The 113,504-nt window shown below is 55.6% G+C and carries 112 protein-coding genes and 1 pseudogene (2 of these 113 only partly in view); 42 read left to right on the forward strand and 71 right to left on the reverse strand.

Annotated elements, in window-relative coordinates:
* The 11 genes from fabF to ACW5XD_RS02780 form a co-directional block, all read right to left on the reverse strand.
* A protein-coding gene (fabF, locus tag ACW5XD_RS02730; protein ID WP_456493514.1) for a beta-ketoacyl-ACP synthase II crosses the window boundary here: on the reverse strand, positions 1-678 show its 5' portion. It extends 564 nt beyond the left edge of the window; the window shows 678 of its 1,242 coding nt (coding positions 1-678); its start codon is at positions 676-678; the stop codon falls past the left edge of the window.
* 81 nt (positions 679-759) lie between these two features.
* Positions 760-996: an acyl carrier protein gene (acpP, locus tag ACW5XD_RS02735; protein ID WP_456493515.1), complete on the reverse strand. Its 237-nt coding sequence runs from the start codon at positions 994-996 to the stop codon at positions 760-762.
* 157 nt (positions 997-1,153) lie between these two features.
* Positions 1,154-1,888, reverse strand: a complete 735-nt coding sequence (fabG, locus tag ACW5XD_RS02740) for a 3-oxoacyl-ACP reductase FabG (protein ID WP_456493516.1) — start codon at positions 1,886-1,888, stop codon at positions 1,154-1,156.
* Positions 1,889-1,901: 13 nt separating this feature from the next.
* Complete coding sequence (fabD, locus tag ACW5XD_RS02745; RefSeq protein ID WP_456493517.1) at positions 1,902-2,837, reverse strand: ACP S-malonyltransferase; 936 nt, start codon at positions 2,835-2,837, stop codon at positions 1,902-1,904.
* Between the two features lie 72 nt (positions 2,838-2,909).
* On the reverse strand, positions 2,910-3,869 hold the full coding sequence (locus tag ACW5XD_RS02750) for a beta-ketoacyl-ACP synthase III (RefSeq protein WP_065403598.1): 960 nt from the start codon (positions 3,867-3,869) through the stop codon (positions 2,910-2,912).
* Positions 3,870-3,876: 7 nt separating this feature from the next.
* Positions 3,877-4,896 (reverse strand): phosphate acyltransferase PlsX, encoded by a 1,020-nt coding sequence (gene plsX, locus ACW5XD_RS02755; RefSeq protein ID WP_456493518.1) that lies wholly within the window; start codon positions 4,894-4,896, stop codon positions 3,877-3,879.
* Positions 4,897-4,905: 9 nt separating this feature from the next.
* Positions 4,906-5,073, reverse strand: a complete 168-nt coding sequence (gene rpmF, locus ACW5XD_RS02760) for a 50S ribosomal protein L32 (protein ID WP_005311492.1) — start codon at positions 5,071-5,073, stop codon at positions 4,906-4,908.
* 19 nt (positions 5,074-5,092) lie between these two features.
* Entirely contained in the window at positions 5,093-5,614 is a 522-nt protein-coding gene (gene yceD, locus ACW5XD_RS02765) for a 23S rRNA accumulation protein YceD (RefSeq protein WP_456493519.1), read from the reverse strand.
* 307 nt (positions 5,615-5,921) lie between these two features.
* Positions 5,922-14,537: an LPD38 domain-containing protein gene (locus ACW5XD_RS02770; protein ID WP_456493520.1), complete on the reverse strand. Its 8,616-nt coding sequence runs from the start codon at positions 14,535-14,537 to the stop codon at positions 5,922-5,924.
* A gap of 260 nt (positions 14,538-14,797) precedes the next feature.
* Positions 14,798-15,562, reverse strand: coding sequence for a phage antirepressor KilAC domain-containing protein (locus tag ACW5XD_RS02775; RefSeq protein WP_456493521.1), 765 nt, complete (start codon positions 15,560-15,562; stop codon positions 14,798-14,800).
* Positions 15,563-15,666: 104 nt separating this feature from the next.
* On the reverse strand, positions 15,667-15,831 hold the full coding sequence (locus ACW5XD_RS02780) for an Arc family DNA-binding protein (RefSeq protein WP_456493522.1): 165 nt from the start codon (positions 15,829-15,831) through the stop codon (positions 15,667-15,669).
* 138 nt (positions 15,832-15,969) lie between these two features.
* Between ACW5XD_RS02780 and ACW5XD_RS02785 the strand changes: the two genes are divergently transcribed.
* On the forward strand, positions 15,970-16,392 hold the full coding sequence (locus tag ACW5XD_RS02785; protein WP_456493523.1) for an Arc family DNA-binding protein: 423 nt from the start codon (positions 15,970-15,972) through the stop codon (positions 16,390-16,392).
* A 44-nt stretch (positions 16,393-16,436) separates the two neighbouring features.
* Here the strand turns inward: ACW5XD_RS02785 and ACW5XD_RS02790 are convergent, their stop codons facing one another.
* The 26 genes from ACW5XD_RS02790 to ACW5XD_RS02915 form a co-directional block, all read right to left on the reverse strand.
* Positions 16,437-17,951: a hypothetical protein gene (locus ACW5XD_RS02790; RefSeq protein WP_456493524.1), complete on the reverse strand. Its 1,515-nt coding sequence runs from the start codon at positions 17,949-17,951 to the stop codon at positions 16,437-16,439.
* A 10-nt stretch (positions 17,952-17,961) separates the two neighbouring features.
* On the reverse strand, positions 17,962-18,198 hold the full coding sequence (locus ACW5XD_RS02795) for a bacteriocin (protein ID WP_456493525.1): 237 nt from the start codon (positions 18,196-18,198) through the stop codon (positions 17,962-17,964).
* A complete protein-coding gene (locus ACW5XD_RS02800) occupies positions 18,198-18,578 on the reverse strand; it encodes a hypothetical protein (RefSeq protein ID WP_456493526.1) in 381 nt (126 codons plus the stop codon). Before ACW5XD_RS02800 ends, ACW5XD_RS02795 begins: the two co-directional genes overlap by 1 nt.
* An 11-nt stretch (positions 18,579-18,589) precedes the next feature.
* Positions 18,590-19,204, reverse strand: a complete 615-nt coding sequence (locus tag ACW5XD_RS02805) for a hypothetical protein (RefSeq protein WP_456493527.1) — start codon at positions 19,202-19,204, stop codon at positions 18,590-18,592.
* A 366-nt stretch (positions 19,205-19,570) separates the two neighbouring features.
* Entirely contained in the window at positions 19,571-20,917 is a 1,347-nt protein-coding gene (locus ACW5XD_RS02810; protein WP_456493528.1) for a hypothetical protein, read from the reverse strand.
* Positions 20,914-22,524, reverse strand: coding sequence for a hypothetical protein (locus tag ACW5XD_RS02815; RefSeq protein ID WP_456493529.1), 1,611 nt, complete (start codon positions 22,522-22,524; stop codon positions 20,914-20,916). The genes ACW5XD_RS02810 and ACW5XD_RS02815 overlap by 4 nt, the downstream gene beginning before the upstream one ends.
* 76 nt (positions 22,525-22,600) lie before the next feature.
* On the reverse strand, positions 22,601-23,068 hold the full coding sequence (locus tag ACW5XD_RS02820) for a hypothetical protein (protein WP_456493530.1): 468 nt from the start codon (positions 23,066-23,068) through the stop codon (positions 22,601-22,603).
* Entirely contained in the window at positions 23,068-25,293 is a 2,226-nt protein-coding gene (locus ACW5XD_RS02825) for a tail fiber domain-containing protein (RefSeq protein WP_456493531.1), read from the reverse strand. Before ACW5XD_RS02825 ends, ACW5XD_RS02820 begins: the two co-directional genes overlap by 1 nt.
* A gap of 3 nt (positions 25,294-25,296) precedes the next feature.
* A complete protein-coding gene (locus tag ACW5XD_RS02830; RefSeq protein ID WP_456493532.1) occupies positions 25,297-25,956 on the reverse strand; it encodes a phage adaptor protein in 660 nt (219 codons plus the stop codon).
* A 9-nt stretch (positions 25,957-25,965) separates the two neighbouring features.
* Positions 25,966-26,595 (reverse strand): hypothetical protein, encoded by a 630-nt coding sequence (locus ACW5XD_RS02835; RefSeq protein WP_456493533.1) that lies wholly within the window; start codon positions 26,593-26,595, stop codon positions 25,966-25,968.
* Complete coding sequence (locus ACW5XD_RS02840) at positions 26,595-27,029, reverse strand: hypothetical protein (protein WP_456493534.1); 435 nt, start codon at positions 27,027-27,029, stop codon at positions 26,595-26,597. Before ACW5XD_RS02840 ends, ACW5XD_RS02835 begins: the two co-directional genes overlap by 1 nt.
* A 66-nt stretch (positions 27,030-27,095) precedes the next feature.
* Complete coding sequence (locus ACW5XD_RS02845; RefSeq protein WP_456493535.1) at positions 27,096-27,485, reverse strand: hypothetical protein; 390 nt, start codon at positions 27,483-27,485, stop codon at positions 27,096-27,098.
* 53 nt (positions 27,486-27,538) lie between these two features.
* Complete coding sequence (locus ACW5XD_RS02850) at positions 27,539-28,756, reverse strand: phage capsid family protein (RefSeq protein WP_456493536.1); 1,218 nt, start codon at positions 28,754-28,756, stop codon at positions 27,539-27,541.
* 62 nt (positions 28,757-28,818) lie between these two features.
* Positions 28,819-29,769, reverse strand: a complete 951-nt coding sequence (locus ACW5XD_RS02855) for a hypothetical protein (protein ID WP_456493537.1) — start codon at positions 29,767-29,769, stop codon at positions 28,819-28,821.
* A 299-nt stretch (positions 29,770-30,068) separates the two neighbouring features.
* Positions 30,069-32,195: a portal protein gene (locus ACW5XD_RS02860; RefSeq protein ID WP_456493538.1), complete on the reverse strand. Its 2,127-nt coding sequence runs from the start codon at positions 32,193-32,195 to the stop codon at positions 30,069-30,071.
* Entirely contained in the window at positions 32,195-33,892 is a 1,698-nt protein-coding gene (locus ACW5XD_RS02865) for a terminase (RefSeq protein ID WP_456493539.1), read from the reverse strand. The genes ACW5XD_RS02860 and ACW5XD_RS02865 overlap by 1 nt, the downstream gene beginning before the upstream one ends.
* A gap of 58 nt (positions 33,893-33,950) precedes the next feature.
* Positions 33,951-34,304 carry a hypothetical protein gene (locus ACW5XD_RS02870; protein WP_456493540.1) on the reverse strand — a complete coding sequence of 118 codons (354 nt, stop codon included), beginning with the start codon at positions 34,302-34,304 and terminating at the stop codon, positions 33,951-33,953.
* 31 nt (positions 34,305-34,335) lie between these two features.
* Positions 34,336-35,250 (reverse strand): terminase, encoded by a 915-nt coding sequence (locus tag ACW5XD_RS02875; protein ID WP_456493541.1) that lies wholly within the window; start codon positions 35,248-35,250, stop codon positions 34,336-34,338.
* Positions 35,251-35,280: 30 nt separating this feature from the next.
* Complete coding sequence (locus ACW5XD_RS02880; RefSeq protein ID WP_456493542.1) at positions 35,281-35,832, reverse strand: DUF2514 domain-containing protein; 552 nt, start codon at positions 35,830-35,832, stop codon at positions 35,281-35,283.
* Complete coding sequence (locus tag ACW5XD_RS02885; RefSeq protein ID WP_456493543.1) at positions 35,832-36,323, reverse strand: lysozyme; 492 nt, start codon at positions 36,321-36,323, stop codon at positions 35,832-35,834. The genes ACW5XD_RS02880 and ACW5XD_RS02885 overlap by 1 nt, the downstream gene beginning before the upstream one ends.
* A gap of 328 nt (positions 36,324-36,651) precedes the next feature.
* Entirely contained in the window at positions 36,652-37,050 is a 399-nt protein-coding gene (locus ACW5XD_RS02890; RefSeq protein WP_456493544.1) for a hypothetical protein, read from the reverse strand.
* 233 nt (positions 37,051-37,283) lie between these two features.
* A complete protein-coding gene (locus ACW5XD_RS02895) occupies positions 37,284-37,712 on the reverse strand; it encodes a DUF6201 family protein (RefSeq protein WP_456493545.1) in 429 nt (142 codons plus the stop codon).
* Complete coding sequence (locus tag ACW5XD_RS02900; protein ID WP_456493546.1) at positions 37,709-38,575, reverse strand: DUF6402 family protein; 867 nt, start codon at positions 38,573-38,575, stop codon at positions 37,709-37,711. The genes ACW5XD_RS02895 and ACW5XD_RS02900 overlap by 4 nt, the downstream gene beginning before the upstream one ends.
* Entirely contained in the window at positions 38,575-39,099 is a 525-nt protein-coding gene (locus tag ACW5XD_RS02905; RefSeq protein ID WP_456493547.1) for a type VI secretion system PAAR protein, read from the reverse strand. Before ACW5XD_RS02905 ends, ACW5XD_RS02900 begins: the two co-directional genes overlap by 1 nt.
* A 141-nt stretch (positions 39,100-39,240) precedes the next feature.
* On the reverse strand, positions 39,241-39,645 hold the full coding sequence (locus tag ACW5XD_RS02910) for an H-NS family histone-like protein (protein WP_456493548.1): 405 nt from the start codon (positions 39,643-39,645) through the stop codon (positions 39,241-39,243).
* Positions 39,646-39,728: 83 nt separating this feature from the next.
* The gene (locus ACW5XD_RS02915) at positions 39,729-40,781 is read right to left on the reverse strand and encodes a tetratricopeptide repeat protein (RefSeq protein WP_456493549.1); all 1,053 of its coding nucleotides are present in this window, start codon (positions 40,779-40,781) and stop codon (positions 39,729-39,731) included.
* 199 nt (positions 40,782-40,980) lie between these two features.
* Here ACW5XD_RS02915 and umuD point away from each other — a divergent pair, with 199 nt between their 5' ends.
* On the forward strand, positions 40,981-41,403 hold the full coding sequence (umuD, locus tag ACW5XD_RS02920; protein ID WP_456493550.1) for a translesion error-prone DNA polymerase V autoproteolytic subunit: 423 nt from the start codon (positions 40,981-40,983) through the stop codon (positions 41,401-41,403).
* Positions 41,400-42,686 carry a translesion error-prone DNA polymerase V subunit UmuC gene (umuC, locus tag ACW5XD_RS02925; protein ID WP_456493551.1) on the forward strand — a complete coding sequence of 429 codons (1,287 nt, stop codon included), beginning with the start codon at positions 41,400-41,402 and terminating at the stop codon, positions 42,684-42,686. The genes umuD and umuC overlap by 4 nt, the downstream gene beginning before the upstream one ends.
* On the opposite strand, the gene ACW5XD_RS02930 is transcribed toward umuC, so the two are convergent.
* Complete coding sequence (locus tag ACW5XD_RS02930) at positions 42,652-42,999, reverse strand: hypothetical protein (protein ID WP_456493552.1); 348 nt, start codon at positions 42,997-42,999, stop codon at positions 42,652-42,654. The two genes, umuC and ACW5XD_RS02930, sit on opposite strands and share 35 nt — an antisense overlap.
* A 202-nt stretch (positions 43,000-43,201) precedes the next feature.
* Here ACW5XD_RS02930 and ACW5XD_RS02935 point away from each other — a divergent pair, with 202 nt between their 5' ends.
* Positions 43,202-43,960: a cytolytic delta-endotoxin (insecticidal protein) gene (locus ACW5XD_RS02935; RefSeq protein WP_456493553.1), complete on the forward strand. Its 759-nt coding sequence runs from the start codon at positions 43,202-43,204 to the stop codon at positions 43,958-43,960.
* Between the two features lie 67 nt (positions 43,961-44,027).
* Here ACW5XD_RS02935 and ACW5XD_RS02940 read toward each other — a convergent pair whose 3' ends face one another.
* The 4 genes from ACW5XD_RS02940 to ACW5XD_RS02955 form a co-directional block, all read right to left on the reverse strand.
* Entirely contained in the window at positions 44,028-44,726 is a 699-nt protein-coding gene (locus ACW5XD_RS02940; protein WP_456493554.1) for a TIGR02642 family protein, read from the reverse strand.
* 214 nt (positions 44,727-44,940) lie between these two features.
* Positions 44,941-45,258, reverse strand: coding sequence for a Ref family recombination enhancement nuclease (locus ACW5XD_RS02945; RefSeq protein ID WP_456493555.1), 318 nt, complete (start codon positions 45,256-45,258; stop codon positions 44,941-44,943).
* Positions 45,255-45,695 (reverse strand): recombination protein NinB, encoded by a 441-nt coding sequence (locus ACW5XD_RS02950; RefSeq protein WP_456493556.1) that lies wholly within the window; start codon positions 45,693-45,695, stop codon positions 45,255-45,257. The genes ACW5XD_RS02945 and ACW5XD_RS02950 overlap by 4 nt, the downstream gene beginning before the upstream one ends.
* The gene (locus ACW5XD_RS02955) at positions 45,692-46,303 is read right to left on the reverse strand and encodes a Rha family transcriptional regulator (protein WP_456493557.1); all 612 of its coding nucleotides are present in this window, start codon (positions 46,301-46,303) and stop codon (positions 45,692-45,694) included. The genes ACW5XD_RS02950 and ACW5XD_RS02955 overlap by 4 nt, the downstream gene beginning before the upstream one ends.
* Positions 46,304-46,602: 299 nt before the next feature.
* Here ACW5XD_RS02955 and ACW5XD_RS02960 point away from each other — a divergent pair, with 299 nt between their 5' ends.
* Together ACW5XD_RS02960 and ACW5XD_RS02965 are read left to right on the forward strand one after the other, a co-directional pair.
* Positions 46,603-47,343, forward strand: coding sequence for an endonuclease NucS domain-containing protein (locus ACW5XD_RS02960; RefSeq protein ID WP_456493558.1), 741 nt, complete (start codon positions 46,603-46,605; stop codon positions 47,341-47,343).
* Between the two features lie 209 nt (positions 47,344-47,552).
* Positions 47,553-48,434 (forward strand): hypothetical protein, encoded by an 882-nt coding sequence (locus ACW5XD_RS02965; protein WP_456493559.1) that lies wholly within the window; start codon positions 47,553-47,555, stop codon positions 48,432-48,434.
* Between the two features lie 38 nt (positions 48,435-48,472).
* Here the strand turns inward: ACW5XD_RS02965 and ACW5XD_RS02970 are convergent, their stop codons facing one another.
* Positions 48,473-48,757 (reverse strand): hypothetical protein, encoded by a 285-nt coding sequence (locus ACW5XD_RS02970; protein WP_456493560.1) that lies wholly within the window; start codon positions 48,755-48,757, stop codon positions 48,473-48,475.
* A gap of 452 nt (positions 48,758-49,209) precedes the next feature.
* Here ACW5XD_RS02970 and ACW5XD_RS02975 point away from each other — a divergent pair, with 452 nt between their 5' ends.
* The 5 genes from ACW5XD_RS02975 (at position 49,210) to ACW5XD_RS02995 (ending at position 53,313) form a co-directional block, all read left to right on the forward strand.
* On the forward strand, positions 49,210-50,073 hold the full coding sequence (locus ACW5XD_RS02975) for a hypothetical protein (protein WP_456493561.1): 864 nt from the start codon (positions 49,210-49,212) through the stop codon (positions 50,071-50,073).
* Positions 50,074-50,082: 9 nt separating this feature from the next.
* Positions 50,083-50,478: a hypothetical protein gene (locus tag ACW5XD_RS02980; RefSeq protein WP_456493562.1), complete on the forward strand. Its 396-nt coding sequence runs from the start codon at positions 50,083-50,085 to the stop codon at positions 50,476-50,478.
* A gap of 14 nt (positions 50,479-50,492) precedes the next feature.
* Positions 50,493-51,173, forward strand: coding sequence for a TIR domain-containing protein (locus ACW5XD_RS02985; protein WP_456493563.1), 681 nt, complete (start codon positions 50,493-50,495; stop codon positions 51,171-51,173).
* Between the two features lie 395 nt (positions 51,174-51,568).
* Positions 51,569-52,714: a toll/interleukin-1 receptor domain-containing protein gene (locus tag ACW5XD_RS02990; RefSeq protein ID WP_456493564.1), complete on the forward strand. Its 1,146-nt coding sequence runs from the start codon at positions 51,569-51,571 to the stop codon at positions 52,712-52,714.
* A complete protein-coding gene (locus ACW5XD_RS02995) occupies positions 52,711-53,313 on the forward strand; it encodes an SLOG domain-containing protein (protein ID WP_456493565.1) in 603 nt (200 codons plus the stop codon). Before ACW5XD_RS02990 ends, ACW5XD_RS02995 begins: the two co-directional genes overlap by 4 nt.
* A gap of 270 nt (positions 53,314-53,583) precedes the next feature.
* Here ACW5XD_RS02995 and ACW5XD_RS03000 read toward each other — a convergent pair whose 3' ends face one another.
* From ACW5XD_RS03000 to ACW5XD_RS03035, 8 genes are all read right to left on the reverse strand, one after another.
* Positions 53,584-53,835, reverse strand: a complete 252-nt coding sequence (locus ACW5XD_RS03000; protein WP_456493566.1) for a hypothetical protein — start codon at positions 53,833-53,835, stop codon at positions 53,584-53,586.
* 194 nt (positions 53,836-54,029) lie between these two features.
* The gene (locus tag ACW5XD_RS03005) at positions 54,030-54,440 is read right to left on the reverse strand and encodes a type II toxin-antitoxin system VapC family toxin (RefSeq protein WP_456493567.1); all 411 of its coding nucleotides are present in this window, start codon (positions 54,438-54,440) and stop codon (positions 54,030-54,032) included.
* Positions 54,437-54,667, reverse strand: a complete 231-nt coding sequence (gene vapB, locus ACW5XD_RS03010) for a type II toxin-antitoxin system VapB family antitoxin (protein ID WP_456493568.1) — start codon at positions 54,665-54,667, stop codon at positions 54,437-54,439. Before vapB ends, ACW5XD_RS03005 begins: the two co-directional genes overlap by 4 nt.
* 71 nt (positions 54,668-54,738) lie before the next feature.
* On the reverse strand, positions 54,739-56,151 hold the full coding sequence (locus tag ACW5XD_RS03015) for a replicative DNA helicase (RefSeq protein WP_456493569.1): 1,413 nt from the start codon (positions 56,149-56,151) through the stop codon (positions 54,739-54,741).
* A complete protein-coding gene (locus tag ACW5XD_RS03020) occupies positions 56,144-56,974 on the reverse strand; it encodes a replication protein (RefSeq protein ID WP_456493570.1) in 831 nt (276 codons plus the stop codon). The genes ACW5XD_RS03015 and ACW5XD_RS03020 overlap by 8 nt, the downstream gene beginning before the upstream one ends.
* Before the next feature lie 329 nt (positions 56,975-57,303).
* Positions 57,304-57,522, reverse strand: coding sequence for a hypothetical protein (locus tag ACW5XD_RS03025; protein WP_456493571.1), 219 nt, complete (start codon positions 57,520-57,522; stop codon positions 57,304-57,306).
* Between the two features lie 4 nt (positions 57,523-57,526).
* Complete coding sequence (locus tag ACW5XD_RS03030) at positions 57,527-57,802, reverse strand: hypothetical protein (RefSeq protein WP_456493572.1); 276 nt, start codon at positions 57,800-57,802, stop codon at positions 57,527-57,529.
* A 150-nt stretch (positions 57,803-57,952) separates the two neighbouring features.
* Entirely contained in the window at positions 57,953-58,171 is a 219-nt protein-coding gene (locus ACW5XD_RS03035; RefSeq protein ID WP_456493573.1) for a Cro/CI family transcriptional regulator, read from the reverse strand.
* Positions 58,172-58,303: 132 nt separating this feature from the next.
* Here ACW5XD_RS03035 and ACW5XD_RS03040 point away from each other — a divergent pair, with 132 nt between their 5' ends.
* The 3 genes from ACW5XD_RS03040 (at position 58,304) to ACW5XD_RS03050 (ending at position 59,792) form a co-directional block, all read left to right on the forward strand.
* Positions 58,304-58,924, forward strand: coding sequence for a helix-turn-helix domain-containing protein (locus tag ACW5XD_RS03040; RefSeq protein ID WP_456493574.1), 621 nt, complete (start codon positions 58,304-58,306; stop codon positions 58,922-58,924).
* 194 nt (positions 58,925-59,118) lie between these two features.
* Positions 59,119-59,298, forward strand: coding sequence for a hypothetical protein (locus tag ACW5XD_RS03045; protein WP_456493575.1), 180 nt, complete (start codon positions 59,119-59,121; stop codon positions 59,296-59,298).
* 242 nt (positions 59,299-59,540) lie between these two features.
* Positions 59,541-59,792: a hypothetical protein gene (locus tag ACW5XD_RS03050; protein ID WP_456493576.1), complete on the forward strand. Its 252-nt coding sequence runs from the start codon at positions 59,541-59,543 to the stop codon at positions 59,790-59,792.
* A gap of 298 nt (positions 59,793-60,090) precedes the next feature.
* On the opposite strand, the gene ACW5XD_RS03055 is transcribed toward ACW5XD_RS03050, so the two are convergent.
* Positions 60,091-60,642 (reverse strand): hypothetical protein, encoded by a 552-nt coding sequence (locus ACW5XD_RS03055; protein WP_456493577.1) that lies wholly within the window; start codon positions 60,640-60,642, stop codon positions 60,091-60,093.
* Between the two features lie 144 nt (positions 60,643-60,786).
* Here ACW5XD_RS03055 and ACW5XD_RS03060 point away from each other — a divergent pair, with 144 nt between their 5' ends.
* From ACW5XD_RS03060 to ACW5XD_RS03120, 13 genes are all read left to right on the forward strand, one after another.
* Positions 60,787-61,071 carry a helix-turn-helix domain-containing protein gene (locus tag ACW5XD_RS03060; RefSeq protein WP_456493578.1) on the forward strand — a complete coding sequence of 95 codons (285 nt, stop codon included), beginning with the start codon at positions 60,787-60,789 and terminating at the stop codon, positions 61,069-61,071.
* The gene (locus ACW5XD_RS03065; protein ID WP_456493579.1) at positions 61,068-61,370 is read left to right on the forward strand and encodes a hypothetical protein; all 303 of its coding nucleotides are present in this window, start codon (positions 61,068-61,070) and stop codon (positions 61,368-61,370) included. The genes ACW5XD_RS03060 and ACW5XD_RS03065 overlap by 4 nt, the downstream gene beginning before the upstream one ends.
* Positions 61,371-61,661: 291 nt before the next feature.
* The gene (locus ACW5XD_RS03070) at positions 61,662-61,853 is read left to right on the forward strand and encodes a hypothetical protein (RefSeq protein ID WP_456493580.1); all 192 of its coding nucleotides are present in this window, start codon (positions 61,662-61,664) and stop codon (positions 61,851-61,853) included.
* A gap of 2 nt (positions 61,854-61,855) precedes the next feature.
* Positions 61,856-62,221 carry a hypothetical protein gene (locus ACW5XD_RS03075; protein ID WP_456493581.1) on the forward strand — a complete coding sequence of 122 codons (366 nt, stop codon included), beginning with the start codon at positions 61,856-61,858 and terminating at the stop codon, positions 62,219-62,221.
* The gene (locus ACW5XD_RS03080; RefSeq protein ID WP_456493582.1) at positions 62,218-63,060 is read left to right on the forward strand and encodes a PD-(D/E)XK nuclease-like domain-containing protein; all 843 of its coding nucleotides are present in this window, start codon (positions 62,218-62,220) and stop codon (positions 63,058-63,060) included. Before ACW5XD_RS03075 ends, ACW5XD_RS03080 begins: the two co-directional genes overlap by 4 nt.
* Positions 63,057-64,160, forward strand: coding sequence for a hypothetical protein (locus ACW5XD_RS03085; protein ID WP_456493583.1), 1,104 nt, complete (start codon positions 63,057-63,059; stop codon positions 64,158-64,160). Before ACW5XD_RS03080 ends, ACW5XD_RS03085 begins: the two co-directional genes overlap by 4 nt.
* A 62-nt stretch (positions 64,161-64,222) precedes the next feature.
* A complete protein-coding gene (locus tag ACW5XD_RS03090) occupies positions 64,223-64,498 on the forward strand; it encodes a hypothetical protein (protein ID WP_456493584.1) in 276 nt (91 codons plus the stop codon).
* Positions 64,499-64,538: 40 nt separating this feature from the next.
* Complete coding sequence (locus tag ACW5XD_RS03095) at positions 64,539-65,123, forward strand: hypothetical protein (protein ID WP_456493585.1); 585 nt, start codon at positions 64,539-64,541, stop codon at positions 65,121-65,123.
* Between the two features lie 24 nt (positions 65,124-65,147).
* Complete coding sequence (locus tag ACW5XD_RS03100; protein WP_456493586.1) at positions 65,148-65,366, forward strand: hypothetical protein; 219 nt, start codon at positions 65,148-65,150, stop codon at positions 65,364-65,366.
* Positions 65,366-65,566 carry a hypothetical protein gene (locus ACW5XD_RS03105; RefSeq protein WP_456493587.1) on the forward strand — a complete coding sequence of 67 codons (201 nt, stop codon included), beginning with the start codon at positions 65,366-65,368 and terminating at the stop codon, positions 65,564-65,566. The genes ACW5XD_RS03100 and ACW5XD_RS03105 overlap by 1 nt, the downstream gene beginning before the upstream one ends.
* 127 nt (positions 65,567-65,693) lie before the next feature.
* A complete protein-coding gene (locus ACW5XD_RS03110) occupies positions 65,694-66,290 on the forward strand; it encodes a thiol:disulfide interchange protein DsbA/DsbL (RefSeq protein ID WP_456493588.1) in 597 nt (198 codons plus the stop codon).
* Positions 66,291-66,470: 180 nt separating this feature from the next.
* Complete coding sequence (locus ACW5XD_RS03115; protein WP_456493589.1) at positions 66,471-66,677, forward strand: hypothetical protein; 207 nt, start codon at positions 66,471-66,473, stop codon at positions 66,675-66,677.
* Complete coding sequence (locus tag ACW5XD_RS03120) at positions 66,650-67,927, forward strand: Arm DNA-binding domain-containing protein (RefSeq protein ID WP_456493590.1); 1,278 nt, start codon at positions 66,650-66,652, stop codon at positions 67,925-67,927. Before ACW5XD_RS03115 ends, ACW5XD_RS03120 begins: the two co-directional genes overlap by 28 nt.
* 228 nt (positions 67,928-68,155) lie before the next feature.
* Here ACW5XD_RS03120 and ACW5XD_RS03125 read toward each other — a convergent pair whose 3' ends face one another.
* From ACW5XD_RS03125 to ACW5XD_RS03135, 3 genes are all read right to left on the reverse strand, one after another.
* Positions 68,156-68,821, reverse strand: coding sequence for an START domain-containing protein (locus tag ACW5XD_RS03125; protein WP_456493591.1), 666 nt, complete (start codon positions 68,819-68,821; stop codon positions 68,156-68,158).
* A 107-nt stretch (positions 68,822-68,928) separates the two neighbouring features.
* On the reverse strand, positions 68,929-69,897 hold the full coding sequence (gene yidZ / locus ACW5XD_RS03130; protein ID WP_456493592.1) for an HTH-type transcriptional regulator YidZ: 969 nt from the start codon (positions 69,895-69,897) through the stop codon (positions 68,929-68,931).
* 2 nt (positions 69,898-69,899) lie between these two features.
* Positions 69,900-71,129 carry an MdtL family multidrug efflux MFS transporter gene (locus tag ACW5XD_RS03135; RefSeq protein WP_456493593.1) on the reverse strand — a complete coding sequence of 410 codons (1,230 nt, stop codon included), beginning with the start codon at positions 71,127-71,129 and terminating at the stop codon, positions 69,900-69,902.
* Positions 71,130-71,402: 273 nt separating this feature from the next.
* Here ACW5XD_RS03135 and ACW5XD_RS03140 point away from each other — a divergent pair, with 273 nt between their 5' ends.
* Positions 71,403-71,984: a Maf family protein gene (locus tag ACW5XD_RS03140; protein ID WP_456493594.1), complete on the forward strand. Its 582-nt coding sequence runs from the start codon at positions 71,403-71,405 to the stop codon at positions 71,982-71,984.
* Between the two features lie 76 nt (positions 71,985-72,060).
* Here ACW5XD_RS03140 and ACW5XD_RS03145 read toward each other — a convergent pair whose 3' ends face one another.
* Positions 72,061-72,708 carry an HAD family hydrolase gene (locus ACW5XD_RS03145; protein ID WP_456493595.1) on the reverse strand — a complete coding sequence of 216 codons (648 nt, stop codon included), beginning with the start codon at positions 72,706-72,708 and terminating at the stop codon, positions 72,061-72,063.
* Entirely contained in the window at positions 72,708-73,652 is a 945-nt protein-coding gene (gene rluC / locus ACW5XD_RS03150; protein ID WP_205619593.1) for a 23S rRNA pseudouridine(955/2504/2580) synthase RluC, read from the reverse strand. Before rluC ends, ACW5XD_RS03145 begins: the two co-directional genes overlap by 1 nt.
* Before the next feature lie 413 nt (positions 73,653-74,065).
* Between rluC and rne the strand changes: the two genes are divergently transcribed.
* The gene (rne, locus tag ACW5XD_RS03155; protein WP_456493596.1) at positions 74,066-77,212 is read left to right on the forward strand and encodes a ribonuclease E; all 3,147 of its coding nucleotides are present in this window, start codon (positions 74,066-74,068) and stop codon (positions 77,210-77,212) included.
* An 812-nt stretch (positions 77,213-78,024) separates the two neighbouring features.
* On the opposite strand, the gene ACW5XD_RS03160 is transcribed toward rne, so the two are convergent.
* From ACW5XD_RS03160 to apbC, 4 genes are all read right to left on the reverse strand, one after another.
* Positions 78,025-79,497: an inorganic phosphate transporter gene (locus tag ACW5XD_RS03160; RefSeq protein WP_456493597.1), complete on the reverse strand. Its 1,473-nt coding sequence runs from the start codon at positions 79,495-79,497 to the stop codon at positions 78,025-78,027.
* Between the two features lie 442 nt (positions 79,498-79,939).
* Positions 79,940-80,521, reverse strand: a complete 582-nt coding sequence (dcd, locus tag ACW5XD_RS03165; RefSeq protein WP_043134827.1) for a dCTP deaminase — start codon at positions 80,519-80,521, stop codon at positions 79,940-79,942.
* A 63-nt stretch (positions 80,522-80,584) separates the two neighbouring features.
* Positions 80,585-81,229, reverse strand: a complete 645-nt coding sequence (gene udk, locus ACW5XD_RS03170; protein WP_456493598.1) for a uridine kinase — start codon at positions 81,227-81,229, stop codon at positions 80,585-80,587.
* A 109-nt stretch (positions 81,230-81,338) separates the two neighbouring features.
* Positions 81,339-82,421 carry an iron-sulfur cluster carrier protein ApbC gene (apbC, locus tag ACW5XD_RS03175; RefSeq protein WP_456493599.1) on the reverse strand — a complete coding sequence of 361 codons (1,083 nt, stop codon included), beginning with the start codon at positions 82,419-82,421 and terminating at the stop codon, positions 81,339-81,341.
* 186 nt (positions 82,422-82,607) lie between these two features.
* Here apbC and metG point away from each other — a divergent pair, with 186 nt between their 5' ends.
* Positions 82,608-84,641 (forward strand): methionine--tRNA ligase, encoded by a 2,034-nt coding sequence (gene metG / locus ACW5XD_RS03180; protein WP_456493600.1) that lies wholly within the window; start codon positions 82,608-82,610, stop codon positions 84,639-84,641.
* 197 nt (positions 84,642-84,838) lie between these two features.
* Positions 84,839-85,474 (forward strand): glutathione S-transferase family protein, encoded by a 636-nt coding sequence (locus ACW5XD_RS03185; RefSeq protein ID WP_456493601.1) that lies wholly within the window; start codon positions 84,839-84,841, stop codon positions 85,472-85,474.
* 69 nt (positions 85,475-85,543) lie between these two features.
* On the opposite strand, the gene ACW5XD_RS03190 is transcribed toward ACW5XD_RS03185, so the two are convergent.
* The gene (locus tag ACW5XD_RS03190) at positions 85,544-85,816 is read right to left on the reverse strand and encodes an acylphosphatase (RefSeq protein ID WP_456493602.1); all 273 of its coding nucleotides are present in this window, start codon (positions 85,814-85,816) and stop codon (positions 85,544-85,546) included.
* Positions 85,817-85,901: 85 nt separating this feature from the next.
* Here ACW5XD_RS03190 and ACW5XD_RS03195 point away from each other — a divergent pair, with 85 nt between their 5' ends.
* Entirely contained in the window at positions 85,902-87,332 is a 1,431-nt protein-coding gene (locus tag ACW5XD_RS03195) for a methyl-accepting chemotaxis protein (RefSeq protein ID WP_456493603.1), read from the forward strand.
* Positions 87,333-87,499: 167 nt separating this feature from the next.
* On the opposite strand, the gene ACW5XD_RS03200 is transcribed toward ACW5XD_RS03195, so the two are convergent.
* Positions 87,500-89,014 (reverse strand): flagellin N-terminal helical domain-containing protein, encoded by a 1,515-nt coding sequence (locus ACW5XD_RS03200; RefSeq protein ID WP_456493604.1) that lies wholly within the window; start codon positions 89,012-89,014, stop codon positions 87,500-87,502.
* A gap of 367 nt (positions 89,015-89,381) precedes the next feature.
* Here ACW5XD_RS03200 and ACW5XD_RS03205 point away from each other — a divergent pair, with 367 nt between their 5' ends.
* Positions 89,382-90,572, forward strand: a complete 1,191-nt coding sequence (locus ACW5XD_RS03205; RefSeq protein WP_456493605.1) for a class I SAM-dependent methyltransferase — start codon at positions 89,382-89,384, stop codon at positions 90,570-90,572.
* A 467-nt stretch (positions 90,573-91,039) separates the two neighbouring features.
* On the opposite strand, the pseudogene ACW5XD_RS03210 reads toward ACW5XD_RS03205, so the two are convergent.
* Positions 91,040-91,683: pseudogene (locus ACW5XD_RS03210) on the reverse strand (glutathione S-transferase family protein).
* A 264-nt stretch (positions 91,684-91,947) separates the two neighbouring features.
* Between ACW5XD_RS03210 and ACW5XD_RS03215 the strand changes: the two are divergent.
* From ACW5XD_RS03215 to ACW5XD_RS03230, 4 genes are all read left to right on the forward strand, one after another.
* Positions 91,948-93,132: an acyltransferase family protein gene (locus ACW5XD_RS03215; protein WP_456493606.1), complete on the forward strand. Its 1,185-nt coding sequence runs from the start codon at positions 91,948-91,950 to the stop codon at positions 93,130-93,132.
* A gap of 387 nt (positions 93,133-93,519) precedes the next feature.
* Complete coding sequence (gene selD, locus ACW5XD_RS03220) at positions 93,520-94,557, forward strand: selenide, water dikinase SelD (RefSeq protein ID WP_456493607.1); 1,038 nt, start codon at positions 93,520-93,522, stop codon at positions 94,555-94,557.
* Positions 94,554-95,669: a tRNA 2-selenouridine(34) synthase MnmH gene (gene mnmH / locus ACW5XD_RS03225; RefSeq protein ID WP_456493608.1), complete on the forward strand. Its 1,116-nt coding sequence runs from the start codon at positions 94,554-94,556 to the stop codon at positions 95,667-95,669. The genes selD and mnmH overlap by 4 nt, the downstream gene beginning before the upstream one ends.
* Before the next feature lie 31 nt (positions 95,670-95,700).
* Positions 95,701-96,345: an MBL fold metallo-hydrolase gene (locus ACW5XD_RS03230; protein WP_456493609.1), complete on the forward strand. Its 645-nt coding sequence runs from the start codon at positions 95,701-95,703 to the stop codon at positions 96,343-96,345.
* A gap of 138 nt (positions 96,346-96,483) precedes the next feature.
* On the opposite strand, the gene rplY is transcribed toward ACW5XD_RS03230, so the two are convergent.
* The 5 genes from rplY to ACW5XD_RS03255 all read right to left on the reverse strand — a co-directional run bounded on the left by rplY (position 96,484) and on the right by ACW5XD_RS03255 (position 103,567).
* Complete coding sequence (gene rplY / locus ACW5XD_RS03235; RefSeq protein ID WP_042037696.1) at positions 96,484-96,771, reverse strand: 50S ribosomal protein L25; 288 nt, start codon at positions 96,769-96,771, stop codon at positions 96,484-96,486.
* A 106-nt stretch (positions 96,772-96,877) separates the two neighbouring features.
* Complete coding sequence (locus ACW5XD_RS03240) at positions 96,878-97,735, reverse strand: hypothetical protein (protein WP_456493610.1); 858 nt, start codon at positions 97,733-97,735, stop codon at positions 96,878-96,880.
* 95 nt (positions 97,736-97,830) lie between these two features.
* Positions 97,831-101,769 carry an ATP-dependent RNA helicase HrpA gene (gene hrpA / locus ACW5XD_RS03245; RefSeq protein ID WP_456493611.1) on the reverse strand — a complete coding sequence of 1,313 codons (3,939 nt, stop codon included), beginning with the start codon at positions 101,767-101,769 and terminating at the stop codon, positions 97,831-97,833.
* A 220-nt stretch (positions 101,770-101,989) separates the two neighbouring features.
* A complete protein-coding gene (locus ACW5XD_RS03250) occupies positions 101,990-102,412 on the reverse strand; it encodes a CBS domain-containing protein (RefSeq protein WP_456493612.1) in 423 nt (140 codons plus the stop codon).
* An 84-nt stretch (positions 102,413-102,496) separates the two neighbouring features.
* Positions 102,497-103,567 (reverse strand): helix-turn-helix transcriptional regulator, encoded by a 1,071-nt coding sequence (locus ACW5XD_RS03255; RefSeq protein WP_456493613.1) that lies wholly within the window; start codon positions 103,565-103,567, stop codon positions 102,497-102,499.
* Between the two features lie 609 nt (positions 103,568-104,176).
* On the opposite strand from ACW5XD_RS03255, the gene ACW5XD_RS03260 reads away from it, so the two are divergent.
* A complete protein-coding gene (locus tag ACW5XD_RS03260) occupies positions 104,177-105,499 on the forward strand; it encodes a YjiH family protein (RefSeq protein ID WP_456493614.1) in 1,323 nt (440 codons plus the stop codon).
* A 397-nt stretch (positions 105,500-105,896) separates the two neighbouring features.
* Here ACW5XD_RS03260 and ACW5XD_RS03265 read toward each other — a convergent pair whose 3' ends face one another.
* Complete coding sequence (locus ACW5XD_RS03265) at positions 105,897-106,430, reverse strand: phosphatase PAP2 family protein (protein WP_456493615.1); 534 nt, start codon at positions 106,428-106,430, stop codon at positions 105,897-105,899.
* A 612-nt stretch (positions 106,431-107,042) separates the two neighbouring features.
* Here ACW5XD_RS03265 and ACW5XD_RS03270 point away from each other — a divergent pair.
* From ACW5XD_RS03270 to ACW5XD_RS03285, 4 genes are all read left to right on the forward strand, one after another.
* Positions 107,043-108,653, forward strand: coding sequence for a methyl-accepting chemotaxis protein (locus ACW5XD_RS03270; protein ID WP_456493616.1), 1,611 nt, complete (start codon positions 107,043-107,045; stop codon positions 108,651-108,653).
* A 181-nt stretch (positions 108,654-108,834) separates the two neighbouring features.
* Positions 108,835-109,242: an MbcA/ParS/Xre antitoxin family protein gene (locus ACW5XD_RS03275; RefSeq protein WP_456493617.1), complete on the forward strand. Its 408-nt coding sequence runs from the start codon at positions 108,835-108,837 to the stop codon at positions 109,240-109,242.
* Positions 109,239-109,928, forward strand: a complete 690-nt coding sequence (locus ACW5XD_RS03280) for an RES family NAD+ phosphorylase (protein ID WP_456493618.1) — start codon at positions 109,239-109,241, stop codon at positions 109,926-109,928. The genes ACW5XD_RS03275 and ACW5XD_RS03280 overlap by 4 nt, the downstream gene beginning before the upstream one ends.
* 186 nt (positions 109,929-110,114) lie before the next feature.
* A complete protein-coding gene (locus tag ACW5XD_RS03285; protein ID WP_456493619.1) occupies positions 110,115-110,591 on the forward strand; it encodes a hypothetical protein in 477 nt (158 codons plus the stop codon).
* Positions 110,592-110,757: 166 nt separating this feature from the next.
* Here the strand turns inward: ACW5XD_RS03285 and ACW5XD_RS03290 are convergent, their stop codons facing one another.
* Positions 110,758-113,504 carry the 3' portion of an ExeM/NucH family extracellular endonuclease gene (locus tag ACW5XD_RS03290; protein WP_456493620.1) on the reverse strand. The gene runs 475 nt beyond the window's last position, so 2,747 of the gene's 3,222 nt are visible here — the last part of the coding sequence; its start codon lies beyond the right edge, outside the window; its stop codon occupies positions 110,758-110,760.

Genomic DNA, 113,504 nt, shown 5'->3' on the forward strand with positions numbered 1-113,504 from the left:
CTTGTCCCACGGACGGCTTGCCTTTTGCGGCTCGTCGTTGCGGGTAGAGAGCGCCTTGGCCGCCGCGAAACCGCCCATCCCCATCGGGGTGGAGGCTTTCTCGGTACCACCGGCCACCATCACGTCCGCATCACCGTAGGCGATCATGCGGCTGGCCGTGCCGATGGCATGGGTACCCGTGGTACAGGCGGTGGTCACGGCTATGTTGGGGCCTTGCAGTCCCTTCATGATGGAGAGATGACCGGACACCATATTGATGATGGTGGACGGTACGAAGAAGGGGCTCAGCTTGCGCGGGCCACCGTTGATCAGGCTGCTGTGGTTCTGTTCGATCAGACCCAGACCGCCGATGCCGGAACCGATGGCTACGCCAACCCGTTCTGCGTTCTCTTCGTTGATTACCAGACCCGAGTCATCCAGTGCCTGGATCCCCGCTGCCACGCCATACTGGATGAAGAGATCCATCTTGCGGGCTTCTTTGCGGTTGATACCGTACTGTTCGGGATCAAACTCTTTGACCTGGCCTGCGAAACGGGTCGCAAACTCGCTGGCATCAAAGTGTTCGATGGGAGAAATGCCGCTCTGCCCGTTGAGCAGGGCTTGCCAGCTGGATTCGGCAGTGTTGCCCACCGGGGAAAGCATCCCCAGGCCGGTCACTACGACTCTGCGTTTTGACACTGAGCTAGTCTCCGAGAGCTATTTTGAAAGGGGTAAACATAAAAGAAGCGGCCCTTGGGCCGCTTCTTTCAGAACAGGAACTTATTCCTGATTAGCGGTGATGTAATCGATAGCCGCTTGAACAGTGGTGATCTTCTCGGCTTCTTCATCAGGAATTTCGGTATCGAATTCTTCTTCCAGCGCCATTACCAGTTCAACGGTATCCAAAGAGTCAGCGCCCAGGTCGTCGACGAAGGAGGCAGAGTTTTTAACGTCTTCCTCTTTAACACCCAGTTGTTCGATGATGATTTTCTTTACGCGTTCTTCGATGTTGCTCATGACCTGAATTTTCCTTTAAAAATACGCTATTGCGTCTGGTTGGGGTAGTTTATTCAATTGACGTGAGTTTGCAAGTAGCTTGCCGCTGGTCAAACCACGAAATTCGCCAAACTTCGGCGTACTATCGCAAATTTGAACAGATCTCACGACAAATTGATTACACCATGTACATCCCGCCATTAACATGCAGGGTTTCGCCAGTGATATAGGCGGCGTCATCAGACGCCAAGAATACCACAGCTGCGGCAATTTCTTTTGGATCGCCCAAACGGGCAGCAGGCACCTGATTCATGATGCCAGCACGTTGATCGTCATTCAGGGCACGGGTCATGTCGGTCTCGATGAAACCGGGCGCAACCGCATTCACTGTGATACCACGGGATGCCACTTCCCGTGCCAACGATTTGGTAAAGCCAACCAGACCCGCCTTGGCGGCAGCATAGTTGACCTGGCCAGCATTGCCCATGGTACCGACCACTGAGCCGATGCTGATGATCCGGCCATGACGCTTCTTCATCATGGCGCGCAATACTGGCTTGCTCAGACGATACAGAGAGGTGAGATTGGTGTCGATGATTTCATTCCACTCATCATCTTTCATGCGCATCAACAGGTTGTCGCGGGTGATGCCGGCATTGTTGATCAGAATGTCGATCTCGCCAAAGCGCGCCTTGATGGCCGCAAAAACAGTTTCGATGGATTCCGGACTGGTCACGTTCAGTGCCATGCCGCATCCCTGCTCGCCCAGATAGGCGCTGATCGCCGCTGCGCCGCTCTCGCTGGTCGCAGTGCCGACGACTTTTGCGCCACGGGCCGCAAATGTTTCGGCAATCGCCCGGCCGATGCCACGACTGGCACCGGTCACCAACACAACCTTATCGGTAAAACTCATGATCTGCTCCTGTTTACTTGGACTGGGCCAGCGCCAGCTCGAAAGAGGCGGCATCGTTGGCGTGAATGCCTTCCACGCGCTTGTCGATGCGCTTGGCCAGCCCGGTCAATACCTTGCCCGGCCCCATCTCGATCTCGAGGGTGACACCTTCATTGGCCATCCGCTCCACCGTCTCGGACCAACGGACCGGACTGAACAGCTGACGCACCAAGGCCTGCTTGATGGCGGCCGGATCCTGTTCACAGGACACGTCGACATTATTGATGACTGCGATGGTTGGAACCTTGATCTCGATCCCGTCCAGCGCAGCCGCCAGTTTTTCTGCCGCCGGTTTCATCAGGGCACAGTGGGAGGGTACGGAGACTGGCAACGGCAGCGCACGCTTGGCGCCAGACTCTTTCATCAAGACGTTGGCGCGCTCAACCGCTTCCTTGTGACCGGCGATCACCACCTGACCCGGGGAGTTGAAGTTGACCGGGGACACGACCTGACCTTGCGCCGCTTTTTCACAGTTGGCGGCAATGGCCTCGTTGTCCAGACCTATGATGGCGGCCATGGCGCCAGTCCCTTCCGGTACAGCTTCCTGCATGGCCAGACCACGCAATTCAACCAGTTTGACGGCATCAGTAAAGGCCAAGGCACCGCTACACACCAGGGCGGAGTATTCCCCCAGACTGTGACCGGCCATGACGGCGGGAGTTGCCCCCCCCTGCTGTTGCCACAGACGCCAGAGAGCGACGGAGGCGGTCAGCAGCGCCGGCTGGGTACGCCAGGTCTTGTTCAGATCTTCAAGCGGACCATCCATCACCAGGGCAAACAGGTCATAACCCAGCACCTGGCTCGCCTCGGCGAAGGTTTCCTTGATCACGGCGTGCTGCTCGGCCAGCTCGGCCAGCATGCCGACGGTTTGGGAGCCTTGTCCCGGGAAGGCAATGGCAAATTGGGTCATCATTGATTCCTTTAAGGTAAGACGAAAACGAAATCGGTCGCGGAATGGTGCAGGACCCCATCCCGCTGGAGATCAGAGGCGAACCAGCGCCGAGCCCCAGGCAAAACCACCGCCGAAGGCCTCCAGCAGCACCAGTTGGCCCGGTTTGATCCGGCCGTCGCGCACCCCTTCATCGAAGGCGATGGGCACGGAGGCGGCAGAGGTGTTGCCGTGCTTGTCGAGAGTCAGCACCACCTTGTCGAGGCTCATGCCGAGCTTCTTGGCGGTCGCGCTGATGATGCGGAAGTTGGCCTGGTGCGGCACCAGCCAGTCGAGCTCGCTCGGCTCGACACCAGCCGCGGCCAGGGTTTCGGTCACCAGCTCGCTCAGGCGAGTTACCGCCACTTTGAACACATCGTTGCCTTTCATATACATGTAGGCTTCGAGCTCGGCACCCGGCATGCCACGACGAGGGTGTGGCAGCTTGAGCAGATCACCATAACGGCCATCGGCATGGAGGTGGGTCGACAGTATCCCTGGCGTTTCGCTGGCCCCGATCACCACGGCGCCGGCACCATCCCCGAAAATGATGATGGTGCCGCGATCTTGCGGATCGCACATGCGGGACAGCACATCGGCACCGACGACCAGCACATGGCGGGCGGCGCCGGATTTGACGAACTGATCGGCGATGGAGAGCGCATAGGTGAAACCGGCGCAGGCGGCGGCCACATCAAATGCGGGGATGCCGGGCACGCCGAGCAGACCCTGCAGCTCACAGGCGGCGGCCGGAAAGGCGTTCTCGGCGCTGGTGGTGGCCAGCACTATCATGTCGAGATCGGCTGCGGTCAGACCCGCAGCATCCAGGGCGCGCAAGGCGGCCTGGTGAGACAAGGTGGCGACGGTTTCGTCGGCACCGGCAATACGGCGTTCACGGATCCCGGTACGTTCCACGATCCACTCATCACTGGTTTCAACCATTTGCTCGAGATCGGCGTTGGTACGCACTGAACTCGGCAGATAACTGCCAGTACCCAGAATTTTGCTATGCATAGAGTTCTTATAGATCCCTGTCGGAAAAGACAGATTCAAGGCGATCTGCTATTTGCAATGGAAGTTGATGCTTGGCCTCTTGTGCGGCCAGCAGGATCGCATTACACAGAGCGCGCCGTTCGGCCCGCCCATGGCTTTTTACCACAATGCCGCGCAATCCTAACAGACTTGCGCCGTTATACTGGTCGGGGTTCAGGTAAGAAAAACGTCGTTTGAACATAAATCCGGCGATACGACCAAGAAAACTGCGTTTCTTGCGGGGATATCCGGCCAGCTGGGCCATCATCCGTACCACACCTTCCGCCGTCTTGAGGGCGACATTGCCGACAAAACCGTCGCAGACAATCACATCGCACTCGCCGCTGAAGATGCGATCCCCCTCGACGAAGCCGACGAAATTGAGCGCACGGCACTGACTCAGCAGCTCGGCGCTGTGACGCACCAGATCGTTGCCCTTGATCTCCTCCTCCCCCACGTTGAGCAAGGCGACCCGGGGAAAGGCGATGCCTTCCACCTTCTCGGCCACCACTGAGCCCATCACCGCAAACTGCAGCAGGGTGTCGGCATCGCAGCTCACGTTCGCCCCCAGATCCAGCATCACGGTACGCTTGCCGCTCAAGGTCGGCAGCGCCTTGATGAGCGCGGGTCTGTCGACGCCGGGCAGGGATTTGAGCACGCACTTGGCCATGGCCATCAGGGCACCGGTATTGCCGGCACTGACGCAGGCATCGGCCTCACCGGCTTTCACCAGATTGAGCACAACCCGCATGGAGGAGTCTTTCAGGGTACGCAGCGCCACGATCGGCTTGTCGCCCATGCCAACCACCTGGGATGCATGTACGAAACGAACGCGAGGATGAGTCAGCAAGCCATGTTGCTGCAACAAGGAGGTAGTCTGGTGTTGATCACCGACCAGGATCAGTTTTAGCTGGGGCAAAAGAGACAGTGCCTGCACGGCGGCAGGCACTGTTTCCGAGGGGCCAATATCTCCCCCCATTATGTCTAGCGCGACAGTTTGCGTAGACAAAGGCAATCCTTAAGCGATTACCTTTTTACCGCGGTAGAAACCATCGGCAGTCACGTGGTGACGACGATGAATTTCACCACTGGTCTGATCAACAGTCAGAGCTGCACTGGTCAGCGCATCGTGTGAACGACGCATGCCACGCTTGGCACGGGTTTTACGGTTCTGTTGTACGGCCATTGTAGGCTAACTCCTAGATTCACTTACGTTTAAGCTCTTCAAGAACTGCAAAGGGATTCGGCCGCTCATCAGCAGGTTCGATATCACCCCAAGTCATCTCCATGTTACCGCGCGGGCAAGCATCCATCGGATGCATCGCCACCTGAGGCAACGAGAGAATGAGTTCATCCTCCAGGATTTGATGAAGATCTATCTCGCCGTTTTCGTCCAACTCAATGGGCTCATAAGCTTCCGGCAGTTCTTCCTCGTTTGTTTTTTCAAACAGCGGAGTGTAGATAAAATCAGCTTCACAAAGGTATTCGAATGTATCTCCACAACGCTGGCAAACCAGGTCAACCTTGGCATGGGCAGTGCCTTTCATAACGGTCAACTTCTGGACATCTTTGCCAAAGTGCAGTGATACATCTACATCACTCTGCAAGCCTGCGGTTGATGCTTCCAGCCTGGGCATCTGCGACTTTTCCACTATCCCGACATAGTCGAGCAGCTTCAAGGCATTACGGACTGGATCAACCTTAACGGGCAACTTCACCTTTTGCATAGGGCGCGAATATTATAGGTCCAACAACTGATAGTCAAAGGAAAAAGTCCTTACCGCCGATGATTTTAACCATACAAGTCCCTGAGATGCCGGGACTTGTTCTCATCGGTAGCTGATTATGCCACAAACGGCAGGATCCAACACTGGATCCTGTATGAATTCAGTAGAGATAAGGCCTGCAGCCTCATTTTCACCCACAACGCGACCACGCCTCCCCCTCATTGACCCCCATTTCCTCTTCTGTTTTGCCCCAAAAATGCCCCAAATTTGCCCCAAGACATTCGCCTTAATTCGACCTTTTGACACATTATTCCCAGAAGCGCCTGTTTTTGTTTACAGCCTGATAAACAAAATCATTACGACGGGACAACATTGCATCAATGCGCTGGCGCTTCTCTTCCGCATCCATGGTGCGGTCGCGCTGGATCAGCTCTATCTTGTTCCGTATCACGCGGATCTGCTGCTGGGTGCCACTCAAGCTACGGCGAGACTTCAAGATCCCCCCCTGCTCTTCCAGCAACTCATTGACCTTATCACTCAGCCCTTCGCTGCGGTATTGGTCCACCGTGCGTTTGAGCTGGTTCACCTCGTTCAGCATCCGGTAAAACTCTTCCATATGCTGGGTGGACTTGGCCGGCCCGGTACCGCGATATACGGCTTTCACCAGAGGGATCTCATCGGCACGCCAGCTTGCTGACTCGCCTGGACGGGCAGCCCGGATCAAGCCGTCGGCCGCAGCCATCACATAACTGCCCATGGTGCCGGTGTAGCCAATCACCAGGTGCTCCAACTGCTTGGGAGAAAAGCCTGACAACTTGCCCAGTTCGCGCATCAACAAGCTGGTCTGCTCGTTGTAACGTGCGTCTGCCCGCACACTTAACTCTTGGACATTCTCGATAGGCCCTCCACGGAAGGAGTCGTAGTTGAAGTACGACTCCGCCACCGGTTTGAAGAGCTGGGGGATGGGGTTCAGGGCGAATGTCTCGCCAAGGGCTCGCGCAACAGCTTTCCCAAACTGAGCACCCGAGTCTTGACCACCCATGGCGCGCACCATCCGCTCCGGGATGGTACCGAATAGCACTCCGATCTCGAAGGGCTTGGGAATACGCCAGTGCTGTTCACCAAGGAAGAAGTGCCAGTTGGTATCTTTGTCCCAATCTGGCAACTCCTCATAGCGCTCCTCATCCCAGTTCCATGCCAGCAAGGCCAGACTGGCAGCGGTGATCATGCCCGCCCGCTTGGCGATTTCACGCGGGTTGTCGCGTAGTTCCCGGGTCAGCTTGCCCAGTCCCTGCACCCGTGCGTTGAAGAAAGGCAGAACCTGTACCAATGCCTGCATGGTGCGGGACGCCCCCAACATGGAAAAGTCCATCAAGTCCTTCGATTCGAACGCGGCTTGAGCGTGACTCTTGCCTGCCTTGATCGCGGCATCATAGACCGCCTCGCGGTTGGCATTCTCAAGCGCTTCACCAAGCCTGTTGTACTTCTCCCAGACGTTGGCAATGACCCCCTTTGCATGGGCGGTATTACGGATGATGGACTTCTCATAGCGCGCTATCTGCTCTGGCGTCATGCCCTTACGACGCAGTGACTTGCGTACTGTATCGGCCATCGCCCCCGGGTCGTTGCCATTGACATACCCTCCCAGAAAGCTGCCACCACTGAACATCACATCGATGGTACTGCCATCCATCGCCAGGGTCTCCTTTACCCCCTTGATGGAGTCAAGCAGCAGCTTGAAGCCGTCCTTGCTGATCACCCAGCTGGAAAGGGAATCGCGCAAGAAGTTGCGCAGCATAAACTCAGGCGAGGCGGTGACGCTTGCCGTCAGCAGACGCTTGGCCTTGGCGGCCAGGTTAACCATGGCGCCAAACGGCTGGCGATCGAAGAAGGTCATGGCGCGATAAAGGTCTGGATCCTCGACCCGGATCATATAGTCCTCCCCATCAATCTTGACGGTGATAAGGTCTTTCCCACCCTTGAGGGCACGCCAGTCCATCATGTTGGGCTTGGCCACTACCTCGATAAGGCTGGTATCAGCCAAGTTCCAGACCGTCTTTTGCGCCGCCATATTCTTCATCGACGCATCGATCAACTTGGCGGTCGAGGTGAAAATGTTCTCCAGCAGATCGTTGGTATTGGCTTCACCGCCCTTGAGCTTCTTGATACCGGCGCTCTGATTGGCAATCCCCTTCGACTTGAATGGTGCCAGCACATCGCCATCCTCCGACTCACGGAAAAAGGGGATGTACCACTCGCTTTCGAACTCGGCCCTCGCCTCTTTAGTGAAGAGGCCCGCCTCTTGTGCCAAATCCAGAGTGGCGGCATTGAGCCGGTTCCAGCGCGCCTTGGCGTCAATGAATGCCTTCTCTTTGCCCTTGCTCAGCCCCTTGAGGGCAGCAATGTCCTTCTCGCTCAGCAGGTTCTCACGTCCCTGCCCCATCAGGATTTCAGCCCGGTGCCCTGCCATCCAGCCCAGCCAGTTGTGCAGGTCTTTTCCAAGGTCAGAAAAAATGCCCAACAGGGCATCATTTTCACCAGTACCAGCCTTTCGCTGGATCACCCCGTCTTTCCACTCTGGCAGCCCGTAGAGCATCGTCGCTTGCATGGTGGAGGCTGCGCCAGTGGCCATGCGCGCGGCCACATATCCAGAGTCGGCAGCCTCGGTGATACCAGCGGCTTCTTCCGCATATTTGATGGGGGCCAGGGCGTCTAGCACCTCAGTGTTGGTCTTCTTGATGACGCGATCTATCCATGAACTGACCACGCCGCGGTCTACCTGGCGTAGCTTGTTCAGGTTGGTTTTGGTCTTACCTATGATGTCGGGCTTGGGGCCCAGATTGAGCTTTTCCATCGCCTTGTCGGCGACGGTACTGGTCTGGCTGAATTTCAGACCATCAGGCGGGAGAGATCCATCGTCTCGAGGGCTTTCATGTTCGCTTCGTGTCGACGCTTTTTGTCCTGCCGCAGTGACTCGATCTCGGACTTTGTCAGCATCCTGGGCACGAAGGAGGTAACGGGCTTCTGACTCGGTGAGAGAGTCGAAGCCATAGCCGAATCGGTTTTGCCACCACGCTTCAAGGCCTGTGCCGTCATACTGGTCTCGCAGTCGCTCAAGAGTTGAGCTATCTATGGCAATTTTGGCGGAATACTGCTTGCCGGTCAATGCCGTCGCCGCCAGCACCTCTCCGCCCCGGTGCTCGATATACCCCTTGAGGTTGGCCAGGGTGCCGCCCTGGGTCAGGGTGTCATCCATGATGAGATAGGGTTTGTCGGTCCTGACCGGACCATCAAAGTTCGGCTGATTGGCCAGCCGGCCAAAACCATCCTGCGCGGTACGTCCCACCTTTGCCGCCTGCACAACGTCCACATCTACATCGATACCTAGCACGCTACCCAGCACATCAGCCATTGCTTGAGGGATCGCGTTGCGACTCACTGCCTCCTCGGCATGCACTCCGAGGGCGATGGCCGAACGATCGCCGATTAACCCTTTGAGTTGCTTGATGGCATCGGGAGAAAGCACATCATGGACCAACCGCCGGGCAGCAGCATCATCGCCCCCCTTGGCGGCCTTGTAATCAGGATGGCTGGTCGCATCGGCAAGCCGGCCGTGCAATATGACTTCAGGGAAGCCCGCTTTCCAAGGCGTGCGTTCAGCATTGAACCATAACCGACCACCATCAGCCCCCATGCGATCTTGGCCAGGGTGCCTCAGCTTCTTACCCAGCCCCTCCACCAAGGTACGCGTTTCGGCTGCAGTGATACCATCCGCCACAACACCGACAGCACGCAGAGCACGGATGACCCAGGCCACCACCTGGTCCCAGCCACGGCGCCAGGCGGTGGGCTCCAGTTCAGCCAGATGGGCGACCACCTCTTCTGCCTGGGTACCGATGTCCTCATCCGCGTAATGTGTGTTCACCCAATCCCAGACTGCCTTCATGCTGGGGGATTGCCGTGATTGAACAAGGCGGCTTATCAACCGGGTGTATTCACCTATCCCCAATACGTTGGCCAAGCCATAGTGGGCAAGCACCTCATGGCGCAAGATCTCACGCATCCGTTTCGGTGTGGAAATGGTGTCGGCGGCGATGTGCAGGGTATCAGTGTCATCATCGAAGGCTGCTCGGCGGAGCAGTCCTTCCCGGGTATCCAGGCCCAGTGCCTTTTCAAGTTCAGTCTGGGTGGCATGGACTTGCACCTGGATCCGGGCCGCCCCCCGGTATTGCTTGAACCAGAGCTTGGTCACCAACTCGACTTCTTTCTTGGTCAGGTGCTTGGCAGGCCGCGCGCCTTGCGCCATTCCCTGTTTGGAGAAGAGGATCCTGCGATCGCCCTCTTCACGCTCTTCAATGGTGTCGAAGAACTGATCGAACCCAGAACGGATTGCCGGAATTTCCCCAGCCGTGGGATAGGGATAACTTCCATCCAGGCGAATTCCCAACGATGCCTCTGCATCCCAGGCGGCTTCACTGACAATGTTGGCCAGGTAGTCATTGCTGGCCCCCTGGTCTTGCAGTTTGGCAATCAGGTACGACTCGAACGCCCGCGCGCTCAACTCCCGATCGGTGGTCCAGTACGCTTTGCTACGTTTGTCATCCAGCTTGCGCGACCGTTCCTTGAGTGCGGTTTGCTTGATGGCTCGGTTGACGGCACCGAATGCCTCTATCATCTCTTTACGCACGGCGCCACGATGGATAAACGGGCTTGCGCGAGCCGCCAGTGAGACATCCTGAGCCTCGGTCATCATCCCGCTTGGGTCTTTTCGCATCCTGGCGAAGTAGCTATCCAGGGCATGCCACCACTCATGGCCCAATGACCCTGCACCATTCATTTTGGTAAGGTTGATCACCACCTTGCCGGGCTCGTAATGTGCTGCCGCCGGGTTAATCCCGCCGGCTCCCCTGGCGCCAAAGGCCAAGCCCAGTTCACCATTGAGTGACAGTGCCTTGGGAGATATCTCGAGCACCGCCGCCATATCCATCAGCGCATCATAAGCATCATTCAGGTCGCGTTGACGGCGCCCCTGCGCCACCCAGTTACCAAACTCCACGCCTCGAAAGCCAAAAGCCTGGCCAAACAGCTCAGGCGAGACATCGGCCCCGCCTCGCATGTCCTCGCCCACTCGGGGTTGGTTGATATCACGGCGTTCATGCGGGATCTTCTTGGCCATGTCCAGCTTGCTGACCAGCTCGTCATAGTGTTCATCCCGGTACTTCCTGGCATCGCTGGCACGCTCAAATTCGGCTGTCAGATCCAGATAGTTGCGGCCGACTTTCTTACCGACGATCCAACCTTGGCCATGACGGCGACTGTAGATGGAGAACGAGATTGCTTTGGGTTTACTGTTCGCTTGCGTCAGCTGGTCGTAACGACGTTTGAATTCAGCAATCACCTCGGCTTTGCTCGATCCGGATACGATATTGCGTGGCCAGCCGCCAAAGGCGCCCGACTTGCCCTCCCTGCTGATGGTCCAGATCCCCTTGGGTGGATTGTATTTCACCCCCTCGTACAGGCTGTAACTGCCCAAGCTGAGCTCGAGATCAGAGAGGCTTCGTTGGTGACCGACCGCCAGGTACAGCTCTGCTCTGCTATGAATGGCATGGGCACTACGCAGGTTGACGCTCGATATCACGCGGTTTGCCGCATCGGCATCAATGGCGCCATCCATCAAGCCAAGAGACATATCGCGCAACGACTTAACAGCCTGCGCCCAGTTGCCGACCTTGTAACTGACACGAGGCTTGGCTGGAATGGCATCACGAGCGGCCCTGGCAATGGCAACCGCATGGCGATCAACCCCAGACTCAATCAGCCTGTCGTAGTCCGGTGCGGGCCATGACTTGGATAAGGGCAATGTCTTGATCTGCTCTGCGTTCACCCCTTCGATGGTGTCGCGATACGCTGCCCAGGTATCCTTGCGTGCCCCGCCAATTTTCTCGCCAAAATCGGTTATCTTTTTCTGTGGCTCTGTTTTATCTGCCACCACCGGTTTGGTGGTATCCCCCTCCTTCATCCAGCGCTTAAACTCTGCTACTGGCATGGCCTTGATGGACCCCAGCCCCTGCCATCCCGTCTCGTAGTTAGCCAGGTAACCGACTCTGGCGGCCTGTTCATCAACAAAGCCCATCATCACCTTGTGTTCGTCAAACTTGCCTGTCTTTGGATCAACTTGGTCCACCACATAGACAGTGGCGCTATCAGGCTGATCACCAATGAACACATCAAGCTGATCACCATCAGCCCCCTCGGTGCGTTTGATGTAGCCATAGTCGTGCGCCATGGTCGATTGCCAGGCCCTGCCATCCCGATCCACACCTGAACGGACAGACCCCTTCGGGTTTTCCAACGTGATGTCGACACCTTGCAGTTTGAGGTGGCCCTTCTTGTAATTGCCAGCTTCCTTCTGCGCATCGGTGGGCGCTGGCGCCACCTCTTCGCGTGCGGCCTCAATCTGCTGCTTCGGCTCGCGGGCTGTTGCGGGGAACAACTCTCTTACCTTGGCGACCGATGACTTGGCCACGACCAGCCCCCCTTTGCCGGGGATCACCTTCACGCCAGCCTCCTTGGCCCAGCGCTTGATCAACGGCAGATCACCTTTCAGAGTGATGGTGCCATCAGGGTTGTCAATGGCCTCAGCCCATGGTGCGGGTGCAGATGTGGCAGTCCCAGAAACAACAACCCCGGCATCAGTGGCCGGGGCTGTCGTCAGTGTCGGATCATCACTCGGTGGTCCGTCTGGTGCAGGTAGAGCAGGAGTGAGGTCTGCTGTATCTCCGGATCCAGTTCGTCTGGCGTGTTCGGCAGTGGCTGGCTCAATACCCGCTGCAGTTGATGGGCTTGCTCCAGGCTGATCACCTTGTCGCTCACTGCTGATTGCAGGTACTTGGGTAACAGGCTCATTGCTCACCTCCGTTTGTGGCTGGCCGGTAACTGCATCGCCCAGTTGCGCGGCCTTTGCTTGCTCCACCTCGGCAATTTTGGCGACCCCGAAACCGCCACCATTGAGCGGTACAGGGATTTCTTTGCCTTTGTGGCTGGCAAGTTGGGCTTCTTTCTCGCTGGCAAACGGCTTGCCTTTGCGGGTAATGCGTAAGGATTTGAGCGGGCCAAACACCGACTCTGTCTCACTTCCAGCTTGCGAAATCGCTTGATCACGGACCTGCGCAGCAGCCTCTGCAGCATACTGCGACTCAGTGCCTGGCTCAAAAGTGGCGCTCTGCAACACATCGCGTTGAGCGAGTGCCTCTTGTTGCTTCAGCTCTGCGGCCTGCCGATACCCCTCTATCTCGCGTTCTTGTTCAGTCGGTGCCCTCAACGCTTTCGGTTTTGGTCCCTCTGCAGCAAGCTCCAGCGCACTTTTGTTGCCGGCAAAGGGGTCTGCCCCCAGCTCGTGAGACTGGGCTCGTTCATACAAGCTCTTTCCTTGTTCTCCACCCTGCATCTGAGCAGCAACAAGCTCTTGCACTGACGGGCCGAAATCACCAGCCAGCGCACGCTGTACCTCGCTATCTGCGGCCAACCCCTTGAAACGATCGGCGGTTTCATCGCGACGCAGGTAGGCCGGTACGTCGCGCAGTTCGTCGAATTGGCCGGTGCTTGGGCCAAGCGGGGATTGGTCTGTCGCTGTGGGGGCTTCTGGCTCGGGAGTGATCGGTGACTCAACTTGCTCATCAAGCTCGGGGTCTTGTACGGTCGATTCAGCATCTTGAGCCTGGTGATCTTCGGTCACTACTTCGCCACGTTCACCGCGCAGCCCACCGATACCGCCAGTGGCACCGCCAACCCCCATACCGATAAGGCCGCCCTCGATGGCTGAGGAGACAGCCCCTTTCATGGGATCTATGTCAGCACCCGTAACCTCATTTAGCGCTTCATTGACGCTGTACTGCTGGGTGCCCTCCTCCAGCGCCTCGCTGGCCCCTTCGCCAGCAGCCCCTTTGCCCATCCCCTTGAGCACGCCGCCACCGGCGCCTTTACCGGCCAGCATTTTGAACAGCATGGTGTCACCCATCAGAGTGCCCACGGCCGCCGCCCCCCAGGTCTTGGTATCCCCCATGGTGGCCTGGCTGGCCAGATTGGCGGTTTCTTCGCGTGCCATCTGCAGCTTCTCGCTATCGGAGAGATGTGCTGTCTGCTGATCGGCATCGATACGCAAGAAGGCATCCCGGAAAGTCGTGCTGTTTCGCAACTCATCGAAGCTCATGCCCAGCACAGAATCCCTGGCATTGACCCCCGCAGCGCCGACCGAACCGGTTACCCCTGTGGTCGTTGCTGCTCCAGTGGCCAACCGGGATACCGTCTTGGCCGCAACAGCTTCCGCCACCTCTTGCGTGGCACCTCGCTTGATCATGGAGGCGGTCACCATGCGGCTGATCGTCGCCTTGGCTGCCAGCCCGGTGATCCCGCCACTCGCCAGCGTGGGGATAAGCGACCCCACTCCTTGCGCCATTTTCATCGCCCAGACATCAATATCCCCAGCTCCGTCCCCCAAGATGATGGAGCCCGAGGGTGACTCGCTGACAAGGCTACGAGTCATCGCCTCCTGCGCATCGTCGCTCATCCCCTCCTTGAGGCTGTCCGCTCCCGATTGAGCCAGTTCCCCAGCACCCGCCACCACATCCAGCGCCGGCGCCAACTTCCTGGCCAGGTTCGCACGAGCATTTTCCAGGTAGTCCCCCTGCTCCTTGCCGCCATTCTGGCGTCCATAATTGCCCGCCTGGCGCGCCAGCTCACCGATGCCGCCCACAAGTTCAAGACCGCCAGCACCAACAGCACGAGCAACGTCACTGAGACCAACATCCAGATTGCGCGGCGCCGGTGCGGGTGTAGTTAAACCGGCATCCAGGCTGTTCCAGAACTCTTCCATGCGGGTATCACTTTGCTGCGCCGTCGGCAGCGTAGTTGCGGTCTTATCCATGGCGTCCTCGAGAATGGAAAAAGAAAAGCCCCGAACGGTGAACCGTTCAGGGCTTGAATTGGGAAATGCTGACCAATAAACAGACTGGTCGACTTTGGGCAGATGCTAACGCTGGAGAGAGCAAGATTCAACCGGCTGTCGAATTATCGGCATCATCCTCTTGATAGTTTTAGCCAAGCTTTCGCGCTCTTGTCGAGTGAGGTCAATCTCATCTAACTGTTCCAGCAGCACAGATAACTCAGCCTGTAGTTGTTCTGATCTCATTGCACACCACCCACACTGAGTTGCTGGGCCAGCTTGGTCAGTCCCTTTGGGGTGATACGCACCTGCTCACACAGACGCTCATTCCCATCAGGCATTATCACTGTGGTCACCTTGTGCTCGAGCAAGCCCTGCTGCACCTTGTCCTGATACCCAAGCCACTGCTTGCCGCCGGCACGCTTGTAAATCCAGTGCTGGCTGCTCAGGTGCTGATTGAACTTTTTGGGCGGCTGTTGCAAGGCTTTAGCCGCCTCTGTCAGGTTCAGTGAGCCATCGGCAGTGGCGATCAGATCCAGCGCCTCCACCTTAGGCTTCATACCTTCGACCTGCTCTTCCAGCACCAACACCTTCTCGGTATAGGTCAGCAGCAGCCCCCGCATGGATGCCGGATCATTCAACACCGCCATCGGATCTGGTTGTGCCAGCGTCTCCTCCAGCTCCTGCCAGCGATCCACGATACGGGCGGTGAACTCAGGGCACAACTGGGCGACCACGATCAGCGAATCGCGCTTGCCCTGCTTGCCGGTGAAGATGTAGGTGGAAACGAGCCGAGGTAAACCTAAGTTATTGATTATTTCGAAATCCTGCATTGCAGGAAGCTGGATAACGGCTTTTTGGGTGAGTCGCTCGATAGTCACTTTCACGTTGTCGTGGCGACTGCCAACCAGATCGGCGATCTCCTGGCTGGTCATGGTGGCATCACCACCATTCTTCAGCGGCCCTACCAAAACTTTGGCTTGCTGATACGGCTGTTGTATAGTCATAACGTAACTCCAATCATTATCTGCTTGGTTTACATTCCTCGGCCTCAGCTGCTCTAACAGGTGAGGCCGAACTCTTTCTGGCATCTACATCTAGCCAACATGTTTTAATGACGCCCTTCCTTTTTGTCTTGTTCCATTGACTTCATTAATCGAATTACCAGCTCAGCATTTACTGATCTGATGTTCGTCTCTGCTTGCTTCTTCAAATATTCCAATAACTCCATCGGGATACGGAATCTGGACTGTTTCATGTCTTTGGTTAGCTTCATCCCCCCTCCTCTATAGGCCTCACCGTGAGGATGTCAACAAAGTACTCACGGTGAGCATTTCTGTCAACCCTACGGTGAGGCATAATCAAAACTACAATTTTGATGTGCACTATCCCAAACGGAACGTCGAGAGCATTTATGAGTAGAGAGCATCCACAGCTAAGAGTCAGGATCCCGTCAGAATTGAAAGACGAGCTAGAGGCCCAGGCGACAGAAGCAGGACGCACACTCACCGCAGAAATAGTAAACAGACTTGAATTAAGCCTGATGAATCAAAGCCAATCACCATCTTTGATTGATGCCAAGAGAGCAAAAGAGCTTGCAGGCATCGCCCGTAGGAGACTGCCGAGAACGATTCTGGAACGTGCTATCGCTGATATTGGTAAAGCTGTTAGCTTGGGGCACGAATCAGCGTACGTTCACCTGAGTGATTTCGAGTTGGAATTACTAAGCGATGAGCGTTTTCAAGAAGTAACCGAAATGGTTATCTCTGAGTTAGAAAGGGCTGGCTACAAAGCATCATTCACGGATGCCGAATCATTGGATATCGAGTTCACATAAACTGCCATTCAATATCACCACGTTAGATCAGAGATCACTTGTTCTTACTTCTGCCCAAGGGCCAGACTCATCGCTTGATAGGCCGCAAGACCATCGGGAGACTTATTGAGGCCAGGGGGCGTTTTGAAGGGAGCAACGAGCGCATTGAGTGCAGCCTTCTCGGCAGCCCTGGGATCCTGCTCGGCGACCGGCGTTGGAGTGGGTCCCCCTCGCAGTGAATTGGCTGTCTGCCCATCCCGTCGCAGCTGAACCCAGCGGCTGTAAACCTGGTCCAGCATAGCCGGATCCGCATGCTCGGCAATTGGCTTCCCATTCGCTCCCGCCTCCTGCACAAACTCGCGGCGAAGAGCATCCTTGCCAACCCATTGCGCCAGTCCAGAGGGTGACGGCTCTGCCCCTGTACTGGTCGCCGGGGCCCGAGCCTCCAGACCGAACACATCGCGTAGTTCAAGCGCCTGCTGTTGGGCAGCATCTCGCTCTGCAGCGATAGCACTCTTCTTCTCCTCCTGGCTCAGCATGCTGTCACGACGGATCTGGCCAACTGCCTTCTCGGTGTCTGCCTGCAGCTTCACAACGGCCTGGCGGTAGCCCTTCACATCCGCCCCAGGCGTTAAGCCAAGGCTAGTGCGAATCGTATCCGCATTGGCCACCATTTCACGGGAAAGCGCTGCTCGCTTGTAACCGGTACCGATAAAGTCACTGATGGGGATCACCTTGGGCTGATCGTCTTCACGGGAGGTCCGATTTTCAGTGACCGGTCGCAGAGCTGTCGATCCATCGTCATAAGTCACCGCGATCCCCAGCACCACGCCTGCCCCATCCGGCGTCACCATGAGGGCACCCAGTGACTTGTCCTTGATACTCTTGCCTGTCTTGGGATCTATGTCACCAATGCCGGTCTTGATTTCATCTTGGTAGAGAGTACCGGCAGCCTTGAGGAAGTCGGGGTTATTGATCCGCTGGACCCCCTCCTCGCTGTTCCAGTCCAACTTGCCATTCTCGGCATCCCCCATCAAGCCGCCAGCATAGGTCACGAAGCGTTTACCAGCATCGGCATACTGGCTATCCATGTAACGCTCGGGGTTGTACTGGCCCGCTTTCGGATCCCTCACTACTTTCCAGAATGCATCGCCGGGGGCGTTTCCTTCGGCGATGCGTTGCCAACCCTGCTGGATTAATGGCAGATACTCTTGCTGGTAGGCCTCTTTCTCCTTTCGGTCTTTCAGCCACTGATATTCCTCCTCCGCTCGGGAGTCTGCTCGCGCTGCCCGGGCATTTGCCGCCCTGGTGCTGGCAATGGACGAGCGAACCTGCTCCGCATAGAGGCCATCACGTCGCGCCTCGCGCTCATCCTGCTGACTGTCTCGCTGCCGGGCGTAAGCAGTCTCATCGGCATAACGTTCATCAGCCTGGCGTTGACGGTCCAGATTGTTCTGCCACATCACATCCCGCAGATTCAGCGCTTTCTCTGCCCGCTCATCAGCCTTCTGACCACGCTGATAGATATTCATGGTATTGAAACCGGCCAGAAAGCCGTCAGCCAACCCCATCACTGCCATGCGTTCCTCCTTAAAAAAGACTGCCCAAGGCCCCGATGCCCGCACCGATCGCCGTACCGATACCGGGCATCACCATGGTTCCTACCGCCGCCCCGGTGCCAATGTTGGTCATCGTCAGTTGCTTCTGTTGCGACGTCAGACTCTTGTTCATCGCCTCGCGCTGTTCATCGAGCTGTGCCGCATCTTGCATCCCCTGCAATGCCTGGCGGCGAGTCTGGGCGCCAATGTCTATCAACCCGAATCCCATTACATGCCTCCCCCCGCCCGGATAGCTTCACGCAACCCGGCATCCGCCCCAGTCAGGATGCCCATCTGCCTGGCCTTCTCCTGCTCGCGCAGGCCGTTTTCTGTTCCCGCTGTCATTAAGGCCATGCGCAAATCCTGACTGTTATCACCGGGTGACTGCATGGCGGCCACGCCCATACGCGCATTACGATTGGCCGTTGCCTGCTGGGCTGAGCGCAATGCATTGGCATTGTTGCTATCTACCCGCGCCAGTTGCTCTTGCAGCAACTGGCCGTTGGTGGCCAACTCCATCAGCTCCTTCTGTTTTGGATAAAACCGGGTCAGCCAGTCTTGGTATTGTTCCCGGGTGATCCTGGCGAAGGTATCTGCGGCATCTCCCATTGCTTACCCCCTTAATAGCCCTTGCCTTGCAGCACGCTGGCGATGGGACTGATCTTCTTGTTGGCAGGTGTGTTCATCGTTTGGGCTGTGTAAGCCCCGCCCATGGCGCCGACCAAACCCAGAGTGGCCTGCTTCTCGTTGAACTTGTTCTGGGCATCATTCGCGGCTTTGTTCAGGCTGGTGTTGGCCAAGTTGTTGTACCCCTCCAGCGCCTCAGCCTTCTGTCCCTGCCCCATGGCGGCAACATCCTTGAGCCCGGCCACGTACCTGTCTTGCTGGCTGGACTGTGCCCGATTGACGGTGTCGGTCTGGCTCAGCGCCTGGTCAGTCTCGAGCTCATTCATCGTTGCCTGATACTTGCCACTGGTCGGATCCACCCCGCTCGCTGCCATTGAATCTGCCAGCCCTGCACGCACCTCTCCAAAGGACTGCGCAGTACCCAGCGCCGCCGTACCAGCCAGCTTGTCGTACTCACCCTGGCTGTTGAGGTCATCTACCTTGTCAATGAAGAGATCTTCGTATGGTTGCAGCTCCGTCTTGTAGAGGTCCCACTGCTTCATCGCCACCTCGGCCAACGCTTTCTGTGCTTCGGTCTCTGGCACTTCATTGGAGCCGCCCTTACCCATCTCATCGCCTCACAAGTCAATCTGGAAAACCAACAAGCCATCAGCATCGTCCGGCTGACGCACCCACCCCATTTTGGGTGCCACCTTTAGCCACCCTTGCGCGCAGAGTGAAACCGCAGCCAACGGGCCCCTATCATGCGTGCCAAGCGCTTCACCTCGGGTAAATGTCGCTCCGGTGCGCCTTCTTCCCCCCACCCAACCCACACCAAAATGCCCGTCAAACCGCGTTCGACGACCGGTTTTAATACAAAACCATCCGGGCCGCGTATAAACAAAAACGCCACCCTATTTCGGATGGCGTTTTCAATTCGTGTTCCCTCTGGGCCAAAAAACAGCCGTCGAGCATGCTCATTCGCGCCCTTCATCTTAAACTTGATCACCCTGGATAAAACACATCACCACTGCGCCAAGCATATCGAACCACCATGATGCTCCAAGCTCTGCTTGGCCCGTGATCTGTACTCGAATCGTAACGGGTGCGTTGGCGGGAGCATTGAGTACCATTCCCGCAGAACGGTAGTTCTCCGAGTACGGCCCTGATGCTGCCACACTGACTGATCGCACCTGCCCATTCACCGTTATCGTGCATTCTGCTGAGGCGTCAGAGTCAACCATTGCATCTCCACCAGAGTTGCGACTCCCCCCTTTAGCCGTAATCTCGATGCCATTCACGACAACCATTCTTCCTTGCTTCCAAGCCGGGATGGTGATGGTCTGGTCGGCAGCGTTGGCCATGGCAACGACTTTGACTACATCCCCAACGATACGGTCTGCTGACAACGTTCCGTATATCTTGCAATCTTCACCAATCACACAGTTATCTATGGCCATGTTTTTGACATAGCCGCCCTCGGCTTGCAGGCGATTGGTGTAGATGCTGCCATCGCTGTAGATGATGCTGTGCCAACCTTTATCCCAAGCGGCATAAGGCCCTCCCAGACCAAACCCGGCAGATCCACCCGCCATAAAGGCATTGCCCATATCGATCTGGCCACCGGTGATCAAGGGGGAACTGATACTGACCCCTGCCTTGACATAGTCGGCGGTGATCTTCTCGGAATGGATGATCTGGATGGTGGCAGCTTTGATCACCGCTTCACGAATGGCTACCGTGCCTTCATCGGTGACCCCGAAGATGATCTCTCGCTCGGTCGGCTTGGCCGGGTTGTAGATGGCAAAACGGGTGGCGGAGGCAATGATCTCATCCACATCAGGGTTTGTTCTGGCCCAGACACCAGCGGTGCTATGTAGAGGACCCACCTGCCCATTTTTATTGATGAATCGAACCCAGTAATAAGCCTCAAACCCTTTACCCACCGCGTCAGCGTAGACATTTGCCAGCGTCGTGCCGATCGCCGCCGCGTTTGCCGGGTTGTCCACCTCCGCGCGCAATATCTCGGCATAGGAGTGCCCCTTGTAGGCAGGGATATCCCACGTCAGGGTGATGGTATGAAAGGCGCCATCAGCGGTGACCGTCATCGGTGCAACAGGCGGTTGTACACCAGACCACTCAGGATCGGTTGGCTCGACAGGGGGCAACTCTGGCGCAACAACCCCACTGCCGTTGCGACGCAGGTTAATCATGCCAAGGGCAGCAGCGTCTCGCAGGGTCAGTGCCTTATCCAGCCGGTCTCCCCGCTGGCCGGTCAGGATCTGCATGTTCTCGGTCACCCCCTGCAGGGTACCGCTGTCGCGAAATGCACTTTTGTTCATTGTGCCGCGACCTCCGCAATACTGGCGCCCAGGGTGATGCGTTCTATCACTGCCGTGCCGGCTACCTCAACCTGCCAGCGCCTACCACGCAAAGGCGGCAACCGGAATACACCCGCAGGGACCTGGCCTTCGGTGAGTGAAAATTCGCGCACCCCGTCAATGATCAGCGTAAATCGACATTGGTTGATCACGTCACTGATCACCCTGGCGCAACCCAACCTGACGCCGGGCGGCAACACAAACACCTTTGAGCGCCATACCATCGGCAGGGTGGTGTTCCCGCCTCGCCATTGATAGAGCTCAATGCCCTTGGCTACCATCAATGCATCGAGTTGCATATCCGTCACAGCGGCATCCCAGCGCCCTGACAACCATCGCAGATCACCAGCAATCGGGTCGAAGATAAAGCCATGTGTATCGGTCAGGGCGACATACCAGCCTTCGTGATACCAGGCCCGTATAGTCTCCGGCTTGATCAACTGCCATTGCGTTCTGGTGATCATGCCTTCTGTTACCAGGCGTCCACCATCAGCCCCGACGCCCACCAACCCATCCGGTGCGGCGTAGAGAACCAAACCGTCCAGTGCAACCATCGACAACGAGCTGATACAGGCTTGTTGTACTGACGCCAGTTTCTGCCCGGTGATCGAGGCGGGTGATACCCCTTGAAACAGATAGGGATACCCCTTGGTCCCCACGACCAATGCCGTTTCAATGGCAGCAACTGCCACGATGTCATGCTCAGTGGTCAGTTTGTACTTATCTGGCCAGGCATAGGGCAGGAACGGCTCAGAGAACAGCACTGTGTTGCCGATGAAACCGGCACAGATGCCGTTGGCCATCTGGCAAATACCCCGCATGCCATCCGGCGGTATGGTGTAGCCATAGGTTTCCAGCACAGGCCCCAGCTCATCATCCTGCTTGCTGTCGCTGTAGGTGACCGTTGAAATAGGGAGCTCTGCAACCAGCAGATAATCCGCGATCCCGCCCCCTGCCACAGAGCGATAGAGGCGACGTCGGTCGATATTGCTGTTGTTGGTCGGGGCGGCGGAGAGGCCAACGACGACGGTTGAATTTGGAATGGTGATGGTGATCTTGACACTGGCCGGGCCTGGCGCGCCCTCCTCCCCCAAGCCCGAGACATAGGTCTCGACATAAAAACGGGTGTCATCATCGGTGGGATCATCATCTTCGCCTCCAGTTGGCGGCGAAATCGACTGCATATTGGGGGGCGTTGCAGGTGCAGGGATCCCCAGCCGATACCAGGTGGTCGGTTTGTTGGCACCACTGGTCGCGATAGCGTCGTAGGTTAGCTTGGGATACTCACCATCGGTGTAATAGACCCGATTGTACTGGTCTTGTGCGATGGGCGAACGCATCACCTCAACCGCCGTATTCCAAGTAAACCAGTGCTCCCCGTAATAGTGAAACAAGGTCTTGGGTACCAGCGGCAGAGTCATGCCGACCGGCTGGTCATCCATCAACGGCGACACAACGCCGCGATCAAAGTGACAGTCCTGCGCCAGGGTAGCCGCCTCGTCAGGCAATAGGTGATCTGCCACTCGCGGTACCATCCCACGCATGGTGACGATATCAAGCAGTGGCATAAGGTGCTCCATATAGCAGCAATGAAAAAGCCCGACTCGCAAGAGCAGGGCTATGATGGATAACGCTTAACTTCTTTTAGCCAGCAATACTGATTTGAACCGTTTGCCCGACACGGGCAGCCAGCCATTCACCAATGCCAGGCCAAGGCACCGCCATGGGGATTGTGCCGTTGTTGGCCGGTATGGTCACAGTGCCGGCCCCGACGATGGTGAGATTGAGATCGGGTGCGGCACCGACCAAGTACACATAGAGGTTGCTATCATAATCCGTGCCGTATAACCCCTGAAATACCAACCCCTGGTAACTGCTCGGACTGATACTGCCATTGGCGCCAGCCCAAAATCCAAACGCCGTGTCACCTTGTCCGGGTTCCCACTCGGCAACCACCATGTTGAACACAGTCGCAGCACTTCGACCCGCAAGTTCTCCTAACCAGCACGGCGCGGGTAACCCTGCGCGATTGGCTGTGTCACTCATCCAGCGATTGCCGCCAAACTCGCCATAGGCGGCAGACAACAAAAAAGGTTTATTTGGAACCGCCATCAGTACGACTCTAATTTTTCATCGAGGGCTTTTACCGCCTCAACGAGCAGGGCCAGCACACCGGCTTGCGCAATCGACAAGGTACCGTCGGCGTTCAAGAAGACGGATTCTGGTTGTACCTCAGCCAGTTCCTGCGCAATCAGTCCGGCTTCCCGTCGGCCCGCTTTGTCATACAGATCGCCAGAGAGGCGCCTGACCTTGGCCAATGCGTCGGTGATGGGGGTTATGTTGGATTTGAGCCGGCGGTCAGAACGAATATACACATCGTTAAAATTGCCATTGCCCGCAGCATACATACCGCCTTCCGTCCTCAGCGCGTCATCATCGGTATTGGTGACATAGAATTTCTTGCCACCGTAGGTGCGTACCCAGGTAACATCCTCCATGTAGATCCCGCCACCATGGGCCTGGCTATACCAGCCTGTGTTCCCGGTGGAACGAAACCACTGGCTCAGGTAAAGCGTGTCATATGACCCGCCATCCTCCATGTAGGGATGGGTATGTTCAGCGGCCGCCAGCGCGGGCTTATCCGTCACTTCGGTCCAACCAGGCCACCGTGACGCGGTCTCAGGGATATTGGATAACTGGGCCCAAACATGGTCATGGGGCGAAGGCGGCATGGTGGCGGGTTTGTCCGTGACCTCATCCCAACTGGGCAACCAACTGGCCGGCTTCGCACCGACATCCGCTGCCCCGAGTACCACCGCCCCCGTCATACCATTGACTGTTACCACCACATCCGAGCCATCAATCTTGAACCAGTTGGCGGTAGCCGGATCCCAATGCAGGTAATCCCCTGCCACATAACTGACCGTCGCAATCACGCCATCATGCGATATCCGGTAAAACGGGATCCCCTGATTCTCTGCCGGCGTCGGTGGCGTGCCGGCCGCCGCATTCCAGGCGCCCAGCCACACCAGCTGAGACGTGATGGCCTTCGCCCATTTTTGGGCCTGCAGGGCCCAATGCAGTGCCGAGTACTCCCCTGGCTGCCCGTTGATGTCGCTCCCTTCAGGAGTCTGGGCCCAAGCCTCCGCCATCGTCTCAGCCAGGCTGGCACGCTCCGCGCTTGCACTTGCTGCCACCTGGTCTTGCTCCGCCTGGCTGGCTTTTTCACTGGCTGTGTCTGCGGCCGCAAGCGCCAGATCCGTTTTCGCCACCACCACATCCCGCATCTCCTGCACAGCAACGCTTGCCTGTGCCACGGACGCCGCGTTGGCACTGACCTCGTCACGTTGCGCAGCCACTGTCGCGGCATGGTTAGCAACCTCAATTGATTGCGTCTGTACCATCGCACTATCAGCTGAGACCTGCTGCGCCAAGGTGGTTACTCGTTCGGCGTGCTCGACCGTGATGGCCTTGGCTTGTTCAGATACTTGCGCCGCCGCCTCTGCACTACTGGCAGAGGTTCCCGCATCAGTTGCAAACGCCGCCGCCTCAGTCCTGGCGCTACTGGCTGCATCGGCTTGAGCCGATGCTGTCGCCGCACTGGTCGCGGCCTCATTTGCATGGGTAGCCGCCAGCGCTGCGCTCTCGCTGGCATCCGTGGCCTTGGCCGCTGCCGTGGCGGCACTGGCCGCAGAGGCAGAAGCACTGGAGATAGCGGTATTCGCGGCGTCGTTGGCTTTGGCGGCATGGTGCAGGGCGGAATATTGGTCCTCTGTCACTGCCACATCCACCGATTGTTCTGCCCACGTCTGCGCGCGGGTGGCCGAGCCAGCGGCGGCGATGGCACTGCTTTTCGCCTCATCCGCTTGACTGCCCGCCGTCATGGCGGATGCAGAGGCGGCATCTGCGTGTTCAGCAGCCAACTGCGCTGCCTGTTGCGTGGCTATCACATCAGCCCCGGTTTGCAGCAGATCCTGCTCTGCTGCTTGCGCCGCCAACTCCGCTCTTTGCATGGCATCCAGTGCCCTATCCAGCAGCGGGGGAGTCAAATTGATGCCGTTATCGACCAGAATACTGTTCAACGTGCCATCAATGCTGTCCGCCGTCACACTCCCGGTGCCCATGTAATCCATGTCGCCACACAGATCATTTTGGGCATACACATCGTAGGTTCCGACCGCCAGCGGGAAACGATACCCCCCAACGGGATCACACTTGAACGTCAGCACCGACCCCATTAATACCTCGTGACTGGTGCCGAGCGCACGTAGCTCTATCAACGCCCCAGGTACCGGCACGCCGGCAGGATCGGTGATCACGCCAAAAAGCTGGATCATGGGTTAACCCTGATTAGTTTGGAACTTGTTACCACGCAGGGAGGCAAGTGTGCTGTCGGTCTGGATCTTGATGCCAAGGTACTGGGCAAAGGCCTGCAAATGCAGCTGACCACGACCAGAGTTGGCCGTGTCGTCCGCATCGCGCAGATACGCCCGATAGATGATCCAGTCCATGCACGGCGTAAGGTAGGTCTCATCCATCTGCAGCTCATTGCCGGCCTCTACCTGCGAGACGGTTACTGATACCGGCAAGACACTCAGCACCAGGTCCACCTGCACACCTGCAGCAACCCCGGGATAGAGCCAGAAGGTGTGTGGGTTGGCCAACTCATACAGGTAGGCCTCTGCCTCAGCGGCACCGGTTTCGGTTACCCACTCCGGCGCCAGATCGTCGAGCACACCTCGTTCAAAGTAACGGAGCTTGCGCCCCCCCGTATTACGCTCCACCTCAATGAGTTTGATGGCACCTGCCGGCAAGGCTTGTCGGGTTCCGGCGACACAGTCAAAGGCCTGCGTTTGGGCAAAGACATCCGGCCGATAGTTGGCGATCGCCGCAATGGCGCTGTTGTAGTAATGGACCAGGTCCTCCAGCGACCAATGGGTGCGCGATGTGTCGGTCAGCTCAAGGGAAACCCGCTCAAGCAGGTCCTTGATGGTGGTCATGGGTACCTCTCAGAAAAAGGTGTGCCGCCGCACCGGGTTAACCGTTCGGGCATTTGCTGTTTGTTCGATGCGAAACCGGTATGCCTCCCGTGCGGCCTCATTGAAGTAAGAGCGGTTGAGCTGAGCCAGCTCAGGGTTGGCCCACGGCTTACCGGGTTGGAGCTGCAGGATGGCAGCGGTGCCATCGGCCATGGCTTCGGCATAGTCCTCAACCAATGCCGCCGGGATCAGGCTGGCGGTGGGCAGTGGCTCGATCGCCCCGATGATGCATACATCCTGCAACGCTACCAGGAAGCGGATCGATTCCGCTGACTGGACGTGATACTGCACGCCTGCGGCCAGTAGCTGACCACAAGCGGTGATCCGGTGGATCACGGACCCTGTCACCTGGGGCTCTCGGGTCTCCTGGCGGGCCTGCCGGTTAATACAGCTGGCCTTGGCAAAGCTCACCGTCTGACCTTCCAGCACGTCATCAAAGCACCGCTCGAGGTGGACCAGCGCACTCTGCCGGCAAAAGTCGATCGCAGCCCGGATCAGGGCTTGGCGAATGAGGCTATCAAGGGGCCCGGACACCCGCTGACGCACCAGCGGGATAAGCACGTCAGGGCTAACCAGGCGACTGTCCAGCACCGGCACCATTACGCGCTTCCCTGCTGAGTACGCAGGGCATCGCGGACACGGGTGCGAAACATATCTACCCGCTCGCCAACGCCTTGCTTGACGCCCAATTCGTACTTCTCGGCCAGGGTAGCCAGCTGTGCACTGGTCATCTTGGTCAGATCCAGCGCCAGGCACTCGACCACCATGCTCTGCTCGGCGGCGAGCCGGGCAGCCTCCTCCTCTGCATGACGCGCCTCTTCTGCCGCAGCCATCTCGAGCTCGGTTTGGTGGGCTAGCACCGCCTCCAACTCGTCGGCCTTACGCCACACGCTTGGGAACGCAAGTAACTGCATAGCGATGGCGCTTTCCACATCCACAGGCGTGTGGCGGGGAAACACCAGATGGGAGCCGGTCACAGTGTCTTTTTTGATCGGCTTGTCGCCGATATACACCACGGCAATTTTGTCACTCACGGTGTTATCTCCAATCCAAAAACGAAAAAGCCCGGCACCCGGCCAGGCACACGCTGGCGCAGCCCCTTACAGGTTGCCCACCATCTCGTAGTACAGCTTGAGCTTGACGGCACCGGTGGCACTACCACCGCCGACCGTGAGACTGATCTCCTGCCCTTCCTGGGTCATGAGATCATTCACCGGGATATAACTGTTAACCGCTGCCGCCGTGTCCTGAGCGTTGATGATGGTGGTATTGCCCACCTTCACCGTGAGTGTGGTGTCGGCGCCGAGCTCCGCACAGGTCAGTGATACCCCCACTACCTTGATATTCGGCTCCACCGGATCACCGAATACCACCATATCGCCGGCCGGGATGGCTGCCAGCTCGGCGAGCAGGGTCGGAGAAATGGAGAGATTACCGAACGTGCCATTGAACCAACGGCGCCGGGTTTTAACCAGGATCAGCTTGGCCATGGAATGGTCCTCTTGTCAGTCTGAAAGACGGGCCCCCGGATCGGGGGCCTGGATTAGCGAGCGAGCGGGCTCACGGCGGTGTCCAGTACCATGCAACCGTGGTCCTGTACGTTGCCGTTCTTCTGCTTGAAGCGGATCTTCTGCAAACCCGAGATCCAGCTGATGGAGAGCTCGGTGCCGTTACCGTGATCCGCCTTCTCTTCGTGCATGTTGAAGGAACTGCCTTCCACACCGGAGCCGAAGGCATTGGCCAGTGCTTGGCCACCTAGCAAAATGGCGCGGTCAATGGTGGTACCTGCGGTTCTGTTTACCTCCACACCGCTCGTTGAGTTGGACACACACACCTTGACGGTACTGCCCTGGTTGAAGCGGATCGGCATCCCGGGATACTGCTTGACCAGGATGTTGCGCCACATGGCGCTGTCGCCCTGGAATAGCGGGTGATTCCAGCCCTTGCTGCGAGCGATAGCCCCTTGCAGCATCGCCTGCCAATCCTTGCCAGAACTGGAGGTGTAGAAGTCATGCCACTGGCGCGGGGTGACATAGAGCAGGAACAGGGGTTCACCGATATTCGGGTCAGAACGAAAACGGATAGGTTGGATTGGGTTGGCCATTTCGGCCAGGAACAGCGCGATGTTATCCACACAGCTCAGATTGAAACAATCAGCCGCATCGAGTGCCTCAAAGGAGGTTGCATCCCCACCGAAAAAGTGGCGCTCGTAAGTCGGTGCCGTCACCTCGTTGGTCATGATCTCGCCAAATTCGGGGTCATCCGTCAGCGGCACGATAATGTCGTCGGCCATGTAGTCACCGCGGGCGCCGGCCAGCTGGATTATGCCGCGCTGGTCAGTCAGGTTACCGTAGTAACCATCCGCCAGCAGGGTACGAGCGACCTGGCGCAGGTCGTGCCTGGTGCGCTTCTGGCTCATCTTGCCACCGGCGTCCACACCATGGCGGGTCTGGTTGATAATCAGCCCAAAGTCTGCCTGAGAGAGGTTCTCCAGGCGACCAGCGATCTTCTTGTCTCCCATGGTCGGGCGGCCAGAGAGTTTATGGAAGATCTGCATGTCCACTTCAGCACCCGCCTGCTTACGCAGATCGGTGATCCGGACAACGGGGGCACCATGGCTGGTTTGCTTGCCACCGTTGATTTTGACGCCCTTGGGGGCGGCCTCGGTCAGCATGTTGACCAGGGAGTGACTGCGGTTGGCCTCGGTAAAGAGGGCCACCTGCAGGATTTTGTTGGCTTGCGCCTGGGTCACTTGGGTCATGATCCTCTCCTACAAAACAAAAACCCCGGCGCGGGGCCGGGGTTGTAATAGGTCGTTGGTTGTTACAGGTCGTGCTCTGCAAGCAAGGCTTCTATCTGATCTGCACTCATGTTGGACATCTCCGCCATCAGTTGCTCCTGACTCATCGCACTGAACTTCTCAAGTGTGCTCGCGTGCTGCACGGACTGACCAAGATCTGACGGACTTTGCGGAATATGGTCTCGCTCCTCGACCGTGTTGCGTTCCGACTTGCTGGCAGGCGGTGCCTGCTGCTCGACCGGATCACCAAACGCGGCTTTGGTACGCTTGGCCACTTCCGCAAAGCGTTCCGTCAGGGATTTGTCTTTCCACACGGGGTCATTCTTGAGCCGTTCATCGACATTGACGGCAAAAATGGCACGATCCTGGTCCTGCGCCATCCACACGGCGAGTTCAGGTACCGCCTGCAGTGCAGTCTGAACTTCAACGGGGGGCGCGCTCTCCATTTGCGGCTGCGGTACGGGTGTTGCCCGCTGGCTGAGAGCCTCGACGCGCTTGGCAATACCGGTCAGCACCGTCCCAAGCTCGGGATAGTCCTGTGTCAGTTGCTCAATCTCTGCGACGTTGAGCGCATCGGGATCCGCCAACGGGTCAATCCCGTGCCGTTCCAGAACCTGTTGCAACCTCTCCCGCTCGGCGACCAGGGCCTTTAGCTGTGCATTCTCCTCGGCCAACGTCTGCCGTTGCACCCGCTCTGCCTCAAGCACGTCATACGGGATCTGATGCTTGCCATCTTTAGACAAGATGACCTTGGTGGCCTCCTGCTCACCTTCCTGCACATCGGCAGGTTGAGTACTGCTGTTTACCTCGGCCGTCGGCGGCACGGTCTCTACGCCCGTTCCCTCGGTAACGGTGGCCTGCGCATCATCGTCCTGGATCTCGGCGTCATCGCCATTCTCCAGGGCATTCAACGCCGCCTCGAGCTCCTCCAGTGATTCGGTGCCGGTCAGATTGTCTAAGTCGATGATGTCCATGGTTGTCCTCGTGGTGTTTACGGGTGGTATCGCTGCCCAAGCGGGGGAACACTCTCGGGAAAAGCGCTCCCCGGCGTGGGCCGGGCACAAAAAAACCAGCGCGAGGCTGGTCGATAAAAAACGCCCGCACAAAGCGGGCGTGAAAGCACGGGGGTCTCGAGTCTCGAGACCCGGATTACACTCTAATCCGACAGATACCACAGAGATACTGTCATTTCTGCAAATGAAAACGCCCAATCTGGACGGACTGGGCGATGATGGGAAAATGCTAACGCTGGCTGCTCAAAAATGCAACATCCTCACAGTGCAATCTCATCAATTTGCTGTTGGAGCGTCTGCTCAAGCTGGGCCTGCAGGGCGGCTCGCTCGACAGAAAGCTGTTCTCCCTCCTGCTGCATCAGCGCCATCTCTTGCAACACCTTGCCGGTATTGGCCTGTTTGAGGGCATCATCAAAGCGTATCGAGTCGATAAGCTTCTGCAGGCGCTGCGCCTCGCTCTGCCACTTGGCCGCCCTGGCCTCCATCTCCGCCACCTTGGCTGTCGCCTCACGCATTGCCAACGCCTGTTGCTCCTGCTGCATCTGCGCTTGTTGCTGGGCGGCTTGCTGCTCCTGTGGTGTCATCTGATCTGCCGGTTTGGCGATCCCCAACGCGTTGCGCACCCGCTCAGTGAATTCTTGCTTGTTGGGCACATCCAGCAACTCGATCAGCATGTCAAAACACGCCGCCTGCGCCTCGGGCGGGAGTCTGGCCATCACCTCCATCATCCGTTCAGCCAGTTGCTGCTTGTAAGCCGGCGTCTGCTGAATAGGGGCCAAGGCAATATGAGCACGCAGGCGAGTGACGTCATTCGTCAGCGCCTCCCCGTCCGGCACGTTGAGCATGACGACCTTGCGGCGCCCCTTATCCTCCCGGTTGATGGTCACCTTCACGTTACGCCGCTGTGAAAGCGCCTCAAGCAGATAGCCCAGGGCGAGCTGGCCGACCATCTGCCGGGCAAAGCGGTAATTGTCGTTGATCTCGGAAAGTGTCGTCGCCCCCTGCTCCACCAGATTGGCAATCGCCACACCTGACTGGCCAGTCGTCCCCTGCCCCAGATAGGCAGCGTAAACGCCCATCGTATCCTGAATGAGCTTCACGCTGTCTTGCATCACCTGAAATTGCTGGGCAGCGACCTGAAAATCCTGCTCCACCCGGAATACATCCGAGATGCTTTGCTTGTTCTTGCGGTTCGGGTTGAGCTCAATCAGCCCGTCGGCACGCTCCACCTCCTCCATCACTTGATCGCGGCTCATGTTGGTGGCGTCCTTGTCCATGATGACGCGCTTTGCCTGCAGCAACCAGGTGAGCTTGATACGACGCAGGTTCACCTCATCCTGGGCGGGGATCGCCCTGGCGATAAGGCCATATGGCTCACGGCTTCGGTCTTTGCGGTATCCCCAAAATGGCACCAGCGGGTACATGTTGTGGGGGGCGCTGCAAGGGCGATCCACCAGGGGGTGAGGGCCAACAAACCAGGCTTCACGAATGCTGGCAACCGGCTGACGCTCTACCACGCCTCGCCCCAGTGCCAGCGCAACGATGTGCAGCTGGTTGTCCTCGTCAAACTCAATGACCCGGCCAGATCCGAGCAACAAGACGCGGCGCGTAGTGTAAGAGCGGTAGTAGACCACCTGCAGTAACAGGCGCTGTCGGTCGGAGCTGCACCACTCCACTTGGCGGGCGTCAAACTGCTGCCACTCGTCGAACGCGCTCTGGGTATTGGCATCCATCCCCTCAATCGCAGCCAGACTCACCACACCGTTCCAGGTCTCACCGACGCTGCAGCGTAGTACCTCGGCCTTACCGGGGAAGAGGGTGCAAGCCTCGTCGAGATCCAGCCAGCGACGGCGCATCAGCCAGCGGCAGTCCGAGAGATCCTGCTCCCGGTGGTGCCAGTCCCAAAACACCTCGTCCCGGTGGACAAAACTGAAGCGAAAGCGCGGACTGAATGGGTCAGTCTGCCGGCGAACTTCTACCCAGCCTATACCCGCCTTGAGTTGACTGGCATAGGCTTCGCCACAGGCACGTTCACAGCCCCCCAGGCGCGCCATATCGGCAAACTCGGCGTTCACCGCCTCGGCCAGCAGCTCGTATTCCTCTTCGATGTCATCGGCGACGACCATCAAATCGTTCCGGGTTTTGGCCTCCATTCCCAGCACGGCGTCGATGGTTGGCGCAATAAGGTTGTGGATGGTATTGGGCTGACCGCGCTCCTTGAGCACTTTCTTCACACTCGCCAGGAGTTGGTCATTGTCGTAGTAAGCGCAGCAGAGGTTTGCAAAAGAACGCCAGTCCGGTTGACCCTGAATATCGCTCATCAGCGCCAGCAGGCGTGTGGTATCGAAACGCCCCTTTGCAGGCGCCTTGGTCGGTGTATCGTTCATCAGTGTGCCATCCAGTGCTTGGGTTGACGGGAGGATTGGAGTTTGACGATGCGCGCCGGCATACGGGCTCGCATCTCTTGCGCAATCATGTAGCTCATCAGCTGATCGTCGAAGCAGCCATCCTGGGCATTCATCCGGCCCCGTTTGTCGTAGACATAGCTGGATGCCTCGTGGACAGTGCCAATCCAGCGGATCCCTGCTTGGCCGGCACGCAACAGGGTCTTGAGACCATCCACAATGATGGGCTTGCTCTGGGCAGTGGTGAGCCAGCCGAGGCGCTCGGTCTCGTCATCGCTCTCGCGATCGATGTACTCCTGGGCGTAGATGCGACGAGTGGGGTAGATATCGCGCAGACGCAACAGAAAGGCATGCCCGTGGTTATTGCGCTCCGGCCCGACGAAAGCAGGACCATATTCGTCACTGCCATACCACTGCCCTACCTGTGCGACCAGTTGCGCCAGCAAGCCCGGGTCCAGGTAACCGAACCAATGTGCAACCTGTTCGCCGTTGCTGCGTTTCACCACATCGAAGCTGGACCGGTCGCCGTGCTCCAGTCCCTCGGCGATATCCACGCCGATGGCATAATCCTCATCAGGGTCGGGCAGCTCCCACACCAGCAGCAGATCCATCAGGCTGCGCTGCCCCCGTTCGTCCAGCGTCTCGGGGCCGGTGACGCGATCACGTTTGCCGGTAACCGGGTCCATGTCATAGACCAGCTCAGGTGGTCGGCAACCGCCTTCGGCGCGCATCGTCAGAACGGGAGAAAATACCCGGCGACCCGATGTGAGGAAAGCCTCCAGCGGCGTGCTGGGAAATTCCTGCTTCATCTCCTCCCCTTGGCTGCACTCCTTGAGAACGTACCACTGACGCTGCTCCGGGGTGATCACACACCCCATCGCGAGCTCCACGGCCTCAAAGTACTCAGCCTGGGCCTTGCTGATCATCACGCCGCCAGCAGGCACATCCGTGCGATATTTGGGATCGTGCCACCAGGCAAAGAAATGGAACTTCCAATCCTGCTCGGTCGGCTCACTGCCGGCACTGGCTAACTCCATCGCCCTCACACACATGCTGTGAAAGTCACCACCGACCCCTTCAGCTGTTGACTCAATGAACGCCACACAGCCAGGGTGGATGGCGTTGAGGGTACCGGTGCGCACCTCCTTGGCCTTCTCCGGATATTTGGCGCAGATCTTCCCGTGCTCTGAGACATGCAGGCGCTGGACAGTACCGGAGCGAAATGAGGTGGCCACCTGGATGCTGGAACCATGACGAAACAGGATGTAGCCACCGTTGGCGCCACCACGGCGGGAAGCGACCGGGAAGCAGGCCTTGAGCCAGCCAGGCAAGTTATCGAAGGGTATCTCTATCTTGGTCCGGTAGATCTCCCCTGCGGCGGTCAAATCCTGGGCGATGATCCCGCACTTTAGGTTGTTGTTGAACAACGCCTCATCGAGCAAGTAGATATCGATGGCGGTGGAAAAACCAATCTGGCGCGCCTTGAGGATGATGTTGAGCCACCACATGGTCCGGAATAGCCGCTCTTGTGCCGGACGCAGCCTGAATTGTACCAGCTCCCCCTGCTCGCTCTGCACCTTGTAGAGATTGTTCATCCGCCACCACTTATCGCCGAGCTTTGAGCGGATGTAGGCCATCTGCTCCGGCTCAGTCATGGCGGAGATATCGGGTTCGGTCATGGGGAAATCTCAGGCAATAAAAAACCCGCCGAAGCGGGTTAGTTTGGGTGATGACATCCTATTCATGCTCTTGAAGCTGGGCCCATGTTTCCACAATATCCTGAGCCTCTCTCTTGGCTGCTGCTCGCTGCCGGATATTGTTGATGAACGCTTCAACCTGAACCCGATCAGCAATCATCGCGCCCATCGCCACAAGCACACCGTTACGGTAAAGACGATACGGCTCAAGTAGGACACGTTCAATAGCAGCGACTGCGGATGGCCTTTCTGCCAGGACACCCACAGCCAGTATTGGCGGCAGCTCATAATAGAAGTTCGCCCCCGAATCCAATGCTTGGCAGGCCGCTTTACACAGTGAGTCATCGGCCATATGCACAAACTCACCTGCGTTATTTCTGCAGTAAATTCTCATCGTTCCTCCCAACAATGCCGCAGAAATTCTATCACGACATCAACCCCCCAGTACCCATGCGCTGCAGCTCAGCTGTCACCTCTGCGACAGGTGTCGCATCAGCACCGCCATCCTTCTCAAGGAGATCGGCCTCGGCGGTCAGCTTGCGGGTGGCCGCCTTAATCCGCTTGGTGTCAGCTTCAATCTTGGGTCCATTCACCTCATCGATGCGCAGGGCACTCAGGGTTCGCTCAATCGACTCAATACGCTGGATGTTGCGGTCGAGGGCCTGCTCGGCACGCAAGATCTTGTCATAGAGCGCAATCCGGTCGGTCAGCTCTTGTGCTTCGGCGAGATCCTGCTGCAGGGCCTTCAAGGTCTTGGTGACGGAGATGACGCGAGCCCGGGTAAAATCCAGCTCGTCCCGCAACTCCAGCTCACGCGCCAGGTCGAACAGCTCCGGTGAATCGATGAACTTGGCGTAGCCACCGTGGGTTTTGGCAAGCTGCATGCCCGGTTTGATATTCGCGCGCGGATTGGGGTTGCCCTCGTATTCACCGTGAACAAAGCGCCCAAACTCATCACGCCCTTTGTTTTTCGTATGTTGACCAGCATCGGACGAGGTCTGTGGGGATGAGGAAGACGGTGTCCCTCTTCTCTTGCCATCTTTGTTCCCGCCAACGTGTTTCCTGGTCTGCGTAGAGGGGGCTAACTGCGCACACTCCTCAACAGTGCGCACTTCAGACTGCGCACTTTGACCAGAACTGCGCACTTTGCCCCTCGAAAACTGCGCACTTTCTTGCGCACTTTGCGCATCCAACTGCGCAGTTCGGGGTTTGATGTGACGCCTGGCGGAGTGATAGTTCAGGCCCTGCTGCACACACCACTCTTTGGCTGCAATCCCGGTCTCGGCATGCGCCTGTGTAAATGCCGCCTGCAGCGCTGGCCAATCGATACGCTGACTCATCCTCTCCCCACAGACAGAACACCCACACCGTTACGGACCAAGTCTTAGGGTGTCGGTACGGAGGGCGTCATAAGCTCGCTCACAGGCAAGGCCTGCAGTTCGAGCTCGGTCAAAAGCTTTTGCCAACTCTCCCGTTCGCGCATCAACCCGACCGAGCACGTCGGCGAGCACCATGGCGGGCTGTTTGGCTGCCTGGCCTGACTGGGCAGTGCCGGAATGACTGGCGCACTGACTGGCTCTGATGGCCACGCGCCTGGCTTGCTCACGCAGGCGGACAGCAACAGCATTGGCAGCAGCGGCATCAGTTTCCGCACGGGCGATTTGCTGTTCCGCATCTTGTCTCACCTTGTCGATAGCGCGCTGGCGACGCTGTTCTTCCTCACGCGCCAACTGGATGTTCCGAGCTCTGGCCTCGGCAAGTTCCACGGACTGCCTATCCCATTTCGCCTGCCAGGTCTTGCGTTCACCCTCCTCACCGGCAGAGTAACCAGACTGGTGAAGCGCCATTCCGCTGCCAGCTAACACGGCAATCACCAGCGCGCCGGCCAGGAACGACATCGCTCCACCGGGGAACGACACCATCACTCCCCCTTACACTTGGCATTCAGCCGCAACCGGTCTTTCCACAACCCTGAGCAGACCCGGTTACCTGGCTCGGAACAATCTTGTTTGCCGGCACGCTTGAACAACAAAATGGCCTCACATGCTCCGGGGTAATCACCTGCATTCAGCCGTTTCACGATAGTTGAGCGGCAAAATGCCCCTGGGCCGATGTTGTAGGCGAGCTCGACATAGGCGTCGTACTCGTACTGATAGAGCGGTACCTGGATGCAATCCTTCAAGGCGATCTCGAATACCCGCACTTCCCTCATACTCCGGTTGATAGCTTGCAGTGGCGTAATGGTATCGCCCATCTTCACCCCCTCGGTGCTACCAAACCCCAGCGTTGGCAGTGCCGTCCCGCGAACCGGGTCTGGATAAGCCGTCGGGCTGAATCCTTCACGGTTCAACACCCCCACAAACCCGGCCGCACTGAGCGTCAGCGCCGCAATAGCAATGCGAAGCTTATTCATCACTCGTCCCTCTGGCTCTGGGGGCGAATGATGTTCTGCCACAAGAACCACCCCATCTGAACTGCAATCCATAACAGCGTGGCCACCAACACCCAGTCACTAAGTGGGTAACCGGCCAGTGTCATACCGGACACCACTACTGGCGGTGCGGACTTGGCCACGCCCGTGGCAGCGGCAACAGCTGCAGTTGCAAACTTTTCCTCTTCCCCCATGCATCGCCCCTCCAGAAACGACAAAGCCCGCACGAGGCGGGCCAGGAATGAAAAAGGCCAGGGTCACGGGGACTCTGGCCATCTTTTAGCAATACTAACGCTGGGGCGGTGGTGATTCAACCAGTGGATGACGAGGGAGCAGAGGGATGATGAATCGCCATGAACTCACGCCATTCGGGTTCCAGGTCCAAGGCTAATTGCTCTTCTTGGTTCAATGATCCCCAGAATGGCAGCCAAAGATGCATCCACCAGTATTCCACGTCACCCTGCAGTGATCCCAAGCCTTCGGGATCAATCCATGGGAATGAGTCTGCCGGTAGAGGTGGCTCTAACCTGGTCTGCTGGAGAACATCAAGCACATCCAGGTCATCACTTGCAATCGAGACGACCGTTCCAGAGAAAGAAGGATGTAGAAACAACATCAACTTTCGGCCGGTCTCATCCGCAGAGCGTCTCACGACCTGAGTCGGTAACTCAGGAAGGACCTCATAGCTTAAACCAGCAAGCAATTGCATCAGGGTGTCTCTGTCGTCCTCTGATACCAGAAACCGAATGATGTAAGCTTCAGTCTCCGGATCTGCTGGCAATGGTTTGGGGTATCGACTGTATGCTTGGTCTGGAGCTATGGTGAATCCAGAACCTCTAAATACGTCCCGTATCTGAGGGGGATGTGACGTCTGGCTGCGCCACAAAAGCCCCCTCAAAAAATCCATTATTTTAGTTTTCATACACCTAGCCCACTAGCAATTCATCCCCTTGAATGAAATGGAGACAGGATCATGCTCCACCATTTTTTGTGCTTGGTGCTTATATTCAACTCACCATTATATTCGTCATCAAAAACAACGAAGCTATCAACATCAGATGTAAACTCTTCCCCTGGGAATCGATATGGAACATCTCGCCATTCCCCATAGCATACAAAGGGGGATGACTGGCCTACATAATCTCCCTTGGCATCATACAACTCAAAAAATATTGGCGATTCCGTAGTGAGCTGACAATATATGCCAATTGGATTTACTGGGTATACTGCTTTTAAGAACACTTTGTACTTGCCATCTTTTGACACCATACTAACAGATGGAGTCTTATCAAAGATGTCCCATGATACGTGTGCTAGCAGCAGCCAGTATGCCACGAATATCATCGCCAAAAACATAGCCAGCTTTTTCATAAATATATAATTCTCTGATTTGGGAGAGGATGTAACCAAAGCACATCTGAAAACACTATAAAATCTCCTCCCGAATGATGTTTATCTTGCCATTCGCGAAAATCGCGATTAAACACAGGAACAAACCCGCTCCATTTTCGAGCTAACAACCCATATAAACCTGCGCCATATGATGATAAATAGGTAGCACTTTCAGCTTTTGTTAACACACGATTTTTACTCCATATTCCCAATGGCTCAGTTGTTATCTTATTGCCATCCACAAAATCATATGTATCTTTGAGATATACACCAACGCGTTCTACAAAGAATGCAGGGCGCTTCTGATGCGTTCCCGAATATCCGCTTACCGCAAACTTTAGGTTTGCATTGCCAATTGCCCCATACCAATCATCAATTGTGTCCAATAAACCACCAACGCTAATAGTGTTAACGTGTGCAGTGGCATCCAACACTCGAGCACTATCACTCATACCTAATGGTATGCACATATTTGGAGAATATCCTGCCGCTTTTAATTTATTACGTAATTCATTAATACCAGCAGGTGAGTTCCAATTAACCATTCTCTCCTGCAGCTTTTCCTTTATAAAAGGTCTAGCCCACTCCATTTTGACAATAGTGTCATTGAATCTGTCATTAGGGATTGTTCTCGCATCACTACGTAGAAGTGCTCTTTTGGTCTCTTCTGTGAACTTGTACGCTGGCTTTACACTGAACCAATGGCGCATGAGCTGAGGTGCAACCTTCCATCCCATCTTTTCCATGGCATCGGGGATCTGATCAAGGTTGAATATATCAACCTTTACATCCTGCCCCTTCGTATTTGCACTAGGTGATAATTTGACATTAGCAACCGTCATTATCGCAGCCCTATCCTTGTCTGGAAAACATAATCAAGGGTTAAGTCCTCTTCAGACTTTCCTTTCACTTTGGAAGTCTTGCCACTTGTATCAACAATACCTTCTACAACCCCTGTTGAAGATGTCATGCCATAGGCCAGATGTTTAAACGGCATCCCAGTTTCACTATCCATGATGCAAAAATGCTCATCAAACAGCCCCGCAATGATGGCTGGGGAGATAACAGGCGGCGCTATGTCACCAACGAAGACGGTTCCCGCACCAATGATCACCCCACCGCAGTCCACTGTACTTCCGGTCATTGCCAGTGGCTTACCATTAACGAGAACCGTTGATGAGCCTGATGCTATCTTGCGGGGGTGCGGAGGATGATTTGGCTTATCGTGTGGGGCTAGGGGATCACCTACCCTGGCAGCAGGGATACCATCGATGAAGACGTCAGGTGAGCCTGCAGTGATGGGCGTGGGGTAAAAGCCGTCATGATCGGTACCAATGTTGCCAACCTTGGCTGCCTGCTTTGACATGTGAGCTCCTTTGCCTCAAATGAAAATCACCATATAACAAGAGTGTTCACATTTGAACCATTAGGGCCGTTTGGCTATGACATAAAATGACGCACAATGCATTATGAAGGCCAAGGCGTGAGCCTTGGCCTTCAGACTGGATTAAATCAGGAAGCTATCAAGAGAGGTGCCGCCTTCAACTGCAAGTGCAATCGCCTTAGGCATACGGCCTTGGCCGGTCCATGTTTTCTCTACACCACTTTCGGTATATTTGTACTTGGCAGGACGCGGGGTCCGCTTCGTCACACTGCCCTTAGCGACTTTAGGTTCGCTGGTACCAACTAATTCAGTCGGGTCTATACCTGCGTCTTGAAGCATTGCTTGGAATTCAGCCAGCTTTGCCAAATGGGCCTTTTGCTCAGCCATCTCTTTCGAAGCGGATTCTTCACGCTCCTGGAAAATGGCATCGAATTTTTCTTTCGCCTCAACCAATTGTTCGAAGCTCAGCTCGCGCAATGCAGCCCGCAAACTACGTTGATTCAGAAAGACTTTAATAAATTCATTCATCATTTTACCCTAGAAGCTTATTTATTGGATGAGTCAATCGACGCGCACGTTAGCCATTTGCACCAAGAAAAAGCGTACTCGAATCACTCCTTATCAGAAGTTAACTCTTCAAACCGTTGTTTGGCCTTTAATAGGCTCACAGGAGATAGCGCCTTTTCGATGGCTTGTTTATATGCTACTACTAACTCACGCTCATTTCCAGACGACATTTCAGCCATTGAAAAGTAAACGTAAGCTTCTGCCAAATTTACAGGACGCCCATAGCCAAATGCAAAAGCAAACGCTCTAATAAAATTAGCTTCAGGATTGTTTTTCGACTGTTTGCTAAAGCAAGCATCAACAGATTGCGCGTTGCCAACGTCTACATCTTGACATCTTAAACCAACCCACAACTCGATCCCTCTCTCTGCATCCTCGTTTTCACATAATGGCATTAAGGCTTTAATATCACCATCGGGATCTGCACCATCCAAACAACGTAACACCTTCAGTTTTCCTTCCGCGTCCTGTGAACCCTGGGCTGCAGCGAGTTTCAAATAATGTTCTGCTTTGTTTCTATCTATCTTCTGTCCTAGACGACCAAATAGATAGACATTGCCTAATGCCTCTTGAGAGTACACGTATCCTTTTTCAGCCGAACGGAGATACCACTTTAGAGCGATCCCATCGTCATGAATGGGTCCGTAATCACTCGAGTATTCGACTCCCAATACATACTGGGCATGCAGGTTACCTTGGGCAGCTGATTTTTCATACCACTTCAGCCCGACCTCACTATCACGCTCAACCTCAATAATCCCTTGAGAAGTCCCTGAATGGATTTGCCCAAGATAGAGCTGAGCATCTGCATTACCGTGTTCGGCCGCAGCAGTGATTAACGAGAGTGCTTCCGGCCCGTTGCGAGTGTCATAACGCCCATCGGCATACAACCTGCCGAGCTCAAACTGCGCGCTGGGGTCTCCCTTTTTCACTGCAGGTTCGAGTAAAGCGATAGCCTCTCGTAATAGGGCGATATCATTCTGTACTTGTCCCTTCTCAATCAGCGCCTTGGCTTTCCCCACGTTCTCATCGGCATGGCCTACACTCAGCCAGGACGCCAGAAATACACCTAAGCAAACCGCCAGCTTCTTATTCATCCCTATGCCCACACGATCAAATAAAGCCTCAATTGTGCCATACCATTGTGTCTATTAAATGATCCATCGGTCCATAAGTGACAGGTTGTGTCATCAGCATGATCATCGAAGCCAAGGCCAGGAGCCAATCGCTCCACGGTGATCTTCTCCATGGGGACCGCTATACTGTATTTATATACAGCACAATAGAGCCCTCATCATGTATGCAGTACCCGATCTCAACGCTCCGGCGTTGGAAATTCCCTTGTTCCTATCCCCTGCGGCATGCGGCTTCCCGTCCCCCGCCCAAGACTATGTCGAACAGGCTATCGATCTGAACCAGCTGTGTGTTGCCCACCCAGCAGCCACCTACTTTGTACGGGCTGCCGGGGATAGCATGGTGGATCACGGGATCCGTGACGGCGACCTGCTGGTCGTGGATCGCAGCCGCAAGGCGTTGCATGGTTGCGTTGTGGTCGCCGCTGTCGATGGCGAGTTCACGGTGAAAAAACTGCAGCTTGTGCCCACGGTAGTGCTGCTGCCGGGCAATCCGGCCTATCTGCCTATCAATTTCTGTGAGGGGCAGGAGTTGGAAATCTTCGGAGTGGTGGTATTTGTTGTACACAAGATGGCGACACCATGAACAAGAGCTGCGCCGTGGCTCTGGTCGATGTGAACAACTTCTATGCCTCCTGCGAGCGCCTGTTTCGCCCAGACCTCAAGGGGGTGCCCATTGTCGTACTCTCCAACAATGACGGCTGTGTGGTAGCCCGATCCGCTGAGGCCAAGAAGCTGGGGATCAAGATGGGTGTGCCCTACTTCCAGATCCGCCAGTTTTTCGAGGCAATGGGCGGTGTCTGGTTCTCCAGCAACTATGCGCTCTACGGTGACATGTCGCAGAGGGTGATGACGATTTTGGAGGGAATGGCGCCAGCGGTGGAGGTCTACAGCATAGACGAGGCTTTTATTGAGCTGAGCGAGAGCTGGGCTGGCGACCTGGTGGAGTATGGCCGCCAAGTTCGCGAGCGGGTGCAACAGTGGACGGGGCTTGTGGTTGGGGTCGGTATTGGCCCTACCAAGACGCTGGCCAAGCTCGCCAACTACGCCGCCAAGAAGTGGCCGGCCACTGGGGGGGTTGTCGATCTGCGTGACGAGGCGCGGCGAGCCCGGCTGATGGCCATCACCCCAGTAGATGAGATATGGGGCATCGGCCGGCGGCTGTCGGCAAAACTCAACGAGCAGGGCATCAAGACTGTTGCCGAGCTGGTTGCAGCAGATCCAAAGGCCCTTCGTCAGAGATATGGGGTTGTGGTAGAGCGAACGGTGCAGGAGTTGCGGGGGATCCCCTGCGCCGAGCTGGAGCAACTGACTCAGGCAAAGCAGCAGATCATCTGCTCACGCTCCTTTGGCGAGCGGATCACCACCATGGGGCCAATGCATCAGGCTCTGGCCGGGTACATGGAGCGGGCCGCCGATAAGCTCAGGGCGGAGGGCATGTGCTGCCGCCATGTGACCCTATTCATCCGCACCAGCCCGTTCAGTGACAAGGCGCCCTACTACGGCAACCAGATCAGCACCAAGTTGGCGGTGCCCACCAATGACACCCGGGCCCTGTTATCTCTGATAGCCCCTCTTCTCTCTCGGATCTGGGTTGAAGACCAGCGCTACCAAAAAGGCGGCGTCATGCTCGCCGACTTCACCCCAGCAGGTATCCAGCAAGGGGATCTATTCATCAACGAGCAACAGGATCCCCGCAGTGATGCTCTCATGCAGGTGATCGACAGGATTAACCAGGGGCGAATGGGGAAGGTTTACTTTGCCGCAAGAGGACGTGACAACAGGGAATGGATGATGAAACGAGAGAAGCTCAGCCCACGCTACACAACAAGCATTAGCGAGCTCCCCGTGGCAAAGGCATTGCCTTAGAAAGGCGAGCCAGCTTCGAACGCAGCACATTTAGCTTGAAAGACTCTGAACCTGGAAGCGGCTCAGGATGAATGGCTATCACCTTGATGAAAACCCGATGAGAGCTTCGCTTACCGGGCTCTCGTTTGCAGTTCCTAGTCTCGGCCACTGTCTCCACATAGCTGAGAGTACGCAGGTAGATCATCACGTCGCCGGCCACAGCGTCCGGCACCCCAAGCAGACTGGTGATTGAATGCAGATCGAAGAAATCGCCATAGAGCATCCCCCATCCGGCGACCTGTAAAGCCATTGGCCTCAGCACACTCTTCTGCATCCTCTCCCCCTTTAACTACAGACTCAATTGCTATAGACCTCCCATCCCAATCCTGCAAGTACCTGGAAGCCATAAATGAGAAAAGATCCATTTAACCCCCATATGGGACACCATAGTTGATAGAACTATCATCTACGAATATACCTTGCTGGCCCCTAAGAACACTGCAGTTCAATCACATAACGAGCACAAGGATGAACCTATGAATACCACCGTGGATAAAACCAAAAATATCGTCACCCGGAATATTTTTGTTTCGCTTTCAACCAGTGAAGGCCAGGTCAACTTCAACGAGATCTTTTCGATCACGGATCCCAACATCGCACCGCAAGCTTTTGCGATGGCCAGAGTATTCCAAGATGCTCTGGTACCAACGGCTGATGGGAAGTCACTCCGGTTTGATGTTCAAAAAGCACTCACCCTGATCAAGGCCCACCCCGAAATGGCAGTGATCAACTTCACCGACCAGACAATAGAGCAGTCCAATGCCGCGGTTACGCTCATGGTGGATAAGGTGCTGGAAATCCTGAACAAGGTACTCGGGGTGGTGCTCGGTGAAGGCCCGAAGGCAAAGCTGGTCGAGTCAGTCTCCAGCGCCTTTACCAACCTGAATGAGCAGAAAGACAGCGCTTGGATCTTCTGGGAGAAGAGCGAAGCGCACAAGACAACCTATCAGTACAACATACTGTTCGGGGTCCAGTCCAAAGAAACCGGCCTGTTCCTGTACGGGCTGCCAATGGGTATGGAGATTAACGTAGATATTGAAAAGGAACGTGTCCTCTTTATTACCCTGAAGGACAAGGAGTCCTACCGCGTCCACCTGCAATCTCTGTCTGTAATCGAGATGATAAAAGCACCAGCCAACTTGAAGCTGGCCGCCAAGGGTGGGAAAGATCCGCACCAAGAGGCACAAGAGTTCTTCACCCAGCACAAAAACAACGAGCCGGTACGTATTAAGTAAGAAGTCCATGCAGCAGGAACGCCCTTCTCAGGAGGGCGTTTTTCATTGGGTCTTTGAACAACAAATATCAGCCTATCCGCATTTCCTTCACTTGCCGGTCCATGACCCTGGCTAGGTCTGACGCCTGGTGGAGTACCTCATCAACCGTTTTCTCCACCGCCTGCCGCATCTGCACGCCGAACCGGCGCGATACCAACTCGGCATCCGGCACCACTCGCCCAGTACCGTGACACTTCGGGCATTCGTCATTGCGCCGCTGGCGCACGCCGGTACCATTGCAGTGCGGGCAGCGCCCCGACCGCAGCATATCGGCCACACAGTGAGCACGGGCAAGGCCCAGTATCCCATTCCGCTCATCCAGCAGGCGCTGGTACTCATGGTTATTGCCAGCCCGGTGCGCACGCTTGGCCTTCTCCATCACCACGGCGGCCCGGCGGCGCTCCTTGTCATAGTGCGGGTGGGACAACACCAGCCGCTCCAACTGCTCTGGCAGCGGGCGACGCAGCAGGATAGCCATAGCCATGCCACCGGCATCGCTGCTGCCCAGGGAGGTACAGAAGTGGACCAGCAGCCCCTGACTTGCTCCCTCATCACTAAGGTGATCGGCCATTAGATACTGCAGGCCAAGGGGATTATCCTTTGCTGCCATCTGCAAGGCACCAATCAGATCATCACGCCCCAGGGCGTTGAAATTGCCAGAGATAGGCTCATGGAGCGCACCTTTCGGTGAAAACAGGCGCAGGGCCATTTCGATCGCATTGGTCATGGGTTGGTCCTCTGGTCTGGGTCTTGATTGAAAGCGGCGAGCAGCCAGGCACGCAGCTTGCCGGATTTGATATGTTCGGGCGCAATCTCCAGCACGGTCCACCCCAGGAGAGCGGCCTCGTTCATTGTGGCCCGGTTCTCTACGAAACCCCTCCCCCGGGTGTGCCGGCCGCCGGAGTGGATCCCGCCGTGGATCTCGAGGGCGGAGAGGTAGATCACGCCGCCCTTCCGATGGTGTTATTGCGCAGTTCGGCCACCTCCCTGGCCACCTGTTCCAGCAATACCTCCTCACTGCCGTGCTCGGCCTGCCAGCTCTTGGGGGCGGCGTGGAAGCCAGTGGGGTAACAGGCACGGTGGTGGCGGGTGCAAAGGGGCAGCACCTGGGTGTGAGCGGCGCGCTGCGCCATCCCGACGCCAGAACGCACATGGTGAATTTCCGCAGGACTTGGCCCCAGGCCTGCATTGCGACAAGCAACACAACCCAGGGAGGCGACGTCAGAAAGATACTGCTTATCAGCCTTGGTCTTGCTCATGCCGCCCTCCCGTATGCCGCCACCCAGTCGAAGCCTCGGCGAGATTCATCCCCGAACCGCACGCCCTTCTGGGCACCGAAGGCTTGGGCCAACTCGATGAGGTCGCGCATCTCGCGCACGGTCATCCTGGAAGTGGACTTACCCAGCACCACGAAGCCGGTACCGTCGATGTTCGGTACCACATCCTGCTGGTACAGTGCCGCGCTGAGAACGTGTTTCCAGTCCTCCTTGGAGAGCTTGCGGCCGTGCCAGTTCACCTGCTCGGCGATGTCGGTGAGACACGCCCAGAGCATTGAGTTTTGGGCGAGAGAACGGGTCATCTCCTTGATTTCGATGACCAGCGGCTTGTCCTGGTCAACCGGCAGGCCAGCGACCAACTGGCAGGCACGGGACCGAATTTCAGGACTGCGGAGGAAATACTTGGGGTAGGAGTTCATGCTGCCTCATCCCCTGTCAGTTCAAGTGAAAGCTGTACTCGAACCTTGAGTTGGGTTTGTTCTAGACCCAGCGCTCGCTTCTCGATGCGTCGCTGGGCCAGGCCTTGCCCATGGAAAGTTCCGTTGGATACGGAGATTGCTTCACGCCGGGTGAAGTCATGAAGGAGCTGCAGCACTTCCTGCTTATTCTGGAGCTGCTCGAGCATCCAGTTGAAAGCCAAGATGTAGAGCTCTTTTAGCTGGGATGCTTTCTTGCCAGTGAAGCCCATCACGAGGAAGACCAGTCCATCTTTGGTGATGTTGTAATACTTCAGAGGCTTACCGTTCTGTAACTTACTGTTTTCAAAGCAGACCTCAAAATTGAGTTCTGCAAATGCCTTACTGCACTCTAGCTTTTCAATCACAGCCAGCACGTTGTCATGGCGCTTCCCAAACAACTTGGCCACTTTACGGGAAGTAGTGAACACCTCCCCTTCCTGGGCACTCACCAGTTTCTGGAACAACGCGACCTGCTCGGGACTGAACTGAAGGATAGACTTACTGTCGTGGATGCTGGCACAGCCGCGTGGGTGTGCTGCAGATAGATCTCGGGTATGTGGTTTGGTCATGGTCTGGGTCCTTTTGGTCATACACAGCCGGGTGGTCTAGGTCCGGCACTGACTATGGTACCCACTATTGATAATTTCTGTCACGTACCAGAAATCATCTGGAATCTATTGGTTCACAAAAGAGAATTAATTATTTTTTTAAAATCTGCAGGTTTTTCAGAAAAGCACGATTCGAGCGTAAACCGTGACAGAGATCAAATCTCTAATAAGCATTGTATTTAACATGGCCGAGCATGAAATGGCGGTTCATAAAATGAAACTGCAAAAATAGCTCTCTTAACAAGCATGGATGTCACTTAATGGCTGTAACACTCAACGAAAAACCAGTGCGTTTACTGATGCACGATATGATCGTTTCCATGGGTTTGAAACCCGGAGCCCCTTTCCTTCGAGAGCAAGCAATCCAATGGTTCAAAGAACACTATCCGAACGTAAAGCAAGGTACCGTAGCAGCCCATCTAATCAGGCAATCTATAAACGTCCCCACTCGTTTGCAGTACAGCCCGAGAACTGATGGTACAGACGATCTATTCTTCAAAATCGACACCTCGAATTATCGTCTGTACGAACCTGGCAGAGACCCAACGCCAATCACCGTTCTCACCCCGGTTGTCGATGAATCCCCAGTGGACACCCCGCTCGAGGGCTCCAGCGAGTTTGCCTACGAACATGACCTGAGGGACTACTTAGCCAAGAATCTGCACATCATTGAACCCTCACTAAAGCTCTATATGGATGAAGGGATCACCGGCGTAGAGTTCCCTGTAGGCGGCCGCTTCATCGACCTGCTTGCTGTGGATAGTGCTGGCAACTATGTGGTTATCGAGCTCAAGGTATCGAAGGGCTATGACCGTGTTGTTGGCCAGCTATTGAGATACGTCAGCTGGATTAAGAAGAACCATGCTGAGCCGGGGCAGACAGTGCGTGGGATAATCATTGCCAAGCAGATCAGTGAAGACCTCAAGCTTGCCTGTTCAGAGGTCCCCTCTGTATCACTCTATGAGTACGCGTTGTCAGTTGCCGTTACGAAGGTATCGTAATCGTACCAAGAGTTTCAGAGCAGCACCCTCGTGCGAGCTTTACACTTCATACCCTGAGTGGGTACTTGTCTCCCACTCACTCTCCCCCTGCAGCCCCCCCACAAAATCTGTGATCCCCTCCTGATATAGAACACATTCGACTCCACTAATAGTTTCATAAGAGATAACGTCATTAACAAAGACACATGCATTCGTGATCGGAGCCGGCCATGCAGTATGCAAAATGCACTCTTGATAATAGAAATTGGGAAGCAACTGCATTTGAGCAGCTGCCTGGCGGGGAATTAGAGACAAAGAGAACCAGTCTCGTCTGTACAGAATGTGGTGAGTTTGCCTGGTACAGGAAGAGAAGTATCCATGGCCATCCCCCGCATTTCTGTGCTCATCATGCCGAAGGGTGTGACCTGAAAGTCGAATATGTCTCATCGACAGAGAATAGGGATGATGCAACCGAGACCGCAGATGATGTCGAAAACAATGACACCATCGTCGTAAGGTTGGACAAGGAGAAGGGCGGTGCAATTGACGTTGTACAGACCCAGAATCCCCCCATCCCAGGTCAAGGAGAAGGTGGTCGCAGATTTGTCATCGATAGCCACACCAGGATTTCATCTCAGCAATTTACGCTTCGCCGGATCCTACATCGACTGGTTAAGAGCGAAGCATTCAGACAATCTACGAGCCGCATCATCTTCTACAGAACCAATGATGAAGTGATGCTTGATGGCCAGGTGAAGGACATTGTCGTTAGCTTTGCAGACATCACAAAAGACAAACACCATGAGCAGATAAATTTCTACTGGGGACCGATAGTCTCTGTCAATAAAACTAAAAAGGATGGAAAGATTTGGCTTAACTCCAGCACTAGCTATAACTCTGCAAGCGTTGCAATATTTGAAGATATTGCAGATGACTTCATGCAGTTTTTCGAGGTAGAGGAGCTGGATGAATTGCTTGGTGCTTATGTGCTGGTTGCTGGTCGATGTATATACAGCAATGGTGGGGAAGGAAAACCTGTCATCTGGTGCGGTACCAAGAACTACATCTTTGTGAAGAAATATAAAGATCCATACGTCGAAGACATTTGTTAAAGCAGACGCCGGTACTGCGCCGGCGTTACCTCCCTACCCTACTCCCGACCTCGCCACTCGCTGACCATCTCGGCTGTTATCTCGTCCTTGTAGCAGATCGGCGCATAACCACCGGCCCGGTTCCACGCACTGCGCTTGCCACAGCGACTGCCGTTACTGGCATGGTTGTAGGGGCATGGGCAGTTGCCTGGGTAGCTATCGATAGACTCCTGGATGATCTGCTGCTTCACCTGTTCGTCGGCGATAGCCGACTTGGCGACCTCATCCTTGGCACTGACCGAGAAACAGACACTCAGCAGTGCCAGCAACATCAAACGCTTCAAATTGCTCTCCAATCGGTTCTCTTTCGGGTACCTTCGCTTGTATCACCCTTCATATCGGCAGAAAACCAATCATTGATTAGATACTGATCTACCTCAAAATTGTGTTCAATATCACGCACTTCAATGACAAATTACTCAACTTTATAAGTGCCAATTGGTATGCTCCTCAACCGGTTCCTATGTCTCACGCAGGGCCTAGCGATGGCGACGCTCTCAACCGCCAGATCACCGGTTAAAAGCAGCAATCTGGGGGCTGTAACCTAGGGGCGGTAGCCAAAACAAACACCAACCAGATACTCATATAAATCCACAAATGCAACTTATGTCCATAAATAATCAAATGACATTTACCCCCCCCCCAACACAAAACAGTTATTTTTCTTTCATAAAAATTGATGCAAACTATTTGCATTATTAAAAGATAAATATTTTAATTAATTACAGAGGGCAATATGTATCAAGGATTTGACCTAAAAATAGATGATATATCATTTTTTGATAGTGATGAGGAATATACAAAAACGTTAGATGAAAACAAAGAAAATATAAAGCTTGTTGTTGATGAGATTTTAATGAGCAGTGACGTTATTGATGCCGAAAAAATAATAAGTCAATGGTTTCCAAAAGATCATTACCATGTTTTTATCTCTCACTCTCACAAAGATGAATACATCGCCAAAGCCTTAGCAAATTGGCTATATGAAAATTTCAAATTGAAATCATTTTTAGATTCACACATTTGGGGATATGCGAATGATTTGCTATATGATTTAAATGACTTGTATGCAAGAAAAAATGATACCACTTTCGAATATACACCAGCAATTTATAATGCATCAAATGTGCATCTAATGCTCTCAACAGCACTCAGTGAAGTAATTGACAGTACAGAGTGCTTGTTTTTTATAAACACAGAAAACACAATTCGAAACATCAATCTAAATAATGGGCGATATGAACCACGAACAGACTCAGCTTGGATAATGCATGAATTGAAATCCTCTTCAATCATAAGAAAAAAGCAAAGCGAGCATAGATCAGCAAAACTAATGGAGTCAAAATCAGCAGGACTAGAGAGCATTCATAAATCTGTAGGCTATTCTTACAGCATATCAACTAATCATCTCGTTAAAATATCACAAGAAAAGCTTTCACAATGGGCAGAAATCTGCGTGTCATATAAAGAAATAGAAAGAGGACTCCTACAAAATAGAAACTTTTATAGTGAATATGATGCTTTAGATAAATTATATTTATGCGCATATGACCTATCACCATGTGAAGAATCAGACTTCAGCACTAACTTATTTAATTAAGGGATTAACGTGGACTCAAAATTCAAACACTTAGATTATGTTCAGTCAGTAATTACAAGAATGAACTCTAATTCATTTATGATTAAAGGTTGGGCGATAACACTGCTTACTGCATTTTTAGCCTTGGTTGCTGGAAGCGGAAAGACACAGCTTATGCCAATAACATACGCGGTCATTCTATTGTTTTGGCTTCTCGATGGGTTCTATATATCTCAAGAAAGAAAATTTCGTAAACTCTATGGTTCAGTAATAAAAACTGAAAATGATAAAATTGATTTTTCCATGGACACATCAAAGTTCAAAAAATGGAGTAATTCATGGTTAGCAGGGGTTTTATCTAAAACACTAATTATTTTTTATGGAATGGCCATAATTCTAACTTTCATCACTAAAAAATATATTTAAACTGGAGCTTTACGATGGGAAAGAAGATTTTTGTATCCTATAAATATGCAGATAAAAAAGTTGAATCACTGTCAAATAATACCTTTTACGAAACAACAGTTAGAGATTATGTTGACAAGCTACAAGAGGAACTAGCTGATGACGACCACATAAATAAAGGGGAGGCAGATGGTGAGAGTATGGAGTCTTTTAAAGACTCCACAATCGAGTCAAAACTGAGGGATAAAATTTATGACAGCAGCATAACCATTTGTCTTATATCAAAAGGAATGAAGGATCCTTTTTTGCCTGAAAAAGATCAATGGATTCCATGGGAAATATCATATTCATTAAGGGAGCAAAGGAGAAATAACAGAACTAGTCTAACTAACGCAGTTATTGCGGTTGTGTTACCAGATCAATATGGCAGCTACAACTATTTTATTGATGATGATAGTTGTCCTTACTGTAAATGTCGGACACTGAAAACTAGCTTTTTATTTAGCATACTAAAAGAAAACATGTTTAACATCATAAAGCCTAATTATAGCTCTTGCGAACATCATGATTCTGGCGGCAAAGTTTATCTAGGCCATTCATCATACATCTCATCTGTGAAATGGATTGATTTTATAAATAATATTAATCACTACTTAGATGTCGCAGTTGAGATAAACAAAAACATAAGTAACTATAATATCTGCAAAACAGTTTAATCATTTTGTGCATTAACAAAAAACCAACACCCTCATTCGTTAAACATATACAAAGCCCTGGAATAGATGTGACCGAATGTAAATATTTATATATACATTTGCCAAATTCTAAAAGCATCCGATGCTATTCGTCAAAAGACATCACAGTATGTATCTAGGAAAAAATGACGTGTTGTACTGTCAATGACTTTCAGTTTTTTGATAACTCTCACCAGATGCGAGAAGAATAAACTGAGACACATAAAACAACATTGGTGAGCCTTTAAACATTAATCCAACCCCGCTTAGGTGAAATATTATAAACCATAATCGCTATAGTTTTTTCATCACTAAATAATCAAAACAATAAATACGGCCTATGTTATAACATAGGCCTTTTCAGATGGAACTTTATCATGTTATACAACATTTTCATCATTGGGAAACACACAGCAGCTCAAGTCAAGTGGCTGATTGAATCAATATCTAAACTGTCTGCGCCTTGTGGATTATCATTGAAAAAAGACATTTCAATACATATATCTGTCGCCCCAATAGATATTTCAACACACACACTTATACCTGCAGTTATTTTCTACTTTTGTGATAATGAATCAAGCATCGACCTTAAGTGGTTAATTGGAAAACAAAAACCAATAATACCAATTTTATCAAATGCAGATTTCAATTTTGAGAATTTACCCTCTGATTTAAAACATTTGAATTGCATGTATTTTACCAAACAATCTGTACCATTGGTTGTTTCTGCTGGTTTTGAATGTCTCGGTCTATTACCAAAACAAAGAAGAATATTCCTAAGCTATAGAAGGATTGAGTCAAAAGCAATTGCACATCAATTGTTTGAAGCATTATCAGCCCGCCAATATTCTGTTTTTTTAGATACACATATAATTCGTCCATCTGAAGAGTTCCAAACAGTATTGTGGCACAACATGTCCGACTCTGATGTAATGATTATGCTAGATACTGAAACATATCTCAGTAGTAGATGGACTGCGGCTGAGTTTGGCAGAGCGCAGGCTACTGGAATTGCAATTTTAAGAGTAGGGTGGCCAATGGTTAAGCGATCACTTCAATTGTCATTATCAGATAATATTCAACTGAGTGTTAATAATTTTTTGCCTTTTGGCAAGCTAAAAGCTTATTTTATCAAAAGAATATGTGATAAAGTTGAGGAGACGAGGAGTAAATCTATCTCTTATAGAGCATTTGTTATGAAAAACAAAGCTCATGAATTATTATCAAACATAGGTGCCAACGTGTACGCAACTGGGCCAAAATTCATTACTCACGCAACACTTAGTAATAATGTACAAGTTGCAATCCAGCCCCATATAGGCATCCCTACATCACGAACGCTATATGATATGCCAAGCAATAAAAAGCATAAGAATATCGTTTTATATGATGAAATTGGTATTCATCCTGATTGGCAGAAACACATTGAATGGTTGGACAAAAACATTTTCAACGGTTACTATCTTCCACTAAACAACTGTACAGAAAGATTAAGTCACCTTACAAGGGAGAAAAATGAATGAAATCAATATTTCTTTCAGCAAGCATTCCCGTTGCTGGTGAGGGGCGAGGTGACTTTTATAAGTCTGCAGACATTTACTTAATCAAACAAGCTGTCAGAGAATTTCTAATCGTGTGTTTAGGAAGAAGACACATTGTATGGGGGGGGCATCCTGCAATCACCCCCATTTTTTGGGCCGTTTGCCAAGACCTCGGCGTTAACTATTCCCATGCTGTAACCTTATACCAAAGTAAATTTTTTGAGGAAGTATTTCCAGAGGAAAACCGGCATTTCTCAAACGTTGTCTTCACCGATATAGTAAATGGCGATAGACAGGACAGTCTCTCTCTTATGAGGCATGAGATGTTATCGAGAGAGGATTTATACGCTGCTGTATTTATTGGTGGCATGCAAGGAATAAATGATGAATACTCTCTATTTAGATATTATCATCCTAGAGCGACTATATTGCCTATTGCCACACCGGGAGGTGCAGCAAAAAATTTGGCAATCGAGATGAATGTCGGCAATGACATCCTTAATGAATTCAACTATTTTAGATTATATCACTCGAAATTGAATGTAGACGTAAATGAAAAAAGAATTCCAGGCACAAAGTAAAGCTAAGCCATAAGCATACAGCTTTCTACAGTAAGTTCTAATCTTACTATCCTATTAGTAATTTCTTTACACACATTCCTATTCCACCTGCGTTCATCTTATTACGGTACGTTGTTTACATCAATATCTCATGTTATTCATTCCGTCCCATCTTCAGGGAATAGATTTCAATCTTTTCCAACTCAGCCAGGTGATGCCGCCTGGCTACTTCTTCTGGCTCAACCGCACCAGCATCACCACCAGACCAAGGTAAGGAAAAAAACCTAACCTTCATTCACCTCTCAACACATTCACTGACGCACCTCTATACCGCTCGACCTCCTCCACCACTTGCTCAGGCGTCATGTCGATAACCAACCAATGCCCTGCCCTGCGCAGGCAATCCGTGTACCCCAACGCCGAAAGCTCATCAGCCACCTCCAGCTGTATCCTCTCCCCACACCAGCCCCGAACGGCAGGATATACCGCTACCCTGCAGAATTTCGCAGCCTTGACCTCGGCGATCACGTCTTGGTTGAACATCCCTGAATCCCCCCTGTGATGGTGTAACCACGCTCTCTACGGTCGGTGAGAATCCGCTCCATCTCAAGCTTCACAGCATCGCTAGTAACCTTGCCGTCACGCTGCTGTACGGCAAACACGCCCCCATCGACACCGGGCTGCCAGCCACGGACGGGGCGAACAGCTAAATTACGATGCTGTTTAATCTTCCATCCCTAAACCCAGTCTTCGTACCGCAGCCCTGCCACCCTGGAGAACTCACGAGTATTGTTGGTGACCAGCACACAATCTGCAGTCAACGCATGGGCGGCAATGGCCGCGTCGTTATCGCCTATCGGTGTCCCGGCAGCCGCAAGTTGCTGGCGGATTTTGATTGTCATATCCACCGTCGCAGCGTCCCAGGGCAAAATGCCATCCAGGCGGCGAACAAACGCATCGATGGCAGGCCCCAGATTCGGGGAGGCCTTCTTGCCTATCTGGCCGTATCGCATTTCGGCATAGGTGATGGCTGAGATCACAATCCGATTGTTCTGAGCCACTTCTGCAGCCAATCGCTCCAGCACAGACAGCGGCATTTCACGCATGATGAAGGAGCAGATGCAGGTATCGAGCATAAACGTCTTCACAGGGTGAACCGCCCTTCATCACTGATCACATCTGGGCGCTCTTGCAAGAAGTCGGCATCCGCTTTCTGGCACTCGGCCAGGGACAACCAATCTGGACGTACTGGGCGAAGCGTGATGGTATCGCCATTCTTGATGATCTCAAGGTCGTTGACCCCTTGGAACTCCATGTCTTTCGGCAATCTGACCGCTTGGTTTTTACCATTTTTAAAAATCGCAACAGTGCGCATACCCCCTCCTACATATGTTCGACATATGCTAATAGAACATAGGCAAAGCATATGCCCACATTGATGCAATTTCAATCATCCCATCCCCCCTTACGTGGCTTGCTGTTGGCCTTTTCCAGCTCCGCCAGGTGATGCCGCCTGGCCACCTCCTCCGGCGCGATATCAGAGATAACGCCTTCGGTAAACTGGCAATAGGCCACCCCTGTTCTCCCATTGCGATTCAACCGCACCAGCAACTCTATCAGCCCTCGATATGGCGAGTTGTCGTGATACACCTCGTCACGGTATACCCCAATCCACACATCGCAGTCCTGCTCGATCTGTCCCGTGTCACGGCTGTCGCTGGGTTGCGGTCGCTTGTCGGCTCGCTGCTCCAGTCCACGGTTAAGTTGGCTCAGCAAGATCACCGGGCAATGCATCTCCTTGGCCAGCTCCTTGAGCCCTTTGGTGATGGCGCCATAGGCAAGATCGTTACGCTCCGCCTTCTCGGCCTTCATCAAAGTCAGGTAGTCCACCGCAATCATCCCCAGTGGCCCTAACAGCCGGCGTAAGCGACGGCATTCACGCACGACCTGGTGCAAGCTCATGCCAGGCAAATCCGCGATATGGAGCTGTGAATGGCCCAGTTCAGCCGCAACCGCATAGGCTTTGTCCATCAGGGTCTGGTCCGTGGCTTCGCCAAGGTGCCGGCGGCTTACCCCACACGCCTGTGCCAGCATCACCTCGAACAGCTCGGTGCGGCTCATCTCCAGGCTAAACCCCACCACCGGTAATCGCTTCACCAACGCGGTATGGCAGCACAGCTTGGCCATGAAGTTCGATTTTCCCATCTTGGGACGTCCCCCCACGCACACCAGCGCCGTCCTGCTGATGCCTCCTGGGTAGAGCACCGCGTCCAGCGAGGGGATCCCCGTCATGTAGCCACTCATCGCGCCAGGCAAATGGGCGATGCGCCGTTCCATCTCGTCGCACCACTCCTGCACGATGTCGCTGGCGGGCACGGCCAACCCACTCACGCCCCCTGCCCGCTTGTTGTCGATCTCCCCAAGCAATGCGCCCATCTTGGCAAAGCGCTCATCGGTGGTATCAAACCCGGGGGCCAACATCGCCTCGATGCAGTCGTGCAGTTTCGCCAGCGCAAAACGCCGCTCGGCAGCATGTCGCACAATCGTCCCGTAGATCGCCACATTGGCCATGCTCGGCGTGTTCTTGGCGACCTCCACCAGGTAGGCCAAGCCGCCAGCCTCATCGAGTTGGCCGTTCTCCGCCAGACGATGCTCAACGGTCATCAGGTCGATCGGCTGCCTGGCCGCCGCCAGCTCGGCTATCGCACCAAAGATCACCTGATGCGGCCGGCCGTAAAAATCACAGCTCTGCAAACCAAGATCATGGTAGGTGTCACAACCCAGGATCAACGCGCCCAAGACACTCTGCTCGGCATCGAAGCTGTGCGGTGGAACCATGCTCAGGGCCTGGCTAGTCATTGAACCGCCCTTCCCTCACGCCCAGATAGCAGCGCTCGGTCACCAGGAAATCGAGGTTCTTGGGCTTCCAGGTCTGGCCATTGCTACGCTCCCGGCTCTCACACATCCAGCGGCAGTTTGCCGCGATGAACGCCAGGTACTTGCGCCAACGCTCTTCGGTGAAGCCGAACTTGTGCCAGAACGTTCGGATCTTGGCTTTGCGGCTGTCAGTCAGCTCACGAATACCAGGCATCTCTGGTAGCAGTTCGTGATATGCCTCCACGATGGTCTGGTAGGGGGTATGTTTGACCTGAGTTTTATCGGTGCCGGCGCAGGGGGGCTCAGCGCAAGCTGATGCCCCCTCAGTCATTGTCTTTACTGTCTTTGGTATAATGTCTTTTGTGTGTCCTGGTTTCTCTGACACCGCTGTCATGGTTTCTCTGACACTTTTTGTCATGGTTTCTCGGACACTGTCCGACTTTCTATGACACTCTGAAATGTCCCATTCACTCAGGTTCTTATTCGGGCCTATACGTCCCCCTTCCCGTATCAAAACCTTCATCCGGATCAGCGTATTTTTGGCAAAGCTGACGGCCTGTCTGGACAACCCTGTACGCTCAGCGATTTGGTTATCGGCAATGCGATCGACCTTCTTGTTGAACCCGTAAGTGCAACGGGTCACGGCATGTACCACCTTCTGCTCGTTCTTGTTGAGATCAGCCAAAATGATCGCGTCATAGAGTTCATTGGCTATCCGGACGTAACCATCGTTAAGGTCTGCCACACGCACCTCCCGAGGCTGCGCCTTGGAGCGAACATCAGGGAATTGAAGTAATGCTGCCATCTCACACCTCCAGCTCATCGGCTAACCGGCGTACCGCCAATTCGTATTCGTGTTGAGTAAGGCCCTGGCACTGCAACTCGCGTTTCCTGAGTTCATAGCGTTCCCATGTGGCCGGGGATGAAGAATGACCCATTAGCCACCTTCGCTTGCAGTCCTCACAGACAGGGTATGCCAGGGCTTGACAGCAGGAACACGCGCACAACCTGCCGCCACAATGTTGGCAATGGTTGAGAAATGGCGGCATGGGGGGCTCCCCAGGAGCTTGAGCTGGATTGGTCATTGTTGGGTCCTGTGGTGTTCTGCCCGGTGGTTAGGCGGGCTGGTTGTAGTTATGCGCTAGGTTGGGCCTCAGCACGTTCGGCTGCGCTGGCCTGCAGCTCGCGAGCCAGTCGCAAAGCTTGCCGATCGGTGCCAGCAGCATGGGTAGTCGAAATCAGCGGCTCGTCCAGGGCCAGGGCCAGCTCATGCATGACAGCCTTCAAGACGATGTTGTCCCGATCGCTGACATGTTGTGACGCTGGGCGCGGCGGCCTGAGTTGCATAGTCATGGGGTTACCTCTTGAGAACGAAATCGATGAGCTTTTGCAGAGGGCGCTTGGGGCGCTCTACTTCGTAGGTTTCCTCATCAAGGTGGGTGAAGGTGAGCAGTCCACGCTCAGGTAAACCGGAGCCCTCCAGGATCTCCTCCACAGTGACCAGGGGGTAGCCCTGCTCGATGAGACTTCGATTGGCCCGCTTGACGGCTCTCGTCAGGATCTGGGGTTCATGCTGTGATATCGCCTTGAGCAGAATGAGCAGAGAAGAGCGGGCAAATGCGGTTTCAGTCATGCCGAATTCAGCCCCGACTTCTCGCCACATACAGCGCTGAGCCAGGTTTCCACGTACTCGCAGTGGAGATATTGAATCCATTTTTTCGTGATCAGACAGAGCTGGTCGTCCCATTTGTTGGTCCTCTAGTGGTTTGACTCAGGCCGGTGGTCAGGCGGCCTGTTGGGCGGAATGGTCTTGGTCCTCCTTGTTCAGGGGGTAATCCTCGAGGCCCAGACGCAGCTCACCGTTGCTAGCGATGACAAAGCTGACTGCATGCTGGGCCGGGATCACATCGCCCCACTTCACGGCGAGACTGCGGGAGATGCCGATGGCTTTCATAGCGCGGGCCATGTTGCCGAAATACTCAATGACTTCACGTTTCTTCATTGGTCGGGTCCTGTTGTGGTAAATACATGCAGATAATGTCCTTCACAGAGAACGATGTCAATCACCGCCGTCCCCCCAAGAGATCGACTATGGAATTACAATCTAGTCTCTAAAGAGAACGAGAGGTTATTGATGAAAACATTTGGGCAACGCCTTGAAGAAAAGCTGCAAGAGATGGGCATCAGCATGTCTGAGCTTGCACGACGCACGGGCTTATCCAAGAGCGTGATCAGTAACACCATCAATAACCCGAACCGAGAAATGCGAGTTTCATCTCTGATCTCAATCGCTAAGGTGTTGAAGGTTGACCCTATTTGGCTTTACTCGGGCCGTAGTAGTGGTGACCTGCTAAACGATATCCAGTTCAACTCAGACAAAGTCCCTGTCTGGACTCTCTCTGATGTGGAAAACTTGGCCACCGATATGATGCCTAACATGGATAGTGGTAGGTACGTTGTGGCTGAGAACCAAAGCCACAGTATCGCTATAGAATCCAGCAACGATCATCTTTCGAAGTCTGGAATTGTTGCCGGGGACATTTGCATCATTAACTTGGCTGAACGCACTCCAGAAGATGGTGCAGTCATGCTGATCCAGCTGGCAAAGAGTGGCCAGGTTCGATTGCTGAGAGCTATGGCGGGTATTGACGGTTGGGTATACGGGGTTGATGACCCAAGGCTTGGGACAGTCACATCGAGTGAGGCGACTGTACTAGGCAAACTTTCCGAACTAAGACGTAGCGAAATCAAGTAACTAAGACTTAGCCTTCTCAAGACAGATCACAAACCCGCTTCGGCGGGTTTTTTTGTTGTTCATAAAAACAACGTTTATTTTAGAGATCGATATTGACCATTCGTTCTCTTGGGGTTACATTTTACATATCGTCCCCTCTAGAGAACGACCCAGGCAAACACGAAGCCCGTTTGAACCAGACCAGAGGACCAACCATGAAAGTGAATGACTCTGTGCAGTACACCAACCCTCGGACCCGCGTCACTGTGCCGGCCGTGATCATCGACATCATCGACCTCGGCAAACGCCGCGGTGGCGGCCTGTTCTACACCGTCAAGACCGAGGCCGGTAAGGAGCACCGTGCCCGTGCTGGCAGCCTGCAAGCAGCAGCATAAGAGCTCAACCGGTTGAAACGAATTATGACCACCAGCAGCAGGACCCGCCCCTCACCAGGGAAAAGTAGAAGGCGCCTGACCAGCGCGTAAGAACGACAAAGCCCGCACAAGGCGGGCTTCGAAGGACCAGGGTACCACCCCTAGTCATATTGCCAGGGGACCAACCCCAGCAACAGGACCCAACCACGCCAAAGCGGGCTGGTGTTAACGAGGACCAACCCGTCAACAGGAGCAAATGTACCATGACCAAGCACATTTTTTCCAGAGCCGCGCACCGCGCCGACCAGATGATTGCGACCCTCGCTGACCACTTAAGTGGCAACAGGGCTCGTCGGGCCGCGCTTCATCGCCGCGTCAGCGCCATTGCTGACGATATTCGCCGCCAGAAGCTGGCAGAAAAGCGAGTCATAGCCAACCAGCACCTTGGCCGTATTCCACAAGGCCACCGCCTGATGCTGAACCTGACAGCACAGAACCACCGCAACGCCGTCTGACCCGGACCTGGCGCTTCCCTGATAGCGCCGTAGCCAAAGTCCATTTCAACAAGTGCCACAAGTGTGCTTTGGCATCTTGCAACCTGAATTCAGTGTTGCACCGCTCTTTAACAACCTGGATTGGGATACCTCGAACGAAATCCACTTTCCCGGTGGATCTGCCCTGACCTGTAGAATCAGAAATTGGGCGGCTGGATGAGGTGATGTGCGCCTGTATAAGGCGGCACATCCAAGCGTCACGTGTGGCGCTTGGATGTGCTATTAAATAACAATCGACTCAGCGACGACTTGAATACCTTTAAAGTTCAAGTAGTCCTGGACATAGCCTATCCATTTTTTGCGCAAGTTCCAAACATGTGAGGGGCGTGTCTTTCTTACTGAAAAACTCATTATAAAAGCTATCAACAGTTCCCAACACTGGGTCTAAATATACAGTCTTAGAAAGGTCAAATGTTAACGCCGTTATATTTCGATGATTTTGAAACAAGCATAATTCAAATAGCTTATCGCTCATTTTGTTGAAACTTTCTCTTTTTATTTCATCTGGTTGATTACGGACAGGGCAATACCGCCCCTCAATTGACTGTATAAATAATTTATTATTTTTTGCTATACCATTGATATCAAAGGCTTTACTTGAACCGACTATGTCAATGCTTGAAATGATTAAGACAACCATGCCAAGTATAGATGCACTTTCACCAAAGTAATCCCAACCACTGTACAACACAAGAAACAGCATAACAGCGGTTATCAATGTAACTACAGATGACAATACGCTCCCGTTAATAAGTTGATATAAACTAAATCCAAAAAAAACAGTAATAATTGCGGCTTTTATCTTTTCCAACTCGACACTCCCAAAAGAAGAATTATCCACACTATAAACATCATTAAGCTATAAAAACCACCCGTAATATTTCCAAAAAACAACAGTTTGTAAAAATAACCATCCCAATATATCCAATTTTCGTGTTAACCACAGGACCTGACCATGAGCAAACACACCGAACAAAGCAACCTGACCATCCCCACTCTCAATGACGCTTGCCGGCAACGACTTCGCAAGTTGCGTGAGAGCATGGGTCTGAGCCGCCCCAAGTTCGCCGACCTGCTGGGCATTCCTGCCACCACGCTCAAGAACTACGAGCTGAACTACCGGGAGATTGGCGGAGGCACCCTGCTGTTGATCGCACAGCACCCCGAGCTCTCAACCCACTTCATCTGGCTGGCCACCGGCCAGGGGAATGAGTCCATTAAGTTGGAGGCGTCGCAATGAAGGTGCTTGGCCTGAGTAACCCTCGCAGTGTCGAGAACATCGCGGTCCAGCGCAGAGTGGTGTCCATCCACATGCAGAACGATGTAATTGGCGATTGCCGATTCGTTCCCGAAGTTGCACAGGCTCTTCGCGAAATTGCACAAGCTCTGGACGATGGCCTCATTGGTAACGAAGCCGCGGACTTTCTAAAGAGCTCCGGAGGAACGGAAATCTCCATGCATGGCTACTGCCTCTTTCTCGGCTCTCTCTCAAACACGAGTTCATGTTTTAGAGCATCAAATGAAACAGATAGAAAGTGATCGTCTGGGATTGTTTTAATCCACTCCTGAATCGTAAGGCGCCGATGGCCTCCCCCCTTCTCTAACTCTGACTTTGCTGAGTTTGAAACTTCATATTCACCACAGTTTGAGCAGGTAAAGAACGTCCTGTTGCTGTGATCAGTTGCTACCGCCAGAGCATCATTTCCACAGAGACAACACGGCATAGAATCCGGCTTCATAAATTCACCTCTTAGGGATGTGTCATTTGGAACAACCTCGCACGAAATAGTTAATGGGGCAATACCAGCCCCTCATACCAAGGACCCGACCATGAAACAACTCACCGAAGCACAGGTAATGGGCTTTCGCGGCTCAATGCCACCCCGCACTGAGCACCGCTACAGCGTGAACGTCGAACCCGGTACCGAAGAGCGCCGGCTTGCCCATAAACGCACTGCCACCCGCCGCGCTATCGAGATGTATCAAGAACAGCGCGCCCTCCGGCTTGAAATGGAGCTTTAGCCATGAACGAAAACACCCTTCAGGCCCTGCTCGAAAGTCAGGAGGCGGAGGCCAACGCCAAGGCCGAGTGGATTGCCGCGTGGACCGAAGAGAATCTTCCGCAGCTGCTGGCCGGCCAGCTAGATATCGACGCTGCCACCCTGCTCGCAGAGGTGGACGCAGAGCGGGCCACACAGCTCAATCAAGCCATCTACCTGCTGATGGTGTCCGGTGACAAGGTGCCACTCACCATGCTGATCCAGCAGGTGCTGGACGCCGGGCTGAATGCCCTCGCCCAGGATGCTTGGGGCTACCATCTCGCCGCCCTGCACGACGCCATGAGTGACGACCAGTGGGAGCAATACCGACACAGGAGCGCAGCAGCATGAACGCAACCGTTGATGCCAGCCAGGCAGCTCCACAGGGCTTGGTACTAGGTCTTAGTAATGAGGAGTACCACTCCGGCCCGGGGGTCAGTAAATCCCAGTTGGATGACATCGCCGAAAGCCCTGCCACCTACCTCTGGCGCAAGAGCGCGCCAATCGATGACGAAAAACTCAAGGCGCTGGACATGGGGACCGCCCTTCACTGCCTGCTGCTGGAACCGGAAGAATTCAAAGAACGATTCATCATCGCCCCTGAGTTCAACCGCCGCACCAACGCCGGCAAGGATGAAGAGAAGGCGTTTCTGGCCAACTGCGCCGACCTGGGCAAGACCATCATCTCGTTCGAGGATGACCGCAAGCTCAAGTTGATGCGTGAAAGCGTGTTTGCCCACCCAGACGCCCGCTGGCTGTTGGAGCAGGACGGCATCTGTGAGGGATCGCTCTACTGGACTGACCGGGAGACAGAAGAGCTCTGCCGCTGCCGACCAGACAAAAATCTGAGCAACTTCCCCATCCTCGCCGACGTGAAGAAAGTGGACGACATGGCCAGGTTCGAACGCCACATCGAGGAGTTCCGCTACCACGTCCAGGACGCCATGTATTCCGATGGCTTCTTACAGGTCTACGGCGAGATACCAGACTTCATCTTTCTGGCTGTCAGCTCATCCATTGAATGCGGCCGCTACCCGGTACGGGTTCGCCCGCTGGAGCCAGAGTGGAAAGAGTCTGGCAAAGACCTCTATCGCCGAGACCTGAAGAAATTCCACGAATGCCGCGTTAACAACGATTGGCACGACCTGATACCACTTACCCGCCCAGCCTGGGCAAGGAGAGCAGCGTGAACCAAGCAGTTTCAAACCCATTTGGGGTGACAACCCAGCGCCAAGAGCAAGGATTGGTAGCAGTCGAACAACAGCGGGCCATTCAAGAGGTGCAAGCAGCAATGGTGATTGCCAAGAAATTCCCACGCAATCCCGTTGAAGCAACAGACCGTATTTTGCAGTCCTGCTCCCGCCCGACCCTCGCAGAAGGGGCGCTATACAGTTACAACCGAGGTGGTGCTGATGTTACAGGTCCAAGCATCAGGCTGGCGGAGGCGCTGGCCCAAGCATGGGGGAACATGCAGTTCGGTATCCGCGAGCTGGAACAACGCAAGGGGGAGTCTATCGTTGAGGCGTTTGCCTGGGATGTGGAGACCAACACCAAACAACTGAAAATTTTCACCGTTCCACACATCCGCCACACCCGAAACGGTCAAAAACAACTGGAAGATCCGCGTGATATCTACGAGCTCGTGGCAAACAATGGCGCTCGTCGCCTACGCGCCTGCATTCTCGGGGTGATCCCGGGTGACGTGATAGAGGCAGCCCAGCGTCAATGTGAGGTGACCCTGAACACTCACGCTGACACCAGTCCAGAATCGGTCAAGCGGATGCTCGATACCTTCAGCACCGAGTTTGGTGTCACAAGTGAGCAAGTCCAGGCATACCTTGGGCGCCGAGCTGATGCGATGTTGCCTGCTCAGTATGTGCAGATGCGAAAAATATATGCATCACTTCGCGATGGGATGAGTAAGCCAGGCGATTGGTTCAGGGCAAAAGAAGATGAGGGACAGCCAGAGCAAAACAAAACTCTGAGCGCGATGCGCCAAGAAAAAAACCAAGTTAAAACGGTTGTTGAACAGGCTAAACAGAAAAAACCAGCTCAGGGCTCAACCTGCGTAGATCCACAGCAAGAGCCTGTCGCTTCGGTCGAGCTTGACCACTCCAGCGCATACGCGGACCACTGCGCCGCTATCGAAGCAGCAAGCGATACCGTCGAATGGCAGCAGGCCTATACCAGCGCCTTGGCATGGGCCAGCGAAACCGGCGACAACAACATCATCGCCGGTATCAAGCAGGTGGCAGGTGAGCGCAAGGCACAGCTCAACAAGGTCAAATAATCCAGCCACTTTCAACCTTACCAGCCCGCCAACCAGCGGGCTTTATTATTCAAGGACCCACCATGACCAAACAAGCCAAAAACCAACCGGTTGTCATCGACTCAGGCACAGCCTCGGCCGGAAAGCCCTCCGCAGCAGTAACGGTGACAGAGACCATCCGTACAGCACCCAAACGCATCTGGTTGCAAGTTGGCGACCGGAGCCATTACCACAGTGAACCCTTCCCGAAAGACACCAGCGAGGTGAGCTGGTGTGCTGACTCTGTGATGGCTTGCGAAGTGCCTTATGTGCGGGCCGATCTGGCTGGTCACCCTTTAACCAACGCAGAGAGTCAATAGACCCTCCCAGTATTTACCTATGAGTACAAGGAGCGACATCATGACAAATAGCACTACTGTCACCCTGACCCCCGGCAACTTCCTCCAGGCCAAAGCGGCAATCCTCTACGCCATCTCCCAGAGCATGATGCCCACGTTCACCTGGCATGGCGAACAACCAGGCATGTCCAAAGGGCAAACCTACCATTTCATCGGCCTGGATAAAGATGGCGATCTGCAATTCAAAAACAACAACAGCACCCTCTGTTACGCCAGTTCTACCAACTGTGAGCAAGGCTGGTTTGTTCTGAATATATCCCCCGATAAATTGGCTGAATATAGCCAGCAACAGATCGCCAGCACCATTGCGGAACTGCAGAAGTTGAAGCAGATATTTGATGCTGGGCACGTCTTTGCACCAGGCGACATTATTCAGTGGAAGCCCCATATGAGGGATCGTCCTTTCCCTGCTTACAACACGCCGGTGATCGTGTTGGAAGTTATCAGCCCTCCCCTGCAGCATTGCCATGACGTGGGGGCATCGGCAGCGCCAGCCAAACATGACTTGGTAATAGGCATCAACATGGAAGGCGTTTTGCGCCACTACTATGCCGATAGCCGGCGCTATCAACTTGTCGCGAGGTAGTCCCATTGATGGCGAGGAGGGATCATGCAGTTCAGGGCTCCCATCATTCAACAAGGACTGACTTTTGATGAAGCAACTGAAATAAGGGCTCGCTACTTACGCCTCAATCCCGGTGCAAAGGTCACCATCGAAAGCCAACCAGATAATCCCGCATTCAAAACCCTGATAGCCCACCTACCGCTCCTTCCGTTGCAGAAGGTTATCGAGCCGGGCTTCATTGGGTATCGCGGATGGAGGGACTGATGGACAAACACCAGAAGGCGGCTTTCGAGCATGCCCTTCACCAGATTAACCAACTCAAGGCCAGTCAACCCACTGGCCTTTCTATTTCCATCAATTCAGACGGTCCCCGCGTCCACTGCAAAAGCATAGAGCATGAAAGACCGGAAAATATTTACCGGACACAGTGCCCCTATGTTGGCGTAGAGATCACGGTGATATGACCAGGTTCCGACGATTCAACTAATCGCCGATCATGGCAGTGTATGCAGACATCGAACGTTGACCATTGACAGATAACACTTTAGTCTCGCCCGCTTAAAATTTATCAATGATTAAAGAGAGTTACTAATGAAAAAAATTTTCGGCATCCTTGCCACACTGTTGCTCTGTTTCCAAGTATCCGCAGCACCCGAGTTCAAAGAAGGCAAACACTACGAAGTGCTGTCTCAACCAAAGACTGAACAACCCGAAATACTGGAATTCTTCTCCTACTTCTGCCACAACTGCGCAAATTTTGAACCGATCATCAGCCAATTAAAGTCGACACTTCCACAAGGTGTGCCGTTCAAAAAAATCCCCGTTTCTTTCCTGGGCAGAGAGATGGGCCCTGAATTGCAAAGGGCCTTCTCCGTCGCCAGTGAGCTCCGGGTAGAAGAGAAGCTGACCCCTATGCTGTTCAGCAACATCCGCACACTGGGCAGTCGTAATGATGTTCGTCAGCTCTTTGCCAAAGCGGGTGTAGCAGCAGCTGAGTTTGATGCCTCGATTGACAGTTTTGCGGTTGCCGGCATGACAAAACAGTTCGATGCCATGACAACACGTTACAAACTACGTGGAGTACCGGCCTTTGTTGTCAATGGCAAGTACATGGTCAAATTGGAATCCCTCACTTCTCAAACACAATTTGAATCGCTGATCATGTTCTTGCTTAGCCAGAAAGACTAATCCGCACTTTTCCCTAAAGACACAGGGGCTTCATAGCCTCTGTGTCCCTATGCCCTCTTTCATTCGGCGGCCCTTCCGTCGAGATTGCGTGGTCGGAGATCCTCCGCTCCTGCAGGAAGATCCCGCCATGTTGCCCCAGACAAACCTGAGTGAAATATCCAGACAGCTGAGGACTCAAACATGCAGCAATTCATCTATCCCTGTACTAAGTGGATTAAACCCGAACTGTTTGCAGAGCTGACCGGTATGACCGTGAAGGCCGCAGAAGGACGACGTTTGAAAGGCGAATGGCCCGAAGGCCGTATCTGGTGTTATGCCCCGGATCGTCAGATCAGATACAACGTGGTGGAGTATGACAAATGGGTCGAGTCACAACTGAACTGTTAACCGTCACAGTCAGAGGTTTGGAAATTCATGGCAAGAGGTTGCGGTTGAATTTTTCATACAAGGGGATTCGCTGCCGGGAAGTACTGAACCTGCCAATCACCAAAGCCAATGTAAAGTTTGCCGAGAACAAACTGGCCAGCATCCATTACGAGATTGCCACGAATACCTTCAACTATGCCAAGCATTTCCCCCACAGCAAATCGCTGTCGCGGTTCGATCGGGTGCAACAAAACCCCACCTTGTCGGAAGCCTACCAGACCTATTGGGCCCTCCACAGCCCCAGTCTTAAACCAACGACGCAAGCCTCATATCCCTTTAGCCTGAATACCTGCATCAAGATCCTGGGCGCAGACCGCAAGTTGTCGACGCTGCTTCCGTTTGACCTGCAGGTACTGAGAAATACCTTGAGCGCTAACTACAAGCCAAGAACGGCCAACCTGTGCATGGCACGTTTCCGCCAAATGCTTGCCTGGTGTGAAAAGAATGGTTTTGGTAAAGAAGGTTCAGCCCTGTCAAACCAGTTCCAGTATGTGCCCGTGGGGAAAAGTAGCAGCGCTGACCCGTTTGAATTTGATGAATTCCAGCGGCTATTGAGAGCCTGCAAGGATGAACAGCAGCGTAATATCATCACTGTGGCCATATACACCGGTTTGCGTACTGGTGAATTGCGTGCCTTGGCATGGGAAGACATTGATTTGCAAAAAGGTGTGATGCTCGTCCGTAGAAATACAGATGAGACCGCAACATACTTCAAATTGCCCAAAACCGGAGAAACTCGCACCGTTGATCTGCAACCACCAGTCATTGACGCCCTTCGGTCTCAACAACAGCTGACGTCCATGCTGTCAGCCTATGAAATAAATGTGGATGTAGATGATGGGTGGGAAACTTTCTTGATCAGGCCCGTGTTCTGCCCTTCAGATCCAGCACATAAAAAGCCCGTTGAAAAATTTTACAGTACTAAGGCGATCAGCAAGATGTGGCGAAGGTTGATCAGGGTATCCGGCGTGCGTTATCGCAGGTTCTATCAACTCCGGCATACCTATGCCTCCTGGAACCTGACCTCTCACGGTAACCTCTCCTACATTGCAGCTCAGATGGGGCACAAAAACCTGGAGATGCTGCAGAAGGTCTACGGTAAATGGCTCGACTCGGCCAGCAAACCAGAAGCCCAACGGATCTGGGAACAGATGCAGTCAAAAGGGCTTTTTGCCCCAAAAATGCCCCAAAGAGAGAAAGTACAACGATAATGCATTGATATTATTCAGTATTTATCAACGGTACGTAATCATGCCACAAACGGCAGGATCCAATACAGGATCCTGTCTCGATTCGGTACATATCGGGTGGATCGCCGTCTTGCTGGCCTACCTCTTGTTGCTTGTTGCCTCTCAACGGTTCAGACACGAGTCATGTGGCTGAGGCGCCACATGCCCCCCGTTCTTCCTCCGTGGGCAGCTCATGTCAACACATGATGTTCAGGGAGTAACCTGGCATGAATGCCACTGGCCAGCCGGGTGTTGCCGCGCACAAGCACAGGGTTGGGGTGGTATGGCTTCCATCAGACGGCGAATGGCTCGAAAGCTGTCCAGCGCCGCCTGGGTGGCTATCGGATTGATAAGCCAGCTCGGCAGGCTGTCGCCCGGGTTGGTGTAGGTTTCAAGACGCACCAGGGTGGTGCCGTTCAGTTGGGGCAATGCCTCCCAGCGCCCTTCACTGGCCCGGATCCGCACTCGCCCCGGATGGGGCGGCAATGCATCGGGCGCAGCCCATACCGTCAGTTGCAGACTGCAATCGGCATTGCGCCGCAAGCGGGAGTGAGTGATCAGCTCTCGCTCCTGCACCGGCCAGGGGGCTGACAAGCGGGTATACACCAGATCTTCATCGGGCGCCGGCTTTGTCAGCACGCGCACCTCCAGGCTCTGGGGCAGCCACTCCTGATGACGGGCGGTATCGCGCAGCACGGCCAGCAAGGCGGATGGGGGGGCCGCTACGTTCATTTCCAGGCGCAGGGCCAGAAATGTTCCCGGTGGGTGGGCGCGAGTCCATAGCAAGATGCCGGCCTCCCCCGTCTGCAGTTGCCACCCTTGTCCCCATGCGGGCAAGCAGAGCAACCACAGCAGCCATATTCCATGTCTCGTCATCTGATGCCCTCGCCTGATCCTGCTTATGCTTATAGCCGCTTTTCAGCTGGCAGGGCGGATTGTCTGCTGGCGGGCAAAAATATCACAGGCCGCACACTGGCAGATGGCTAACCGGGCTCCCCCATGTGTTCGTGATAGAGCCGCTTTATCTCGTCTCGTAGCCAAAGCAGCTTGGTGTTGTAGTTGTTGCGCTTGTGCCAGAGCAGGATAAAGGCGATGTCGAGCTGTCGATACAGCGTTTCTTTCAGCGGCAGTGGCAATGAGATCAGGTTGGCGTGATGCAAGCTGGCATAGCTGGCGCAATAGGACGGCACGACCGCTATCAGCTCGTGGGCGGATTGTGCGGCAATGTGCAGCGCCTGCTCGAAGCTGGAGACCCGGATCGGCACCCGTCGACTGAGTCCCTCATCATCGAGCAGGCTGTCGAGCGCCCAGGCATCGCAGGCCTCCCACACCACGCTCACATGGGGGTAGGCGAGAAAATTGTCCAGGCTCCACTTGCGGGCCAGCAGGGGGTGATCCTTGCGCAAAAACACCACGGGTCTGTCCTCGAACAACACCTCGTGATCGATGTAATAAGGCAGGCGGTTGACCCGGGCCAAGGAGCTAGGGTGCGTCTCACGAGCACAGAAACCGAGATCGGCATCGCCATTGATGATGTCGCTGAGGGAGTGGTGATCCCAATTCATCACCTTGATGGTCGACTTGCGGTACTTCTCGTAGATAACCATGGGCAGGCTGTTGAGAAAGCTGATGTAAAAGGGGGACTCCAGCACCAGTCTGAAGGCGGCCCCTTCCGGAATCGCGTTGCCACAGAGGGAGGCTATGTTGCCCGACAGCTGAAACCACTCCTTGAGCTCCTCTTCCAGACTCAGCGACAGGTTGGTGGGCTCCAGTCCCCGCTGCGTACGGATAAAGAGCGGATCGTCAAACCAGTCGCGCAGGCGAGCCAGCGCCTTGCTGACCGTCGGCGCCGTGACATTGAGCCGCTTGGCCGCCTTGGTCGCGCTGCGCTCTTGCAACAACAGCCTGAAGACCACCAACAGATTGAGATCGAGTTCGACCAGGGGGCGCATGATCAGATTTTCTCCACGGACTGGGGATCGCAGGGCACCTGGTCGGCCACAGGCCCCATGATGCGAAAGGCGAGATAGAGTAGCACGGCGAGGAGGAGCGAATAAGCCAGCAACAGGAGGGGTGCCAGACCAAGCCAGCCCATCAGCCAGATATAGAGCGCCGAGCTGGCTATCTGAATGATGCACAGAGTTGCACTGGCCAGGGAGATCTGGTGCCGGCAACTGGCGAGGGCCTCACCCATCGCGATGCCGAAGCTGGCGGAAAAACCGATGCAAACGAAGGCAAAGCCAAGACGGATCAGCCAGAGCGCCCACAACGGCGAGGAACCATCATGGGCCAGCGCCGTCAACAACGCCTCCTGCCGAGAGGCCAGCAGCAACAAGAGCGCCACCCCCAAGGCGCCGTGGGCCCAGGCCAGCACCCTCTCCTTGCCCCACCGGCGGATCAGCACCGGATTGAGAAAAGAGGTGATCATGCTGATCGCGGCCATCGCCATCATGATCTCGGCGTAACCTGCGGTATCCAGCCCCATCCCCGTCATCAATATCATGGGTGAGGTACTGACATAGGTCAGGATGCAGGTCATGCCGGTACTGGTCAGGCCGCACATCCACAGATACTGTCTCGTGCGCAAAAATCCAAGGCGTTCGGCAGGATGGGAAACGGTCTGTCTACCCTCCCCCTGACGGGTTTCCCGCAGCCAGAGAAGAGTCACCAGCGCCACCACGGCGCCGAGCAGGGCCATAGCCTGGAAGATGGCAGGCCAGTCGAAGCGGGCCAGGATCAGATAACCGAGCAGCGGCGCCAGCACGGGGATCACGCAGATGACGCCGTTGATCATCGACAGGACAGCAGCCAGTCGAGCCGGTGCCAACACATCCCGCAGCACGGTAAAGGTCATGATATAGAGGGTGCCGGCCCCTATCCCCTGACCGATGCGACCCAGCAGGAATGCCGTGATCGAGTCGGCGCTGCCGGCAGCCAACGAGGCCAGCACAAAGATGAGGGCGCCCCCCAGGATCACCGGCTTGCGGCCATATCGGTCGGCCAGCAGCCCGCCTGCCAGCACGGTAGCGGCCATGCCAAACAGATAGGCTGAAAACGCGGTATGCAGCTGCGCCGCGCTGGCCTCCAGCGCGACCCCGATCTGGGGGAGCGCGACCAGATAGAGATCTATGCCCACAGGATAGAGGGTGATCATCAAGAAACAGCAGACAAGGTAGGAACGCATGACAACTCCAGCAGCAGGGGACGGTCGCCCACCTTGGGCATGACAGTCGGATAAGGCTGCCACTATAGGGACGAGGCCGATGAATGAGTCGATAGCGACACTTTCCAATATGGAAACCGGGGGCAATCGCACGCCCTTCGCACTGCGGCCACACGGGATGAACCCTGTGATACCTGCAGATAATATCCGACATGAAAATCCCATCAGGTATTTGCCCGGCTCACGGCGCGGCGATACCATCGGCGCCTGACCGCATCGAACCAGGACATCACAATGCCAACACAGCTGATCCTCGCCTCCACTTCCCGTTATCGCAAAGCCCTGCTGGAAAAACTCGCGCTTCCTTTTGAATGCGCGGCCCCCGAGGTGGATGAGTCTCCCCTGCCCGGCGAACCGGCCGAGGCGCTGGTGGCGCGGTTGGCCCTTACCAAGGCAAGCGCCATTGCCGACCGGTTTGATCAGGGACTGATCATAGGGTCCGATCAGGTGTGTGTCTGCGACGGCCAGATCCTGGGCAAACCGGGTACTGTGGAAAAAGCAGTGGCACAACTGATGGCCGCGCAAGGCCGCAGCGTCACCTTCCATACCGGCCTGTGCGTACTGGATGCCACCAGCGGCCGGGCCGAGCAGCTGGTGGAGCCTTTCACCGTGCACTTTCGCACCCTGAATGAGGCAGCCCTTCGCCGCTATGTCGAGGCTGAATTGCCCCTCGATTGCGCGGGCAGTTTCAAATGTGAAGGTATGGGAATAGTGTTGTTCAAGGGGCTGGAGGGACGCGATCCCAATGCCCTGATCGGCCTACCGCTGATCGGCCTGATCGAGCTGCTGGCGCGCCACGGCCTCGCCCTGCCCTGATGGGGGGACATGCCCGCAATGAAAAACGGGAGCCTTGGCTCCCGTTTTTCATCTATTCATTAGGCATATAACAAGGCTAACCCAGCAACCGCTTGAGCTCATCCATGGTATCGACGACGGCAAGCGGATCATGTGCCTGCAACCGGCGCCTGTCGTGCACGCCCCAGCTCACCCCGATCCGCGGCATGGCTAGCGCCTCTGCCATCGCCATGTCGTGGATGGAGTCGCCAATCATCACCGCCTGGTGCGCGGCCAAACCCAGCTCATCCAGAATTTGCGTCAGCATCAGGGGATCGGGTTTGGAGTTGGCCTCGTCCGCGCCACGGGTGGCGGCAAACAGCGGCCGCAATCCGGTATCATCCAGCACCCGATCCAGGCCACTGCGAGACTTGCCGGTGGCCACCGCCAGCGCAATCCCCTGCCCGTGCCAGTGGTGCAGCAGCTCGCTCGCCCCGGCAAACAGCGGGCTGGGCGTGCCGTCATGCACATAATGGTGACGATAGCGGGCGATCAGGGCGTTGGCCCGCTCGCCCCCCGTTGCCAGCGCAAACAGTTGTGGAATGCCGACCTCCAGGCTGAGCCCTATGATCTGATGTGTCTCTACCGCAGTGGGCACAGGCTCGCCACAATCGCGAGCCGCCCCCGCAACACAGGCGACAATTCGGCCCACCGAGTCCATCAGGGTACCGTCCCAGTCGAAAATGGCGAGTCGGACCGCCTTCATCAGCGAGCCAGCTTGTTCAGGAAGTTGTCGAGTTCAGGCGCGAGCGGGGCTTCCACCTGCATCTCGCGGCCGTCGACTGGATGGGTAAAGCTCAGCTTCCAGGCATGCAAAAACAGCCGTTTCAGACCTTGGCTGCGCATTTTCTCGTCAAAGGCCGCTTCCCCATACTTGTCATCACAGGCGATGGGATGGCCGGCATGTTGGGTATGCACCCGGATCTGGTGGGTACGGCCGGTGATCGGGCTGCACTCGACCAGAGTCGCCTCGGCAAATTGCCGGGCGATGCGGAAACGGGTTTCGGATGGCTTGCCGTCACTGCTGACCCGCACCACCCGTTCACCGGATTGCAGATCGTTCTTGCGCAGCGGCGCATTGACCACCTTGACGTGGGGCTGCCATTGACCGCGCACCAGCGCCAGATACTGTTTGCGCATGGTCTTGATCCGCAGTTGTTCGTGCAGGCTGCGCAGGGCGCTGCGCTTCTTGGCAACCAGCAGTACGCCTGAGGTGTCGCGATCCAGCCTGTGTACCAGCTCCAAGAAGCGGGCATCCGGGCGCAGGGCACGCAGCCCCTCGATGACGCCGAAACTCAAGCCGCTGCCACCGTGCACGGCCATGCCGGACGGTTTGTTGAGCACTATCATGGCGTCGTCTTCAAACAGGATCTGGCTCTCCAGACGCTGGATGCTGCCGAGGTTGGCCGAGGGCAGTTCGTTTTTCTCGGCAACCCGCACGGGAGGAACCCGCACCTCGTCGCCTGGGCAGAGTTTGTATTCTGGTTTGATGCGCTTTTTGTTGACGCGCACTTCCCCTTTTCGAAGGATGCGATAGATCAGGCTCTTGGGGACGCCCTTTAGCTGAGTCTTGAGAAAATTGTCGATGCGCTGCCCTTCATGCTCAGCTTCGATGGTGAGCAGCTGCACTTGTTGTTGTATCTGTGTCATGGCGCGGATTTTAACACCGCCGGCGGCCCTTGGCTGCATGCTTTGTTGAAAAATGGCGCCTTGCTATAAAAGTGGTTTAAATGGGATAATAAACAAGGTTTTGTCATTGTGTTCAAGCCTTGTACTAAGTGGCCAAAATTTATGCCACCCAATCCCGAAACACCGTGTATATAAGAACATGACGGTTCCCGGGTGCGAGGTACAGCGCATGGAGAACACAAACAGAACCGATTATTTGTCTCCACACCGGCATCCTTAATTCATGCCTTCTCGAGAAGGCCGAACCAGAGCGCCCTTAGTTTGCGCCTCATGCATACCCCAGCCGGGAGGTTGCCCAAGTATGCTGAAGACCCGAGGCCGGCGCCGGCAGGATCCTGTGGAGGAAATCAAAATGACAAAATAACGAGAACTCAATGAAAAGAATGCTAATCAACGCGACTCAGGAAGAGGAGTTGCGCGTAGCGCTGGTTGACGGACAACAGCTCTACGATTTGGATATTGAAAGTCCGGGACACGAGCAGAAAAAAGCGAACATCTACAAGGGTAAAATCACCCGTGTAGAACCCAGTCTCGAAGCTGCTTTTGTCGACTATGGCGCCGAGCGTCACGGTTTCCTGCCATTGAAGGAGATCGCCCGCAATTACTTCCCCTCCGGTTACTCCTATCAGGGTCGTCCCAACATCAAAGAAGTGGTCCGCGAAGGCCAGGAAGTGATCGTCCAGATTGATAAGGAAGAGCGTGGCACCAAGGGTGCAGCCCTCACCACCTTTATCAGCCTGGCCGGCAGCTACCTGGTGCTGATGCCGAACAACCCCCGTGCAGGCGGTATCTCCCGCCGCATTGAGGGTGATGAAAGAACGGAACTGAAAGAAGCCCTGAGCGGACTGACAGTACCGGACGGCATGGGCCTCATCGTGCGTACCGCCGGTGTGGGCAAATCCCCGGAAGAGCTGGAATGGGATCTCAACGTTCTGCTCAACCACTGGGACTCCATCCACAAGGCGTCACAGGACCGTACCGCTCCCGTGCTTATCCACCAGGAAAGCAACGTGATCGTGCGCGCCATTCGTGACTACCTGCGTCGCGATGTCGGCGAGATCCTGATCGACGACCCTGTCATCTTTGAACGTGCCCGTGCTCACATCGAGCTGGTTCGTCCCGATTTCCTCAACCGCGTGAAGCTGTACAAGGGTGAAGTTGCCCTGTTCAACCACTTCCAGATTGAGAGCCAAATCGAGTCGGCCTTCCAGCGCGAAGTGCGCCTGCCCTCCGGCGGCAGCATCGTCATAGACCCGACCGAAGCACTGACCTCCATCGATATCAACTCCTCCCGCGCCACCAAGGGCGGCGATATCGAAGAGACGGCGCTGCAAACCAACCTGGAAGCGGCCGACGAGATTGCCCGTCAATTGCGTCTGCGCGACTTAGGAGGTCTGATCGTCATCGACTTCATCGACATGACACCGGTTCGCCATCAACGCGAAGTGGAAAACCGTCTGCGTGAAGCGGTGCATCAGGATCGCGCCCGCATCCAGCTGGGCCGGATCTCCCGTTTCGGTCTGCTGGAGATGTCTCGCCAGCGTCTGCGTCCCTCCCTCAACGAGTCCAGCAGCCACATCTGCCCCCGTTGCCAAGGTCAAGGGGTCATCCGTGACAACGAATCACTGGCCTTGTCCATCCTGCGTCTCATCGAAGAAGAGGCCATGAAAGACAACACAGAGCAGGTTCATGCTCAGGTGCCGGTCGATGTTGCCGCCTATCTGCTCAACGAGAAGCGCGCCTCCATCGCCAGTCTGGAACAACGTAATGAAGTACGTCTGTACATCATTCCGAACCAGCATCTGGAAACCCCGCACTACGAAGTGACCCGCATTCGTCAGAACGAGATCCCGGAAGCGGCCAGCTACGAGCTGAAAACCGAGATTGCCAAGCCGGTCTACCAGCCGAAGCAGGCTCAGGTGATCGAGCGCGAGCAACCGCTGCTGCAAGGCTTCGTCCAGGCGCCTCAACCGGCCGCCCCTGCTGCTCCTGCGCCCGTCGCAGCACAGCCACAGGTTGCCACCGAAGCAGGTCTGTTTGGCAAGCTGTTCAAGGCCATCTCGGGTCTGTTTGCTGGCGATGCCGCCCCGAGCGACGTCAAGGCGCCTGCCGAGAAACCGGCTGTGCCGCGGGAAGCACGCAAAGACGAAGGTCATCGTCACCAGCGTGATGAAAATCGTGGCCGTGGCCAGCGTCCCCGTCGCGACGACAACCGCAGCAACCGCAACACGGCGGAAGCCGGCGATAAGCGCGAAGGCGCGGCCAATCGCGAGGGTGGTGAGAACCGCAATCGTCGTCCGCGTAAAGAACGCGAACCGCGTCAGGAACGTGAAGTCCGCAGTGAAGTGCGCACTGAACAGCGTATGGAACGTGAGCCCCGCGAACCTCGTCAGGAACGCGAACCGCGCGCCCCGCGTCCGGCTCGTGAGCCCCGTGCACCGCGTGAGCCCCGTGCCGAGCTGGTCGTTGAAGCGGTAGAAATCGTTGAAACTGCCGTCGTCAGTGCCGAGCCCCAGCAGGAAAAAGAGCAGAAAGTCGCCGAGCGCCGCGAACGTCGTCAACTGCGCAAGCAGATCCGTGCCGATGTCCCAGCCAGCAACCCTGCTGCCCAGCCGACTGATGAGCCGGTTGCTGCCGTGGCCGATGCCGCTGACACAGTGGAACAGAGTGACGAGCAGGCCGACGGCCAGCGTCGTTCCCGTCGTACGCCGCGCAGCCAGCGTATCGAAGGTCAGCGTCGCAAGCGCATCAACGAAGATGCCCGCAGTCAGCGCGATGATGAAGAGCAGCAAGCAGACACCACTATCCTGACCACGGCAGCCCAGGCTGATGCGGCTCAGATGAAAGTGGAAGAGCCTGCAGTGCCCGTCATCACAATCCCGAGCGCCGAAGCCATTGCCGCCGCCGTACAAGCCTCTGCTGCACTGACCGAGCATGTGGTGGTGGAAGCCGTTGCCGAGGAAGCCCGTGAGCAAGCAGAAGCCGTGGCGATCGCCGGCCCCGTCGTGACCGAAGCCCAGGTTGAAGTTGCTCCTGTTGTGGCTGCCGAGCCGGTTGTCGCAGACGTGGTGGCCACACCTGTGGTTGCCGAAGCGAGCGTCGTTGTCGCACCTGCTGACGACGTCGTTGCCACGGTAGCACCTGTCATCGAGACGACCGCCGAGGTTGTTGCCCCCGTTGTCGTGGAAGCCGCACCTGCAGCTGAACCAGCACCCCAGGTTGTTGAACCTGTTGTCGTTGCCGAGCCAGTCGCAGCCGTGGTTGTTGCCCAGGCAGAACCGGTAGCACCCGCTGCCGTCGCTGCGCCCGTGGTCAACCAGGCCAAGAAAGGTGCAGGTCTGTTGGCCGGTGCCCGCAAGGCTTCTGCCCCGATGGCAACGCCTGCTGCGGCCCCAGCCCTGCCTGCGCAGGCACCTGTCGAGCAGGCACCGCTGGTGCGCAATGACGTGACAAGCTCTGGCCGTCATGGTGGCAGCACGGCTGCTGTCAACGTGGCAACCAGCCCGGCTGGTCGTCCTTGATTGCCAGCTAGCCTGATGGAAAAGAGCCACACACTGTGTGGCTCTTTTTTTATCTTCCGTTTGGGCTCGGGTGTTAACCGAGTCACTGACTCCCAGCCTTCCCCCATAGTTTTTCTCTTGTCGCATCAAGCACTCTGTCACACCAGAGCCACTCCTTCTCCTCGCACGTTTGCCAATGCAAGAAGATAGTCGCCCTCTGTTCGACCCAATGAGCTGCAAGCCTGGTTACCCCCTCTCTCTATCACGTTCCGTGTTACTCCGCTGGCTACCCAAGCCAAGATCTCATCCTTTATCCACCCTGCCGCTTATGAGCCACCCTGTGTACCTGTCAGACTTGTTGCCCATACCCTGTGACGGTATCCGTCAATGAATAGCACCCTGGCCTGGAGAGATATCCTGGCCACCCATCAGCTAAGCACAGACAACAGAATGAAAGTTTGCCGCCTTCTCGCCCTCTTGGCTCCCCGCTTCAATCCCTATCAAACACGGAGTAAGACCTTATGCCTATCAACAAATGGCAAACAACGCAGCATGGCAGCGCCCTATTGGGTGTGCTTATTTCTGTAGACAGTCGTTGAGCAGGCTGGATTATTCACTTCGCCCAACCTGTTTTGCTATGTGTTTAACATTACAAGTTTGATGGCATATAAAGAGTCAACAGCATCAGAAACAAGTTATCGACTCTCTTCCTGCCCGTCTGCCTAGGCCAGATGATCTGTACTCTCCCGGCCAAAGAACGGGGCTGTGCGGATCTGCAGACATGAAAAAAGGGCCCGTGGGCCCTTCGTCAATATCTGAGGTTGCGCTTGTTATCAGCCGCCAAACAGGTGATGGCTGATGAGGAACAAGCCACCGGAGAGCAGCATGGTGAGCGGCAGGGTCAGCACCCAGGCCATCAGTATGGTCTTGATGGTCTGGCTCTGAAGGCCTGACTTGTTCGCCACCATGGTACCCGCTACCGCAGAAGAGAGGATATGGGTGGTGGAGACAGGCATACCGGTCAAACTGGCAACACCGATGGAGGCAGCGGCAGTGATCTGGGCGGCAATGCCCTGGCTGTAGGTCATGCCGGTGGAGCCAATCTTCTCACCTACCGTGTAGACGATGCGACGCCAGCCCACCATGGTACCGCAACCCAGCGCCAGTGCGATGGAGACGATCACCCAGGTCGGGGCATATTCGGCGGTCGCCGTCAGATCCTTGCGCCATTTGGCCAGATCCGTCAGCTCCTTGGCCGGCAGCGGCAGTTTGGAGACCTTGCGCGCGGTATCGTCGATGCACAGCAGCAGACGACGAACTTCGCGACGATCGGTCAGATCCATCTCTTCATAAGTGCGCACCTGACCAAGACGGTTGTCCAGGGTTGCCATGGCTTGCAGCGCACCATTCGCCGCACAATGGGTCATCAGTTCTTCCTGAGCCTGAGCAGGCACCTTGAAGTCCACCACCTGAGCAACTTGCTCATGATTGCGCTGATAGATCTCCATGATGCGCTGGTTGGCATCCTGCGTGCGATCCAAATCGTAGGAACGGCTGTTCATATCCAGTGCGAAATAGGCCGGAGCCATGCAGATCAGCACCAGCATCACCAGACCAATGCCCTTTTGACCATCGTTGGAGCCGTGCACGAAGCTCACGCCCATGGCGGAAGCGACCAGTGTGAGACGGGCCCAGAACGGCGGATGCTTCTTGCCGTCCACCAGCAGGCGCTCTTCCGGGGTCTTGTGGATCTTGCTGCCCAGCCAGACTCGTTTCATGGCAAACAGCAACAGGGCTGCCACCACAAAGCCAACGGTCGGGGAGATGATCAGGGAAAGCATGATATCGATCGCTTTGGCGACGTTGATACCCTGAGTCAGCGGCTGATGATTGATCCAGGCATAGGCACCGCCCACCCCTAGAATGGAACCGATCAGCGTGTGAGAACTGGATGCCGGAATGCCCAGGAACCAGGTCCCCAGATTCCAGACGATGGCGGAAAACAGCAGGGAGAACACCATGATCAAACCCTGGGTGGAATCCATGCCCAACAGCAAGTCAATCGGCAACAAGTGGACAATGGCATAGGCCACGCCCAATCCGCCGAACATGACACCAAAAAAGTTGAAGATCCCGGATGCGACGACCGCCAGGTGAGCTGGCATCGCCTTGGTATAAATAACCGTTGCTACCGCGTTGGCAGTATCGTGAAAGCCGTTGATGAATTCATAAGCCAACACAAAAAAAACGGCCAATACCAAACCGATTGACCACCACAAACCCAAACCACTAAACATTTCAAACATAAAAACGAACCTGTTTATGAGTTGCGGCGGATTATGCCAGAAGGCTGGTTGCGCCATACCCGTTGTTGAAATATTTCAGTAAGAAAAAAAAAGAGCATTCAATCAAAAAATAGCTTAGAGCCTGACGGAATCAGGCTTGTCGATGATTAATTAAACAACCTCAGCTCGATAAAAACAGTCCCCAAACGGGAACAATTCATCACGTTCCAGAGCAGTGACACCGGATTTCGCTCTGCTTCACCGTCAGATTTCGACCGATGGCATCGCGACAACGGTACAAAGGGCAAGCGAAAATGAGCCACTCCCCCACCCTTCACACCCGCCACGGTTGCCCCGTCACCCAAACTCGTGCCAAACCCAATAACAAAGGGCGCCAGTGGCGCCCTCTTGTTTAACATATTGCAACCGGATCGGCTGTCGACCGGATCACGCACCGCCGATCTCAATCCTGATTCATACGGCTGGCAACGGCACCCTGCTGGCTCTTGTACTTGGCATTTTCCCGCTTGTTGTAGGGACGTGCCGCTGCCCCGGAGAGCATCTCGAAGTTCAGTGCGCCTATCTTCATCTTGGGACGCAGCGCCAGCGGCAACTTGCCGCCGTTATAAAACTCCAGCACGATGCGCCCGGACCAGCCCGGATCGATCCTGTGTGCGGTGACGTGCACCATCAGCCCGAGGCGGGCCAGGGAGGAGCGGCCATCCAGCCAGCCAACGATATCGGCCGGCAGGGTAACGGATTCGTAAGTCACCGCCAGCGCCAGCTGACCCGGGTGAAGATAAAAGGCTTCCCCATCCGCGATGTGGATCTCGTCGCTCATCACCCGATCGATGGCATCGGCCATCTCGCTGCTCGGGCCGCTCAAGTCGATATAGGGGGCGGTGTGATCACGAAACACTCTAAACTCGTTGCCCAGCAGCACGTCGACGCTGACGCCACTGATCCGCTCAACTCCGGGTCTTGGCTCAATGACGATCTTGCCTTCATCCAGATGACGTTCAATATCGGTATCACAAAGACGCATTGGGCGACTCTCCTGACAAAATGTTCATTTAAAAAAGCCGGGCATCACCCGGCTTGTTTCATCTTAACCAATCAACATGTGGCGGATTCGCGCCTTGAGCATGTCGATGGCGATGCGGTTCTTGCCACCACGGGGCACGATCACGTCTGCGTACTGCTTGGAAGGCTCGATAAACTGCAGGAACATGGGGCGTACCGTCTTCTGGTACTGCTTGAGCACGGAATCCATGGTACGACCGCGCTCTTGCACGTCACGGACCAGACGGCGCAGCAGACAGACGTCCAGCGGGGTATCCATGAAGATGGAGGCATCCATCAGATCCCGCAAGCGGCTGTCGGTCAGCAGCAGGATCCCTTCCAGAATGATCACCCGGCGCGGGGCGAAAGGGGTCACCTCGTTCATGCGGGTGTGCTCTGTGTAGGAGTACTGGGGAATGTTGACCGCATCGCCTTTTACCAGCTGGCTCAGGTGCTGTACCAGCAGATCGTGATCCAGAGCATTGGGGTGGTCATAGTTGGTCTTGACCCGCTCTTCCATGGTCAGGTGGGTCTGATCACGGTAGTAGCAATCTTCGGTGATCACACCAATCTGCCCCGCGCCCAGTTCGGCCACCAGCTCTTCATAAATGGTTTGGGCTATGAGGCTCTTGCCGGACGCGGACGCGCCAGCAATACCGATGATCACACACGAATGTTGAGTATCAGACATTGAAAATACCTAAAGAGAAGAGCAGTGGGGATTGTTTAAACCGATCCATTATATAAAAAAGGGTGAGCCATGCCCACCCTCAAATCTACCTCAACCACACGACAGCCGATTATTCATCCAGCGCCACCGTATAGAGGGGGGTCGCAATCGGTTTACCGCTGAAATAGAGTTCAGCCCCCACCCGCCGAGCCAGTTTCATATAGGCCTGAGCCAGGCTTCCTTCCGGTGCGCCGAACACGGTCGGACAGCCATCGTCCATGTGTTGGCGAATATCGATGTGCAGCGGCAGCTGGCCAAGCAGTGCCACATGATACTGCTCCGCCATCTTCTGGCCGCCACCGGTACCGAACAGGGTCTCGTGATGACCGCAGGCACTGCAGACGTGATAGCTCATGTTTTCTATGATGCCGAGCACGGGCACATTGACCTTGTTGAACATGGCGGCCCCCTTGCGGGCATCCGCCAGCGCAACGTCCTGCGGCGTGGTCACGATCACCGCCGCCGAGGTCGGCACCTGCTGGGCCAGGGTGAGCTGGATGTCCCCCGTGCCTGGCGGCATGTCCACCACCAGATAATCCACTTCGCCCCAACGGGTCTCGTGCAGGATCTGGGCCAGCGCCTTGCTCGCCATGGGGCCGCGCCAGATGGTGGCATCCTGCTCGTCCACCAGATAACCGATACTGTTGCTCTTGAGGCCGCAAGCCATCACCGGCTCCATCAGCTTGCCGTCACGGCTGCTGGGGCGCTCCTTGACCGTGCCCATCATGGTCGGAATGGAGGGGCCATAGATATCCGCATCCAGAATGGCGACTCGCGCCCCCTCCTTTTGCAGTGCCAGCGCCAGGTTGACGGCCGTGGTGGACTTGCCCACCCCGCCCTTGCCGGAGGCGACCACGATGATGTTGCGAATGCCCTGCACCGCCGCCAACCCTTGCGCCCGCGGCAGACTGGCCACCTCGATGTCACACACCCAGTCGATGCGGGCGACGCCAGTGGCACTGCGCAAGCGGGCATCGAAGTCCTGCTTGATCTGCTCAAACAGGGAACACCCGGCAAAGGGCAACACCAGCGTGATGGTCAGACTTTGCCCCTGTTGCGCTACGCTGCGCACAAACCCGGCAGCCACCAGATCCTTGCCCCACCCTGTCGGCTTAAATTCGGCCAGTATCTGTTTTACTGAATCAATCACCATTAACTCCTCATTATCTTGCAATTATCTTGAGGTGAACGGTTACCGCACACAAATCAGTGGCTTGCCTGCTTGCCAACCAGCGCGAGCACCAGGGCGGACAGCGCCACAACCCTAGGCAGGCTACCCCCAATTCGGGTAACATGCACGGCACTGTATCATCCCAACAAGCACATCAAGAACGACTATATGGCAACTGATCCTCGTACAATGCTGGTAACCTGCGCCCTCCCCTATGCCAATGGCTCCATCCATCTTGGCCACATGCTGGAACACATCCAGGCCGATATCTGGGTTCGTTATCAGCGAATGCGTGGCCATCAGGTGCACTTCATCTGTGCCGATGATGCCCATGGCACCCCCATCATGCTCAAGGCACAGCAGATGGGGATCACCCCGGAAGCGATGATCGCCGCCGTCTCCAAAGAGCACCAGACCGACTTCGCCGGGTTCAACATCAGCTTTGACAACTATCACTCCACCCACAGCGACGAAAACCGCGAGCTGGCGGAGCTGATCTACGGTCGTCTGAAAGAAGGTGACTTCATCAAGGGCCGCACCATCACTCAGCTGTTCGATCCGGAAAAATCCATGTTCCTGCCGGACCGCTTCGTCAAGGGCACCTGCCCCAAGTGCAAGTCTCCGGAGCAATACGGCGACAACTGCGACAGCTGCGGCGCCACCTACAGCCCGACCGAGCTGATTGATCCGAAATCTGCCGTCTCCGGCGCGACCCCGGTGATGAAGGACTCCGAGCACTTCTTCTTCGACCTGCCGCAATTTGAAACCTGGCTGGCCGGCTGGGTGCGCGGTTCCGGCGCCATTCAGGAAGAGATGGCCAACAAGATGCAGGAGTGGTTCGAGAGCGGCCTGCAGCAGTGGGACATCACCCGCGACGCCCCCTATTTTGGTTTCGAGATCCCGGGTGCCCCGGGCAAGTACTTCTACGTCTGGCTCGATGCCCCCATCGGCTACATGGCGTCGTTCAAGAACCTGTGCAACAAGCGCGGCGACATCGACTTCGACAGCTACTGGAAAGCGGACTCCGAGGCAGAGCTCTATCACTTCATCGGCAAGGATATCGCCTACTTCCACTGCCTGTTCTGGCCATCCATGCTGGAAGGCGCGGGTTTCCGCAAGCCGACCAAGGTCAACGTGCACGGCTATGTGACTGTCAACGGCGCCAAGATGTCCAAGTCCAAGGGCACCTTCATCAAGGCCTCCACCTACCTGAATCACCTGGATCCGGAGTGCTTGCGTTACTACTACGCCGCCAAGCTCAACAGCCGCATCGACGATCTGGACCTGAACCTGGATGACTTCGTGGCACGGGTCAACGCCGACGTGGTCAACAAGCTGGTCAACCTCGCCTCCCGCAACGCCGGCTTCATCGCCAAGCGTTTCGACGGCAAGCTGGCCGCGACCTGCGCCGAGCCCGAGCTCTACGCCGAATTTGCCAACGCCAGCGCCTCCATCAGCGAAGCCTATGAAGCGCGCGAGTTCAGCCGTGCCATCCGCGAGATCATGGCGCTGGCCGACAAAGCCAACCGCTATGTGGATGACAAAGCCCCCTGGGTGCTGGCCAAACAGGAAGGCGCAGACGCCGAGCTGCAGGCGGTATGCTCCGTGGGCATCAACCTGTTCCGCGTACTGATGGCCTACCTCAAGCCTGTCATGCCGCTGCTGGCCGAGCGCGCCGAAGTCTTCCTGGGTGAAACCCTCACCTGGGATGGCGTCGCCCTGCCATTGACCCACCATCAGCTGGCCCCGTTCAAGGCGCTCTTCTCCCGCATCGAGCCCGCCAAGATCGAAGCCATGATCGAGGCCTCCAAGGAAGATCTGGCCAAGGAGCAGGCACCGAAAGTGACAGGCCCGCTGGCAGATGACCCCATAAGCCCAACCATCTCCTATGAGGATTTCGCCAAGCTTGATCTGCGCGTGGCGCTGATCAAGAAGGCGGAAGCGGTACCGGAAGCGGACAAGCTGCTCAAGCTGCAACTGGATCTGGGCGGTGAAACCCGTCAGGTGTTTGCCGGCATCAAGTCCGCCTACAACCCGGAAGATCTGGAAGGCAAGCTGACCGTGATGGTGGCCAACCTGGCACCGCGCAAGATGCGCTTTGGCATGTCCGAAGGCATGGTGCTGGCCGCAGGCCCGGGCGGCAAGGATCTCTGGATCCTGGAGCCGCAGGAAGGCGCCCAGCCAGGCATGCGCGTCAAATAAGCGCACTGGCTGCAACCCCCCTGAAATGAGAGGCCAGACGGCCTCTCTTTTTTATTCCTTTTTTCCACGGTATGGGAGATGTATCCCCGTCGCCAAGCCCCCCCATATACGCTTGTTGCCACCCCGCAATTTGGCCTAGACTGCCTGTTCACTCTGGGTCGTACATAGGCCCACCATCCATCAGGCGAGGAGCAAGCATGATTACCTTATACGGAACCCCGGTCAGTCGAGCCCTGCGCGTATCCTGGTTACTGGAAGAGTTGGGCGTGACATGGCAATTTCAATTTCTCGATTTTGCCAAGGGCGAGAATCGCAGCGACTGGTTTCTGACCCTCAACCCGAGCGGCAAGATGCCGGTGCTCAAAGACGGGGATTTCGTACTGACCGAATCTGCCGCCATCATGCAGTACCTGGCCGAAGTCTATGGTTCGGATTGGCTGCCAGCCAGAGGGACGCAGGCTTCCGCACTGCACGCCCAGTGGGTCAGTTTCATTACCTGCGAGCTGGAGCAACCCCTGTGGACCATAGGCAAGCACAAGTTTGCCCTGCCGGAGCCCCAGCGCCTGCCAGCCATCTTCCCCACCGCCAAGTGGGAATTTGACAAGGCGGCGGCCATCGCCGAGTCCTGGGTGCCCGAGCAGGGCTACCTGCTGGGCGAGCAGATCACCATCGCGGACCTGCTGCTGGCTCATACCCTGATGTGGGCGACCCGCTTCGAGCAGACCATTCCGCCCAAGCTGGCCGCCTATCGCGACCGCCTGGCGGCTCGACCCGCCCTGCAAGCCGTGCTGGCCAAGACCCAGGCCATCGCCGACGCCGCCCAGGCCGGCTGACGCCAACATGCACAAACGGGAGCCCCGATGGCTCCCGTTTTTATGCGTGGATTGGCGGTTTTACCCCGCTCAATTGGTATGAAAGCCACTCCCTTTGGGCGGCAGCGCCTCTTCATACTCCATCCGGGTCACCTCGGCGGTGCGCGGCCCGTGTTCCAGCCAGCCCAGCATCATCTGCACCCCGTGCTCGGGCCCGCAGATCAGGATCTCCACCGATCCGTCCTCCAGGTTGTAGGCGTGGCCACGCAGTCCCAGTTGCAGCGCCCGCTCCCGGGTGAAATAACGAAACCCCACCCCCTGTACTCGACCCCAGACGCGCACGACAAACGATTGCTCTCCCATTTCGAACACCTTTCCCTTAAGAAATTCCCCTCCAAGGCGATAATGAGCGCGACACTCTCTTCCCCTTGCAGGACGCAATACCATTATGAAAGAAGTAAAATTCCGGTGGGTTGACCGTTATCTCATTCACCTCACGATCAGCGAAAAATTTCTCATCACCTTCTGGTGCCCTTTGTTGTTCATCGCCTTGCTTACCGGGTACCTGCTGGCCGATGGTCATGATCAGCAAATGCAGATCCGGCTGGATCAACTCAAACAACGGGTCGAGACCAGCGCCCAGCTGGTGAGCCAGCACGCCAGCCTCACCCTGCCTGCCGATCTCATCCTCGGCCCGACCGGCAGTGCCGGCCTGAGCCAGCAGGGCGACCACTACCGTTTCAGCGCCAGCGCAGGCCAGGCCGGTTTCGTGACCGGCAGCCTGGATGCGGGTCGTTACTCCATGTGGGACGGACAAGGCACCACCCTCACCATCATCGCCGTGCTGGCGGCCTTGCTGGCCCTCATCACCCACTACCTGATGACCTTTGTCTCCGGTGCCCTCTACTCCACCAACAAGGCACTGCAGACGGTGGCCGACGGGGATCTCACCTTCCGCCTCAATTTCTTCCCGGTGCGGGACGAGTTCTCCATCCTGGCGGGCAGCATAGACAGATTCACCGACCGCCAGCACAAGATAGTACAACTGGTGGAGGAGTCTGCCGAGGCACTTACCATGGCCGCCGACGAGTTTCGTGATCACGCGAGCGAAGGGGAAAGCATGGCGCGCTCCCAGCGCCAGCACATGGATTCCCTGGCGGCCGCCATGGAGCAGATGTCGGCCGCCATTCGGGAAGTGGCCCGCAACGCCAACGACACCCTGCAACAGACCCGTCAGTCCAGCGAAGAGGCGGCCCATGGCGCCGCCCGGGTATCCCGTACCATAGCCGCCATCCGCACCCTGGCCGACGAGATAGGCAATGCCTCAGGCGCGGTGGAGCGGCTGACCCACAATGCCAATCGCATCAACGAAGTGGTCAACGTCATCAACGCCATCTCCCAGCAGACCAACCTGCTAGCGCTCAACGCCGCCATCGAGGCGGCCCGCGCCGGCGAGCAGGGCCGCGGTTTTGCGGTGGTGGCCGATGAGGTGCGCACCCTCGCCAGCCGCACCCAGCAAGCCACCGTGGAGATCCAGCAGATGATCGAAGAGCTGCAGGCCGGCACGGGTGCCCTCAACGACATCATGGAGAAAACCGTCGGCCGCGCCGCCAGCAGCCAGGAGCTGATCAGCGAAGTGGGGCTCGACATCGACAAGCTCAGCAACCACAGCGATGCCGTGCTGGAGATGAGCACCCAGATAGCCACTTCCAGCGAGGAGCAGAGCTCGGTGGCCGAGGAGATCACCCGCAACCTGGATCAGGTGCGCCACGAAGCAGGCCAGGTAGAGGAATCCGCCAGCGCCTCTGTGGCCGGCACCGCCGGCCTCAAGGCCACCGCCACCGAGCTTGCCCAAGCATTGAGGGGGCTCAAGATCTGACATACTGTGGAATAACAACAGAGGCCATCCATAGGATGGCCTCTGTTGTTTCAGCATCACGTCAATACAACTTGAATGTCATCACTCCACAATGCCCTGCTACGGACACATGACACTCGGCTGGATTGATTGCAGAGCGGCAGAGTCCATCCATATCGACTTGCTGGTCATGACTGCAGCAGACTGAGTGCCATATTGGGCCGACTGTTGGCTTGGCTCAATATGGTCGAACTGGCCTGCTGCAAGATCTGGGTACGTACCAGACGAGCCGACTCACTTGCCATATCGGCATCCCGGATCCGTGAGCGGGCGGCACTGAGGTTCTCATTGGCGTTGGCCAGATTGCGCACCCGTGAATCCAGCGCATTGGCCTGGGCGCCGAGTCGCGAACGTTGAACGCCCAGTTGCTTCATTCCCACATCCAGTGTCTTGATAGCTCTGCTGGCGTTCTCATCAGTCAAAACATCAATATTATCAATGGTATATTTTTTCTTGTCCGCTTGATAAAAGCCCAGTGCATTCAAGCTCGATCCTTGCATATCAATATTGGAGTACTTGTCACCTGATGAGTGCAGTTCCATCTGGCCAATATAGGTCGTGGGTGTGACATCGGGCAGCAGGGTGCTTAGAGAGGGATCGCTGATAACTGGGGGCGCCGGTGGTACCGGCTGTGGCGGTGGCGTTGAACCATTTGCAAGCGCAAGACTGTTGCCCTGAGAACTATAAATAGTCAGTTCATTACCGGCCGGGTTCCAACCGCTTGAACCACTCACATAAAAGTCCAGTCCCGCCGCATGGGCAGCCACATTGATTCGTTGAACCACCTTTGCCATGATGTCACTATTTTTGGCTGTCGGATTGACCGGATCCCAACCCGTCATATCAATGCCGGTAGTCAGATCCACCGAATGACCCGCCACATCGATATACGATGGCAACGCGGACAAATCGACTGCTGAGGCGACTGAAAATGGCAGTTGTTGCGCTTTTACCGGCCCCTGATTGTTGGGGAAAGTGGTGCCATTGATCTCTGCAATGAACTCTTCAAGGGTTGAATAATCCTTGTCAAAGGTAACGCCGTTGATAGTGACAGGCTGAGATGAGAGTTGCAGATCAGCAATACCGTAAGCCCCCGGCTTGCTGCCTGCCGGACTGCGCGCCCGCCACTCCATTTCGCCCAGATTTTTGGTCTGGGCATTGATATCGGTAATGACGGTATTTTGTCCTGCATAAGCGCCGACCGAGAAGATGCCTTTATAACTTCCCGCCAGCAGATCCTGCCCGGCAAACCGGGTGCCTGTGGCAATCCGATCCATCTCCAACTGCAGTTGCTTGAATTCAGCATTCAGGGCAACGCGATCCTCTGCCGTGTTGGCGCCACTTCCTGACTGCAGTGCCAAGGTGCGCATCCGCTGCATCAGGTTAACCGACTCATCGAGCGCACCATCAGCCACGTTGATCACCGAGATCCCATCGTTGGCATTGCGGATAGCGGTGTTAGTCCCATTCACTTCACTGGTAAGGCGATTGCTGACCTGCAACCCTGCCGCATCATCGGCCGCGCTGTTGATGCGAAGACCGGAAGATAGACGCTTGAACACAGAATCGAGAGTAGTGGATGATCTATCAAGATGACGGAGCGCAGTTGCAGCTGAAATATTGGTACGAACAGACAAGGTCATGGAATGCTCTATTGAGATAGCAAGATTCAATATGGTCTGAACACACTATCGACATAACCAAATGACTCTTTAGATAAAAATCCTCTCAGTGCCTAAAAAGTCTTAAGATTCAACATTACATAAATATAAACATCATTTTTGCTGCTATTTCGAACAACCCCCTATGTGATGGTTGTTTATTGAACTCATGGCCCCCCAAGTTACACCCCGTCGCTTCTCTTGCCTCTGCGTCTAACGGACTTATCTCGCCATTCTCCGAATGACCCGTGCGCCAATCTACACACCAACTCTGCCAGCAAAAACTGGCTTAGCGCCCCTATTGCACATAGAATGTGGCCCCTTTTCTTTTTACCATCGGCAAACACCCATGAGCGTTTTCATCTATCTCGTCAAAGGCCGCGAAAAATCCCTGCTGCGCCGTCACCCCTGGATCTTCTCCAAGGGGATTGAGCGGGTTGAAGGCAACCCCGTTGACGGCGATACCGTCGAGATCTACGCCAACGATGGCCGGTGGCTCGCCCGTGGTGCCTGGTCAGGCAGCTCCCAGATCCGTGCCCGGGTCTGGACCTTCGACAAAGAAGAGACAGTCGATCTCGACTTCTTCCTGCGTCGCCTCAAATATGCACAGGAGTCCCGGGATCCGCTGATCAAGCGTCAGGGCCTCACCGGCTATCGCCTGTGCGCCGCCGAATCCGACGGTCTGCCGGGTCTGACCATAGACCGTTATGCCGATTTCCTGGTGTGCCAGATCCTCTCCGCCGGTGCCGAGTTCCAGCGCGAGCTGATCATCCAGGCGCTGCGCACCCTCTACCCTGAGTGCAGCATCTATGAGCGCTCCGATGTGGCGGTACGCAAGAAGGAAGGGCTGAAAGAGCGCACCGGCGTTATCCATGGCGAGACACCGACCGAGCCTGTGGTGATCGAAGAGAACGGCGTCAAGATCCTGGTGGACATTCGCAACGGTCACAAGACCGGCTTCTATCTGGATCAGCGCGACAACCGTCAGGCTGTCTCCAAGTACACCGAAGGCAAGCGGGTACTCAACTGCTTCAGCTATACCGGTGGCTTTGGCATCTATGCCCTCAAGGGTGGCGCCAACGAAGTGGTCAACGTGGATCTCTCCCAGACTGCGCTGGACATCGCCCGTCAGAATGCCGAACTTAACGGGCTGGATATCTCCAACACCCAGTTCATCCGTCACGACGTGTTCAAACTGCTGCGCGAATACCGCGAGAAGGGCGAGAAGTTCGATGTCATCGTGCTGGATCCGCCCAAGTTTGCCGAGAGCAAGGCCCAGCTGCTGGGTGCCTGCCGTGGCTACAAGGACATCAACATGCTGGCGTTCCAGCTGCTGGCGCCGGGTGGCGTGCTCTTGACCTACTCCTGCTCCGGCTTGATGGAACAGAGCCTGTTCCAAAAAATCGTGGCCGATGCGGCGCTCGACGCCGGTCGCGATGCCCAGATCCTGGAGCTGTTGTCCCAGGCTTCCGATCACCCGATCGGCACCGCCTATCCGGAAGGTTTCTACCTCAAGGGTCTGGTAGTGCGCGCCCGCTAAAAGGCACCGTTCAGGGCTAACCGCCCATTGACCCCGGTTCCAGAACGGGGCCAAGTCCGGCAAGCCGAATCATCAAAAAGGCCCGCTATCACTAGCGGGCCTTTTTTGCGCTGTACTCAAAGAGATAACGCCGCTCACTCCGCTCCTCGGCTTGCCGTTGCCATCCTTCTACCGTACGTTTCCAGTCCTTTAACCAAGCCCTTTGCTCACAGTATTCACCCAGGGAATGGCACTCAGCCCACCTACGGGAACCTGACCGAGCTTTTATTTATGCAAAAACATGAAAATAAAATCGCCACCATTGGAAATTCCTCGGGGAAATATCGGCACAAAACGCATCGAAAATCACTCTGCTGCATAAATCAGTTTTCCCCCTCTCCTGATCCCGGCCATTCCCCAATTTCGGCTGCACATCACACATCATCTCTGAGTCGGCAGCAGTCCTGTCGTCGGGCTCAACACCCGGCTCAGTCACGGGCCGGTGCCCCCAGCGGGAAATAGTGTCGAAATGGCCTCGCCTCATCCACGGCACGCATTACCGAGGGCCGACTCAGCAGGCGAGCACGGTAGGCTCGCAGTCTGGCGTGGGAGTGCGGTATCTCATGGGCCCAGTCGGCATAGAAGAGCGAGGGGGCGGCGGCGCAATCGGCCAGGCTGAAGCAATCGCCGGCAATCCAGCGACGCCCTTCGAGTCGCTGATCGAGCCAGGGGTATATTGGTCTAGCAGCTCGCGGGCCTCCATCACGCCATAGCCATCGCGCTCGGCCTGCGGGCGCAGCGCATCCAGCACCACTTTCTGCATGGGCGTCATCACATAGTTGTCGAAGACGCGATCCAGCATGTGAACCTCCAGACCCGCATCGCCAGTCGGGATCAGGCTAATGGGGCCCGGATGGTGCGCCTGCAGATGCGCGACTATGGTGCTGCTCTCGAGGATGCAGCGCCCGTCATCCAGCAGCACGGGGAAGCGCTTGAGCGGCCAGAGCACGGCAAGCTCGGCGTTGGCCGCCGGGTTTTCAAGATTCTGATAGTCAAACGGAGTGGCATTCTCGTAGAGCGCGATCAGCACCTTCTGGCTGTAGGATGAGAAAGGATGGGCGTAGAGTTTCATCGGGCGTGTTCCTTGCGATCGGGTGGACGACATCCCTAGTCTAGATCCCCGCGCCAGCCCCTGACCTTACCCCCATACAGCTGGCTGTTTTTGCGTAAAAAACGCACATTCATGACGACAATCACATCCGTATGGCTCTCTTTTCGGTAGGGTGATCCCGCCTGTGACCAGCATGAGTCCAGGCTGCGGGGGTATCAGGCTTGATGCCCCGTACAACAACAAAATCGATGTCAGGCCAAGCTGAACATCGCAAGGGATACCGTCATGAATCAATCATTGCCGCTGTTGACGCCGCTGCGGGGCATCGCTGCCCTGATGGTGGTGTTGTTCCATGCCCGCTTGTTGCTCTTTCCCCAATGGACGGAGTCGATCGCAGGCGTCACTCAACTCATCGAGAACGGCTACCTCTGGGTCGATCTGTTCTTTATTTTGAGCGGGCTGGTGCTGGCCCACGTCTACGGGGAAACCTTCACCCGCACGCCCCGCACCATGGGCTATGGCCGCTTTCTCTGGCTGCGGCTGACCCGGGTCTACCCCCTCTATTTCGTGACACTGGTGCTGCTGGTCGGCTGGGAGCTTTACAAGGCCCGCCATGGGGTAGGCTTCTATGCCGGCCCGCTGTTCAAGATGTGGGAGTGGGAAGGCATGCCCCCCTTCGGCTCCCCCTTCACCCCGGCCGAGGCGCTGCCGAGCGCCTTCCTGCTGCTGCAGGTGGTGACCGATCACGGGCTGACCTGGAACTTCGCCGCCTGGTCGCTGAGTGTGGAGTGGATAAGCTACCTGCTGTTCCCGTTGCTCATTCCGCTCGCGGTGACCCGCAGTCGCTGGAGTCATCTCGCACCGCTGCTGGCGCTGACGGTACTGGCTTTTATCGTGCACACTCGCGGCACGCTGGATGTCACCAGCGGCGCGCTGGCGGTGGGTCGCGGGGTGAGTGAATTCGTGCTCGGCCTCTGGCTGCTGCCCAGAGTCAAGGCCGCGCAGCACTTGTCCATGATGCAACGGGATCTGCCACTGCTCATCGCCTTTGTGCTGCCCTTCGCGCTGATGCAGTTCGCCATGACACCGCAGCTGACTCTGCTGCTGATCAGCGCCTACGTGTTGCTGATCTGGATTGCCGCCTGCCAGAGCGATCGCCAAAGCCCGCTGCTGCGCCTCTTGGATAACCGCTTCACCAACTGGCTGGGGGATCTCTCCTACTCCATCTACCTGCTCCACGCCCTGGTGCTGCTCACCGGCTGCGAACTCATCCACTATCTGGCGCCGGGGCTCACCGACTGGTGGTACGCCCAGACCAACCCCTTGCTGGGTGTGCTGGCCACTATGTTGATGCTCGCCGTGCTGATCGGTCTCTCGTCCCTCAGCTACACCCTGCTGGAGCGGCCGCTGCAACGCCGTCTGCGCCGCGTTGGCAAGGCTCGCCAACCAGTGATGGAGCAAGCCGGGTAAGCTCCTCCACCCAAACATTGCCCCGAATTGAGCGTGACTCGCCTCATCGGGGCAAAACCAGGGGTGTGGCCTTAGCCTGAGGCCGCTCCCTCTCTCTTTTTGACCCGCCAATCCCCATCTTTTGTGTGATTTCCTGTTCGAACCAGCGAGGGCATTTGTGGCATAATGCCACGTCCTGTGGCCCTTGGCGGGGCTGCTCTGGCGCACCATGTCGCCCCTCCTCCCCCGTCCGGCTTGGTGGCCTTCCCATGGCCGCCTGAAATCGCTGCCCCCGTTGGCAACGAGGCCACCCATTTTTTGCGGTATCTTGTCTGCCTGTCTACAAGGCGGCGGATGACCGCCCATTGACCAAGACGGCTCCACAGAGCCTCTGCATAAGGGGTAAGTATGTCTTCCATTCGTCTGACCCAATACAGCCACGGTGCTGGCTGCGGCTGCAAAATTTCTCCCAAGGTGCTCGACACCATTCTCAAGAGCCAGATCCCGGGCTTTGACGACCCAACCCTGGTGGTGGGCAACAGCAGCAAGGATGACGCAGCCGTGGTCGATATCGGCAACGGTCAGGGCATCGTCTCCACCACCGACTTCTTCATGCCCATCGTCGATGACCCCTTCACCTTTGGCCGCATCGCCGCCACCAACGCCATCAGCGACATCTACGCCATGGGCGGCAAGCCCATCGTCGCCATCGCCATCCTCGGCTGGCCCATCAACACGCTAGCGCCGGAAGTGGCCCAGCAGGTGATCGACGGCGGCCGCCAGGTGTGCCACGAGGCGGGCATTTCGCTCGCTGGCGGCCACAGCATCGACGCGCCCGAGCCCATCTTCGGCCTCGCCGTGACCGGCATAGTACCGCTCGATGCCATCAAGCAGAATGACACTGCCCAGGTGGGCGATATCCTCTATCTGACCAAACCCTTGGGCATCGGCATCCTCACCACGGCCCAGAAGAAGGGCAAGCTCAAACCCGAGCACGAGCAGCTGGCCCCCAACGCCATGTGCACCCTCAACAAGATTGGCCAGCGCTTTGCCGAATTGCCCGGCGTGCACGCCATGACGGACGTGACCGGATTCGGTCTGGCTGGCCACCTGCTGGAGATGTGCGAAGGGTCAGGGGTGCGCGCCACCCTCGATTTCAAGGCGTTGCCGCTGCTCGACGAAGTAGATTACTACCTGAGCGAGGGCTGCGTACCGGGCGGTACCCTGCGCAATTTCGACTCCTATGGTGACAAGCTGGACGCCATGGACGATCGCACCCGCAACATCCTGTGCGACCCGCAGACCAGCGGCGGCCTGCTGGTAGCCGTCGGTAAAGAAAGTGAAGCCGAGCTCCTCGCCATTGCCGCTCAGGCAGGGCTGACCCTCTCCCCAATCGGCCAGCTGAAGGCACGTGCCGGCGATCAGTTTATCGAGGTTGTCCAATGAGTGCTCTGCCACTGGCCACGGATCTGGCCCGGATTTTTCTGGACGATGTCCCGCTCATCGACTTGCGTGCGCCCATCGAGTTCAAGGAGGGGGCCTTCCCCTGCTCGACCAATCTGCCCTTGATGACAGACGATGAGCGCGCCCAGGTCGGGACCTGCTTCAAGAAGCAGGGTCAGGCGGCCGCCATCGAACTGGGTCACAAGCTGGTGGGTGGCGCCGTGCGGGCCGAACGCCTCGAAGGCTGGCTGGCGCAGTTGCGCCGGCAGCCCGATGCCCTGCTTTATTGCTTTCGCGGCGGCCTGCGCTCGCAAACCGTACAACTCTGGCTGCACGAGGCGGGGATCACCCGTCCTCGTGTCGCCGGTGGCTACAAGGAGCTGCGCCGCTTCCTCATCGATACCCTGGACAGCGCAGCAGCGCAGTGCCATTGGACAGTGCTGACCGGCATGACCGGCTCCGGCAAGACTCATATGCTAGGCCATGTGACCCAGGCGCTCGACCTTGAAGGCCATGCTCGTCACCGGGGCTCGTCGTTTGGGCAGCTGCCCGGTGGCCAGCCCAGCAATATCAACTTTGAAAACAACATGGCCATCGAGCTGCTCAAGCGCCGTCATCAGGGCGAACAGGCCTTCGTGGTAGAAGACGAGAGCCGGCTCATCGGCCGCTGCTGCCTGCCTCTTTCCCTCTATGAGACCATGTGTCAGGCACCGCTGGTGGTGGTGGATGTACCGCAAATCGATCGGGCCGAGCAGATCCGTGAAGATTACGTGCACGATCTCTGGCTGCGCTATCAAGCCATGTATGGCCAAGAAGCCGGTTGGCCGCTGTTTGCCGCCTATCTCACCGATGCGCTGGCTCGCCTCAAGCGCCGTCTCGGCGATCAGGCCCATCGCGAGCTGGATGCCCTGATGCAGACCGCCCTCACCGAGCAAGCCAACAGCGGCTCCACCGAGCTGCATCTGGCCTGGATCACCCTGCTGCTGACCCGATACTACGACCCCATGTATCTCTATCAGCTTGGCAACAAGCAGGAGCGCATCGTGTTCCGCGGCGACAAGCAGGCCTGTCTCGACTACTTCGCCGAGCAGCACGCCAACGCGCAGCAGGGCTGACCCCGTCGGCTTTCCAACAAGAGGACCCCACATGTTGAAATTCGAGGTGATCCCGGTCACCCAGTTCGCCCAGAACTGCTCTCTCATCTGGTGTGACGAGACCCATCAGGCGGCGCTGATCGACCCGGGTGGCGAAGCGGACAAGCTGCTGGCCGCCATCGCCAAACGCGGGCTGACCCTGACCCACATACTGCTGACCCACGGTCATCTGGATCACGTGGGCGCGGCCGCCGAGCTGCGAGAAAAAACCGGCGTCACCATCACCGGCCCCCACAAGGAAGATGCCTTCTGGCTCGACATGCTGCCCCAGCAGAGCCAGATGTTTGGCTTCGCCCATACCCCTGCCTTTAGCCCCGACCAGTGGCTGGTGCAGGGTGACAAGGTACACATTGGCCAGTGCGAGCTGGAGGTCTATTTCTGCCCCGGCCACACCCCGGGCCATATTGTGCTGCTGAGCCAGACCGAAAAACTCGCCTGGGTAGGCGACGTGCTCTTTGCTGGCAGCATAGGTCGCACCGACTTCCCCCGTGGCGATCACGGGACGCTTATCAAGTCGATCACCGAGACCCTGCTGCCGCTGGGTGACGAGATCGTCTTCATCCCAGGCCACGGCCCCAGCTCCACCTTCGGCCGCGAGAAGGCGAGCAACCCCTACCTGACCCAGCCCATCTGGTAACAGGCAAAGAGCTCATCAACGCAGAGAGGGCGACCCCGGGGGCGCCCTCTTTTTCATGGCTTGCTGTGCGTTTCATCAAACGCCAGACACTAAAAAGCCACTCCTGAGAGTGGCTTTTTTCAACTGGATGGCTCGCGATTAAACGCGAACGAAGTCCAGGTGAACCAGCTTCGGCTTAACCGGGTGACGCTGGATAGCCTTCACTTTAACGCTGACTTCTTCACCGTTGATGACCAGGGTCAGCACGGATTCGTAGAATTCCGGCTTCTCTTGGGCAATGATGAATTTCTTGTGGTCAACAGTGATGGACTGGGCTTCTTTGCCTGCACCGTAGATGATGGCAGGAACTTGGTCAGCGTGACGCAGGCGGCGGCTCGCACCTTTCCCCAGGTCAGAACGGACTTCAGCTTGGAATACGAAAGACATAGTGGTTATCTCATATAGATGAATTTATGGTGTTGACTGCGACCGGTCAGCACCTCGCAAAACGAGGGCGCATACTAGCACGGGCCCAGAACAGTGACAAGAGACCTTAACGCCCCTGCTCCAGCCGGGCGAACCGCTGTTGCCGCTCTGCCGCACTCAGGGCATCGAAGCGGGCCAGCGTCCGGGGGGCCGGACAGTAGAGGGTATCCCCCGCCTTGACCCGGATACTGTTGCCCATCAGCGGGCGATTGTCATCGACGATGGCCAGCAGATAGCTGTAAGTGTCTCCCGCCGCCCCAGTGACAGTACCATTCTGGGCCAGGGTGGCGGCGATGCGCCACAGTGTCTCCCCGGATGCCACCTGATGACAGACCCGCTTGCTATTGCCGGCCGCCGGCGCCGAGAGCGTCAGCGTCTCATCGCTGGGGGATACGTTCACCGCCGGTGGCGTATCACCATTAGCGACACGGGCCAGCAGGGTTTCCGGCGTCTGCCAGGTTGCGTTCAGAGCCAGGCTCACCGCCAGCCGTTCGGTGCCCAGGCTGGCGGCGCGCGGCTGACCCGGCATCACTGGCGGAGTGAATTCGGCCATGAAGGGTATCCCCAGACCGGCCACCGCCTGATCGCCATCACGCGAAGATGTGACGGGCGCGATAGATGCCAGGCCATAAGCGGCCTCATCGATACGCCTGAGCCTCGCCAGATACGCCTTGGAGAGCTGCGCTTCCCCCTCAAACAGATCGAAGGGGGGCACCAGCCGGGCAGGAAACAGGATCTGCCAACGGCCATTTTTCTGCTTCTGGGCCAGTGGTGGATACTGGTTGCCGTGCCACGCCACAAACATGGCGGACGGCGTGCGCGCCAGCGGGTAGTATTCCGGGTTCAACTGCACCCAGGTTTGCTCTGCAATAGGCTGGTAACCGCTGATCACCACCTGCGCCACACTCAACCAGATCCCCAGCATCCTTGCCTCCCTGACTTCCGGTTTGGAGGGGCCAGCTGCCTGGCCGCCCCTCCTCATCAAGCTATATCACGCAGTTAAAACAGACAGATAGCAGCTTAGCACTGGGCGATGGCGTTAAGCACCCGTTTATCTGACACCGGATAGGGGGTTCCCAGATTCTGGGCAAAAAACGATACCCGCAGCTCCTCGATCATCCAGCGGATATTGGCTACCTCGGCGGGGATCAGCTGGGATTTGGGGATCTTGGTCAGCAGCGCCTTGTACTCGGCCTCCACGCTCTGCACCTTGAGCATGTAGACCCGATCCCGGTTGGGATCGATGGCCAGCTTCTCCATCCGGCGCTCGATGGCCCGCAGGTAGCGCAGCAAGTCCGGTAGCCGCTGCCAGCCGGTCTCGGTCACGAAACCCTTGTGGATGAGCTTGTCCAGTTGCAGCTGGATATCCGACATGGCAAACGCAGTATCGAGCTGCATCTTGCCCTTGAGCCGCTTCTTGATCTCGTGAGAGAGGGTCAGTACGGCCTCCACCTGCTTGGCCACCTCCACCACCGTATCGTTGAGCTCGGCGCGCACAAATTCCTTGAGCGCCTCGAAACCCGCCTCGTCCCAGGCCAGGCCGCCGTGCTGCTCAATCAGCTTGTCGCAGCCGCAGGCGATGCAGTCATCGATAAGCTCGGCCACCTTGCCAAACGGGTTGAAATAGAGCCCCAGCTTGGCCTTGTTGGGCAACTTCTCCTGTAGATACTTGATGGGGGATGGCACGTTGAGCAACACCAGCCGGCGCTGGCCCGCCCACATCAGCTGCTGCTGAACCACCGGACTCTCCACCAGCTGGATGGCCACCGAATCCTTCTGATCCACCAAAGCCGGATAGGCCTTCACCTCGAAGCCGCCCCGCTTCTGGCTGTACTCCTGAGGCAGCTCACCAAAACTCCACAGGGTCAGGCCCGACTGCTCTATATCATCGTCCGCCACCTGGGACAGGGTCTCTTGCACCTTGCCGCGCAGGGATTCTTTCAACGCCTCCAGATCCTTGCCTTCCGCTACCTTCTGGTGCTTGTCATCCACCACCCGGAAGGTGAGTTTCAGGTGATCGGGCACCGCAGCCCAGTCCCAGGATTCGCGGGGCACAGTTACCCCTGTCATGCGGCGCAGCTGGCGCTCCATCTCGTCCAGCAGCGGTCCCTGCTCAGGGTTGAGGCTGGCGAGCAGCGCGTCGGCATAGTTGGGCGCCGGCACGAAGTTCTTGCGCATTGGCTTTGGCATCGACTTGATAAGGGCCACCAGCAGCTCATGGCGCAGCCCGGGGATCAACCACTCAAACCCTTTCACTTCCACCTGATTCAAGAGCGGCAGCGGAATGTGCAGGGTAACGCCGTCCGCCGCCTCCCCCGGTTCGAACTGGTAGCTCAATTTGAGCTTGAGGCGCCCCTGCTGCCAGAAGTTGGGGTAGTCGAGATCGCTGATGTGGGCCGCATCCCCCTTCATCAACATCTCTTTTTCGAAGTTGAGCCGCTCGGGATCCTGCTTTTGCGCCTCCTTCCACCACTTGTCGAAGTGGCGGCTTGATATCACCTCCTGTGGCAAACGGGCATCGTAGAAGCGGAACAGATCCTCGTCATCCACCAGGATGTCGCGGCGGCGGGATTTGTGCTCCAGCGCCTCCACCTCGGCCAGCAACTTGCGGTTTTCGCCAAAGAAACGGTGTCGGGTCTCGAAATCCCCCTCCACCAGCGCGCGGCGAATAAACAGCTCGCGGCACAGGGCCGGATCGAGGCGGCTGAAGTTGATGGTGCGCTCATTGACCAGGGTCAGGCCATAGAGGGTCACCTTCTCCTTGGCCATGACGGCGCCATTTTTCTTCGACCAGTGCGGGTCGCTGTGGTGCAGCTTGATGAGATGCGCCGCCAGCGGCTCCACCCATTCCGGTTCAATCTTGGCGTTGACCCGGGCGTAGAGACGCGAGGTCTCCACCAATTCTGCGGCCATCACCCACTTGGGCGGCTTCTTGAACAGGCCCGAGGCCGGGAACAGGTGGAAGCGACCGTTACGGGCGCCGAGAAACTCGGGTTTCTCCAGATCCTTGTTGCCGATATGGCTCAGGAGTCCGGTCAGCAGGGCGCAGTGCACCGTCTTGAAATCGGCCGGTTCATGGTTGGCCTTGAAGCCCAGCTCTTTGACCGTCTGGCGCAGCTGGAAATGGATGTCCTGCCACTCGCGCACCCGCAGGTAGGAGAGAAACTCCTTCTGGCACATGCGGCGGAACGGATTGCTGCCAAGGGCATCCTGCTGCTCTTTGAGGTAATTCCACAGATTGACGAAGGCGAGGAAGTCGGATTCCTTGTCCTCAAACCGTCTATGCTGTTCGTCGGCAGCCTGCTTCTTCTCCATGGGCCGCTCGCGGGGATCCTGGATACTGAGGCCGGCGGTGATCACCATGACTTCGCTCAGGCAACCGGTTTGCGCTGCCGTGATCACCATTTTTGCCAGACGCGGATCAAGGGGTATGCGTGACAGCTGGCGACCTATGTCGGTCAACTGCAACTTGGGCTCCTGCTCCTGGCCAGCTTGCTGGGCAGCGAGGTGACGGGCAGGCAATTCGCGCACCGCCTCCAGCTCCTTGAGCAAGCTCAGACCATCCTTGATGTGGCGAGATTCCGGCGGCTCGACAAAGGGGAAGGCCTCCATGTTGCCAAGGCCCAGCGCCAGCATCTGCAAGATGACGGACGCCAGGTTGGTGCGCAGGATCTCCGGATCGGTAAAGGCGGGACGACCGTTGAAATCCTCCTCGGAATAGAGACGGATACAGATACCGTCCGCGACCCGGCCGCAGCGGCCTTTACGCTGGTTGGCGCTGGCCTGGGAGACCGGCTCGATGGGCAGCCGCTGTACCTTGGTACGCCAGGAGTAACGGCTGATGCGGGCCGTACCCGGATCGATCACGTAACGAATGCCCGGGACCGTGAGGGACGTTTCCGCCACGTTGGTGGCCAGCACGATGCGCCGTCCGGCATGTTGCTGGAATACCTTGTTTTGCTCGGCGTTGGAGAGCCGGGCATAGAGCGGCAACACCTCGGTATCGCGCAGGTTGAGCTTGCGCAGGGCCTCGGTGGTATCGCGAATTTCCCGCTCACCGTTCATGAAGATGAGGATATCCCCCAGCCCTTCGCGGGCCAGCTCCTCCACCGCATCGAAGATGCCCTGCAGCTCGTCGCGCTCTTCCAGCCCTTCGCTCTTGTCACCGCTTTTTTTATCGACAAACAGCGGACGGTAACGCACCTCCACCGGATAGGTGCGGCCGGACACTTCGATCACCGGCGCCTTGTTGAAATGGCGGGAGAAACGCTGGGGATCTATGGTGGCCGAAGTGATGATCACCTTGAGGTCCGGGCGCCTTGGCAGCAACTGCTTGAGATAGCCCAGGATAAAGTCGATGTTGAGGCTGCGCTCGTGGGCCTCGTCGATGATGATGGTGTCGTACTGGGTGAGCATACGATCGTGCTGGATTTCCGCCAGCAAGATACCGTCTGTCATCAGCTTGATGTGGGTCTGCTCGCTCACCTGATCGGTAAAGCGCACCTTGTAGCCCACGTATTGACCCAGCTCGGATTGCATCTCCTCGGCGATGCGAGCCGCCACGGTACGGGCCGCGAGGCGCCGTGGCTGGGTATGGCCTATATAGCCTTTCACCCCGCGCCCGAGCGAGAGACAGATCTTGGGGATCTGGGTGGTCTTGCCCGAGCCGGTTTCGCCGGCGATGATCACCACCTGATGTTCACTGATCGCCTTGGCGATCTCCGCCTGCTTCTGGCTGACCGGCAGGTTGGCTGGGTAGGTCACCTTGGGCACGCCTGCCAGACGGGACTGGTAGCGCGCCTGCGCAACCTCCAGATCCGCGGCTATGGTCTCAAGCACGGCAACTTGCTTGCCCTCAGGCAGCTTCTTGACCCCGTGTAGACGACTGGAAAGACGACGGGCATCGAGATTCATGCAGGCAGAAAGGCGGCGGCGCAGCGCCTCGATAGAAAGAGACAAGGTACGAATTCCTTAAATGAGTGCCCAGAGGGGCCATATCGACAAGCGTCAGGAGATCCTAAAGAGCGAGGAAGAGAGGTGCAAGCCTTAAAGCGATTGGGGTGGCGATGAAAACCGGCATAACGGGTGTCTGGACAGAAGTATCAGAATGGCGCGTCTGAATAAAAAGAGCAGGCCGCCAGCCTGCTCCCGATGACGCATGACGCTCAACTCAATCCGGTTAAGCCCGGGCCTTGTGTACGAAGCAGGCACCCAGCTGGGCGTGGATCGCCAACATCACATCGTGACGGCTGATCACCCCGAGCAGATGCCCCTCCTCCACCACAGGATAGATCTTGGGCTTTTGCCCCATCATCATCTCGGCCAGCTCCAGAATGCTGGTGTCGGGTCCGACCGCCAGCACCTCCTTGCGCATTACATCCCTGACCTGGGCCACCTGCTCGCAGTGATAGGCCTCCTTGAGCATGACGGCAATACAATCCTGTTCGGAAACCCAGCCAATCAGATGACCCTGCGCATCCACCACGGGGCCACCAAGTTGGCGACTGTTGAGAAACTTCTCTACCGCAGACTGCACCATCATGTCAGCGCTGAACGTGATGGGGCGGGTCTGCATGTAATCCTTTGCCTTGAGTGATTCCATTGTGCTTCCCCCAACCAGCCTCCCGGGCGGAAGGCGCAAGCCGGGCACTATGTCCGGCTCACTCCAAGCATAGCTCGCACCGGATCAGGAGATGGATTGCAGCAACAGCAGCAGCTCGTTCTGACTGTGGCAGTCGGTCTTCTTGAACACCCCCTTGAGGGTCGAGCGGACGGTTTCCACCTTGACCCCGCGCAGCTCGGCGATGTCGTTGCTGCTGTAACCCTTGCTCATCAGCACCAGCAGCTCCTTCTCGCCAATGGTAAGCGGATAAAGGCTGGCCAGCGCCTCTATGTCGGGATTGAAGGAGTGCTCGGGATCCCGCAGCACCACTTCCACGTAACGCTCGAAGCGGCTGAGACCGCTCATCAGGGTGCACTGGATCAACAGCGGTCTTAAATTGGCCTGACGGGGAATAGACATATAAGCACTCGCTCCCGGCAACAAGTAGGCAAAGCCATTCAGGATCTCCTTGAACTGGCGTTGTTGCTCCTTATTTTGCAGCGAGAAAATACCATTGCCTGCCCGCAACTCCACATTCTCGTCGGCAATACGATTGAAGGCCACGTTGGAATAATGGATATGGCCTTTGTCATCGACGATGGCACTGGGCTTATTATGGTTTTTTACCAGTTGCTGCAGCTGATAATTCTGGGTTTCCAGGGCCAGCAGGTTCCAATAATGGTGGCTCCAGGCCGCAAGACCAGAATAAACCTCCGTCAGCGAGGAGATATCCTGAGCGCTGAAGTCATCCTGGCTGGCACCGCGATAGGTGCACAGGCTGCTAAGGCCCCGCCCCTTCACCCGGCAGACGCCTCCGGCTGCAAACTGGGCGCCGAAACTGGCCAGCAGCCCGGCCGAATTGGACAGTGTCGTGGCATTGACTATGCCCTGGCAGCCCTTGTCCAGATAGTGATTGAACCACACATCCTGGCGATGATGCTGCACATAGAACTGCTGCTGGGCCTCCGTCAGCCCACTGGAGAAGAGTTTTATCCCGTCGCTCTTGTCATCATCCCGTAACAGAAACAGCGAGGAACTCCCCGACACATCGGAGCGGAACTGATCCACCACCAACTTAATGTCAGAGTCATTAATACCGCACTCATATAACTGGCTTATATAGGGCGATACCCTTTCTTTTGCTAATGCCTTCACACCCGAACTCCTGGTTCTTATTTTTATTGAAGTGGCATCTTACTCTGCAATGAGAAACCCGAAAAGTAGTCAAATGAACAAAGGTTTTATAACTGATCCATAAATAGTAATGATGAAAGTACATAAGGATGAGCGAAAGCGAAAATCTGAAATCCAAGTTAATGTTTTATATGATTTTTGTCGCTATAGATCTTTTTATCATCATCAGGATTCCCGTCACGGCGAGATCCGTATCCCACGACAAACCTCGCATTTTTTCCCCTTTGGCCCCGACGACCGGCCCGGTTCCAATAAAGCTCCCGCCCCCTGCCTCTCCTGGCCTAGTTATTCTTGGTCTGGCGATGCCCACACGACAGCACCACATCTTGTCTGACCGCGAGCATTCCCCTCACAACCAGGTCGTTATCGCCACTAGCCACCTTTTGCCTTCCAGGCGCCCAGGTCGCCATCGGCTTTGCCATTTGCTCGTCGTATCACCCGGGACTCAAAGAGCTAATGTTTCAACTTGGTTAATTTTGTGTTTAATTTGTGGGCCAGCAACGGTAATGTATATACAAATAATTCAGTGAGATGTCGGGCAGACATCACACCACAAGGAGAAAGGAACATATGGAACAGGACAATGTACTCATCCCCCCCATGAAATCAGGTGCCGGCATCAAGCTGTTGCTGACCAGCCTGCTTGGCATCACCATCTTTTTCATCCCGTTCGAACTAGCGGGACGCAGCACCATACTGGTGGATCACCTAGCCGGCTTGCTGATGGCACAGCGACCACTTGCGGTGGGATTGATCCTGCTGCTGATAAGTTATGGTGCCCTGACTCCACTGCTGGATGGCCGCTGGCGCGCTCGCCCCATCGACAGGCTGTTGAGCCTGTTCAAGCTGCTCGGCCTTGGCTTGGCATTGATGTATGTTACCGAACTGGGGCCCGCCTGGTTGATGACCCCGGATCGCCTGCCCTTCTTGTTCGACAAGCTGGCGATGTCAGTGGGCATGATCGTGCCTATAGGCGCCATGGCGCTCACCTTCCTGCTCGGCTTCGGCCTGCTGGAATTGATTGGGGTGCTGATGCAGCCCGTGATGCGCCCGCTATGGCGCACACCGGGACATTCCGCTATCGATGCGGTGGCCTCGTTTGTCGGCAGTTATTCGGTTGGGCTGCTCATCACCAACCGGGTCTTCCTTGCAGGCAAATACACGGTGCGGGAAGCCGTCATCATAGCCACCGGGTTTTCCACCGTATCGGCCGCCTTCATGATCATTGTGGCCAAGACCCTCGACCTGATGGAGCACTGGAACTTTTACTTCTGGTCCACCCTGGTGATCACCTTTGTCATCACCGCCATTCTGGCGCGCGTTCCCCCCATCTCCAACATGACTCATCAGGGCGACACTGATGAACCCTTGCCGGCCGGTCAGCGCCGCTGGCAAGCCGCATTGGCATCCGGGCTGACCCAATCCAGTCAGGCGGACCCTGTGTTGCGCCAGTTGCAGGAGAACCTCAAAGATGGCCTCAGCATGGCGGCCGCCGTGGTACCCACCATATTGTCGGTCGGCCTGCTCGGCCTGTTGCTGGCACAACACACACCACTGTTCGATCTGATCGGCTGGCTGCTCTGGCCACTGACCTGGCTGCTGGATCTGGGGGAGCCGTTGGCAACCGCCAAAGCACTTTCGGCAGGGTTGGCGGAGATGTTTCTACCCGCCATCCTGCTCAAGGATGCAGATCTGCTGGTACGCTACGTCGCGGCTGTGGTTTCGGTCAGCTCGATTCTCTTCTTCTCTGCATCCATACCCTGCATTCTGGCGACCAAAATTCCAGTCAGCGTAGGACAGTTGGTGGTGATCTGGTTTCTGCGCACCTTGATCGGCATAGTGCTGGCCGCACTCTGCGGCAAGCTAGCCATGGCGGCAGGCTGGTTAAGTTAGAGAACTCAAAAAAATCAGCGCTATATTACCCTTGATGAGGGTGCTCACTTGGTTATATAGATGACATATAAATTAATACAGTATCATAATATTCAACATGGCAAATTTAAAAAATTGATATTCTATGACGCTTCATTACAACATCGTCATTTCTGCCTCATGGCTACCGAGTTACGAAAATACACGACATGTGAGGCCCCCTGGAATGAACATGTAAATTTAAATATTGGTACAGGACCTCAACCAAGGCTGTCTGGCGGTTATGTTTAATCACCAGGAGAACGGGATTATTTAATCCGTAGTTATCCCATTTGGCGATCAAACCTACTTATTACCGTAACATATGCGAGGGGAACAATAAAAGAGCCTCATTCTGAGGCTCTTTTAAAAATAACAATTAGTATGTAAAGGTCACGCCAACTCCTTTAGCATCACCCTCCAGCATGGTTGGATAAAAGGCCAGTTGCTGTCCATTTCTGGGCGATGTGAAAAGATAACTGAATCCAGTAGCAATAACCGCACTGGCAATCACATCACGCCAATAGTGATTATCTGATTCAACTCGGGACCAGCCAACGGCTCCTGCAGCCACATACGCTGGCAAACCATAGCTCCAGCCATAGCGCATTTGTAAGTAGCTAGCACCACTAAACGCCCACGCAGTATGTCCAGAGGGAAAGCTTTTGCTACCCCCATTCGGACGGGTTGCATCAACAGTATGTTTCAATACTTCAACTGTTGCAGTCGTTGAGAGGAAAGAATAACCAAATTGTTTGAGCCCTTCATAGTCATCCTGATACCAGGATATCCCAGCAGCAATAGCTGGAATTGCAAACTGCCCAATATCGCCATATGTTTCAAACGTGCTGGAGGCATAAACAGTGCCACTGAAACCACATAGTACTGCTGCACATAAAATGCTTTTTTGCATAAAAATTCCATTTTTATTGTTGTCCTCGATGGGAACCCTATCGACAAATAACAATAACAACAAATGACAAACTTAATAATTGTGAGTTAACACATGATTAGAGGTAATATTCTAAAAATAAACTTTACAACTGTATGTTTACAATCCATCGCTGCTGAATTTTTGGTCGTACAAAACCCGCAAGCTGGCCCGTACGATATCTTCGATTACATTGAAGACATCTTCACCCCCGGAGGCGGTGCCACAGTCGCCTCGTCAGCGTCAACCAGAAGTCCTTCGAACAGGTCTCGTCCTGAGGGCAGAAACTGTCTACTGTCGTAGCAGCAGTCATGCCGCAGAGTAAAAATTCAGACCCATCCATTGCGATTCAAGTAAATCCCTTTAAAATCTTTCTTTTCAAGTGGTTACTTTATCTAATCGGCACTCGTAACCTGATGTCGAGAACAGACCAAGTTCCGGTGACGTCTCTATTTCACATCAGGTTTTGGCCAACGTCATGGTATTAGAACACATGGACTATGTTATTTTTATCGCACACAGCAATTCTACAAAGCTCCACTATCATTAACCCTGTTATTATGGTATTTGATTGGAATCGATGATGGAGGCGTTATGTTTAAAATTTTTAGAGAACGGTCCCTGCTCTTTAGTCAAATCTCCGTATTTTTGATTTTCATCATTCTGGTCTCGATTAGCTTTTTTGGTCTTTATTCTATAAAATCCGCAGCAGATCGCATGGGGCAGAGTAAAGATGTTGTGGCGGATATACTTCCACCACCGCTGTACCTTATTGAAGCTCAGCTGACAATATACAATCTCCTGCGCAGCCCTATTACCGAACAACCACAATTATTAGAGACGTTGGCTCGCTTGCAGCAAGAATTTAAACAGCGTAATACCTATTGGCAATCATCTGATTTGGATAAAGCGTTAGCAACAAGCCTGCTTGGTGAGCAACGTCTGCAAGGGGAGCGTTTTTGGCAACTAGTAGAACAGTCATTCCTCCCTGCCTTGAAACAGGGCGATCTTGCTCAAGCATCACAAATAGCGACGACGTTACAAGCCATATATACCGCGCACAGAAAAGCGGTGGATAATACAGTAGTGATTGGGAATCAACTAGCGAGTGACACTAGTAAAGAGTTGCTGACGACCGCTAATGTTTGCTATGGATTATTAATTCTGGCAACACTATTGGGATGCATACTTGTTATATACCTAGCCCGCCCGACACAACTGCGGTTAACGGAGGCTGGCCAAGCCGCAGCTGCAATTGCAGCGGGTAACCTCAATAGCCAGCTCCCTGCGCCAGGCAAAGACGTGATAGGAGAGCTCATTCATAAAATAAGTAATATGCGAGATCAACTAGGCAAGTTGGTTTCGACAATCCAAGACAGTGCCCAAACCGTTCATGATAAATCCATCAACCTGACAAGTTCAGCCAAGCAGCATGTGGCACATAACAAAAGAGAAGTGGCTACTGCAGTTCATGTCAAACAGATCGTAGAACTTTTACATGAAGCAATAAGCCACGTTAGTGAGAGACTTCATCACCTTGGTAATATTGCATCCAAATCAGAACAAGAAGCGCTCACGACAGATAATGCAATAACAGAAGTCGAGACAGTTATTGATGCCATGATGCAGGGTGTTCAGCATGTGGCTGGTACCATCTCAGATCTCGCCAGTCTATCCGAGAAAATTGCGAGCTTGGCAGAGAACATCAAACAGATAACCGACCAGACAAACATGTTGGCATTAAATGCAGCCATTGAGGCGGCCAGAGCAGGTGAACAAGGTAGAGGGTTTGCCGTTGTTGCCGATGAGGTAAGAGCACTGGCAATCAGAACGCAAGGTTCTACCTCAAGTATCACCGACACCATCAACCAAATACAGAATGTCAGTCATCGCGCGGTTGAGGAAATGGAGAAGGAGATTTCCCGAGTAGCGCAAGCTGTTGAGCAAGCCGCCATTGCCAAGCAGGTGGTTGTGGGGATCCACAAATCAAGCGGAGCGATGAGCAGCATGCTGGTAGAGGTCAATCACCTGATGGAAGAAGAGAACAAGCTGATTAACGACATCAATGACAAGATGACAGACATATCTCAGCTGGCGGAAGAAGCGAGTGCAAATGCACAAGCTTCTCTATCAGAGGCTAACAGCCTTGAACAACAGTCACGCAGACTGACAGAACAGGCCATGCGTTTTCAACTCCATTCATAACCAATATCCCACACCGGCTCCAGGCCGGTGTTGGCTGTCAAGTCTCCCCCGGGGCGAGTCAACTATCACCCGAAACGGCAGGATCTGATCCTCCTGGCTGGAAAGTCTTTGCATGGACGATTTATTAAAATGAATCTATAGTAAGACATACTTTATCGCCAACAGGACCCAGGAGCATCATATGACAAAGCATCTGAGCTCAGCTGCCAAGGCTAGTGGGAACCGTGACCTGATCGCAGTCAGAGTGGCCATGAATATCATGGACAAGTGGGGATGCTCTGCCGAGCAGCAGCAAAACATCTTGCAACTATCAAGAGCCGCATTCTACAAATACCGAAGCCTGGAGACCAAGACGGCGTCATTGAGCCATGATCAGCTGACCAGGATCAGTTACCTACTGAACATGCACTCCGCCCTGCGCATTGTGTTCAGCAACCCCGACAACGCCTACGGTTTCATGACCATGAGGAACAACAACCCGTTCTTCAATGGCACCACGCCACTCTCTCTCATTGAGGGTGGCGAATTTGGCAACCTTCATGAAGTCGCCAAGCGCATTGATGTACTGCGAGGGGGGTTAATCGGATGATCCACCCAGAGATCCCCAGAACGGCGCTGGTTCCCATCAAAGGATACCGCCTCATTCACACCAAGTACCCTGCGATTGACGTATTTGTGGATGTCGCTAACCCAGAGGAATTCGACATTCTGTTTGAGATCCAGGAGATAACCAATCCACGTTTAACGCAGGAGGTAGGTAACCTCAACCTGCTTCCACGTGAAGAATGGGTGCTCGGGATACCTGGTGCGCACTACGCCATGGCGGCTTTCACGCACGTCAACCCAGATGGAGGACGTTTTTCGAACGGTGACTACGGGGTCTACTACATCGGGGACAGCAAAGACACGGCCATTGCAGAAGTAACGTATCACTGTGAGCGTTACTGGCTGAATGTGCCGGAACTCAAGTTCGAGCGGTTCGAGTACCGTTGCCTGATCACCGATCTCAGTGACTCGACCTTCGCGGACATAACTGGTCTGCCCGCCGAACATGCCTATTATCACCCAACCGACTACAACGCAGCTCAAACGTTCGGAGCTGCACTCCGTGGTGCGCGCGAAATAGGTGTAACATATCGATCAGTCCGATATCCAGGTGGAATCTGCTGGGGTCTACTCACACCAAGGACGATCACCAGCATCATCCAATGCTCCCTTCATCAGATCATCTGGAATCATGGCATCGTTTCTGTCAATCAAGTCACTGATGGATGAAAAGGATCACAACATGTATTTCTTTCATCTTGGTAGTTAACTAAAGAGATTGACCATATCCGAACATTATTCTCCTCCCCCCATTCAACCATCATAATTATATTTTACTTTTGAATGTTCGTTGCGTAAAAAGTAAAGAAACGTCTCTTTTTTATATGTTACATTTCATATAAAAGGAGCTGCACAATGATAGAGACGCTGTCACCCACCAATGAAATAAATCATAAAAGCATATATAGATATTTATATCTTATGTCAAAAAATGACATTTCCTCACAAGGATTGGTGCTAAACCACTATGACTCAATAACAAACACCTCGAATGAAAAAGTGAATCACCCGTCACAAGAAACCAAAGAACTGCAGTTGATGATGTTAAGAAATGCAGGTATTTCGGCGGGTTTATTCGAGATGTCAGCATTATATTCCATGGATGTTTGTCATCTAAATGAAGAACAACTGCACAATAACACATCAATTAATGACAAAAGACAAATTATATTCATGCTGCCTCTCCCTATAAGAGAACCGCTATTGCTTAATATCTTGTTTGGGTTTAATCACAAACAAATATCAATGATTACTGGTGTCAATGAAAAAGTCACATTTAATAGATTGTTTTTTTCAAAATCCATTTTTGTAAAGAATTATAATTTAAAGTGATTTAAAATTGTGTGATGCGCAGAGCCTGTTTCACTTTGATGCGATGTTATTCAACAACAATGGCTGTGGTACGCCTGTATCGGGAAGCCAAAAATGCAGGTTTGGTATCACACCATGATCAGCAAAGAGGGGCCCACAGGCCCCTTGTATCGCATATCCATGTCGACTATCCGCGTCGGCCAAACGGCCACCAAGGCTTGTCGTTGTCCTTGATATCGACCCGGGTCTCCTGCAGGTTGCCCGGTTGGCCCCCCTGCAACTGGTGCAGGCTCACCCTGAACTGCTCGGTGGGCTCCACAAACCAGTCATCGATGATCAGCACCTTGACCGACTTGCTGCCCCCCTCACCGGCGGCCCAGCTCACCGACTGGCTGAACCAAGGCAGGAAATCCAGCCCCCAGCGCGCCGTGATCCCCTCAAGGCCCAACTGGGCACGGGCCGGCTTGCTCAGATCGCCGCTGCGCACCACGGGGATCTCGGCAAACCACTGCCCCTCGTTCACCGTCATGCTGGCGCGAGCCAGCGCAATGGTGGACGGCGCCAGCTTGTCCTTGATGGTCACCAGGGTCTGACGCTGCTCACCCAGAGTGGCACCGCTGGCATCGAACAGCTCCAGAGTGAAGGTCTCGTCCCCCTCGTGCAGGGTGTCGCTCTTCACCGGGATGCTGATGGTCTGGCTGTCGCTCTGGCCAGCCGCCCAGTTCAGGGTGCCGGTCAGTGGCGCCACGTCATTGGCATCCGCGCTGCCGTAGGAAATGCGATAGCTGACGCTGGCCTCCCCATGAGTGCCGTCGCGACGCGCAACGCTCAGCGTGAGGGTGCTGCCTTCCTCCACGCTGGCGACTGCGCTCTCGAGGCTCAACACCCCGGCAGGCGGCAACGGATACTGGATCGCCACCAGCACGGGATCGTGATCCGAGGCGCTGAAGGGGCCGTCCGATTTGGCCAGCTGGCCTGTGTACTTGCTGCCGTATTCGAAGAAGTTGCTCTCGGCGGAGTTGATGTGCCAATCCTCTATGCCGATCACCTTGGCCGCGAGACTCGTGTTGGCCAGGGCGTGATCCAGGTTGCCGAGCTCACCTTCATAGCTGTAGGAGTAGGTATCGGTGCCATGGAAGCGGGTGTTGAGGTTCACGAAACCATACCCCTTGCCAAAGGCGCTGCCGCTCTCCTCATAGGGCCGGCCCGCCAGCGTGGTGAAGGAGGCGCTCATGATCTGGCGCGGCTGGGCCGCCGGATCATAGCTGGTCAGCACCCGGATGGGATCCTCCATGCCATAGGCGTTCATGTCGCCGATGAGCAGCAGATCCCCACCCAGCGCCTTGAGACTCTCCCCCAGCACCTTGGCGGCGGAGACCCGCAGCGCGTTGCAGTGACCCTGGCCATCCAGCGGATCGGCGGTTGCATAGTCGGGGTAATCCTCGAAGCAGGCGGAGCCCTTGGACTTGAGGTGGTTGACCACCAGGGTCAGAGGCGCATCCCCCTTGGGTGAGCTGAACTGCTGCAACAGCGACTCGCGCATGCCCTGCTTGATGGCAACCGGCGTGCCGCTGGCGTCCAGAGCCTCGGCCTGCTGCACCGGCAGTACGATGAGGCTGGCGGCCCCTTGCGGCGTCACGCTGGCAGGTCGGTAGATGAGACCCACGGTAATGGCATCTGTGCCTATGGGCTGGCCATCCGGCGAGGCAATCCAGCGGTAGTGATCCGCCTCATCCGGCTGGGCGGCGTTGAGGGCCGCCACCAAGTTGGCGATGGCGGAGTTGTCGCCGTAGCCGTTGTTCTCTATCTCCATCAGCCCCACCACGTCGGCGTTGAGGCGGGTGATGGCGCTGACGATCTTGGTGCGCTGCTTCTCGAACTCCGCCACTGTCAGGGCGCCACGGTTGCTGCCGGTGGGGTTGGCATCCCCGCCCACCACTGTGGTGAAGAAGTTGAGCACGTTGAAGCTGGCGACCCGCAGATCCCCCGCCTCGGCGAGCTCGGGGGTCTCTACCCTGTCCCAGCCGCTGTGATCTATGTCGCTGCTGTCGATGCGGTTGTTCGCCACCAGCCGGAACAGGTTGTAGGAGTAACCCAGCACCCCCTCCAGGCCATTGAGCTTGTCGCCGATGCGCAGGTAGCCATCTTCGGCATTGAAGGCGGGATACCAGGGCAGCACCCCATCCGGCGTCTTGGCGTCCGTCTCCACCACCAGCTGATTTTGCTGGTTGCGCAGGGCCCACTGGCTCGCCTCCTCGCTCATGGCGGCAAACTTCTGGGTCGACTTGATGAGGGGCGCGCCATAAGCCAGCACCAGGTTGTTGCGCTTGCCGTCGTAATCGAAGCTGAAGTTGCGGGTCACCACCAGGCTGGACTCGGGCACCAGCCGCACCCGCATCCCCTCGTGGCGCTCCAGCAACTGGTTCAGGGTCTCGCCCGCCACCGGCACCAGATCCACCGCCGGCAGCAAAGCCACCATGGGCTGGGTCACCACCAGCTGGTCGGCATTGAGCTGGGTCTGGTTGAAGTACTCCTTCACCTTGCCCGAGACGCACACCTCGGCCCCCGGCACGATGGCGCCGTTGGCCTGGGTGCTGTAGACGAACAGACCGTCCGAGCTGGCCGGATCCCCGTCCCCTTGCGGATCCTGGATGAAGAAGCCCTTGTAGAGACCGTTCACCACCTGGGTGACGATGCCACGGGTGGCATAGGCCTGCTCGGATTCAAACTTGCCGGCCGGCACCAGCGGGCTGCTGCTGCCGGGGCCCTGAATGGCGGGCACGGGCACCAGCTGATCGACCGGGCAGACGAAGGCCGGTGGCAGAGTGCCATCGCAGGGACCATCGCCACTGCAACCCAGGCCGCTGGCGTCATCCCTGGCGGCGGCCACGTATTCAAGCGCCGGATCGAAGGGACCGGTCGCATCAGTCCGGC

The organism is Aeromonas enterica, from assembly GCF_054052465.1.

What these genes read in the sequence shown, in the direction of transcription:
- ACW5XD_RS03270 (WP_456493616.1), top strand. Translation starts at nt 107,043, where the DNA reads ATGTTTAAAATTTTTAGAGAACGGTCCCTGCTCTTTAGTCAAATCTCC.
- ACW5XD_RS02935 (WP_456493553.1), top strand. Translation starts at nt 43,202, where the DNA reads ATGAATACCACCGTGGATAAAACCAAAAATATCGTCACCCGGAATATT.
- ACW5XD_RS02940 (WP_456493554.1), bottom strand. Translation starts at nt 44,726, where the DNA reads ATGACCAATGCGATCGAAATGGCCCTGCGCCTGTTTTCACCGAAAGGT.
- ACW5XD_RS03265 (WP_456493615.1), bottom strand. Translation starts at nt 106,430, where the DNA reads ATGCAAAAAAGCATTTTATGTGCAGCAGTACTATGTGGTTTCAGTGGC.
- ACW5XD_RS03020 (WP_456493570.1), bottom strand. Translation starts at nt 56,974, where the DNA reads ATGGCAGCATTACTTCAATTCCCTGATGTTCGCTCCAAGGCGCAGCCT.
- ACW5XD_RS02950 (WP_456493556.1), bottom strand. Translation starts at nt 45,695, where the DNA reads ATGAACTCCTACCCCAAGTATTTCCTCCGCAGTCCTGAAATTCGGTCC.
- ACW5XD_RS02910 (WP_456493548.1), bottom strand. Translation starts at nt 39,645, where the DNA reads ATGAATGAATTTATTAAAGTCTTTCTGAATCAACGTAGTTTGCGGGCT.
- ACW5XD_RS03160 (WP_456493597.1), bottom strand. Translation starts at nt 79,497, where the DNA reads ATGTTTGAAATGTTTAGTGGTTTGGGTTTGTGGTGGTCAATCGGTTTG.
- ACW5XD_RS03120 (WP_456493590.1), top strand. Translation starts at nt 66,650, where the DNA reads ATGGGTCGAGTCACAACTGAACTGTTAACCGTCACAGTCAGAGGTTTG.
- ACW5XD_RS02775 (WP_456493521.1), bottom strand. Translation starts at nt 15,562, where the DNA reads ATGACTATACAACAGCCGTATCAGCAAGCCAAAGTTTTGGTAGGGCCG.
- acpP (WP_456493515.1), bottom strand. Translation starts at nt 996, where the DNA reads ATGAGCAACATCGAAGAACGCGTAAAGAAAATCATCATCGAACAACTG.
- ACW5XD_RS02860 (WP_456493538.1), bottom strand. Translation starts at nt 32,195, where the DNA reads ATGAACGATACACCGACCAAGGCGCCTGCAAAGGGGCGTTTCGATACC.
- ACW5XD_RS02785 (WP_456493523.1), top strand. Translation starts at nt 15,970, where the DNA reads ATGAGTAGAGAGCATCCACAGCTAAGAGTCAGGATCCCGTCAGAATTG.
- ACW5XD_RS03260 (WP_456493614.1), top strand. Translation starts at nt 104,177, where the DNA reads ATGGAACAGGACAATGTACTCATCCCCCCCATGAAATCAGGTGCCGGC.
- ACW5XD_RS02790 (WP_456493524.1), bottom strand. Translation starts at nt 17,951, where the DNA reads ATGGCAGTGATGGGGTTGGCTGACGGCTTTCTGGCCGGTTTCAATACC.
- ACW5XD_RS03190 (WP_456493602.1), bottom strand. Translation starts at nt 85,816, where the DNA reads ATGGGAGAGCAATCGTTTGTCGTGCGCGTCTGGGGTCGAGTACAGGGG.
- ACW5XD_RS02975 (WP_456493561.1), top strand. Translation starts at nt 49,210, where the DNA reads ATGTATCAAGGATTTGACCTAAAAATAGATGATATATCATTTTTTGAT.
- ACW5XD_RS02780 (WP_456493522.1), bottom strand. Translation starts at nt 15,831, where the DNA reads ATGAAGCTAACCAAAGACATGAAACAGTCCAGATTCCGTATCCCGATG.
- ACW5XD_RS03230 (WP_456493609.1), top strand. Translation starts at nt 95,701, where the DNA reads ATGTTGAAATTCGAGGTGATCCCGGTCACCCAGTTCGCCCAGAACTGC.
- ACW5XD_RS02885 (WP_456493543.1), bottom strand. Translation starts at nt 36,323, where the DNA reads ATGAATAAGCTTCGCATTGCTATTGCGGCGCTGACGCTCAGTGCGGCC.
- ACW5XD_RS02900 (WP_456493546.1), bottom strand. Translation starts at nt 38,575, where the DNA reads ATGACGGTTGCTAATGTCAAATTATCACCTAGTGCAAATACGAAGGGG.
- rne (WP_456493596.1), top strand. Translation starts at nt 74,066, where the DNA reads ATGAAAAGAATGCTAATCAACGCGACTCAGGAAGAGGAGTTGCGCGTA.
- mnmH (WP_456493608.1), top strand. Translation starts at nt 94,554, where the DNA reads ATGAGTGCTCTGCCACTGGCCACGGATCTGGCCCGGATTTTTCTGGAC.
- yidZ (WP_456493592.1), bottom strand. Translation starts at nt 69,897, where the DNA reads ATGCGCCCCCTGGTCGAACTCGATCTCAATCTGTTGGTGGTCTTCAGG.
- ACW5XD_RS03030 (WP_456493572.1), bottom strand. Translation starts at nt 57,802, where the DNA reads ATGACTGAAACCGCATTTGCCCGCTCTTCTCTGCTCATTCTGCTCAAG.
- ACW5XD_RS03015 (WP_456493569.1), bottom strand. Translation starts at nt 56,151, where the DNA reads ATGACTAGCCAGGCCCTGAGCATGGTTCCACCGCACAGCTTCGATGCC.
- ACW5XD_RS02815 (WP_456493529.1), bottom strand. Translation starts at nt 22,524, where the DNA reads ATGCCACTGCTTGATATCGTCACCATGCGTGGGATGGTACCGCGAGTG.
- ACW5XD_RS02880 (WP_456493542.1), bottom strand. Translation starts at nt 35,832, where the DNA reads ATGGTGTCGTTCCCCGGTGGAGCGATGTCGTTCCTGGCCGGCGCGCTG.
- ACW5XD_RS03115 (WP_456493589.1), top strand. Translation starts at nt 66,471, where the DNA reads ATGCAGCAATTCATCTATCCCTGTACTAAGTGGATTAAACCCGAACTG.
- ACW5XD_RS02985 (WP_456493563.1), top strand. Translation starts at nt 50,493, where the DNA reads ATGGGAAAGAAGATTTTTGTATCCTATAAATATGCAGATAAAAAAGTT.
- vapB (WP_456493568.1), bottom strand. Translation starts at nt 54,667, where the DNA reads ATGCGCACTGTTGCGATTTTTAAAAATGGTAAAAACCAAGCGGTCAGA.
- ACW5XD_RS03240 (WP_456493610.1), bottom strand. Translation starts at nt 97,735, where the DNA reads ATGCTGGGGATCTGGTTGAGTGTGGCGCAGGTGGTGATCAGCGGTTAC.
- ACW5XD_RS02930 (WP_456493552.1), bottom strand. Translation starts at nt 42,999, where the DNA reads ATGCAGAAGAGTGTGCTGAGGCCAATGGCTTTACAGGTCGCCGGATGG.
- ACW5XD_RS02805 (WP_456493527.1), bottom strand. Translation starts at nt 19,204, where the DNA reads ATGGGTAAGGGCGGCTCCAATGAAGTGCCAGAGACCGAAGCACAGAAA.
- yceD (WP_456493519.1), bottom strand. Translation starts at nt 5,614, where the DNA reads ATGCAAAAGGTGAAGTTGCCCGTTAAGGTTGATCCAGTCCGTAATGCC.
- ACW5XD_RS02990 (WP_456493564.1), top strand. Translation starts at nt 51,569, where the DNA reads ATGTTATACAACATTTTCATCATTGGGAAACACACAGCAGCTCAAGTC.
- rplY (WP_042037696.1), bottom strand. Translation starts at nt 96,771, where the DNA reads ATGTCTTTCGTATTCCAAGCTGAAGTCCGTTCTGACCTGGGGAAAGGT.
- ACW5XD_RS03100 (WP_456493586.1), top strand. Translation starts at nt 65,148, where the DNA reads ATGCAGTTCAGGGCTCCCATCATTCAACAAGGACTGACTTTTGATGAA.
- ACW5XD_RS03250 (WP_456493612.1), bottom strand. Translation starts at nt 102,412, where the DNA reads ATGGAATCACTCAAGGCAAAGGATTACATGCAGACCCGCCCCATCACG.
- fabG (WP_456493516.1), bottom strand. Translation starts at nt 1,888, where the DNA reads ATGAGTTTTACCGATAAGGTTGTGTTGGTGACCGGTGCCAGTCGTGGC.
- ACW5XD_RS02895 (WP_456493545.1), bottom strand. Translation starts at nt 37,712, where the DNA reads ATGAAAAAGCTGGCTATGTTTTTGGCGATGATATTCGTGGCATACTGG.
- udk (WP_456493598.1), bottom strand. Translation starts at nt 81,229, where the DNA reads ATGTCTGATACTCAACATTCGTGTGTGATCATCGGTATTGCTGGCGCG.
- umuC (WP_456493551.1), top strand. Translation starts at nt 41,400, where the DNA reads ATGAACAAGAGCTGCGCCGTGGCTCTGGTCGATGTGAACAACTTCTAT.
- ACW5XD_RS03200 (WP_456493604.1), bottom strand. Translation starts at nt 89,014, where the DNA reads ATGACCTTGTCTGTTCGTACCAATATTTCAGCTGCAACTGCGCTCCGT.
- ACW5XD_RS03060 (WP_456493578.1), top strand. Translation starts at nt 60,787, where the DNA reads ATGAGCAAACACACCGAACAAAGCAACCTGACCATCCCCACTCTCAAT.
- ACW5XD_RS02965 (WP_456493559.1), top strand. Translation starts at nt 47,553, where the DNA reads ATGCAGTATGCAAAATGCACTCTTGATAATAGAAATTGGGAAGCAACT.
- ACW5XD_RS03035 (WP_456493573.1), bottom strand. Translation starts at nt 58,171, where the DNA reads ATGAAGAAACGTGAAGTCATTGAGTATTTCGGCAACATGGCCCGCGCT.
- ACW5XD_RS03280 (WP_456493618.1), top strand. Translation starts at nt 109,239, where the DNA reads ATGATCCACCCAGAGATCCCCAGAACGGCGCTGGTTCCCATCAAAGGA.
- ACW5XD_RS03000 (WP_456493566.1), bottom strand. Translation starts at nt 53,835, where the DNA reads ATGTTCAACCAAGACGTGATCGCCGAGGTCAAGGCTGCGAAATTCTGC.
- ACW5XD_RS02955 (WP_456493557.1), bottom strand. Translation starts at nt 46,303, where the DNA reads ATGACCAAACCACATACCCGAGATCTATCTGCAGCACACCCACGCGGC.
- ACW5XD_RS02945 (WP_456493555.1), bottom strand. Translation starts at nt 45,258, where the DNA reads ATGAGCAAGACCAAGGCTGATAAGCAGTATCTTTCTGACGTCGCCTCC.
- rpmF (WP_005311492.1), bottom strand. Translation starts at nt 5,073, where the DNA reads ATGGCCGTACAACAGAACCGTAAAACCCGTGCCAAGCGTGGCATGCGT.
- ACW5XD_RS02835 (WP_456493533.1), bottom strand. Translation starts at nt 26,595, where the DNA reads ATGGTGCCGGTGCTGGACAGTCGCCTGGTTAGCCCTGACGTGCTTATC.
- ACW5XD_RS03205 (WP_456493605.1), top strand. Translation starts at nt 89,382, where the DNA reads ATGAGCGTTTTCATCTATCTCGTCAAAGGCCGCGAAAAATCCCTGCTG.
- ACW5XD_RS02825 (WP_456493531.1), bottom strand. Translation starts at nt 25,293, where the DNA reads ATGATCCAGCTTTTTGGCGTGATCACCGATCCTGCCGGCGTGCCGGTA.
- ACW5XD_RS02770 (WP_456493520.1), bottom strand. Translation starts at nt 14,537, where the DNA reads ATGGATAAGACCGCAACTACGCTGCCGACGGCGCAGCAAAGTGATACC.
- ACW5XD_RS03040 (WP_456493574.1), top strand. Translation starts at nt 58,304, where the DNA reads ATGAAAACATTTGGGCAACGCCTTGAAGAAAAGCTGCAAGAGATGGGC.
- ACW5XD_RS03140 (WP_456493594.1), top strand. Translation starts at nt 71,403, where the DNA reads ATGCCAACACAGCTGATCCTCGCCTCCACTTCCCGTTATCGCAAAGCC.
- ACW5XD_RS02875 (WP_456493541.1), bottom strand. Translation starts at nt 35,250, where the DNA reads ATGAGTCAGCGTATCGATTGGCCAGCGCTGCAGGCGGCATTTACACAG.
- ACW5XD_RS03045 (WP_456493575.1), top strand. Translation starts at nt 59,119, where the DNA reads ATGAAAGTGAATGACTCTGTGCAGTACACCAACCCTCGGACCCGCGTC.
- ACW5XD_RS03065 (WP_456493579.1), top strand. Translation starts at nt 61,068, where the DNA reads ATGAAGGTGCTTGGCCTGAGTAACCCTCGCAGTGTCGAGAACATCGCG.
- ACW5XD_RS03215 (WP_456493606.1), top strand. Translation starts at nt 91,948, where the DNA reads ATGAATCAATCATTGCCGCTGTTGACGCCGCTGCGGGGCATCGCTGCC.
- ACW5XD_RS03195 (WP_456493603.1), top strand. Translation starts at nt 85,902, where the DNA reads ATGAAAGAAGTAAAATTCCGGTGGGTTGACCGTTATCTCATTCACCTC.
- ACW5XD_RS02750 (WP_065403598.1), bottom strand. Translation starts at nt 3,869, where the DNA reads ATGCATAGCAAAATTCTGGGTACTGGCAGTTATCTGCCGAGTTCAGTG.
- ACW5XD_RS03125 (WP_456493591.1), bottom strand. Translation starts at nt 68,821, where the DNA reads ATGACGAGACATGGAATATGGCTGCTGTGGTTGCTCTGCTTGCCCGCA.
- umuD (WP_456493550.1), top strand. Translation starts at nt 40,981, where the DNA reads ATGTATGCAGTACCCGATCTCAACGCTCCGGCGTTGGAAATTCCCTTG.
- ACW5XD_RS02810 (WP_456493528.1), bottom strand. Translation starts at nt 20,917, where the DNA reads ATGAACAAAAGTGCATTTCGCGACAGCGGTACCCTGCAGGGGGTGACC.
- ACW5XD_RS02995 (WP_456493565.1), top strand. Translation starts at nt 52,711, where the DNA reads ATGAAATCAATATTTCTTTCAGCAAGCATTCCCGTTGCTGGTGAGGGG.
- rluC (WP_205619593.1), bottom strand. Translation starts at nt 73,652, where the DNA reads ATGACACAGATACAACAACAAGTGCAGCTGCTCACCATCGAAGCTGAG.
- ACW5XD_RS02800 (WP_456493526.1), bottom strand. Translation starts at nt 18,578, where the DNA reads ATGGGAGATGCCGCAGATACCTTCGCCAGGATCACCCGGGAACAATAC.
- ACW5XD_RS03025 (WP_456493571.1), bottom strand. Translation starts at nt 57,522, where the DNA reads ATGACTATGCAACTCAGGCCGCCGCGCCCAGCGTCACAACATGTCAGC.
- ACW5XD_RS03275 (WP_456493617.1), top strand. Translation starts at nt 108,835, where the DNA reads ATGACAAAGCATCTGAGCTCAGCTGCCAAGGCTAGTGGGAACCGTGAC.
- ACW5XD_RS02850 (WP_456493536.1), bottom strand. Translation starts at nt 28,756, where the DNA reads ATGACCCAAGTGACCCAGGCGCAAGCCAACAAAATCCTGCAGGTGGCC.
- ACW5XD_RS03080 (WP_456493582.1), top strand. Translation starts at nt 62,218, where the DNA reads ATGAACGCAACCGTTGATGCCAGCCAGGCAGCTCCACAGGGCTTGGTA.
- ACW5XD_RS02795 (WP_456493525.1), bottom strand. Translation starts at nt 18,198, where the DNA reads ATGGGATTCGGGTTGATAGACATTGGCGCCCAGACTCGCCGCCAGGCA.
- apbC (WP_456493599.1), bottom strand. Translation starts at nt 82,421, where the DNA reads ATGGTGATTGATTCAGTAAAACAGATACTGGCCGAATTTAAGCCGACA.
- ACW5XD_RS03135 (WP_456493593.1), bottom strand. Translation starts at nt 71,129, where the DNA reads ATGCGTTCCTACCTTGTCTGCTGTTTCTTGATGATCACCCTCTATCCT.
- ACW5XD_RS03070 (WP_456493580.1), top strand. Translation starts at nt 61,662, where the DNA reads ATGAAACAACTCACCGAAGCACAGGTAATGGGCTTTCGCGGCTCAATG.
- ACW5XD_RS02960 (WP_456493558.1), top strand. Translation starts at nt 46,603, where the DNA reads ATGGCTGTAACACTCAACGAAAAACCAGTGCGTTTACTGATGCACGAT.
- fabD (WP_456493517.1), bottom strand. Translation starts at nt 2,837, where the DNA reads ATGACCCAATTTGCCATTGCCTTCCCGGGACAAGGCTCCCAAACCGTC.
- ACW5XD_RS02830 (WP_456493532.1), bottom strand. Translation starts at nt 25,956, where the DNA reads ATGACCACCATCAAGGACCTGCTTGAGCGGGTTTCCCTTGAGCTGACC.
- ACW5XD_RS03075 (WP_456493581.1), top strand. Translation starts at nt 61,856, where the DNA reads ATGAACGAAAACACCCTTCAGGCCCTGCTCGAAAGTCAGGAGGCGGAG.
- ACW5XD_RS03145 (WP_456493595.1), bottom strand. Translation starts at nt 72,708, where the DNA reads ATGAAGGCGGTCCGACTCGCCATTTTCGACTGGGACGGTACCCTGATG.
- ACW5XD_RS02890 (WP_456493544.1), bottom strand. Translation starts at nt 37,050, where the DNA reads ATGCAATTGCTTGCTGGTTTAAGCTATGAGGTCCTTCCTGAGTTACCG.
- ACW5XD_RS03090 (WP_456493584.1), top strand. Translation starts at nt 64,223, where the DNA reads ATGACCAAACAAGCCAAAAACCAACCGGTTGTCATCGACTCAGGCACA.
- ACW5XD_RS03050 (WP_456493576.1), top strand. Translation starts at nt 59,541, where the DNA reads ATGACCAAGCACATTTTTTCCAGAGCCGCGCACCGCGCCGACCAGATG.
- ACW5XD_RS02820 (WP_456493530.1), bottom strand. Translation starts at nt 23,068, where the DNA reads ATGGCGGTTCCAAATAAACCTTTTTTGTTGTCTGCCGCCTATGGCGAG.
- ACW5XD_RS02870 (WP_456493540.1), bottom strand. Translation starts at nt 34,304, where the DNA reads ATGAGAATTTACTGCAGAAATAACGCAGGTGAGTTTGTGCATATGGCC.
- ACW5XD_RS03095 (WP_456493585.1), top strand. Translation starts at nt 64,539, where the DNA reads ATGACAAATAGCACTACTGTCACCCTGACCCCCGGCAACTTCCTCCAG.
- selD (WP_456493607.1), top strand. Translation starts at nt 93,520, where the DNA reads ATGTCTTCCATTCGTCTGACCCAATACAGCCACGGTGCTGGCTGCGGC.
- ACW5XD_RS03105 (WP_456493587.1), top strand. Translation starts at nt 65,366, where the DNA reads ATGGACAAACACCAGAAGGCGGCTTTCGAGCATGCCCTTCACCAGATT.
- ACW5XD_RS03185 (WP_456493601.1), top strand. Translation starts at nt 84,839, where the DNA reads ATGATTACCTTATACGGAACCCCGGTCAGTCGAGCCCTGCGCGTATCC.
- ACW5XD_RS02915 (WP_456493549.1), bottom strand. Translation starts at nt 40,781, where the DNA reads ATGAATAAGAAGCTGGCGGTTTGCTTAGGTGTATTTCTGGCGTCCTGG.
- ACW5XD_RS02905 (WP_456493547.1), bottom strand. Translation starts at nt 39,099, where the DNA reads ATGTCAAAGCAGGCAGCCAAGGTTGGCAACATTGGTACCGATCATGAC.
- ACW5XD_RS03285 (WP_456493619.1), top strand. Translation starts at nt 110,115, where the DNA reads ATGATAGAGACGCTGTCACCCACCAATGAAATAAATCATAAAAGCATA.
- dcd (WP_043134827.1), bottom strand. Translation starts at nt 80,521, where the DNA reads ATGCGTCTTTGTGATACCGATATTGAACGTCATCTGGATGAAGGCAAG.
- ACW5XD_RS02845 (WP_456493535.1), bottom strand. Translation starts at nt 27,485, where the DNA reads ATGGCCAAGCTGATCCTGGTTAAAACCCGGCGCCGTTGGTTCAATGGC.
- ACW5XD_RS02865 (WP_456493539.1), bottom strand. Translation starts at nt 33,892, where the DNA reads ATGACCGAACCCGATATCTCCGCCATGACTGAGCCGGAGCAGATGGCC.
- ACW5XD_RS03110 (WP_456493588.1), top strand. Translation starts at nt 65,694, where the DNA reads ATGAAAAAAATTTTCGGCATCCTTGCCACACTGTTGCTCTGTTTCCAA.
- metG (WP_456493600.1), top strand. Translation starts at nt 82,608, where the DNA reads ATGGCAACTGATCCTCGTACAATGCTGGTAACCTGCGCCCTCCCCTAT.
- ACW5XD_RS02855 (WP_456493537.1), bottom strand. Translation starts at nt 29,769, where the DNA reads ATGGACATCATCGACTTAGACAATCTGACCGGCACCGAATCACTGGAG.